The sequence below is a fragment of the Pseudomonas sp. NPDC089395 genome, assembly GCF_044749525.1.
Lineage (GTDB): Bacteria > Pseudomonadota > Gammaproteobacteria > Pseudomonadales > Pseudomonadaceae > Aquipseudomonas.
Map to the genome: position 1 here is coordinate 1 of NZ_JBIVID010000009.1, position 115,343 is coordinate 115,343.

Genomic DNA, 115,343 nt, shown 5'->3' on the forward strand with positions numbered 1-115,343 from the left:
CCAGTACTACCTGGCTCGATTAACTCTTTGAATCTCAAGGAGTTTCTCGTTCCGACTACGCTGGAAGTGGGGCGCATTATAAGGGGATTCGAGAAGCGGTCAAGGGCTAATTTCATATATTTGAAATATTCCCCATCAAAACCGCATAAAGGCCACCAGGTACTTGCCACAACACCTTCTGCGCCCTTGAGATCGAGCGCCGCGCGGGCGGCGCTCGATCTCGAGAACACTACAGAAGCAATGGCGAGCCCTACGAAACCACCCTCCCCCTTCGCCCGATCACCCGAGGCACCCGCCGCGCCACAGCAGGAATGCGCAACACCATCAACAAACCACCCACCGCTGCATAAATCGCCCACTCACGTAGATCCGAACGAACGATCCACAGAAAGTGCAGCAAGCCCAACCCGAGAATCACGTACACCAGCTTGTGCAGCTTCTTCCAACGCGCGCCCAATCGGCGCTGACTGTAGCGATTGGAGGTCACCGCCAATGCCAGCAACCCGAGGAACCCAAGCGAGCCCACTATAATGTAGGGCCGCTTGCGCAACTCCACCGTGAACTGCCCCCAGTCCAACCCTAGGATAAAGAACAGGTAACAAAGGATGTGCAGCACAATATAGGCAAAGCACCACAACCCAAGCTGCCGGCGCACCACGATCCAGCCCGACCACCCCGTCAGCTTCTGCAGAGGCGTCATGCTCAGCGTCACCAGCAAAAAGGTCAGTGCGCCCAACCCCAGGCGATCCATCATGATCTTTCCAGGGTCCGGCCCCAGCAGACTCATCGCTGCCTCGTACAGCCACCACACGGGGAACAGGCACCCCACTATAAAGATGGCCAGGCGCAGCCAGGGATAGCGCATCAATAGTTCTTCCGCAGGTCGAGCCCGGTATACAGCGACGCCACTTCATCGGCATAGCCATTGAACATCTGCGTCTGGCGCACGTTGGGGCTGAACAATCCGCTCGGCAAGCGCCGCTCACGCGCCTGGCTCCAACGCGGGTGATCGACTTCAGGGTTCACGTTGGCGTAGAAGCCATACTCATCCGGCGCCAGCCCTTCCCAGGTAGTCTGAGGCTGTTCGGCCACCAGGCTGATGCGCACGATCGACTTGATGCTCTTGAAGCCATACTTCCAAGGCACTACCAAGCGCAGCGGCGCACCATTCTGGTTGGCAAGCTCTCGGCCATACATGCCAACCGCCAGGATGGCCAAAGGATGCATGGCCTCATCCAGGCGCAACCCTTCTCTATAAGGCCAGTCGATCAGTGCAAAGCCCGAGCGCTGCCCGGGCATGTGCTGAGGATCTTTCAACGTCTCGAAGCGCACGTAACGCGCTTTCGAAGTCGGCTCGACCTGCTTGAGCACCTGCGCCAGCGGAAAGCCCAACCAGGGAATGACCATCGACCAGGCCTCCACGCAGCGTAACCGGTAGATGCGTTCTTCAAGTTGGTAGGGTTTGACGAAGTCCTCCAGGGCATAACGCCCCGGCTTGCCGACCTCACCATCGACCACCACCGACCACGGCTCGGTCTTCAGACTGCCACCGTTGGCCGCCGGGTCTCCCTTGTCGGGGCCGAACTCATAGAAGTTGTTGTAGTGGGTGGCATCCTTGAACGGCGTGATCGCCTCGCCCTTGACCGTCACCGCCTGCCAGCGCGTGCCCGCGAGCTTGTCGCTGAACCAGCCAGGCGCGGCCCCCGCCTCGACGTCCGCGTAGCGCGATGCCTCGACCGCCCGCGCCGCCAACGGCATCGCGCCCAGAGCAAGGCCCGCCAGGGAACCTCCCAGCAGCGTGCGACGGGAAAGATAGAGACTTTCGGAGGTGATCTCCGATGCCTTGCAGTCGGACGACCGGGGAAGCTTGATGAGCATGACGGCTCCACAGCACTGGATGAGGGATATACCAGTAAGACTATGGAGCCGGAGGGTTATTCCAGCATTAAAACTTTTTTCAAACCTTGCGACGACGGCCGCGCAGCAAGTACTGGATTGGCCCCGAAGCCGCATAGGCGAGGAAGATCAGCAAGAGGATGCGCGGTGGGTCGCTGAACACCACGGCAAACACCAACACCACCGCCAGGATCGCCACGAACGGCACACGCCCCTTGAGGTCCAGCTCCTTGAAGCTGTTGTACTTGATGTTGCTGACCATCAGCATGCCGGCCGCGGCGACCAGCAGCGCCACCAGGAACGACAGTTTGGAACCCTGGATGCCATAGTCGCTGAACGCCCACACGGTGCCTGCCACCACACCCGCAGCCGCCGGGCTGGCAAGGCCGATGAAGTAGCGCTTGTCGGCGGTACCGACCTGAGTATTGAAGCGTGCCAGTCGCAACGCGGCGCCGGCCACATAGATGAAGGCGACCATCCAGCCGACCTTGCCCATATCCCCCAGCGCCCAACCGAACGCCAGCAAGGCCGGCGCGACACCAAAGGCGACCATGTCCGACAGCGAGTCGTACTCGGCACCGAAGGCACTCTGGGTATTGGTCATACGTGCAACACGGCCGTCGAGGCCATCGAGCACCATGGCGACAAAAATGGCGATGGCAGCAAAGGCGAAGTATTTGCTCGCCTCGCGTGGATCACCGGCACTCAAGGCGCTCTGCGCGCTCATCGAACTGATGATGGAGTAGAAACCGGCAAACAGGTTGGCGGTGGTAAACAGGTTGGGCAGCAGGTAGATGCCACGATGGCGCACCTTGCGCCCTTCGGCGTCATGCCCTTCTTCAACGTGCTCATCGACAGGTAGCAGGCTTTCGGCGTCGGAGGGCTTGTTCGGCTCTTCGGGACGTTCGCTCATGGAGGGTACCTTGCAACAGGATGGAAAATATTCGACACGGGCCTGCAAAACAGGTTCTGACAGCAAGCCACTGGTCTGCTTTATACCAGAAGCTGACTGGCAGAACGAAAAAACGCGGCCGAAGCCGCGTTTTTTAATCTACCGATAAGACTTAGTTCTTGGTCTTGTCGACGATTTTGTTAGCCGAGATCCACGGCATCATCGAGCGCAGTTGCTCGCCGATGATTTCGATGCCGTGAGCGGCGTTGTTGCGGCGCTTGGCGGTCATCGATGGGTAGTTGGTGGCGCCTTCGGAGATGAACATCTTCGCGTATTCGCCGTCCTGGATGCGCTTCAGAGCGTTGCGCATGGCCTTGCGGGATTCTTCGTTGATGACTTCCGGGCCGGTGACGTACTCACCGTATTCGGCGTTGTTGGAGATCGAGTAGTTCATGTTGGCGATGCCGCCTTCGTACATGAGGTCAACGATCAGCTTCAGTTCGTGCAAGCACTCGAAGTAGGCCATTTCTGGCGCGTAGCCTGCTTCGACCAGGGTTTCGAAACCGGCTTTGACCAGCTCGACGGTACCGCCGCACAGAACGGCCTGCTCACCGAACAGGTCGGTTTCGGTCTCGTCCTTGAAGGTGGTTTCGATGATGCCGGTACGGCCGCCACCAACGCCCGAAGCGTAGGACAGGGCGACGTTCTTGGCATTGCCCGAGGCATCCTGGTAGATAGCGATCAGGTCAGGGATACCACCGCCCTTGACGAACTCGGAGCGCACGGTATGGCCTGGGGCTTTCGGCGCGATCATGATCACGTCGAGGTCGGCGCGCGGAACCACTTGGTTGTAGTGGATCGAGAAGCCGTGGGAGAAGGCCAGGGTAGCGCCCTTCTTGATGTTCGGCTCGATTTCGTTTTTGTACAGCGCGCCTTGGAATTCGTCCGGGGTCAGGATCATGACCAGGTCGGCAGCAGCGACGGCAGAGGCAACGTCAGCCACTTTCAGGCCGTGGGCTTCTGCCTTGGCAACGGTAGCCGAACCTTTACGCAGACCGACGGTAACGTCTACACCGGAGTCCTTCAGGTTGCACGCCTGAGCGTGGCCCTGGGAACCGTAACCGATGATGGCGACTTTCTTACCCTGGATGATGGAAAGGTCGCAGTCTTTATCGTAGAAAACTTTCATGAAAATACCCCTGGTTATATCTCGGCCCCTGCGGAGCCATCGCTAATTTTTGGATTTAGATGCTGAGCACTTTGTCGCCACGGGCAATGCCGGTGACGCCACTGCGCACTGTTTCGAGAATCGATGCGGTGCCGATGGCCTGGATGAAGCTGTCCAGTTTGTCGCTGGTACCGCTCAACTGTACGGTGTACACGCTGGCGGACACATCGACGATCTGGCCACGGAAAATATCCGTGGTGCGCTTGATCTCGGCACGCTGGGCACCGGTGGCCTTGACCTTGACCAGCATCAGTTCACGCTCGATGTGAGCGCTTTCCGACAGGTCGACAAGCTTGACCACTTCGACCAGCTTGTTCAGGTTCTTGGTGATCTGTTCGATCACTTCGTCATGGCCAACGGTGGTCAACGTCAGACGCGACAGGGTCGGGTCTTCGGTCGGCGCCACGGTCAGGCTTTCAATGTTGTAGTTGCGCTGGGAGAACAGGCCGACCACGCGGGACAGAGCACCGGGTTCGTTTTCCAGCAGCAGGGAAATGATATGCCGCATATCAGGTACGCTCCGTCTTGCTCAGCCACATGTCACGCATCGAGCCATCCTTGATCTGCATCGGATAGACGTGCTCGGTACGGTCGACCGCGATGTCGATGAACACCAGGCGGTCCTTCATCGCGAACGCTTCTTCCAGCTTCGGCTTGAGGTCCTTCAGGCTGGTGATGCGGATACCCACATGACCATAGGCCTCGGCCAGCTTGATGAAGTCGGGCAGCGACTCGACATAGGAGTGCGAGTGACGGCCGTTGTAGGCCATGTCCTGCCACTGGCGGACCATGCCCAGCACACCGTTGTTCAGGTTGACGATCTTCACCGGCAGGCCGTACTGCATGCAGGTGGACAGTTCCTGGATGTTCATCTGGATGCTGCCTTCGCCGGTCACGCACGCTACGTCCTGATCCGGGAAGTTCAACTTGATACCCATGGCCGCCGGGAAACCGAAGCCCATGGTGCCCAGGCCACCGGAGTTGATCCAGCGATTGGGCTTGTTGAAGCGGTAGTACTGCGCCGCGAACATCTGGTGCTGGCCCACGTCGGAGGTGACGAAGGCATCGCCCTTGGTCACTTCGCAGAGGGTTTCGATCACTGCCTGTGGCTTGATGACGTTACCGTCGCCCTTGTCGTAAGGGAACATCTCGCCATCGCCGCGCCACTCGTCGATCTGCTTCCACCAGGCATCCAGCGCCGCCTTGTCAGGTTGCTCGCCGATTTCCTTGAGGATACCGATCATTTCGCTGAGCACGCTGTCGACCGGACCGACGATTGGCACATCGGCCTTGATCATCTTCGAGATCGACGCCGGGTCGATATCGATGTGGATGATCTTGGCATTCGGGCAGAACTTGGCCGGGCCGTTGACCACGCGGTCATCGAAGCGCGCACCGACCGCGAAGATCACGTCGGCATGGTGCATGGCCATGTTGGCGGTGTAGCTGCCGTGCATGCCGAGCATGCCGAGGAACTGGCGATCGGTACCCGGGAAGCCGCCAAGACCCATCAGGGTGTTGGTCACAGGCAGGTTCAGCGTCTTGGCGATCTCGGTCAGGGCTTCGGAGCCGCCACCCAGGATCACGCCACCGCCGGAATAGACGATCGGGCGCTTGGCAGCCAGGAGCATTTCGGCAGCCTTGCGGATCTGCCCGGAGTGGCCACGGACCGCTGGGCTGTAGGAGCGCAGCTTGACCTTCTTCGGATAGACGTATTCGAACTTTTCAGCCGGGTTGGTCATATCTTTTGGAATGTCGACCACGACCGGACCTGGACGACCGGATTGCGCCAGGTAGAAGGCTTTTTTCAGAACTTCGGGGATCTCGGAGGCATGTTTGATCATGAAGCTGTGCTTCACGATCGGCCGCGAGATGCCAATCATGTCGGTTTCCTGGAAGGCATCGGTGCCCACCATGGTGCTAGGCACCTGGCCGGACAGGATGACCATCGGAATCGAATCCATGTAGGCCGTGGCAATGCCGGTGATGGCATTGGTCGCGCCTGGGCCGGAGGTTACCAGCACCACGCCGGCCTTGCCGGTGGCACGGGCGTAGCCGTCCGCCATATGGGTAGCCGCCTGCTCGTGACGAACCAGGATGTGCTCGACTTCCGGTTCCTTGAACAGTGCATCGTAAACATGCAGGAGAGCACCACCAGGGTACCCGTAGATGTGCTTAACGCCTTCGTCACGCAAGAAGCGGACGACCATCTCAGCGCCAGATAAAAGCTCCACGTTGTTCACCTCTAAAACGCCAGAATACCGCCCTTCATGGACGGGTCTTAATAGGTTTACTGCCAAGCAGAGCATGAGCGGAACGTCAGCACTGACTGAGCAAGTATTGGGAGCGCCCCAGAGTGTTGCGGGGTTTTCCCACCCAGCGCGAGGTAACGCGTTGCGGGGTGAAACAGGTCGGCGCGGGTGTGCGCCTCATGATCTGCTTAGCGGGTCTGCTTCTGGCAGTCCCTCTACAGCGGAATCTGGATTCTTCTGATTCGGCGCCGCTAAGTCAAGAAAAATTATTGCCAATTTTTCCCCAAGATGAATTCCTGCCACCACTAAAAACCATCACAGCAGCAGAATAAATAAGATTTCCACAAAAAAGGGCCACAATCTGCGGCCCTTGACGGAAAAAGAGAAGAAATCAGGCGGAAGGAGCGATCAATTGATCAAACTCTGCTAGCAGGCGACGTAGCTCACGGCTCTGCTCAGGACGGTCGACAAACACCGTTTCGGCCATGATCAGGATTCCAGAAGCGCTGGGCAGCGGGTGGCCAAGTTCGATGATGATCTTCATGCGTGGCAGGAATATCCACTGCAGCCACTGTTCGAAGCGCAAGGTATCGACCGCGAACGGCACCGTGCTGGCCAGTGCCTCAGCGCTTGGCGCCTCGTCGCCCCACCAGCCTTGAACCTGCAGCTCACGTTCGATCAGCAGCAGGTGGTCGGCGATATCCAGGATACGTTGCTCGATCATCAGGAATTGACCCGTGCCTTTTGCCGGGCCAGTGCGGCGCCAGCGCTGTCACCCTGCTTTTCGCGGGCCTGGGCAATGGTGTTCCACAGTTCGGCCTGCAGGTCGGGACGACCGTTGGCGTAGGTCAGCGCACGGCGCGCCAACTGCTCAGCCTGGGCCGCGTCACCCTGCGACAGGCGCACCTGGGCAAGGCGGTACAGCACTTGCGGCTCGCGCGGGGCAATGCGTTGGGCACGCTCCAGACTCGATGCGGCACCGTTGAAGTCACCACTGCCCTGTTGCGACTGGGCCGTGGTCAGCAGCGCCAGCACCGGGCCATCCAGCTGCTCGTCGGCCGACAGGCCGCCCGAGGTCGCGTTACTGCGCGGAATGCCGGTTGGCGCGCTGGTCGCCGCCGGCGTGCTGTTCATCGAAGCGATGTCGAAGGGCTCATCGGCGATCGGATTGGGGTTGGTGGTCATCGGCGCAGCGCCGACCGGACCTGTGGTCATCGGGGTGGTGCTGATCGGTGCCGCGCCGTTACCCGCCGGGAACGTCTGGATGCTCGTGGCACCGGCCCCTTGCGGAATCATCACGGTTACCCCGGAATCCTCGGGCAGCGACTGCGCCTGCGCGGTGCCGTTGTTCATGCCGGCCGCCGAGCGGTTGGCCGTGGCCCGCTCACTGTTGGACACACGGGTGCTCGAATCGACCACCGGGATATTGCCACGCTGCACACTGGAGCAACCCTGGAGCACAGCCAGCGCCGTCAAGGCAGGAAACAGCCACTTATTCACGTCACACCTCATCAATGCAGCCAGTGCTTAATTCATCCAGCCTTTTACCCAGTCCATGACCGATTCTGCCGGATTCTGCTCACCGCCACAGGCTGCCCCAGCGGGCGGTTCACTGCCGCGAATATACGGCATCTGCACCGCTCCCGGACAACTTCCGTCGGAACCTTGGCCACTGTACGGGTCGATCCACGCCTGCACCACGTTGTCTGGCTGTGGCATGTCCAGCGGCAGTGGGTCGGCCTTTTTCATGAAGCTGGTCCAGACCTGCAATGCACCCGTGGCACCGGTGAACGGTGTCTTGCCATTATCGTCGCGGCCCATCCACACCACCGCCAGCAAGTCCTGGCTGAAGCCGGAGAACCAACTGTCGCGCGAGTCGTTGCTGGTACCGGTCTTGCCCGCCAGGGTCAGCGAACGTGGCAATACGTTGTATACCGAGCGGCCAGTACCTTCACGCATGACCCGTTGCATGGCGTTCTGCACCAGGTAGATCGACGCCGGGTCGAAGGTTTGCTGGATCTGGAACGGGTAACGCTTGAGCGGCTCGCCTTCGGCGGTCAGCACACTGCGAATGCCGCGCATCGGCGTGTTGAATCCACCGTTGGCGATGGTCTGATACATGGTCGCCACCTGCATCGGCGACATGCCACCCGCGCCCAGCAGCATCGACGGGAATGCAGGCCAGTCCACTTTCACACCCAGCCGACCGATGGTCTTGATGACGTTGGGCACGCCCACTTCAAGGCCGAGCTTGGCGGTCGACAGGTTGTAGGAATTAGCCAGCCCCTGGTACAGGTAAATCGTGCCATGCGGGCGACGATCGTAGTTCTGCGGTCGCCATACCTGGCCATCGGCGCCCTTGACCGAGAACGGCTCGTCTTGCACCCAGCTGGTCAGGGTGTACTTGCTCGGCTGCTCCAGCGCGGTCAGGTACACCGCAGGCTTGACCAGCGAGCCGATCGGCCGTACCGCATCGATGGCGCGGTTGAAGCCGGCGAAGCCCGACTGACGGCTGCCGATCAGCGCCTGCACCTCACCGGTTTCCGGATTGGTCACGACCATCGCCGACTCGACCTCGTCGGACCCCTTGCGCCCGGCCAGGCGCTTGAAGGTGTCGTTCATCGAGCTTTCGGCCTTCATCTGCAGGATCGGATCGAAACTGGTGAAGATGCGCAGGCCTTCTTCGGTCAAGTCTTCATCGCGATAATCCTGGCGCAGCTGACGCTTGACCAGGTCGAGGAAGGCCGGGAATGAGCTGTCGGCCAAGCTGCCGCGCTTGGTCACGCCCAGTGGCATCTTCTTCGCCGCGTCGACCACTTCCTGGCTCGCCACGCCCTGCTCGGCCACCAGGTCGAGGACCAGGTTGCGGCGGGCCAGGGCACGCTCGGGGTAGCGGCGCGGGTTGTAGTACGACGGCCCCTTGACCATGCCCACCAGCAAGGCGATCTGGTGCAGCTTGAGCTCCGACAGCGGCTGGCTGAAGAAGAACTGGCTGGCCAGACCGAAGCCATGCACGGCGCGCTGGCCATCCTGGCCGACGAACACTTCGTTGAGGTACGCCTCAAGGATTTCGCGCTTGTCGTAGTGCATTTCCAACAGCACGGCCATCATCGCTTCGGTCAGCTTGCGGCTGAGGCTGCGTTCGCTGGTCAGGTAGAAGTTCTTCACTAACTGCTGGGTCAGGGTACTACCGCCCTGGCGCATGGAGCCTGCCGAGGTGTTGACCCACACTGCTCGAGCAATGGACTTGGGCGACACGCCGAAGTGGCTATAGAAGTCCCGGTCTTCCGTGGCCACCAGGGTTTCGAGCAGGTATGGCGGCACCTGGTCGATCTTGATGAGGATGCGGTCTTCGAGGTTTTTCGGGTAGATACCGCCGATCATCAGCGGTTCCAGGCGAACAACGTCGAGCTTGCCGCCATTGGCGCCCGAGAGCCCCGCCACGTAGTCGCCAGAGAAGCGCACGCGGACGAACTGTGCAGGCTCCATGCCTTCATAGAACTGGAAGCCACGGGTGTTCAGGTCAACGGTATTACCGTTGATCGCCGCGGCGCCCGGGCCATTGGCTGCGCTCTCGCGACGGTAGCCGAGGGCGTCGAGTTCGGTGAGGAAGTCGTTCTTGCTCAGCTTCTGGCCGACGAACAGCTCCAGCGGCCGGGCATATACCTTGGCCGGGATGGTCCAGCGCTTGCCGGAGAACTTCTCCTGCACGACGGCATCGAGGTAAACCGCGAAGCCAGCGACGATCACCAGGCCGACCAGGCTGAGCTTCAAGGCCCAGCCCAGCCAGGCGCGCGAGCGGCCGGTCGGGCGTTTCTGAGGGGTACGAGGATTTCGGGTTCGAGTCATGGCGGCGGATTATACGCACTTTGTAAAGGCTGGGCAGGCGCCCTCTGGCGGTATGCAGGGGCGGCACCATTGACCATAATGGCGCCTTCGAATTCCATGCCCCCGGAAGGATTTCCCGTGAGCCAAGCCTTGATTACCGCGTTGCAGAACCCTGCCCTCTACCCTCACCCCGTGGACGGGTTCCAACTCATCGAGACGCATATCTCCTGGGTCCTGCTGACGGGCGAGTATGCCTACAAGATCAAGAAGCCAATGAACTTCGGCTTCCTCGACTTCACCGCGCTGGATCAGCGCCAGCACTTCTGCAACGAAGAATTGCGCCTGAACCAGCGCCTGACCGAAGGCCTGTACCTCGACGTGCTGCCGATCACCGGCAGCGCCGAAGCGCCGCAGCTCGGCGGTGACGGCGAGGCGATCGAGTACGTCCTGAAGATGCGCCAGTTCCCCCAGGGGCAGATGCTCAACACCCTGCAGGCCAACGGTGAACTGAATGCCGGCCACATCGACCAGATGGCCCGGCAGATCGCCGAATTCCACCTGCAAACACCCAAGGTGGCCGCCGAGCAACCCTACGGTTCGCCTGAAAGCGTGATGGCGCCGGTCGAGCAGAACTTCGAACAGATCCGCCCATTCCTCAGCGACAAGGCCGACTTGCAGCAACTGGACAACCTTCAAGCCTGGGCGCGAAGCAGTTTCGAGCGTCTGCAGGGCCTTTTCGCCGCGCGCAAGGCCAATGGTTTCACCCGTGAATGCCATGGCGACATCCATTTGGGTAACGCCACCCTGATCGATGGCAAAGTGGTGATCTTCGACTGCATCGAGTTCAACGAGCCGTTCCGCATGACCGATGTCTGGGCTGACACCGGTTTCCTCGCCATGGACCTGGAAGACCGCGGCCTCAAGTGCCTCGCTCACCGCTTCATCAGCCAGTACCTGGAGCTGACCGGCGATTACCAAGGCCTGGAAGTGCTCAACTTCTACAAGGCCTACCGCGCCCTGGTACGGGCCAAGGTAGCCCTGTTCAGCATGCCCGCCGATGCCGATGGCGTGCAGCGCGCGACCACCCTGCGCACCTACCGCAACTACGCCAACCTGGCCGAAAGCTACAGCGCCATTCCGTCGCGCCTGCTGGCCATTACCCATGGTGTCTCGGCCGTGGGCAAGAGCCACGTGGCCATGCGCCTGGTCGAAGCCCTGGGTGCCGTGCGCGTGCGTTCGGACGTGGAACGCAAGCGCCTGTTCGGTGAGCAGCAACCTGCCGCCGCTGGGCAGCTGCAAGCCGGCATCTACGACCAGAGCGCCAGTGCCGCCACCTACGAGCACCTGCACCAACTGGCCGGCACCATCCTGCGCGCTGGCTACCCGGTGGTGCTCGATGCCACTTACCTGAAACACGATCAGCGCCAGGCGGCGGCAGAGGTCGCCAACGAAACCGGCGTGCCGTTCCTGATTCTCGACTGCCACGCGCCGGAGGCAGTGATCGCCAGCTGGCTGGAGCAGCGCCAGGCTGAAAATAGCGACCCGTCGGACGCCACCCTGGAAGTGGTCAAGGCCCAGCAGGCCAGCCGTGAGCCGCTCAATGCCGTGGAACTGCAGCACGCCACCCGTGTGGATACCCAGGAAAGCGCCAGCATGGATCAAGTGATCGACCAGATCCGCCAGCGTTTGCCTGGTCTGTAAACGTTACGGCCCTATCGCCGGCAAGCCGGCGATAGGGCCACAACAGGCTGTTCATCTCCCAATCCATCGCCCCAGATGGCAAAAGGCCGCGCATTTCCCAACCCCCGCTACACTCCTCTCTGACCTGCTCGCGATTTATCCCCTAGACCCGTTCAGCCATCGCAAGGAGGCTCGATGAACGATGAATTGCAGCATCTGAAGAATCTTGGCAAGACCTCCGCGCAGTGGTTGCATGCGGCCGGTATCCACAGTGCATCGGACTTGCGTCGCCTAGGCGCGGTCGGTGCGTACCAGGCCGTGAAAACGCGGGGATTCCGGGCATCGAAGGTGCTGTTGTACGCCATTGAAGGCGCACTGCTGGACATGCACTGGAACGATTTGCCGGCCGAGCGCAAGCAAGCGCTCAATCAACAACTGGATGCGAAAAGCACGACGCAAAAAAAATCTGAAATAAACAGCGAGAGGGGATTGACGCCTGAATGAGAATCGTTATGATTATCACAACTGGTCGCGAGACTGGTTGGATAAACTGAAAGCCCCTGGTTCGGACTCTCAGATTATCTCCTCATCAGGCTAATCACGGTTATTGACCCGGCAATTTGCCGGGTCTTTTTTTGCCTGCGGTTTCATGCTGGGCCGGGCAACATCCTATTTGCGCAGCTGCGCGCAGTAATCCTGCTCAGGCGTGGCCGGCGTATACCAAACATAGTCAGCCATCCCCGCCCCTACCTGTTCACCGACCTCGGCCAGCAACAGCACCTTGCTCTCCCCGATCGCGCCCAAATCTGCCAGGTGCAATGGCACGCCGAGATCCTTGCGCGCGTGATAGGCCCCCGTGAACAACAACGCGGGCTGCGGCGCTGCCTGCAAATGCTCGGCGATGCGCCGGTCGCGCCGCTGCTGCACCGCCAGCATGGCCGGCAGCTGGCTTTCCGGCAGCAACCCACAATGCCCCTCGCGCACCTGTTCGAGCAGCGCCGCCCGCACCGCTGGCGCATTGGACTTTACCCCGGCCAAGGGTGTCGGCTGGCGATAGGCAGCGCGCATTTCGCCCGCCGAGAGGTTCGCTGGCAGCAATACGATACGGTCCTGCAAGGCCTCACGGACGATCGGCCCATAGAATTGCCAATCCCAGCCGTCCTGCCAGTCCAGGGCCTTGGGCAAGTCTTCCGGCAACTGGGCTTGCCCCTGCACCGCCTCCAGGCGCGCTTGCTGCTCTGGCTGCAACATCTCCAGCAGCAGGCTGCCCTGGGCTCGCTGGCCCTGCAGCGCTCGCAGCAACCACAGTTGCAAGGCGTGGTGGTCAGGGTTGTCGTGTTTCTCCCCCACCAGCACCCGTGGCGCTCCGGCGAGACGCTCGACCAACTGCTCAGGGCTGATGACCTGGCCGCTGGCCAGGTCGCGAATCTGCCCCAGCGTTGCGCTGTCACGCCCCTCGCTGCTCTGCCAGGCCGGTAATGGCGGCAGGCTGGCCTGACATCCCATCAGCGACAGCATCAACAACAGCAACGAGCCAGACAGCCATGGATGGCGCATGAGCAATGCCTCCTAGCGGGTGATGATCAGCGGATGACCCCGCTCCGGATGGGGCTGTACCAGCACTTCGATGCCGAATACCGCCTTGAGTGCGGTGGGCGTCAGCACGTGCTGCGGCGAAGCCAACGCATGGCAGCGCCCCCCTTCGAGCAGCAGGATGCGATCACAGTAGCGTGCCGCGAGGTTCAGGTCATGCAGGATCACCAGCACGGCAGCACCGCGGTCAGCGAAGCTGCGCACGGCTTGCAAGGTGGTGTGCTGGTGCAAGGGGTCGAGCATCGAGGTGGGCTCGTCGAGCAGCAATGTGCTGCCTTCGGCGCCTGGCCATAACTGGGCCAATACCCTGGCCAGGTGCACGCGCTGGCGTTCGCCGCCGGACAATGCCAGATAGCTGCGGTCGATCAGGTGCCAGGCATCCGCCGCGCGCAGCGCAGCTTCGACGATTTCCCGGTCGCGCTGCTGGCCGCTGCCGTGGGGCAGACGCCCCATGCCCACCACTTCCTCGACGCGAAAGGCAAAGCCCAGGCTGGACACTTGCGGTAGCACCGCCAGGCGTTGCGCACGCGCCTGCCCCGGCCACTCATCCAACGCCCTGCCTTGCAGCATCACCCGCCCCTGACTGGGGGGCAGTTCGCCGCACAAAGCGCCGAGCAGGCTGCTCTTGCCGGCGCCATTGGGCCCTAGTACACCGAGCACCTGGTTGGGTAACAGCTGCAGATCGATGTCGTGCAGCACGTCACTGCCGCCACGGCGGAGGTGCAGGCCTTCGACTTCGAGCATCAGCTGCGCCCTCGAATCAGCAGGAAAAGGAAAAACGGCGCACCGATGAAGGCCGTCACGATGCCAATCGGCAGCTCGGCCGGCGCCAGGGCCAGGCGTGCCACCAGGTCGGCGAATAGCAGCAAGGTACCACCGGCCAGCAGCGACGCCGGCAGCAGCACACGGTGATCAGGCCCGGCCAACAGGCGCACCAGGTGGGGCACCACCAGGCCGACGAAGCCGATCAGGCCTGCCGCTGCTACGGCGGCGCCAACACCCAGTGCAGTGCAGAACACCAGCTCGCGCTTCAAGCGTTCCACTTCGATGCCCAAGTGGCGCGCCTCGGACTCCCCCAGCAACAAGGCGTTGAGCGCCTGGGCCCGGCGCGGCAGCCACAGGGCAACGACTACCACCACGATCAGCAACGGCCACAAGCGCTCGTAGCTGGCGCCATTGAGGCTGCCCAGGTTCCAGAAGGTCAAGGTACGCAGGGTGGCATCATCGGCCAGGTAAGTGAACAACCCCACCGCCGAACCGCCTAGTGCCGTCAGGGCGATACCAGCCAGCAGCATGGTCGCGACATTGGTCTGCCCATCACGGCGGCCCAGCCGGTACACCAGCGCCGTCACCCCCAGGCCGCCGACAAAGGCGCAGACTGACAGCAGGTAAGGGGCGAACCACTCCGGTATGCCCCCCATCCAGCTACCGCCGACGATCGCTACCGCCGCGCCCAGCGCCGCGCCACTGGCGACACCGACCAGGCCAGGATCGGCCAGCGGGTTGCGAAACAGCCCTTGCATGGCCACGCCAGACAGCGCCAGCACCGCGCCTACCGCCAAACCGAGCAGCGTGCGCGGCAAGCGGATCTGGCCGAGGATCATGTCTGCCTGCTCCAGGCCGTCAGCAGCGATGGGCAAGCCCAGCAAACGCAATCCCGCGCGCAAGGTATCGAACAACGGCAGGCTGACCGGCCCCAGGGCCAGCGACAGCCAGACCGCCAGCAGACACAGCAGGCCCAGGGCAATGAACAGCGTACGGGGTTGGATCCGTTGCTTCATCGAGCAATGCTGGCCGGGTAGAACGTGGCCGCCAAGTCCTGCAGGGCTGCCGGCAAACGCGGGCCGAGGCCGCCGACCAGCAATGTCGGGTCAAGGGCAACCAGGCGCTTGTCGCGCACGGCACGCGACGCAGCCAATGCAGGGTTCTCCTTGAGCAGCGCCTGCAAGGCCTGGTCACCGGCCAAGGCGCGATCGGAGAACACCAGCACATCCGGGTCCAACGCCGCCAGCGCTTCATTGGAGAAGTTCTTGTAGCCCTGATGCTCTGCCAGGTTGCGCGCGCCGGCCTGGCGCAATAGCCAGTCCCCTGCGGTGCCCTGCCCGGCGATCAGCGGCTTGGCCCCCGCATGGCCGACCAGCAGCAGGACGCCTGGCGCCTTGTGGCTGGCCTGGGCCTGCTTGACCTGTACCTGCAGGGCTTCGACTTGCTGTTGATAACCCGAGGCGAGCTGCGCGGCCTTCTGCTCGGCGCCGAGCAACTTCCCAAGGTGCTTGAGGTTGGCATCGACGGCCGCGAGGTCGGCCTGGCTGGAGAACAGTTCGACGCGAACGCCGGCGCTGCGGATCTGCGCCAGCACCGGTGGCGGGCCCATCTCCTCAGTACCCACCAACACGTCCGGGCGCAAGCTGAGGATGCCCTCGGCCGACAACTGCCGCTGATACCCGATGCTCGGCAGCGCCTTCAACGACTCCGGGTGCTGGCTGGTGGTATCGACGCCCACCAGGCGTGGTTCACCGCCCAACTGACTGATCCACTCGCTCAACGCGCCGCCCGCACTGACCCAGCGCTGTGGCAAGTCGGCTGCCAGAGCCTGGGTGGAAGCAACGAGGGCTGCGCACAAGGCGAGCATGGCGGCGGGACGGCGCATCATCGGATTCCTTCTGAAGGCGGGCCGCCAGCCTTGTGGCGGGCGACAGAACTGCGCACCATAGACCACCGGGCGCAGCGAATGCGGGCAATTTGATAATTATTCGCATTGAAGCGTCAAGCTATCCCTTGGTTTCACGAGTCGTCCTTGCAATGCACTTTCTTTGTACTTCCGCAGCGCTGGCCGAAGGCCATAGCCGCGCCTTCAGCGTAGACGGCCTCGATCTGTTCGGCGTGCGCCGCCAAGGCCAGGTGCACCTCTACCGCAATCGCTGCCCGCACCGGGGCATCCCGCTGAACTGGGCAGCGGACGCCTTTCTGGATGACAGCGCCAGCTTGATTCACTGCGCCCATCACGGTGCCCTGTTCCTGATCGAGAGTGGCGAATGCGTGGCCGGCCCGTGCGAAGGCGAGGCATTGCAGACCCTGGGCTGCCGGGAAGACAGCCAGGGTATCTGGTTTACGGGTTGAGCAGCACCGGTAGCGGACGGTCGATGATGATGTGCGAGGCATCCAGTCGCGTGCCGTAAGCCAGCACTTCAACGCCATCGGCCACCGCAGCACGCAACGCCGCGGCATAGGCGGCGTCGATTTCTTCGGCGGGGCGCACCGCTTCGATGCCGGTGAGGTTCACGCAGTACAGTTGCACGGCGCGGATCCCCTGGCGGGCCAGCGACGCCAGTTCACGCAGGTGCTTGGCGCCGCGCTGGGTCACCGCGTCCGGGAAGGCCGCCACGGTAGTGTCCGGGTAGCCCAGGGTCACGCTCTTGACCTCGACGTAGGCCGGCCCTTCGGCAAACTCCAGACGAAAATCCACACGGCTGCCCTCCTCGCCATAGGCCACCTCGCGCTTGAGCGCGGTGAAACCCGCCAATTCGGCGATCACACCCGCCCGCAGGGCCTCTTCGACCAACGCGTTGGCACGCCCGGTATTGATGCAGGCCAGGCGGCCCTGAGGGGTTTCGCTGATCTCCCAGGTGCCTGGCAGCTTGCGCTTGGGGTCGTTGGAGCGACTGAACCAGACGTCTCCGCCCTCACGCATGCAATTGAGCATGGAACCGGTGTTGGGGCAGTGAATGGTGAGCTGCTCGCCGTTGGCCAGTTCGATATCGGCCAGAAAACGTTTGTAGCGGCGCAGCAGGCGCCCTTGTTCGAGTGAAGGAAAGAACACCATCAGCCCTGCCAGCTCCGCAGCCCTCGGGCGATGCGCTGTACTGCCTCTTCCAGGCGCGGCAGGCTCTGGGTGTAGGCAAAGCGTACATGGTGGCCGGCCAGGTGGCGCCCGAAGTCCAGGCCCGGGGTGAACGCCAGGTGCTCGGTTTCCAGGAAATGCCGGCAGAAGGCGAAGGCATCACCGCCAAAGGCACTGATATCGGCATAGAGGTAGAAGGCGCCCTGCGGCTCAACCGCAATACGGAAGCCCAGTTCGCGCAGGGCCGGCAGCAGATAGTCGCGGCGGCGGGCGAACTCGGCACGGCGCTCCTCGAAAATCGCCAGGGTTTCAGGCTGGAAACAGGCCAGCGCAGCGTGCTGGGCCATGCTTGGGGCGCTGATGTAGAGGTTCTGCGCGAGCTTTTCCAGGTCAGCCACGGCATTGGGCGGTGCCACCAGCCAGCCCAGCCGCCAACCGGTCATGCCGAAATACTTGGAAAAACTATTAAGGACGAAGGCTGAGTCATCCACCTCCAGCACGCTTGGCGCTTCCATGCCGTAGGTCAGCCCGTGGTAGATCTCATCCACCACCAGGTGCCCGTGGCGCTCACGGGTGGCCTGGGACAGGCTGGCCAGCTCATCGCGGCTCAGTACCGTGCCGGTCGGGTTGGCCGGCGAGGCCACCAGGGCGCCGACGGAGTCCTTGTCCCAATAGCGTTCGACGAGGTCGGCGGTCAGTTGGTAATTGACCTCCGGCCCCACCGGCACCAGCTGCGCACCACCTTCCACCAGGCGCAGGAAGTGTCGGTTGCACGGATAGCCCGGGTCGGCCAGCAGCCAGTGTTTGCCGGGGTCGACCAGCAGGCTGGCGGCGAGCAGCAAGGCACCGGAGCCGCCTGGGGTGATCAGGATGCGCTCGGGGTCGACCGAAACGCCGTAGCGCGTCCCGTAGAAACCGGCGATCGCCTCGCGCAGTGCCGGCAAGCCACGTGCCGCCGTGTATCGGGTATGCCCTGCCGCCAGGGCGGCCTGGCCGGCCTCGACGATGGGGGCGGCGGTGGTGAAGTCTGGCTCGCCGATTTCCAGGTGGATTACATCGTGGCCGGCCGCCTGCAGCTCGTTGGCCCGCGCCAGCAACGCCATGACATGGAAGGGTTCGATGGCGCGGCTGCGCGCACTGTATGGGTGGGCCATGACCTTCTCTCAATTGGGTCTAAACTGGTGATTCTACCTCTGCGCGGCACCGAACGTGCGCCTCACGGCGCTGTCAAAACCTTGGATCGGGCGGGGTAGCGCACCCCCGATCTATCTGGTAAGTTCGGCGGCTCGCAGTCGCAGGGCCGGCGGGTGCCGGAGATGGAGCAGCCTGCGCATTGGATCAGATGAGTGAGAGGCGGTCTATTCATGTCCACCGTAGAAAAGCAAAAAGCCGGTCAGACCATGTACGGTGTCGAACCTTATAAGGAAACCAAAGGCGAAGAGTACATGGGCGAGCCCATGCGCAAGCACTTCACCAAGCTTCTCGGCGCCTGGAAAAAAGAGCTGATGACCAGTGTGGACCGTACCGTGGACCACATGAAGGACGAGGCAGCCAACTTCCCGGACCCGGCCGACCGCGCCAGTCAGGAAGAAGAGTTCGCGCTGGAGCTGCGCAACCGCGATCGCGAGCGCAAGCTGATCAAGAAGATCGACAAGACCCTGCAGAAGATTCAAGACGAAGAGTACGGCTGGTGCGACTCGTGTGGCATCGAGATCGGCCTGCGCCGTCTGGAAGCCCGTCCGACCGCCGACCTGTGCTTCGACTGCAAGGAAATCGCGGAGAAAAAGGAAAAAACCGTCGGCAAAGGCTGACCTTTCTCCCATCCAAACGGGGCGCATCATGCGCCCCGTTTCATTTCTTACCCAGCACGGCCCATGAACGACTCTCCCTACATCGGGCGCTTCGCCCCAACCCCCAGCGGTTTCCTGCACTTCGGTTCGCTGGTCGCCGCCCTCGCCTCCTGGCTGGATGCCCGCGCCGTCAATGGCCGCTGGCTGCTGCGCATGGAAGACACCGACCCGCCACGGGAAATGCCCGGCGCCCGTGACGCAATCCTGCAAACGCTCGACCGCTATGGGCTGGAGTGGGATGGCGAGGTGGTGTACCAGAGCCAGCGTCACGAAGCCTACGCGGCGGTGGTCGACCGCCTGTTCAACATGGGCCTGGCCTATGCCTGCACCTGCTCGCGCAAGCAGTTGGAAGGTCATGACGGCATCTACCCGGGTTTTTGCCGTAACGCCGGGCATGCTCGCGAAGGTGCTGCGATCCGCCTTCGGGTGCCCGAGCTGATCTACCGCTTCAAGGACCGGGTGCAGGGTGACTTCCAGCAGCACCTGGGCCGCGAGGTGGGGGATTTCATCATTCAGCGCCGGGACGGGCTGTATGCCTACCAACTGGCGGTGGTGCTGGACGATGCCTGGCAGGGTGTGACCGATATCGTGCGCGGTGCCGACCTGCTCGACAACACGCCACGCCAGTTGTACCTGCAAGAGCTGCTGGGCTTCACGCAACCGCGTTACCTGCACATTCCGCTGATCGTGCAACCGGATGGCCACAAGCTGGGCAAGTCCTACCGCTCGCCGCCGCTCGAGGCTGGCCAGGCGACGCCGTTGTTGTTGCGGGCGCTGCGCGCTTTGGGGCAGGAAACCGAACCTGAACTGTTGATCGCGACACCGGCCGAAGTGCTTGAGGTGGCGCGGCAACGGTGGCGGCCGGAGGCGATCGTGCAGCGAACTACGGTGCCAGAGGCCGATTTGCGCTGAGGTCTCACTGGCCCTGTCGCCGGCAAGCCGGCTCCCACAGGTAGTGCGCTGGCGGAGTACCTGTGGGAGCCGGCTTGCCGGCGATAGGGCCAGAACACGCAACCTATCCTCAAAAATCAAAAGCTCAATAATTTCAAACCCTTGGCGAACACTACCGATTCCCGCTAGCATCGCCCCAGCCATTTGCGCCAATAATAAGTCCAAGCCCGCAGCGCCCAACCATCGAGGCCAGCATGTACATCTATCGTTTGGTCCTGCTTCTGGTCGTGGGGATCTACCTGTTCTCCCCGGCCATCATGGACTGGTGGATCGAACCGACCGGTGCCTGGTACCGCCCTTACCTGCTCTGGCTGATCCTGATCGTCGTCACCTTCATCCTGCAGAGCCAACGAGATGCCGATGAGCTTTAGCCTGACCCAGATGATCCTGATCAGCGCCGCGTACCTGATGGTACTGTTCGGCGTGGCCTGGATCAGCGAGCGCGGGCTGATTCCCCGTTCGATCATTCGCCACCCGCTGACCTACACCCTGTCGCTCGGCGTATATGCCAGTGCCTGGGCCTTCTATGGCTCGGTGGGCCTGGCCTATCAATATGGCTACGGCTTCCTCGCCTGCTACCTGGGGGTGTCCGGCGCCTTCCTGCTGGCGCCGGTGCTGCTGTATCCGATCCTCAAGATCACCCGCACCTACCAGCTCTCATCCCTGGCCGACCTGCTGGCCTTCCGCTTCCGCAGCACCTGGGCTGGTGCGCTGACCACGGTCATCATGCTGATCGGCGTGCTGCCCTTGCTGGCCCTGCAGATCCAGGCGGTCGCCGACTCGATCAGCATCCTCACCGGCGAGCCGGTCAAGGCGCGGGTGGCGTTCGCCTTCTGTGCCCTGATCATCCTGTTCACCATCTTCTTCGGCTCACGGCACATCGCCACGCGCGAAAAACACGAAGGCCTGGTATTTGCCATCGCCTTCGAATCGGTGATCAAGCTGCTGGCCCTGGGCGGCATCGGCCTGTACGCGCTGTATGGCGTGTTCGGTGGCCCACACGGCCTCGAAGTGTGGCTGCTGCAGAACCAGACCGCCCTGGCGGCACTGCACACCCCGCTGCAGGAAGGCCCGTGGCGCACCCTGCTGCTGGTGTTCTTCGCCTCGGCCATCGTCATGCCGCACATGTACCACATGGCCTTTACCGAGAACCTCAACCCGCGCTCGCTGGTCAGCGCCAGCTGGGGCCTGCCCCTGTTCCTGCTGCTGATGAGCCTGGCCGTGCCGCTGGTGCTGTGGGCCGGCCTGCGCCTGGGCGCCACCACCAACCCCGAGTACTTCACCCTGGGCCTGGGCATTGCCGCGAACAATGAGGCGCTGGCGCTGCTGGCCTACGTCGGCGGGCTTTCCGCCGCCAGCGGGCTGATCATCGTCACCACCCTGGCGTTGTCCGGCATGGCCCTCAACCACCTGGTGCTGCCGCTGTACCAGCCACCGGCGGAAGGCAACATCTACCGTTGGCTGAAATGGACCCGCCGCGCCCTGATCGTCGCGATCATCACTGCCGGCTTCATGTTCTACCTGACCCAGAACAACCATCAGAGCCTGGCCAACCTGGGCATCGTCGCCTTCGTTGCCACCTTGCAGTTCCTGCCTGGGGTCCTGTCGGTGCTGTACTGGCCGACCGCCAACCGCCGCGGCTTCATTGCCGGCCTGCTGGCGGGCACCCTGGTGTGGATGGTGACCATGCTGCTGCCGCTGCTGGGCAACCTGCAGGGCTTCTACATCCCGCTGCTGGACATGATCTATGTGCTCGACGACACCAGCTGGCACATGGCGGCCATCGCCTCGCTGGCGGCCAACGTGCTGCTGTTCACGCTGATCTCGTTGTTCACCAATGCCAGCACCGAAGAAGTGAGCGCCGCCGAAGCCTGTGCCGTGGACAACGTGCGCCGCCCACAGCGTCGCGAGCTGCATGCGGCCTCGCCGCAAGAGTTCGCCACCCAGTTGGCCAAGCCGCTGGGCGCCAAGGCCGCGCAAAAGGAAGTCGAACAAGCCCTGCGTGACCTCTACCTGCCGTTCGACGAACGCCGCCCCTATGCCCTGCGCCGCCTGCGCGACCGCATCGAGGCCAACCTCTCGGGGTTGATGGGGCCGAGCGTGGCCCAGGACATGGTCGAGACGTTCCTGCCGTACAAATCCGGTAACGAGAACTACGTCACCGAAGATATCCACTTCATCGAAAGCCGCCTGGAAGACTATCACTCGCGCCTCACCGGCCTTGCGGCCGAGCTCGACGCCTTGCGCCGCTACCACCGCCAGACCTTGCAGGAACTGCCCATGGGCGTTTGCTCGTTGGCCAAGGACCAGGAAATCCTCATGTGGAACAAGGCCATGGAGGAGCTGACCGGCATCGCCGCCAAGCACGTGGTCGGCTCGCGCCTGGTGACCATCAGTGAACCGTGGCGGGGCCTGCTGCAGGGCTTCATCAATGTGCCCGATGAACACCTGCACAAGCAGCGTCTGGCGCTGGATGGCCAACCGCGTTGGCTGAACCTGCACAAGGCGGCCATCGACGAGCCGCTGGCACCGGGTAACAGCGGGCTGGTACTGCTGGTCGAAGACCTCACCGAAACCCAGGCCCTGGAAGACAAGCTGGTGCACTCCGAGCGCCTGGCCAGTATCGGCCGCCTGGCGGCTGGCGTGGCCCACGAAATCGGCAACCCGATCACCGGCATCGCGTGCCTTGCGCAGAACCTGCGCGAAGAACGGGAAGGCGACGGCGAGCTCATCGAACTGTCCGGGCAGATTCTCGAACAGACCAAACGGGTATCGCGCATCGTCCAGTCGTTGATGAGCTTCGCCCATGCCGGCGGCAGCCATCAGAACAGCGAAGAGCCCGTTTGCCTGGCCGAGGTGGCGCAGGACGCCATCGGTCTGCTGGCGTTGAACCGGCGCAATTTCGAAGTACAGTTCTTCAACCTCTGCGACCCGGAACACTGGGCCGAGGGGGACCCACAGCGCCTGGCCCAGGTACTGATCAACCTGCTCTCCAACGCCCGCGACGCTTCACCGCCCGGCAGCGCCGTGCGCGTGCGCAGCGAAGCGAACGAGCACACCGTCGACTTGATCGTCGAAGACGAAGGCAGCGGGATTCCGAAGAACATCATGGACCGCCTGTTCGAACCGTTCTTCACCACCAAGGACCCGGGCGAAGGCACTGGACTGGGGCTTGCTCTGGTCTATTCCATCGTGGAAGAGCATTATGGGCAAATCACCATCGACAGCCCGGCCGATATCGAACGGCAACGTGGCACCCGGATCCGCGTGACCCTGCCCCGGCATGTCGTAGCGACGTCCCCAGAAATTCGAGACCGTCGAGAGAATTGAATCAATGCCGCACATTCTGATCGTCGAAGACGAAACCATCATCCGCTCGGCCTTGCGTCGTCTGCTTGAACGGAACCAGTACCAGGTCAGCGAAGCCGGCTCGGTTCAGGAAGCCCAGGAACGCTTCAGCATTGCCACCTTCGACCTGATCGTCAGCGACCTGCGCCTGCCTGGCGCCCCGGGCACCGAGCTGATCAAGCTCGGCCAGGGCACGCCGGTACTGATCATGACCAGCTACGCCAGCCTGCGCTCGGCGGTGGACTCGATGAAGATGGGCGCGGTGGACTACATCGCCAAACCCTTCGACCACGACGAAATGCTCCAGGCCGTGGCACGCATCCTGCGCGACCGACAGAACGCTCCCGCGCCCACCCCGGCCGCCGAACCACGCGCCAATGGCAAGGGTGCGCCGGCCGACAAGGCCAGCCCGGCAGCGGCCAATGGCGAGATCGGCATCATCGGTTCGTGCCCGCCGATGCAGGACATGTACAGCAAGATCCGCAAGGTGGCGCCCACCGATTCCAACGTGCTGATCCAGGGTGAGTCCGGCACCGGCAAGGAGCTGGTCGCCCGCGCCCTGCACAACCTGTCGCGGCGGGCCAAGGCACCGATGATCTCGGTGAACTGTGCGGCCATTCCCGAAACCCTGATCGAGTCAGAACTGTTCGGTCACGAGAAAGGTGCGTTCACCGGCGCCAGCGCCGGACGTGCTGGCCTGGTGGAAGCCGCTGATGGCGGTACGCTGTTCCTCGACGAGATCGGCGAATTGCCGCTGGAGGCCCAGGCGCGCTTGCTGCGCGTGCTGCAGGAAGGCGAAATCCGCCGCGTCGGTTCGGTTCAGTCGCAAAAGGTCGATGTGCGCCTGATCGCCGCGACCCACCGCGACTTGAAGAACCTGGCCAAGGCCGGGCAGTTCCGCGAAGACCTTTACTACCGCCTGCATGTGATTGCCCTGAAGCTGCCTGCCTTGCGCGAGCGCGGCAGCGACGTCAACGAAATCGCCAATGCCTTCCTCGCTCGCCAGAGCGCACGCATCGGCCGCGACGACCTGCACTTCTCGGCAGAAGCGGAACAAGCCATACGTCACTACAGCTGGCCCGGCAACGTGCGTGAACTGGAAAACGCTGTCGAGCGCGCGGTGATCCTGAGCGAGAGCGCGGAAATTTCCGCCGAACTGTTGGGTATCGACATCGAGTTGAGCGATCTCGAGGACGACGATCTGCTCGACAATGCCATGGTCGCAACCGGCGCCAGCGCCAACAACGCCAGCCATGAGCCGACCGAGGACCTGTCACTGGAAGATTACTTCCAGCATTTCGTACTCGAACATCAGGACCACATGACCGAGACCGAGCTGGCCCGAAAGCTCGGGGTCAGCCGCAAGTGCCTGTGGGAGCGTCGCCAGCGCCTGGGCATTCCGCGCCGCAAGAGCAACGCCACCAGCGAGTGATCTCGCTGTGGCCTCTCAGGCCTCATCGCCGGCAAGCCGGCTCCCACAGTTAGACCACCCTCTTCCTGTGGGAGCCGGCTTGCCGGCGATGAGGCCGGTGGCCACACCCCACCCCCTCAGTAACACATCAGTTCCCGCAAAAATCTGTTACCCACCCTTCTCGGCGTAACAGTCCCCGAGGCATACGGTAACGAAATTTCGACATTTCTGGCCCGCCCCGCCTCCCTCATTCCGCGCAAACCCCTGATTTCATTGAGTTTCAAAAAGTTGGCACGGCACCTGCTATATGTCTGGTACAAGAACAATAACAAGCACAGCAACTCAGAATAAGAACAAGACGAAACGGCTCACGCACAATAAAAACAAGACGGCGGAGGCGCAGCTAACTGATTCTTTTGGAGAGGATGCGTGTTTGGGGCTTGCCCCACGACCAGGCAGAGAACAACAAAAACTGCACTAAAAAGCAGCGCCTGAACTGGTTGGATCGAAAGGTCAACGTGACATCAGCGGCCAAAGCAATCCGTTTGCTCTTTACCCCCGTATTGGGGGTCGTCCACAAGCTTTGCGTTTTGTGGACAGGGCACTCAACAAAAACAAGAAGCCCAGTAAAAAAACAATAAGAGCACGCAACGACTTCTTGGGGAGCTTAGGCTCCCCTTGTCGTTTCTCCCTTCCGGCAGGCCAACCTGCGACCGCCTACACCATTCCCCGAGTAAATGCTAGAATCCCCGCCCATCATGCGGCCATTCTCCTATTCTTGGCCGAACATTCCTTCACACAGTGCATCCCATGCTGAAGAAGCTGTTCCAGTCTTTCCGCCCTCCCGTACCGGGCCAGCACCACAAGCGCACCACGCCTGAGGTGATCAACAAGAGCCAACATTCGCTGCAGCGCCACCAGTTCAGCCGCCACGCGGTGAACATCGTCGAGCGCCTGCAGAGTGCGGGCTACCAGGCTTACCTGGTCGGTGGCTGTGTCCGCGACCTGATGCTGGGCATCACGCCCAAGGACTTCGACGTCGCCACCAGCGCCACCCCCGAACAGGTTCGCGCCGAATTCCGTAATGCGCGCATCATTGGCCGGCGTTTCAAGTTGGTCCACGTGCATTTCGGCCGTGAGATCATCGAAGTCGCCACCTTCCGCGCCCATCACTCGGAAGACGACCAGGGCGACAGCCACCGTTCGTCGCACAATGCCAGCGGCCGCATCCTGCGGGACAACGTCTACGGCAGCCTGGAAGAAGACGCGCAGCGCCGCGACTTCACCATCAACGCCCTGTACTACGACCCGGTCAGCGAGCGCGTGCTCGATTACGCCAACGGCGTACACGATATCCGCAACCGTTTGTTGCGCCTGATCGGCGACCCGACCCACCGTTACCAGGAAGACCCGGTGCGCATGCTGCGCGCGGTGCGTTTCGCGGCCAAGCTCGACTTCGGTATCGAGAAGCACACCTTCAAGCCGATCCGCGAACTGGCCCCGATGCTGCGCGAGATCCCGCCTGCGCGGTTGTTCGAGGAATGCCTCAAGCTGTTCCTCTCCGGCCAAGGCGCGATCGCCTTCGAAATGCTGGTCGACCTGGAGTTGTTCGAGCCGTTGTTCCCGGCCAGTGCCCATGCCCTGGAAGAACGCCCGACCTACACCCACACCCTGATCAGCCAGGCGCTGAACAACACCGACCTGCGCGTCAAGCAAGGCAAGCCGGTAACACCGGCCTTCCTCTTCGCCGCCTTGCTCTGGCCAGCCCTGCCAAGCCGCGTGCTGCACCTGCAGAACCAAGGCGTGCCTCCGATTCCGGCCATGAACGGTGCTGCCCACGACCTGATCGCCGAACAGTGCGCGCGCATCGCCATTCCCAAGCGTTTCACGTTGCCGATTCGCGAAATCTGGGACATGCAGGAGCGCCTTCCACGCCGCAGCGGCAAGCGTGCCGACGCGCTGCTGGACAACCCACGTTTCCGCGCCGGTTATGACTTCCTGCTGCTGCGTGAAAGCGCTGGCGAGGAAACCGATGAGCTCGGCCAGTGGTGGACCGACTACCAGGACGCCAACGACAGCCAGCGCCGCGACATGATCCGCGAGCTGGGCAGCCGTGATGAAGGCTCCGCAGCCGGCCCGCGCAAACGCAAGCGCAGCGGTAGCAAGCGCAAACGCGGCGGTGACGAGGCGTTCGAGTGAACACGCGGGCCTATGTCGGCTTGGGCAGTAACCTGGATGCCCCGGCCGAACAACTGCGCAATGCCCTGCAGGCGCTGGACCAGCTGGACGACACCCGCCTGGCGGCGGCTTCGGCCTTGTACACCAGCGAATCGCTACTGCCCGGCCAGCCGCGCTATACCAACGCTGTCGCCGCGCTGGATACTTCGCTCGATCCGCTGGCCCTGCTCGACGCCCTGCAGGCCATCGAGCATGGCCAGGGCCGCGTGCGCAAAGAGCGCTGGGGACCGCGCACACTGGACCTGGATATCCTGCTGTACGGCGACCAGGTCATCGACGTGCCGCGCCTGCAAGTGCCGCACTACCACATGCACGCCCGCCCCTTCGTGCTGTACCCGCTGGCCGAACTGGTACCGGAAGACTTCCAGCTGGCCGATGGCCGCGCCCTCGCCCAATTGCTCTCAGCCTGCCCGTACGTCGGCCTGGAGCGCCTGTAATACGGGCGCTTGGGCTTGAAGTAACGCCAGTAACACCCTGATAGTAACAATGCGGTAACAGGGTCATTGACTTCCCCCACCTCGCTCACGACTATAGGCGTCCCGTGTGACGCCAAAGTGCCGCACACCCGTATTTAGGCCCGGACGGACCTGTACCCGAACATCACGCGCGATGATGTGCCGCTCCGGAAGATGACTACACGCGTTGTTTGCAGTCGTTATTCACAGCGCCTGAACGAGGATTTTCCTACATGCCTGAAGTAACCCTGACCACCCTGCACGGCCTCAAGGCCAAGGGTGAAAAGATCACCATGCTGACCTGCTACGACGCGACCTTCGCCAAGGCCGCCAGCCAGGCTGGCGTCGAAGTGTTGCTGGTGGGCGACTCCCTGGGAATGGTCCTGCAAGGCCATGACAGCACACTGCCCGTCACCACCGCCGAGATGGCCTACCACACTGCCTGCGTGAAACGTGGCAACGACGGTGCGCTGATCCTCGCCGACCTGCCCTTCATGGCCCATGCCACGCCTGAGCAGGCCTTCGCCAATTGCGCCACCTTGATGCAGGCCGGCGCCCACATGATCAAGCTCGAAGGCGCCGCCTGGCTGGCCGAAACCATTCGCCTGCTGGCCGAACGCGGTGTGCCGGTGTGCGCGCACATGGGCCTGACCCCACAGACGGTCAACGTCCTTGGCGGCTACAAGGTGCAGGGACGCCATGAAGCGCAAGCGCGGCAGATGCGTGCCGATGCCATCGCCCTGGAGCAGGCGGGCGCGGCCATGCTGCTGCTCGAATGCGTGCCCAGCGAACTGGCCGCGGAAATCACCCAGGCGGTGAGCATCCCGGTCATCGGCATCGGCGCCGGCAGCGCCACCGATGGCCAGGTGCTGGTCCTGCACGACATGCTCGGTTTGTCGCTAAGCGGACGGGTGCCGAAATTCGTCAAGAACTTCATGGTCGGCCAGCCCGATATCCAGAGCGCCCTCACCGCCTACGTCACGGCGGTAAAAGAGGTCAGCTTCCCAGGCAGTGAACACGGGTTCAGCGCATGAATACAGTCAAGACCGTCCGCGAACTGCGCGCCGCCGTCGCCCGCGCCCGCGGCGAAGGCAAGCGGATCGGCTTCGTGCCGACGATGGGTAACCTGCACAGCGGTCATGCCGCCCTGGTGACCAAGGCCGCCCAGCGTGCCGACTTCGTCGTGGCGAGCATCTTCGTCAACCCGCTGCAATTTGGCGCCAACGAAGACCTGGACAAGTACCCACGCACGCTCGCCGCGGACCAGCAGCGCCTGCTCGATGCCGGCTGCCACTTGCTGTTCGCACCCACTGTCGAGGAGATGTATCCCGATGGCATGAGCGTGCAGACGCGTGTCAGCGTGCCGAACCTGTCCGAAGGCCTGTGTGGCGCCAGCCGCCCAGGGCATTTCGAGGGTGTGGCCACGGTGGTCAGCAAGCTGTTCAACATGGTGCAGCCCGACCTAGCCGTGTTCGGCGAGAAAGATTTCCAGCAGCTGGCCGTGATCCGCGCCATGGTGCGTGACCTGAACATGCCCATCCAGATCATCGGCGAGCCCACCGTGCGCGCCGAGGACGGTTTGGCACTGTCGTCGCGCAATGGTTACCTCACGCCTGAGCAGCGGGCCACGGCCCCGGTGGTGTACCGCACCTTGAAACAGCTCGGCGAGGCCATCGCCCGTGGCCAGGTCGATTTCCCGGCGCTGGTCGAGGAGAGCAAGGCACAGCTGATCGCTGCAGGCCTGCGTCCGGATTATCTGGAAGTACGCCATGCCGTGACCTTGCGCCCGGCCACGTTTGGCGACCGCGACCTGGTGATCCTGGCCGCTGCCTACCTGGGTAACACTCGGTTGATCGACAACCTGTACCTGCATCTGGAAGAGAAGACCGCTTAACGGCTTGGGGCTGCTTTGCAGCCCAATCGCCGGCAAGCCGGCTCCCACACAGGTTTGCGCCGTTCTCGAGAACAGTGGTGTACCTGTGGGAGCCGGCTTGCCGGCGATGGGGGCGCCGTGGCGCCCCCCCTCTCAAATCCCCCGCGCCCCCATTCCCTGTGCGTGACCTTTGCCTATAATGATGGCCAGCCTGAACCCGGCATCGACTGCCCTGTCCAAGCCCCACCACGCATCAAGGAATTCTGCTCAATGGCGTATTACCGTACACCCCACGATGTTACGGCCCTGCCTGCCTGGCAGGCACTCCAGCAACACCGCGACGCCATGCAAGACTTCAGCATGCGTGAAGCGTTCGCCGCCGACGAAAAACGCTTCGAACAGTTCTCCCTGAGCTGTTGCGGCCTGTTCCTCGACTATTCAAAAAACCTGATCACCGATGAAAGCCGTGAGCTGCTGGTCAAGCTGGCCGAACAAGTCGGCCTGCAGGATGCGATCAAGTCGATGTTCAGCGGCGAGATCATCAACGCCTCAGAAGGCCGCCCGGTCCTGCACACGGCCCTGCGCCGCCCGGTGGGCGACAAGCTCAGTGTCAACGGCGTGAACGTGATGCCGGACGTGCACAAGGTGCTCAACCAGATCACCGAGCTAGTGGGTCGTATTCATGACGGCCTGTGGCGCGGCTACAGCGAAAAGCCGATCACCGACGTGGTCAACATCGGCATCGGCGGCTCGTTCCTCGGCCCCGAGCTGGTTTCCGAAGCCCTGCTGCCCTATGCCCAGCGTGGCGTACGCTGCCATTACCTGGCGAACATCGACGGCAGCGAATTCCATGAGCTGTCGGCCAACCTGCGCGCCGAAACCACCCTGTTCATCGTCTCGTCGAAATCATTCAACACCCTCGAGACCCTGAAGAACGCCATGGCCGCACGCCACTGGTACCTGGCCCAGGGCGGCTCGGAAGCCGAGCTGTATCGCCACTTCATCGCGGTATCGAGCAACAAGGCCGCCGCTATGGCCTTCGGCATCCGCGAAGAAAACATCTTCCCGATGTGGGACTGGGTGGGTGGGCGCTACTCGCTGTGGTCGGCGATCGGCCTGCCGATCGCACTGGCCATCGGCACCGCCAACTTCAAGGAACTGCTGTCGGGTGCCTACACCATGGACCAGCACTTCCAGACCGCGCCATTCGACAAGAACATGCCGGTGCTGCTGGCCCTGCTGGGCGTCTGGTACGGCAACTTCTGGGGCGCCCGGAGCCACGCGATCCTGCCCTACGACCATTACCTGCGCAACATTACCAAGCACTTGCAACAGCTGGACATGGAGTCCAACGGCAAGAGCGTGCTGCAGGATGGCTCACCCGTGAAGACCGACACCGGCCCTGTGATCTGGGGTGGCGTCGGCTGCAACGGCCAACATGCCTACCACCAGTTGCTGCACCAAGGCACCCAACTGATTCCGGCGGACTTCATCGTTCCGGTGGTCAGCTTCAACCCGGTCTCCGACCACCATCAGTGGCTGTACGCCAACTGCCTGTCGCAAAGCCAGGCGCTGATGCTCGGCAAGACCCGCGAGGAAGCTGAGACCGAGCTGCGCCAGAAGGGCCTGAACGAAGCCGATATCGAAAAGCTTGCGCCGCACAAGGTGATTCCGGGTAACCGCCCGAGCAACACCCTGGTGGTCGAACGCATCAGTCCGCGGCGTCTGGGCGCACTGGTGGCGATGTATGAGCACAAGGTGTTCGTGCAGAGCGTGATCTGGGGTATCAACGCCTTCGACCAGTGGGGCGTGGAGCTGGGCAAGGAGCTGGGCAAGGGTGTCTACCAACGCTTGGTGGGTAGCCTTGAAGACAGCGCCGAAGATGGCTCGACCCAAGGCCTGATCAACTACTTCCGCGGCCGTCACCGCGGTTGACCGGTTCCGGCCTCATCGCGGCTAAAGCCGCTCCTACAGGGTTTCGCTGAACCTGTAGGAGCGGCTTTAGCCGCGATGAGGCCGGCACTGGCTTGCACACATCCTCGGAACACCCCCAAGCGCTACACTGTCCAATCGAATAGCCGTTGCAGTCCATCGCCCCCGACAAGCGCAAGGACCACCCGCCATGTTCGATATCCGCAACTACCCCGAGGCCCTGGCCGTCAGCCAGTCCTCCACCCTCTCCTCCGACGATTACCGCCGCCTCTACCGCGAGTCGATCGAAGATCCCGACAAATTCTGGGCCGCGCAAGCCAAGCGCCTGGACTGGATCAAGCCCTGGTCCCGCGTGCAGCAATGCGACCTGAAGACCGGCAAAGCCCGCTGGTTCGACGGCGGCCAACTGAATGTCAGCTATAACTGCATCGACCGCCACCTGGCCCAGCGCAGCGAACAGACCGCCCTGCTGTGGGAAGGCGACGACCCCAAGGACGCCAAGGCCATCACCTACCGCGAACTGCACCGCCAGGTGTGCCGCCTGGCCAATGCCCTCAAGGCACGCGGGGTAAAAAAAGGTGACCGGGTGTGCATCTACATGCCGATGGTCCCCGAGGCCGCCTATGCCATGCTCGCCTGCACACGCATCGGCGCGATCCACTCGGTGGTGTTCGGCGGTTTCTCCCCGGACGCCCTGCGCGACCGCATTCTCGATGCCGACTGCCGCACCGTGATCACCGCCGATGAGGGCGTGCGTGGCGGCAAGCGCATCCCGCTCAAGCAGAACGTCGACAAGGCCCTGGCCAATTGCCCTGCGGTCAGCAGCGTGCTGGTGGTGCGCCGTACCGGTGGCGAGGTCGCCTGGCGCGAGGGCCGCGACCTCTGGTATCACCTGGCTACCGAGAACGCCGGTGACGAGTGCCCAGTGGAACCGATGGACGCCGAAGACCCGCTGTTCATCCTCTATACCTCTGGCAGCACCGGCAAGCCCAAGGGCGTACTGCACACCACCGGTGGCTACCTGCTGCAAGCGACGATGACCTTCAAGGTGGTATTCGACTACCGCGACGGCGAGGTGTTCTGGTGCACCGCCGACGTCGGCTGGGTCACGGGCCACAGCTACATCGTCTACGGCCCGCTGGCCAACGGTGCGATCTCGCTGATGTTCGAAGGCGTGCCCAACTACCCCGACACGTCGCGCTTCTGGCAGGTGGTGGACAAGCACCAGGTGAACATCTTCTACACCGCGCCCACCGCCCTGCGCGCGTTGATGCGCGAAGGCTCCAAGCCGCTGCAGAGCACCTCGCGCAAGAGCCTGCGCCTGCTCGGCAGCGTCGGCGAACCGATCAACCCTGAGGCCTGGGAGTGGTACTTCGAAGAGGTCGGGCAAAAACGCTGCCCCATCGTCGACACCTGGTGGCAGACCGAGACCGGCGGCATCATGCTCACGCCACTGCCCGGCACACAGAACCTCAAGCCCGGCTGTGCCACCCAGCCCATGTTCGGCGTGCAACCGGTGCTGCTGGACGACCAAGGCAAGTTGATCGAAGGCCCAGGGGTCGGCCTGCTCGCGATCAAGGCCAGCTGGCCAGGGCAGATCCGCAGTGTCTATGGTGACCACCAGCGCATGGTCGACACCTATTTCAAACCTCTGCCCGGCTACTACTTCACCGGCGACGGCGCCCGCCGCGACGCCGATGGCGACTACTGGATAACCGGCCGTATCGATGACGTGATCAATGTCTCCGGCCACCGCATCGGCACCGCCGAAGTGGAAAGCGCACTGGTGCTGCATGACAGTGTCGCCGAGGCGGCCGTGGTCGGTTATCCCCATGATCTCAAAGGCCAGGGCGTGTATGCCTTCGTTACCCCGATGAACGGTGTTACCCCGGACGATGCGCTCAAGGCCGAGCTGCTGGCACTGGTCAGCAAGGAAATCGGCAGCTTCGCCAAGCCTGAGCTGATCCAGTGGGCCCCGGCCTTGCCCAAGACACGCTCGGGCAAGATCATGCGGCGTATACTGCGCAAAATCGCCTGCAACGAACTGGACAACCTGGGCGATACCTCGACCCTGGCCGATCCGAGCGTGGTCCAGGGGTTGATCGACACACGCCTCAATCAATAGCTGGCGGCCACCGTCCATGGCCGCCCTGAACCACAGGTCGCCATGGAAGCCTTACGTCGCCGCATCGAAACCCAGGTCATGAGCCTTACCGGGCTGGCCCTCGGCCAGCTCGACCTGGAGTCGCCCAAAGGCGATCCGGGCCTGTTCGGCCCGCACAGCCTCAGCTGGCGAGTGCATGGCGATTTTCCGAGCATGCTGGTCGGGGGCATCAGCGCTTTGCTGCTGCAGTTGCTGCACCCACTCGCCCTGGCCGGTGTATGGGACCACTCCAATTTCCGCGAAGACTTGTTGGGCCGCCTGCGCCGCACCAGCCAGTTCATCTCCGGCACCACCTTCGGCTCGACCCGCGATGCCAACTGGCTGATCGACAAGGTGCGCACCATTCACCTGCAGGTCACCGGTACCGCGCCCGATGGGCGGCCCTATGCCGCCAGCGACCCGGACTTGCTGACCTGGGTGCATGTGGCCGAAGTCAGCAGCTTCCTCGCCGCCCACGTGCGTTATCGCGACCCTCTGCTGTCACGCGCCGATCAGGACGCTTACTACGCTGAGATCGCGCTGATCGCCGAGCGCCTTGGCGCGCGTGACGTACCGCGCTCATGCCAGCAGGTCGATGACTACCTGCGACACATGCGTGCACACCTGCACTGCGATCACCGGAGCCTGGAAGTGCTCGACATCCTGCTCCAGGCCCCGGCCCCTAGCCGCCTCGCCCAACCTGTGGGCAAGCTCATGCTGCACGCCGGCATCGATCTGTTGCCGGATTGGGCCCAAGCCATGCTCGGCCTGCAGCACGGGCCGTTGCAGCGGCGCATGATTCGCCTGGGCTTGAAGCGCACGGCGCCCGTGCTGCGCTGGGCGATGCGCGATGGCTCGGCGCATCGGGCCAGGCGGCGCATGGGCATCGAGTGAGGGAATTGGTCGCATCAGCGGAACCGATTTAACGTGCCATACTCCAAGCATTCCTGCTTTGACAGACGATGCACACATGTACAAAGGATTGACTCGCGCCCTCGGCGCCGTGCTGGCTCTCGTGGCCCTCTACAGCTTGCTTGGTTTCCTGATTCTCCCCGGTGTCGGCCTGCGCATCGCCAACGAGCAGTTGGCGCAATATGCCACCGTGCCTTCCAAGCTGGAACGTATCGAATTCAACCCGTTCAGCCTTGAGCTGACCGTGTGGGGCCTGCAGATCGGCGAGCCCGGCAAGGAGCAGGTCGGCTTCGAACGGCTGTATGCCAACCTTGCGCTCGACAGCCTGTGGAAAGGCGCCCTGCACCTGCAGGCCGTGGAGCTCGACAAGCCGCGCAATGAGGTGCTGTTCGCCAAGGACGGCACGCTCAACCTGACCCAGTTGTTCAAGCTGCCGGCCAGCGAACCGCAAGCCGAGCAGCCACCCAGTGATCCGTTCCCGCTGCGTATCGGCAGCATCAAGCTGAGCGGCGGCTACCTGCACTTCGCCGACCAGCGCCCGAGCGAGCCAATCGAGTTCGTCTACGACGACATGAACCTGGAGCTGAAGAACCTCAGCACCCTGCCCGACGACAACGCCGACATGACCCTGGTGGCGCGCGGGCCGAACGGCGGGCGCGTGGACTGGAGCGGCACCTTGAGCCTGGCGCCGATCGCCTCGGAAGGCACCCTGAAGGTCACCGATGGCAAGATGAAACTGTTCTGGCCCTATGTGCGCGACGCCGTGCCGCTGGTGCTGGAAGACGGTGTGTTCAACCTCGACACGCATTACAAGCTCAATCTGTCCAAGACCACCGAGCTGCTGCTCGACAAGACCTCGATGCGAATCGCACCCTTCTCCATCAAGGCACCGGATGGCCGCCCACTGGCGCGCCTGGCCAGTCTGGAGGTGAGCGAAACCTCCATCGACCTGGCCAAGCAGTTGGTCACCGTGGGCAAGGTCCGCAGCGAAAAACTTGAAACCTGGGCTGCCCTGGAGCAGGACGGTCAGCTCGACTGGCAGAAGCTGTTCGCCAGCCAGCCAGCCAAGGCCACAGCAAAGGAAAAGACCGAACCGGCCGCCGCCGAGCCTGCCCCTGAAGAGCAGGCCGCCAAGGAACCGAGCAAACCGTGGCAGGTGCTGCTGCAGGATGTGCAGTTGCGCAATTATCAGGTGCACCTGGCCGACCGCAGCCAGAAGGAGCCCGTAGCGCTGGACGTCGGGCCGTTGAACGTCGACCTGCAGGGCTTCGACAGCCTCAACCAGTCGCCTTTCACCCTCAAGCTCGACACCGGTATTGGCAAGCAGGGCAAACTGCAAGCCGCAGGCCAGGTGAACCTGGCACCGGTGACGGCCAAGCTCGATGTCAGCACCCGCGATATCGACTTGCGCATCGCCCAGGCTTACCTCAGCCCGTTCATTCGCCTGGAGCTGCGCAGCGGCATGCTCGCCAGTGATCTCAAGGTCGACCTCAAGAGCACCGAACCCCTGGCCTTCACGGTGACCGGCAAGGCACAGGTCAACCAATTGCACACCCTGGACACCATCAAGGACCGCGACTTCGTCAAATGGCAGCAGCTGAATGTGGACGGCCTGTCCTACGTGCACGGCGATGCCGTTTCGATCGACAAGGTGACCCTGCTACAGCCTTATGCCCGCTTCATCATCAACGAAGACCGCACCACCAATGTCGATGACTTGCTGATTCCGCAGCCCGCCGGCGCTACCTCCGGCCAGGCCAAAGCCACCAGCGCGCCGGCGAGCAAGCCGTTGGGCGTGCGTATTGGCCAGATCAACATCAACGATGGCTCTGCCAATTTTGCCGACCTCACCCTGACGCCCAACTTCGCCACCGCCGTCCAGCAGCTCAATGGCCAGATCGGCACCATCGACAACCGCAAGCCGGCGCCGGCCAAGGTGGACGTCAAGGGCAAGGTCGACCGTTACGCACCGGTCACCATCAAGGGCGCTTTGAACCCGTTCAACCCGCTGGCCAGCCTGGACATCGCCACCAGCTTCAAGCGCGTCGAACTGACCACGTTGACGCCCTACTCCGGCAAGTTCGCGGGCTTCCGTATCCGCAAGGGCCGTCTGAACCTCGATCTCCACTACAAGATCACCAACGGCCAGCTCCAGGCCGAGAACAAGGTGGTGGTGGAGCAATTGCAGCTGGGCGAGAAGGTCGACAGCCCGGATGCAGTGGACCTGCCCATCCGCCTGGCAGTCGCCCTGCTCAAGGACACCGAAGGCAAGATCTCGATCGAGCTGCCGGTATCCGGTGACCTCAACAACCCGCAGTTCAGCGTCATGCCGATTGTCTGGCAGACCCTGCGCAACCTGGTGCTTCGCGCGGCCCAGGCGCCGTTCAAGTTCATCGGTGGGCTGATTGCCGGCGGCGGTTCGCAAGACCTTGGCAATGTCTCCTTCGCGCCGGGTTCCAGTGAACTCAGCGGCGATGCACAGTCGGCCCTGGACAAGCTGGCCTCGGCCCTCAAGGAACGCCCTGAACTGCGCCTGGAGATCGAAGGCACCAGCGCCCAGAGCAGCGATGGCCCGCTGATCGCGCAGCAGCGCCTGGAGCGCGAGTACCAGGCGACCTGGTACAAGATCCTGCAACGCCGTGGCGACAAAGTGCCAGCCAACGCCTCGATGCTGGTGGTCGACGACAGTGACAAGCCGGCGATGCTCGAAGGTATCTATCGTAATCGCCTGAAGCAGCAGCCGCCTGCTGAATGGCAACAGCTCAGCCGTGACGAGCGCACCACCAAGCTGCGCGAGGCGGTGATCAAGTCATGGGCGGAAAGTGCGGCCCTGCTGCGTACCTTGGGTCAGGAGCGGGCCAGCAGCATCAAGGATTACCTGGTCGACAAGGGCAAGCTGGAGGATGACCGGGTGTACTTCATTGACACCAGCCTGGGGCAGGCTGAAACGGATGGTCGGGTGATTACCCCGATGCATCTGGATGCCGAGTGAATCATTACCGGCCCCTTCGCGGGACAAGCCCGCGAAGAGGCCGGCACAGGCAATACACCGCGTTAGTCAGACCAAGCGCTGCCCCGACACCGCCGGATGATACAAGGGCTGTACCTTGTTCCCCGCAGGGTCCAGCAAGTGGAAGCTGCGCGCCCCATCACCATGGTTGAAGGGCCGATCGAGCAGCGTCACCCCATGCGCCTTGAAGTACTGATACCAAGCCTCCAGCTCCTCGACGCTGTCGACGATGAACCCATAGTGGTCGAGGGTCTGCAGCCCATTGGCCGCCCCTGCACCCCGCCCCAGCGACAGGTTGTCGTTGCCGCAGGTCAGGTACACCAGATCCTCGTTGGCCCGGTTCAGCACCTCCATGCCCAGCACATCGACATAGAAGCGCTCGCACTCCTCCAGGTTGGGCACCAGCAAGGCGATATGACGCAGGCCGTTAAGGCGACCCGGGCGTGCAGGTAATTCAGACATTGGCGCGGCTCCATTTTTGTATACAATTCAAAACTGAATTTAAAACAAAAGGAGCCTCTTGTGTACAGCCTGTTCATCAAGACTCGCGTGAAACCCGGCTGCGCCGAAGCCTTTCTTGCTGCAATCAACATCAATGCCGCAGCCTCGGTGGCCACCGAGCCGGGTTGCCTGGTGTTCGATGTTTGCCAGGACCGGGTCGACCCCGATGTGATCTACCTGTATGAGATCTACCGGGACGATGAGGCCTATGAAGCGCATACCCGCACCGCGCACTTTCGCGACAGCCGCCCGCTGGTCGAACCCCTGGTGCTCGAGCAGGAATGCTTTGAAAGCGATGTGATCGCACGCAATCCGGTGAACTGAGCAGCAATGAAAAGCCCCGGCCGAGACCGGGGCTTTTTGCAGAGATGGCCAAATCCTTTTAGCCGACGGGACATTCCTTATTCGGCCTTCAGGCCGTCAGCCGACACAGCCTTAACACCTTTGATGTTCTTGGTGATCGTTACTGCTCTCTCTTTCTGAGACTCGGTAACGGCAGTGTCCGAAGAGAGCGAAACCACACCTTTGTTGGTCTCGACCTTGATGTCAGTACCTGGAATACCCTTTTCAGTCATCAGGTCCGATTTCACTTTGGTGGTGATCCAGGTGTCGGAGGTCGCTTCCTGGGCTTTGTCCATCTCACCAGCCGCCAGCGTCATCGGGGCCTGGGTCGACTGCTGGGCAAAAGCCGCGTTAGCCATGGTCAGGGTCAGAGCGGTAGCAGTAGCGGCAGCAATGGCGAACTTCTTCATGTGGGTCACTCCTGTTATTCGAAAGGTCTGCGCCGTGTCTCGTGGCGGCAGGTAAGAGTGTAGTTGCACGCCGTGTGCCAGCTTTGCCGCTTCGCTTGTTTCTTTATAAATCAATAACTTAGGCCATTCAGCCAAAGTGCTTGGTCGTGCATTTTGCAATCCGCGTGGTAAACCTGCATGCAAGATGCAAGTGCGCAAAAGGTTCCGCAGGGCCAATAAAAAAGGGCCCCGGAGGGCCCTTTTTTCACTGCGTGTCAGTCGCTTAGACGCCCGAAGCCTTGGCCGCGGCAACGTCCTTGATCGACAGCTTGATACGGCCGCGGTTGTCCACGTCCAGTACCAGTACTTCGACTTCCTGACCTTCTTTCAGCACGTCGGTGACTTTCTCTACGCGAGCGTCGCTCAGCATCGAGATGTGCACCAGGCCGTCCTTGCCAGGCAGGATGTTGACGAAGGCGCCGAAGTCGACGATACGCTCGACCTTGCCCACGTAGATCTTGCCGATTTCGGCCTCGGCGGTGATGCCCAGGACGCGCTGGCGAGCCGCCTCGGCCGCTTCCTTGGTTTCGCCGAAGATCTTGATCGAGCCATCGTCTTCGATGTCGATCGAGGCCTTGGTTTCTTCGCAGATGCCGCGGATGGTGGCGCCGCCTTTACCGATGACGTCACGGATCTTGTCGGTGTCGATCTTCATCGCGATCATGGTCGGGGCGTTGGCCGACAGCTCGGTACGCGACTGACCAATGATCTGGTTCATCTGGCCGAGGATGTTCAGGCGCGCTTCCAGGGCCTGGCCCAGGGCGATTTCCATGATCTCTTCGGTAATGCCGTTGATCTTGATGTCCATCTGCAGCGCGGTGACGCCCTTGGCGGTACCGGCTACCTTGAAGTCCATGTCGCCCAGGTGGTCTTCGTCACCCAGGATGTCGGTCAGGACTGCGAACTTCTCGCCTTCCTTGACCAGACCCATGGCGATACCGGCAACCGGTGCCTTCATCGGTACACCGGCGTCCATCAGGGCCAGGGATGCACCGCAAACCGAAGCCATGGAGCTGGAACCGTTGGACTCGGTGATTTCCGACACTACACGGATGGTGTACGGGAACACGTCGGCAGCCGGCAGCATGGCCTGAACCGAACGGCGGGCCAGACGGCCGTGACCGATTTCACGACGGCCAGCACCGCCCATGCGACCACACTCGCCTACCGAGAACGGCGGGAAGTTGTAGTGCAGCATGAAGGGGTCTTTCTTCTCGCCTTCGAGGGTGTCCAGCAGTTGGGCGTCACGTGCAGTACCCAGGGTCGCGACGACCAGGGCCTGGGTTTCGCCACGGGTGAACAGTGCCGAACCGTGAGTCTTCGGCAGAACACCAACTTCGATGTTCAGCGGACGAACGGTCTTGGTGTCACGACCATCGATACGCGGCTTGCCGTTGACGATGTTTTCGCGAACGGTGCGGTATTCGATTTCGCCGAAGATTTCTTTGACTTCGGCAGCCGAAGGCTGACCTTCTTCACCGGAGAACTTGGCGATCGCCTGATCGCGCAGTTCGCCCAGGCGCGCGTAGCGGTCGGCCTTGACGGTGATGGTGTAGCCCTGGGAAACGCCCTCGCCGAATTCGGCGCGGATGGCGTTGAACAGTTCGGTGTTGGCAACGGCCGGTTTCCAGTCCCAGGTCGGCTTGCCCGCTTCGGCAGCCAGCTCTTTGACAGCCTGGATGACCGACTGGAATTCGTCGTGGGCGAACAGTACGGCGCCCAGCATCTGGTCTTCGGTCAGCTCTTGGGCTTCCGATTCAACCATCAGTACAGCGGATTCGGTACCGGCTACGACCATGTCCAGGCTCGAAGCCTGCAGCTGCTCGTAAGTCGGGTTCAGCAGGTAGCCGGTGCTTTCGTGGAAAGCAACACGGGCAGCGCCGATCGGGCCTTCGAACGGAATGCCGGAAATAGCCAGGGCAGCCGAGGTACCGATCATCGCAGCGATGTCAGGATCGGTCTTCTTGCTGGTGGAAACCACGGTGCAGACGACCTGGACTTCATTCATGAAGCCTTCAGGGAACAGCGGGCGGATCGGACGGTCGATCAGGCGCGAGGTCAGGGTCTCTTTCTCGGAAGGACGGCCTTCACGCTTGAAGAAGCCACCAGGGATCTTGCCAGCGGCGTAGGTCTTTTCCTGGTAGTGGACCGACAGCGGGAAGAAGCCCTTGCCCGGGTCTGCCTGCTTGGCGCCGACCACGGTCACCAGCACGGTGACGTCGTTGTCGACGGTCACCAGCACGGCGCCGGTCGCCTGACGGGCGATGCGGCCCGTTTCGAGAGTAACGGTCGATTGACCGAACTGGAATTTCTTGATTACCGGGTTCACGGTTTCCTACCTTTTTCAGTGGCTCTGGGGGAACTGGTTTCTTGCGAATTCTTGGGCAGAACGGGGAATCGGCCCCATTGACCGTCCAGATACAACACGAGGCTGGGAGCCTGGCGCCGAGCGGAAAATCCGCTCAGCACTGCCAGGCTGCCAACCTCGGAGATACGCGTGACGTGTCCAACGAAAACCCTGCCAGGCAGCATTCCCGAAGCATGCGACACGCCATGCACACCACTGACCAGGCCGCTATTAGCGACGCAGGCCCAGGCGACCGATCAGGGCGCTGTAACGAGTGGTGTCTTTGCCCTTCAGGTAGTCCAGCAGCTTACGACGCTGGTTAACCATACGGATCAGGCCACGACGGGAGTGGTGGTCTTTGCCGTTGGCCTTGAAGTGGCCTTGCAGCTTGTTGATGTTCGCGGTCAGCAGAGCAACCTGAACTTCCGGGCTACCAGTGTCGCCAGCAGCTTGCTGGAAGTCGGTAACGATTTGAGCTTTTTCTTCAACGCTGAGGGCCATGAGGCTACTCCTGATTAAACGGATCCCGTTACCGGGGTCCAATAGGCCAGGGACAAAACCCTGTATTAATAAAAAAGGTGTGACCGTGCCTACTGACAGCCACCCTTGTACCCGCCGGTTTCAGCCGAAGCCTCGACCTACGGTTCCGGTCATTCCGACCGAATCAGTCGACGCGGCGCAATACGCCCGTCTTCGCTCACTTCACCGATACCGATGAAGCGACCATTGTGATCCTGTACCCGGACCATACCGAATTGCGGCGCGTCCGGTGCACGTACCGCCTGGCCATGCAGCCAATAGAACGAACTGTGCTCGGACAGGCAGACCAGCGGCCAGTCCAGCAACCCACTGTCGGACGGCATCAGGAAGCGATCGAGCGCTTCGTTGCCGCCTTCGGCGTGGGCCTGCTCGAGTTCCTCGAGGGTGACCGTCTGTGCCAGCACGAAGGGCCCAGCCTGGGTCCTGCGCAGCTCGGCGACATAGGCGCCACAGCCCAAGGCTTCACCGATATCCTCCACCAGGGTGCGGATATAGGTGCCTTTGCTGCAACCGACCGACAGTCGAGCACGGGTGCCTTCGCACTCGAGCAACTCCAAGCGACCAATAGTAACAGAACGCGCCTCGCGCTCCACTACCTCTCCTGCACGCGCCAGTTTGTACAGCGGCTGACCATCGCGCTTGAGCGCCGAGTACATCGGCGGTACTTGAAGGATTTCACCCCGAAAACGCGGGATAACCGCTTCCAGGTCGGCGCGACCAACGGTCACTTCGCGGGTCTGCAGGACTTCGCCTTCAGCGTCCGCGGTGCTGGTAGTCTGCCCCAGCTGCATGACCGTTTCGTAACCCTTGTCGGAATCGAGCAGGTACTGCGAGAACTTGGTCGCTTCACCGAAGCACAGTGGCAGCACGCCAGTGGCCAGCGGGTCGAGGCTGCCGGTATGCCCGGCTTTCTCGGCATTGAGCAACCAGCGAACTTTCTGCAGCGCAGCGTTGGAGGTGAACCCCAGCGGCTTGTCGAGCAGGATGATGCCGCTGACGTTGCGGCGGATACGTTTGACCTGGGCCACCGCTTACTCCTTGGTGTCCAGCTCGTCGGTATCCTTGTGCAGGCGGTCTTCGGCCACTGCACGCTCGATCAGTGCCGACAGGTGTACACCACGGCTGACACTTTCATCGAAGTGGAAATGCAATTGCGGCACGCTGCGCAGCTGCATCGAGCGGCCCAAGTGCAGGCGCAGGAAGCTGGCGGCGCTGTTCAGTGCCTTGAGCGACTGCTGCACGGCGTCAGGGGTTTCTTCGCCCATGACGGTGATGAAGACCTTGGCATGGCCGAGGTCGCGGCTGACGTCCACGGCGGTGATGGTCACCAGACCGACGCGTGGGTCCTTGACTTCACGGCGGATCAGCTCTGCCAGCTCGCGCTGCATCTGATCACCGATACGTTGGGTACGGCTGTATTCTTTGGCCATTCTTGCTACCTGTAACTTAAAGCGGCAAACGCCCGGTCAAGCTGAAGCCTGACCGGGCGCTACCTTCTGAGGCGCCGCCCACCGCCCTGCGGCGGGGGTTGGCGCCATGCCCGCCCTTAAAGGGTACGAGCAACCTGGACTTTCTCGAAGACTTCGATCTTGTCGCCGACCTTGACGTCGTTGTAGCTCTTGACGCCAATACCGCACTCCATGCCCGAACGCACTTCGGAGGCGTCGTCCTTGAAGCGACGCAGCGATTCCAGCTCGCCTTCGAAGATCACCACGTCGTCGCGCAGTACGCGGATCGGACGGTTGCGGTACACGGTACCCTCGATGACCATACAGCCAGCGATGGCGCCGAACTTCGGCGAACGGAACACGTCACGCACTTCGGCGACACCCAGGATGTTCTCGCGAACATCGCTGCCGAGCATGCCGGTCAGGGCTTTCTTGACGTCTTCGATGATGTCGTAGATCACGTTGTAGTAACGCATATCCAGACCTTCCTGCTCGACGATCTTGCGCGCGCCGGCATCGGCACGCACGTTGAAGCCGAACAGTACTGCATTCGAAGCCAGCGCCAGGTTGGCGTCGCTTTCGGTGATACCACCGACGCCGCCACCGATCACGCGAACCTGAACTTCGTCGTTGCCCAGGCCGCCGAGCGAACCCTGCAGTGCTTCCAGGGAACCGCGCACGTCGGTCTTGAGGACGATGTTGAGGGTCTTCTTCTCTTCCTGACCCATGGTCTCGAAGATGTTTTCCAGCTTGCCGGCGTGAGCACGGGCCAGCTTGACCTCGCGGTACTTGCCTTGACGGAACAGGGCAACTTCGCGGGCTTTCTTCTCGTCGGCAACCACGGACAGCTCGTCACCGGCTTCAGGCGTACCGTCCAGGCCGAGGATCTCGACCGGGATCGACGGGCCGGCTTCCTTCACAGGCTTGCCGTTCTCATCGAGCATGGCACGCACGCGGCCATAGTTGGAGCCGCACAGGACCATGTCGCCCTGACGCAGGGTACCGTCCTGAACCAGGATGGTAGCCACTGGGCCGCGGCCCTTGTCCAGGCGCGATTCGACGACGACACCACGACCTGGAGCGGTCGGAGTAGCGGTCAGTTCGAGGATCTCGGCCTGCAGCAGAACGGCTTCGAGCAGCTCGTCGACACCGGTACCCATCTTCGCCGAAACCTTGACGAACGGAGTGTCGCCACCCCAGTCCTCGGAGGTCACGCCTTCGACGGCCAGTTCGTTACGAATGCGATCGAGGTCGGCACCCGGCTTGTCGATCTTGTTCACCGCGACCACCAGCGGAACGCCAGCTGCCTTGGCATGCTGAACGGCTTCGCGGGTCTGCGGCATCACGCCGTCGTCCGCCGCCACCACCAGGATGACGATGTCGGTCGCCTTGGCACCACGTGCACGCATCTGAGTGAAAGCTGCGTGGCCCGGGGTGTCGAGGAAGGTGACCATGCCGCGGTCGGTTTCCACGTGGTAGGCACCGATGTGCTGGGTGATACCACCGGCTTCGCCAGCGGCAACCTTGGCACGACGGATGTAGTCGAGCAGCGAGGTCTTACCATGGTCAACGTGACCCATGACGGTAACCACCGGCGCACGCGACTCGGTCTGGCCTTCGAATTTCAGCGATTCGGCCAGGGAGTCTTCCAGGGCGGTATCGCTGACCAGGGTGACCTTGTGGCCCAGCTCTTCTGCGATCAGCTGAGCGGTTTCCTGGTCGAGCACCTGGTTGATGGTAACCGGGGTGCCCATCTTGAACATGAACTTGACCACTTCAGCGCCCTTGACGGACATCTGGTTGGCCAGTTCGGAGACCGTGATGGTCTCGCCGATGGTCACGTCACGGATGACGGGGCCGGTCGGGTTCTGGAAGCCATGCTGATTGCGTTTCTTCAGCTTGCCCTTGCCACCACGACCACGACGAGCGCCATCGCTCTCTTCATCGGTAGTGCGCGGAGCGGCACGTGGAGTCGGAGCCTTTTCCTTCTCCTTGACCTTGACCTTGATCGACACACGCGGCGCCTCGCCACGACGACGGTCGTCATCGCGAGTGCGGTTTTCGTTGCGACGGGTCTCGTCCTTCTTGCGCTCGGCAGCACGGGCAGCGGCGTCTTCCGACGCTGGTGCCTCGGCGACTACCGGTGCCGGAGCAGCGGCAGGAGCCGGCTCAGCCTTGGCAGCCGGCGCAGGAGCAGCCGCAGGGGCATCGGTCGCCTGACGGCGAGCCTGCTCTTCGTTGCGCTGGCGAACATCAGCTTCGACCTTCTCACGCGCGGCGTTTTCGGCCGCACGGCGCTCTTCCTGCTCACGCTTCTGCTCAGCCTGGATTTCTTCAGGGCTGCGCTGCACGAATACTTTCTTCTTGCGTACTTCTACGCTGATGCTTTTGCTACCGGCGACACGCAGGGTGCTGGTGGTCTTGCGCTGCAAGGTAATCTTGCGCGGCTCTTCCGCCTTGCTCTTGTGGCTGCTCTTCAAATGAGTCAGCAGAGTCTGCTTCTCATTGTCGGTCACTACCTGACCGGCGTCGGTGTGCGGCAGACCTGCCTCACGCATCTGCTGCAGCAGGCGCTCTACCGGTGCCTCGACCTCTTGGGCCAGTTCTTTCACCGTGACTTGCGTCATGCACTTCTCTCCTCAGGCCGCGCCTAATTACTCGAACCAGTGGGCTCGGGCGGCCATGATCAACTTGCCGGCACGCTCTTCGTCGATGCCGTCGATGTCGAGCAGGTCGTCAATCGACTGCTCGGCCAGGTCTTCGCGGTTAACCACGCCGCGCACCGCCAGTTCCGCCGCCAGGTCCTTGTCCATGCCCTCAAGGGAGAGCAGGTCTTCGGCCGGATGGGCGTCTGCCAGTTTTTCTTCGGTAGCGATGGCCTTGGTCAACAAACGGTCCTTGGCTCGAGCGCGGAGCTCATTGACGATTTCCTCGTCAAAGCCATCGATGTTGAGCATTTCTTCCAACGGTACGTAGGCAATTTCTTCGAGGCTGGTAAAGCCTTCGTCGACCAGCACTTGGGCCAGCTCCTCGTCGACTTCCAGTTCTTCGATGAAATTGCGCAGGATGTCACCGGTTTCGGCCTGCTGCTTGGCCTGGATATCCTTCTCGGTCATCACGTTCAGGGTCCAGCCGGTCAACTGACTGGCCAGGCGAACGTTCTGACCGCCACGGCCAATGGCCTGGGCCAGGTTATCCTCGGCAACGGCGATGTCCATGGCATGGGCATCTTCATCAACGATGATCGCCGCGACTTCGGCCGGCGACATGGCGTTGATGACAAATTGCGCCGGGTTCTCGTCCCACAGGACGATATCCACACGCTCACCACCCAGCTCGCCGGATACGGCTTGGACGCGCGAACCGCGCATGCCGATACAGGCACCTTGCGGATCGATGCGCTTGTCCTTGGAGCGGACGGCGATCTTGGCACGCGATCCCGGATCACGGGATGCGGCCATGACTTCGATGAGGCCTTCAGCAATTTCCGGCACTTCGATGCGGAACAGTTCGATCAGCATCTGCGGCGCGGTGCGCGACAGGATCAGCTGCGGACCGCGGTTCTCGGTGCGGATTTCCTTGAGCAGCGCACGCAAGCGCACGCCAACCCGGAAGGTCTCACGTGGAATGATGTCTTCGCGGGCCAGCAGCGCCTCGGCGTTGTTGCCCAGGTCGACGATGACGTTGTCGCGGGTGACCTTCTTGACGGTGCCCGAGATGATCTCGTTCACACGCTCGCGGTAGGCGTCGACCACCTGGGCGCGCTCGGCCTCACGGACCTTCTGCACGATCACCTGTTTGGCGGTCTGGGCGGCGATACGACCGAATTCGATGGACTCGATCTTCTCTTCGATCACGTCACCAACCTTGGCTTCAGGGTGGGTCTCGTGAATCTTCGCCAACCAGGTCTCGATGGCCGGATCGTCCAGATCGGCTTCGTCGACCACAGTCCAGCGACGGAAGGTTTCGTAGCTACCGGTGTGGCGGTTGATTTCCACACGCAGGTCGACTTCGTCCTCAAAACGTTTTTTGGTTGCAGTGGCCAGAGCCACTTCCAGCGCTTCGAAAATGACGCCGGGCGGTACACCCTTTTCGTTGGATACCGATTCAACAACCAGCAGTACTTCTTTGCTCATCGTACGCCTCGCCTTGCGCAAGCCATTGGGCCCGGAAAGTCCGCCGGGCCCGGCACGTCTCAGTCAAAACTGGGAATAATATTGGCCTTGTCGATCGAGTCGATCGGCAACAGGAATTCGTGATTGTCCACCTGGACCACAACGTCCTGTTCCTCCACACCGCGGAGAAGGCCCTGGAAATTACGACGACCTTCGAAGGGCGTACGCAGCTTGATCTTCACTTGTTCGCCGGCATGCGAGGCAAACTGTTCCAGAGTGAACAGCGGGCGATCCATGCCTGGTGAGGACACCTCAAGGGTATATTCACTGCTGATCGGATCTTCGACATCGAGGATGGCACTGGCCTGACGACTGACCGCTTCGCAGTCGTCCACCAGGATGCCGCCTTCCTTGTCAATATAGATGCGCAATACCGAATGCTTACCCTGGGATACGAACTCGATCCCCCAGCACTGATAGCCCAGACCCTCGACCACCGGGGCCAACAAGGCCTGCAACTGTTCTAGCTTGCTCGACACCTGAACCCCCTCGTGCATGCTGTGCAAATAAAAAATGGGCGAAGCGCCCATCCCTGAAAGCGCCGTAGGACAACGGCGCCGAAAACTGTTCGGCTAGCAAAAAGCCCCTGAAAAGGGGCTCCGCTAAAGCTGGTTGCGGGGGCTGGATTTGAACCAACGACCTTCGGGTTATGAGCCCGACGAGCTACCAAGCTGCTCCACCCCGCGACAAAGCTGGGGCGAAAGTATAAGACCGAACCCATTGCTGGGTCAATCTAACCTCCACCTACAAGAAAGCCCGCTAAAGCGGGCTCTCAAGCTTTAATTGGTACCGAGAAGGGGACTCGAACCCCTACACCCTATGGGCACAACCACCTCAAGGTTGCGTGTCTACCAATTCCACCACCTCGGCAATACTACTTCTTGAAACCCGTTACTTCTGCTCTTCGGTCGAAGGAGGTACATCACCAGCGTGGGTGGTTTCGCTCTTCTGCTCCTGGAGCACCGGTACATCATCATTTACTGCCGGCTTTGGCTGCTTCACTTCCAAGACCGCCGGATCTGGGAGACCCGCTTGGCTCAGCTGGTGAGCTTGTTGCTTCGCGAAGTATCCTAACCCAAGTGCTGTCAAAAAGAAAGTGGCAGCAAGTATAGCAGTGAATTTACTTAGGAAGGTGGCAGAACCCTGGCTTCCGAACACAGTATTAGAAGCACCTGCGCCGAAAGATGCACCTGCTTCCGCACCCTTACCCTGTTGCAGCAGAACCAGCACTACAAGCGACAGCGCTGCCAACAGATGAAAAACAACGATGACTGTTTCCAGCATTTGTTCAGTTTCCTGCGGCGCGACAAATTGCACCGAATTCGTCTGCGTTCAGGGACGCTCCACCAATGAGCCCCCCATCGATATCCGGCATGCCGAACAGTTCGGCCGCATTGGCCGCCTTCACGCTGCCGCCGTATAGAAGCTGCACATTCGCGGCAACTTCGGCGTCCTCGGCCGCCAACTGCGCCCGGATGGCTGCATGCACATCCTGGGCTTGCTGAGGCGAGGCTGTCAAACCTGTACCAATGGCCCAAACAGGCTCATAGGCAATTACAGCATTGGCAAAAGCCTTAACACCGAATGCATCGATGATACTGCTTAGTTGGCGCCCGACAACTTCGAGCGTCTTGCCTGCTTCGCGCTCCTCGAGGGTTTCCCCTACGCAGAGCACCGGCATTAAACCACTAAGTTGAGCCGCTGCAAACTTGCGATTGAGCACTTCGTCACTTTCGCCAACGATCTGGCGGCGTTCGGAATGGCCAATCAGCACCAACTTGCAACCTGCTTCAACCAACTGACTGGGTGCAACTTCACCGGTCAGCGCGCCCTGCTCGGGCTGTATTGCAGAATTCTGTGCTCCGACGATGATTCCCTTGCCTTGCAGGCCATCAACTACTTGATTGATGAACAAGACAGGCGGAAACACCGCGACTTCTACACCGTTCGGCACGGGCATATTGCCCAAGCCCTGGATCAGCTCAGCGACGCTGGCGCGGGTACCGTGCATCTTCCAGTTACCAGCTACCATAGGGCGACGCATGCTTTACCTCGTCGGTCAAAGTGGGCGCAGATCTTACCCAACCCGATCTGCGCTGGCAAGCCTCTTTCAGATACAAACTTCTGCGACCAGTTTGGCCAGGGCCTCGGCGTGCGTGCGCACCTGACTTTCGTCGTCGCCTTCGACCATCACCCGCACCAGCGGCTCGGTACCGGACTTGCGCAGAAGCACCCGCCCACGACCCGCCATGTCTTCGGTGACCTTGGCACTGGCCTCCTTCACCGCAGGGTGCTCCAGGGGGTCGACCTTGCTCGCGCCGAAACGCACATTGATCAGCACCTGCGGGCACTTGCGCAGGGCCTGACGGGCCTGAGCAAGGGTCTCGCCACGGCGCTTGAGGGCCATCAGCACCTGCAGCGCGGCGATGATCGCGTCGCCGGTGGTTGTGTGGTTGCAGCACACCACATGGCCGGAGTTCTCCCCACCCAACAGCCAGTCACGCTCGAGCAACTCGGCCATCACGTAGCGGTCGCCAACCTTGGCGCGCACGAACGGGATACCCAGATCCTTGAGTGCCAGCTCCAGGCCCAGGTTGCTCATCAGCGTACCTACCACGCCACCCTGCAGCTTGTTGCGGTCATGCAGGTCGCGGGCGATGATGAACAGCAGCTCGTCGCCATCGACGATGGCCCCGGTGTGGTCGACCATCAGTACCCGGTCGCCATCGCCGTCGAAGGCGATGCCCAGGTCGGCATGCCCCACAAGCACCGCAGCCTGCAACGACTCGATGTGGGTCGAGCCGCAGCCTTCGTTGATGTTGAGGCCATCGGGCTGCGCGTGCAGTACCGTGACGTCGGCGCCCAGCTCACGGAATACGCTTGGCGCAACCTTGTAGGTGGCGCCATGGGCACAGTCGACCACCAGCTTGAGCCCCTCGAAACTGGTGCTGCTCGGCACACTGCTCTTGCAGAATTCGATGTAGCGGCCAGCGGCGTCGTTGATGCGGGAAACCTTGCCCAGCTTGCTGGACTCGACCACGGTCATCGGCTGGTCGAGCAACTCTTCGATCATCAGCTCGACCTCGTCCGGCAGCTTGGTGCCCTGGCCCGAGAAGAACTTGATCCCGTTGTCATCGTGCGGGTTGTGCGAAGCACTGATGACGATGCCTGCTTCGGCATGGAAAGTGCGAGTGAGGTAGGCGATTGCCGGGGTCGGCATCGGGCCGAGCAGCAGTACGTCAGCGCCTGCCGCGGACAGGCCGGCCTCGAGTGCCGATTCGAACATGTATCCGGAAATACGGGTGTCCTTGCCCACCAGCACACGGCAATTGCCCTGCTTGCGGAAGGCCATGCCCGCAGCCCAACCCAGCTTCAGCATGAAGTCGGGAGTGATCGGGTATTCGCCGACGCGGCCACGGATGCCGTCGGTACCAAAGTATTTTCTGCTCATAGGTACTCCAATGTTCTTATTCGGCGTTCTGTACTGCAGCGATCATACGTACGACATCGACGGTTTCGGCCACATCATGGACGCGCAGGATACTGGCCCCCTTGGTCATGGCCAATGCCGCCAGCGCCAGGCTGCCATACAACCGCTCTGCGACCGGACGATCCAGCGTCAGGCCGATCATGCTCTTGCGTGAAACGCCCACCAGCAGCGGGCGCCCGAGGCGAAAAAGCGCCTCCATATGTTTGAACAGGCTCAGGTTATGCGCCAGCGTCTTGGCAAAGCCGAAGCCCGGATCGAGAATGATGCGCTCCGCACCAATGCCCGCCGCCGCGCATGCCGCCATGCGCTGTTCAAGATAACGTGTTACATCCGCGGTGACATCCTCGTAATGAGGGTCATCCTGCATGTTGCCCGGCTCGCCTCGCATGTGCATCAAGCACACCGGCAAGCCTGTATCCGCAGCGGCATCCAGGGCACCATCGCGCTCCAGCGCACGCACGTCATTGATAAGCCCGGCACCCAGCCGGGCCGACTCGCGAATGACGGCAGGCGTGGAGGTATCGACCGAGATGACTACATCGAGGCGACTGTTGATTGCCTCGACCATCGGCGCTACCCGTTCGAGCTCCTCGGTCACGGACACCGCGCGCGCACCAGGGCGAGTCGACTCGCCACCGATGTCGATCAGCGTCGCACCGGCTGCGACCATGGCTTCGGCATGGCGCAACGCTTCGTCTCGCTGACTGAAGCGCCCGCCATCGGAGAAGGAGTCGGGGGTGATATTGAGAATACCCATGACATGGGTACGGGACAAATCAAGAACCCGATTGCCGCAAGGCAACCGGGTCGGGTACAGCTTCGAACTCATAGATGCCCTTAGTGTTGAGCCGCTGGGCCGCCAATCGGCGACTCCGGACGATCATTCTGGGCAGCAGGCGTGCCCGAAGTCTTGTCGTCGTCCCAGTCACGCGGTTCGCGTGGAGTGCGACCGGACATGATGTCGTCGATCTGCTCGGCGTCGATGGTCTCGTACTTCATCAGCGCTTCGGCCATGGCATCGAGCTTGTCGCGGTTCTCGGTCAGCAGCTGCTTGGCAGTGGCATAGCACTGGTCGATGATGCTGCGCACTTCGGAGTCGATCAGCTTGGCGGTTTCACCGGAAACGCTGGCGTGCTGGCTGCCGGCACTGCGGCCGAGGAACACCTCGCCCTCTTCCTCCGCGTACATCAGCGGGCCGAGCTTCTCGGAAAGACCCCACTTGGTGACCATGTTACGGGCGATCTGGCTGGCCCGCATGATGTCGTTGGAGGCACCGGTGGTGACGCCGTCGAAGCCCAGGGTCATCTCTTCGGCAATACGGCCGCCGTACAGCGAGCAGATCTGGCTGATCAGGGCACGCTTGGACAGGCTGTAACGGTCTTCCTCGGGCAGGAACATGGTCACACCCAGCGCACGACCGCGCGGGATGATCGAGACCTTGTAGACCGGGTCGTGCTCAGGCACCAGGCGACCGACGATGGCGTGGCCAGCCTCGTGGTAAGCGGTGTTCTGTTTTTCCTTCTCGGACATGACCATGGTCTTGCGCTCGGCGCCCATCATGATCTTGTCTTTGGCCAGCTCGAACTCTTTCATTTCGACCAGGCGCTTGTTGGAGCGAGCGGCGAACAGCGATGCCTCGTTGACCAGGTTGGCCAGATCGGCACCGGAGAAGCCTGGGGTACCACGGGCAATGACCGCCGGATTGACGTTCTCGCCGATCGGCACCTTGCGCATGTGCACCTTGAGGATCTGCTCACGACCACGGATGTCCGGCAGGCCAACCACCACCTGACGGTCGAAACGACCAGGACGCAGCAGCGCCGGGTCGAGGACGTCCGGACGGTTGGTGGCGGCAATGACGATGATGCCATCGTTCATTTCGAAGCCATCCATCTCTACCAGCAGCTGGTTGAGGGTCTGCTCACGCTCGTCGTGACCGCCGCCCATGCCGGCGCCACGGTGGCGACCAACGGCGTCGATTTCGTCGATGAAGATGATGCACGGCGCATGCTTCTTGGCCTGCTCGAACATGTCACGCACACGGCTGGCACCCACACCGACGAACATCTCGACGAAGTCCGAACCGGAAATGGTGAAGAACGGCACCTTGGCTTCACCCGCAATGGCCTTGGCCAGCAAGGTCTTACCGGTACCGGGCGGGCCTACCATCAGCACGCCGCGCGGGATGCGGCCACCCAGGCGCTGGAACTTGCCCGGATCGCGCAGGAACTCGACCAGCTCGCCAACCTCTTCCTTGGCCTCGTCGCAACCCGCAACGTCAGCCAGCGTGGTCTTGACCTGGTCTTCGGACAACAGGCGCGCCTTGCTCTTGCCGAAACTCATCGGGCCGCCCTTGCCACCCGCGCCACCTTGCATCTGGCGCATGAAGAACATGAATACGGCAATGATCACCAGAATCGGGAAGCTCGCCACCAGCAGCTGAGTCCAGATGCTCTGCTGCTCAGGCTGTTTGCCCTCGACGACCACGTGGTTGTCGACCAGGTCGCCAATCAGGCCATTGTCGGTAATGGCCGGGCGAACGGTCTTGAAGTTGTCGCCATCGGCGCGCTTGCCGGTAATGATGTAGCCGTCGACGGTCACACGCTCGACCTTGCCATCCTTGACCTGCTGGATGAAGTCGGAGTAGTTGAGGGTCTGCGGCTCGTTAGGGCTGGAGAAGTTGTTCATCACTGTCACCAGGACAGCTGCGATGATCAACCACAGGATCAGATTCTTTGCCATGTCGTTCAATTCGCTACCCTCTGAGGCCGGCGCACGACGCAGCCGTGCCTCGCATGATATTCATCGCCCTAACTTACTACATTACCTACGCAGCCGCAGGCACCGTCTGTAACCCTTTGTGAAGCTAGACTACACGAAGTTCGGACGATCCAGACGGGAGGGCCGATTGGAAATAACTATCGACCACCCGCAGCACGCTTTTCAAACGCCTTTGAAACCTTTGCCCAACAGGTACTGCTCACGGGAACGGTCCCGCGAAGAGGACGGCTTGCGCATTTGCACCTTGTCGAACTTGGTGCGCACATCCTTCAGGTACATATCGAAGCCTTCGCCCTGGAAAATCTTGATCAGAAAATCACCGCCGGGCTTCAACACGCGGGTTGCCAGATCCAGTGCCAGCTCGCAGAGGAACATGGCGCGCGGCATGTCCACTTCGGGCGTACCACTCATATTGGGGGCCATGTCGGAAATCACAAGGTCTACATGCGAATCACCGACCGCCTCCAGAATCTGCTGGAGCACTGCATCATCGGTGAAGTCACCCTGGATGAAGGTCACGTCAGGGATCGAGTCCATTTCCAGGATGTCGGACGCGATCAACCGGCCCTGGCCACCAATCAGACGACTGGTCACCTGCGACCAGCCACCGGGCGCCGCGCCGAGGTCGATTACACTCATGCCTGGGCGAATAAGGCGGTCTTTCTCCTGGATCTCCAGCAGTTTGTAGCTCGCACGCGAGCGGTAGCCATCCTTCTGCGCCTGCTTCACAAAAGGGTCGTTAAAATGCTCTCGCAGCCAGTTTGCGCTGCTTTTGGAACGTTGTACCACGGGGCACCTCGATGATATGCGTCGTGATTGACTGGGCGGAGCCGGTGGCCCTCGGGTAAAATGCCGGTCAATTTTACAGAATCAGACGGAAAGGGTCAGATTATGCCGCTCAATAACGAGCAGAAGAAGCAATACAAGTCCATTGGTCATGACCTGAAGCCGGTCCTGATCGTTGCTGGCAACGGTTTGAATGAAGGCGTCGTCGCCGAACTGGATCGCGCCCTGGCCGACCATGAGCTGATCAAGGTCGAAATTCGTTCGGAAGATCGCGAAGAACGTGCCGCCACCATTGCCGAACTGTGCAAGGCCGGCCGCGCCGAGCTGGTGCAGACCATCGGCAAGAAAGCGCTGATCTACCGCAAGAACCCACAGCCGAACAAGCAGCTGTCCAACATCCACCGTTACAAGTAACGGCACAGGGGCTGCTGCCCAACCCAGTGTGGGAGCCAGCTCCCACAAGGGCCGCAGCATAGCCTTGTCAGTGGCGCGCCTTGCGCGCCCTGACCGGGACTGGCTGAGCTACCAGCACGATGCCGGAGAAGCCCAGCACCAGGAAACAGAACATCTGCCAGCGCTCGCCGACCGAGATGCCATAGCGCAGGAAGTAGTACCCCACGCAGGCCGCAAAGCCGAGCAACAGCATCTGCCCGCGGAACTGCCGCCACCAGGCTGACAGCCCGTCGACCCTTGCCAGTACCGCCAGCTGCGTCAGCAGACCGAGCAACGCCACGCCAATCAACCAGCGGTCAATCTGCCCGGCGATGTCCTGTACCAGCAAGGGTGCCAGGCCACTGACCTTGAGCGCCGGCACCAACCCTACATGGAAAACCCACAGGCCACCGACCCAGAATACCTGGGCCAGTTGCCAGAGGATCCCCTCAAGGGATGGCGCCCGCAGGCGCCGGTCAGATGTGCTTGACTTCGACAATCTCGTACTCGACCGTGCCACTCGGCGTCTTGACGACGACAGTATCACCTTCTTCCTTGCCGATGATGGCACGAGCAATGGGCGCACCGCTCGAGAGCTTGCCCTGCTTCACGTCGGCTTCATCCTCGCCGACGATCTGGTAGGTCACCTCGTCATCGGTTTCGGTATTGGCCAGCACCACGGTGGTGCCGAAAATGACCTTGCCGGTGTGAGGGATAGTGGTCACATCGATCACTACCGAGTTCTGCAGACGGCCTTCGATATCGCGGATACGCGCCTCGACCATGCCCTGCTCCTCACGGGCGGCATGATACTCGGCGTTTTCCTTGAGGTCGCCCAGCTCACGCGCTTCACCGATCGCCTGGCTCAGGCGCGGGCGCTCGGTCTTGCTCAGGAACAGGTGCTCCTCTTCCAGGGCGCGAGCGCCCTGGACGGTCATCGGGTATTTGGTAATGCTCATGCTTCAAGTCCTGCATGCAGATCCTGCAAGCGACGAACGGTCTTTTCAGGGCCGAATTTCAGCGCTTCGCAGATGGCTTCACCTGCCGCAATGGTCGTGGTGCAGTAGATCTTGTGCTGCAACGCATTGCGACGAATCGAGTAGGAATCGGCGATCGACTGGCGGCCTTCGGTGGTGTTGATGATCAGCGACACTTCGTCGTTCTTGATCATGTCGACCACGTGCGGTCGGCCCTCGGTCACTTTGTTCACACGGCGCACTTTCAGGCCGGCCGCTTCGATGACCTTGGCGGTACCGACAGTGGCGACCACTTCGAAGCCCAGGGCGATCAGGTCGCGGGCAACGCCAGCCACTTGTGGCTTGTCGTCGTCACGCACGCTGATGAACGCGGTACCGCCGGTTGGCAGCACTTCGCTGGCACCCATCTGGGCTTTGGCGAAGGCTTCACCGAAGCTGTCGCCGACGCCCATGACTTCACCGGTGGATTTCATCTCAGGGCCGAGGATCGGGTCAACCCCTGGGAACTTGGCGAACGGGAAGACGGCTTCCTTGACGCTGTAGAAGTTCGGGATGATTTCCTGGGTGAAGCCCAGTTCTTTCAGGGTTTTGCCTGCCATGACGCGCGCCGCGATCATCGCCAGGGAGGTGCCGATGCACTTGGAGACGAACGGCACGGTACGCGAGGCGCGCGGGTTGACTTCGATCACGTAGATCTTGTCGCCCTGCAGGGCCAGCTGCACGTTCATCAGGCCGACAACGCCCAGCTCCAGGGCCATTTTCTTGACCTGTACGCGGACTTCGTCCTGCACTTCCTTGCTCAGCGAGTAAGGTGGCAGCGAGCACGCCGAGTCACCGGAGTGAACGCCGGCCTGTTCGATGTGCTGCATGATCGCGCCGATCACCACGTCGGTGCCGTCGCAGACCGCATCCACGTCCATCTCGATGGCGCAGTTGAGGAAGTGGTCGAGCAGCACCGGGCTGTCGTTGGAAACCTGTACCGCTTCACGCAGGTAGCGCTTGAGCTCGTCCAGCTCGTAGACGATCTCCATGGCACGGCCACCCAGTACGTAGGACGGACGCACGACCAACGGGTAACCGATACCACCCGCGGCGCGGATGGCTTCGTCTTCGCTGCGCACGGTGGCGTTTGGCGGCTGCAGCAGGTTCAGGCGCTGAACCATCTGCTGGAAGCGCTCGCGGTCTTCGGCGCGGTCGATGGCATCCGGGCTGGTACCGATGATCGGTACGCCGGCCTCTTCCAGGGCGCGAGCGAGTTTCAGCGGCGTCTGGCCACCGTAGTGGACGATGACGCCCTTCGGCTTCTCGACGCGGCAGACTTCCAGCACGTCTTCCAGGGTCAGCGGCTCGAAGTACAGGCGGTCGGAGGTGTCGTAGTCGGTGGAGACGGTTTCCGGGTTGCAGTTGACCATGATGGTCTCGTAACCGTCTTCACGCAGCGCCAGGGCCGCGTGCACGCAGCAGTAGTCGAACTCGATGCCTTGGCCGATACGGTTCGGGCCGCCACCCAGGATCATGATCTTGTCGCGGGTCGACGGGTTGGCCTCGCACTCTTCCTCATAGGTCGAGTACAGGTAGGCGGTGTCGGTGGCGAACTCGGCAGCGCAGGTGTCGACGCGCTTGTACACCGGGAACACTTCCAGCTTGTGGCGGTGACGACGCAGGTTCTTGTCGGTGATGCCGAGCAGCTTGGCCAGACGCTGGTCCGAGAAGCCCTTGCGCTTGAGGCGCAGCATGTAGTCTTTGTCGATGGCCGACAGGGCCAGGGTCTTGACCTTCTCTTCTTCCTTGATCAGATCTTCCATCTGAACCAGGAACCACATGTCGATGCCGGTCAGGGCGAAGATTTCTTCGCAGGTCATGCCCGAGCGCATGGCGTCAGCCACGTACCAGATGCGTTCGGCACCCGGCACGGTCAGCTCGCGCTTGAGGATGGCGGCAGCTTCAGGGCTGGCCAGGTCGACTTTCGGATCGAGACCGCAAGCACCGACTTCCAGGCCGCGCAGGGCTTTCTGCAGGGATTCCTGGAAGGTACGGCCGATGGCCATGACTTCACCCACGGATTTCATCTGGGTGGTCAGGCGGGCGTCGGCTTTCGGGAATTTCTCGAAGGCAAAGCGCGGCAGCTTGGTGACGACGTAGTCGATCGATGGCTCGAAGGAAGCCGGGGTGCGGCCGCCAGTGATGTCGTTCTGCAGCTCATCGAGGGTGTAACCAATGGCCAGCTTGGCGGCGATCTTGGCGATCGGGAAGCCGGTGGCCTTGGAAGCCAGAGCGGACGAACGCGATACGCGCGGGTTCATCTCGATCACGACCATGCGGCCAGTGTTCGGGCAGATACCGAACTGCACGTTGGAACCACCGGTTTCGACACCGATTTCACGCAGCACCGCCAGCGAGGCGTTGCGCATGATCTGGTATTCCTTGTCGGTCAGGGTCTGCGCTGGAGCAACGGTGATCGAGTCACCGGTGTGCACGCCCATCGGGTCGAAGTTCTCGATCGAGCAGACGATGATGCAGTTGTCCTTTTTGTCGCGGACCACTTCCATCTCGTACTCTTTCCAGCCGATCAGCGATTCGTCGATCAGCAGCTCTTTGGTCGGCGACAGGTCCAGACCACGAGTGCAGATTTCTTCGAACTCTTCACGGTTGTAAGCAATACCACCACCGGTGCCGCCCATGGTGAACGACGGGCGAATGATGCACGGGAAGCCGAGCTTTTCGAGGACCGCATTGGCCTCTTCCATGCTATGGGCGATACCGGAGCGCGGGCACTCCAGGCCGATGTCCTTCATCGCCTTGTCGAAGCGCGAACGGTCTTCAGCCTTGTCGATGGTGTCGGCGTTGGCGCCGATCATCTCTACGCCGAACTTCTCCAGAACGCCATGGCGCTCCAGGTCCAGGGCGCAGTTCAGTGCGGTCTGGCCACCCATGGTCGGCAGTACCGCGTCTGGGCGTTCTTTTTCGATGATCTTGGCCACCGATTGCCACTTGATCGGCTCGATGTAGGTAGCGTCGGCCATCGACGGGTCGGTCATGATGGTGGCTGGGTTGGAGTTCACCAGGATGACGCGGAAACCTTCCTCGCGCAGGGCTTTACAGGCCTGGGCGCCGGAGTAGTCGAATTCGCAGGCCTGGCCGATCACGATCGGGCCAGCGCCGAGAATCAGGATGCTTTTGATGTCTGTACGTTTTGGCATGGTTGTCACTCAAATCCGCGGGTCAGTCGGCAAGCCGTCTTGAACAATCTGGGTCAGGCGCTTCCGGGCGCGGCGCGAGCCGCCCCGGGGCCTTGATGCAGGATGCTCAGCGGCGCTTGGCCATGGCATCGGTGAAACGATCGAACAGTGGCGCGACGTCGGTCGGGCCTGGGCTCGCTTCAGGGTGGCCCTGGAAGCTGAACGCGCACTTGTCGGTGCGCTCGATGCCCTGCAGGGTACCGTCGAACAGCGACTTGTGGATGGCGCGGACATTGCCCGGCAGGGTAGCTTCGTCGACGGCGAAGCCGTGGTTCTGGCTGGTGATCATGACCACGCCGGTGTCCAGGTCCTGGACCGGGTGGTTGGCACCATGGTGGCCATGGCCCATCTTGACGGTCTTGGCGCCGGAGGCCAGGGCCAGCAGCTGGTGGCCGAGGCAGATGCCGAATACCGGGATCTCGGTTTCAAGGATTTCCTTGATCGCCTGGATCGCGTAGTCGCATGGCTCGGGATCGCCCGGGCCGTTGGACAGGAACACGCCATCAGGGTTGAGGGCGAGCACTTCGCTGGCCGGCGTCTGGGCAGGCACCACGGTCACGCGGCAGCCACGGGCGACCAACATGCGCAGGATGTTCAGCTTGACGCCGTAGTCGAAGGCGACCACGTGGTACGGCAGGTCGGCGGCTTCGAGGGTCGGGTGGCTGTCGGTTTTCAGCTCCCACACGCTGGAGCGCCACTCGTAGCGTTCCTTGGTGGAAACGACCTTGGCCAGGTCCATGCCCTTCAGGCCTGGGAAGGCGCGGGCAGCGGCGATGGCGGCTTCTTCGCTGATGTTGTCACCGGCGAGGATGCAACCGTTCTGGGCGCCCTTTTCACGCAGGATACGGGTCAGGCGACGGGTGTCGATGCCAGCGATGGCGACGACATTGTTGGCCTTGAGGTATTCAGGCAGCGACTGGGTGTTACGCCAGTTGCTGGCCAGCAGCGGTAGGTCACGAATGACCAGGCCAGCGGACCAGACGCGGTTCGACTCGGCGTCTTCCGGCGTGGTGCCGGTGTTGCCGATGTGCGGGTAGGTCAGGGTAACGATTTGCTGCGCGTAGGAAGGGTCTGTAAGGATTTCCTGGTAGCCGGTCATAGCGGTGTTGAATACCACCTCACCAACGGTCTGACCGTCGGCACCAATGGCTTCACCGCGAAAAATACTGCCGTCGGCAAGGGCGAGTATGGCTGGCTTTGTCAAGAAGACCTCCCGTAAATCAAGCATGAAAGGGCGATCGCAGGTTGCAAAAAAGCGGAGTGACGTATGGACACGTCACCCCGCTTTTATGTGCTGAATTCAATTCGCTGCGCGCTTTTAGTGGACACACTAAAGCTGTAGCTTACAGAAAAGTGCGTTTTGGGTCTACCGTATATGTGTCTCTAAAACACATGATTGCGACAGACTGACCTCGCCGTCAGCGAAAAACCTGTAGGAGCGGCCTTGCGTCGCGAAAGGACTGCCTAGCAGTCCAGGGGTTTTGCAGGGTCGCTAACGTCCTGGGGCCGCTTTGCGGCCCTTTCGCGACACAAGGCCGCTCCTACACAGATCATCGCAGCTCGAGTACATCCTGCATGTCATACAGGCCCGGCTCGCGCCCTTCCAGCCACAGCGCCGCACGCACCGCACCCTTGGCAAAGGTCATGCGGCTGGACGCCTTGTGGGTGATCTCCACACGCTCGCCTTCGGCAGCGAACAGCACGGTATGGTCACCGACCACATCACCAGCACGCACCGTGGCAAAACCGATGGTCTGACGCTCGCGCGCACCGGTCTGCCCTTCGCGACCGTAAACGGCCACTTCCTGCAGGTTACGGCCCAGGGCCTGGGCAACCACTTCACCCATGCGCAGCGCGGTACCCGACGGCGCATCGACCTTGTGCCGGTGGTGCGCCTCAAGGATCTCGATGTCCACGTCATCACCCAGCACCCGTGCTGCGGTATCCAGCAACTTTAGGCACAGGTTGACGCCAACGCTGAAGTTGGCCGCGAACACGATCGGGATCTCCTTGCCCGCTTCGACCAGCAACTGCTTCTCCTCGGGCGTGAAGCCCGTGGTGCCGATCACCATGGCCTTGCCAGCCTTGCGGCAGAACGCCAGGTTCTTCAGGGTTACCGAAGGATGGGTGAAGTCGATCAGCACATCGAACTCTTCGGCCACCTTGGTCAGGTCGTCGGAGATCGGCACACCGATACGGCCCAGGGCCGCCAGCTCGCCTGCATCGGCACCGACCAGCGAGCTGTCAGGGCGATCGACCGCGGCGGTCAAACCGGCCAGCGGTGCCTGTTGCTGCACGGCCTCGACGAGGGTCTTGCCCATCCGCCCAGCCGCGCCCATCACTGCAATACGTCGCATAGCCATTTCCTTATCAGAGATCGCCGAAGAAGCGCTTCACGCCATCGAACCAGCCACTGGCCTTTGGCGAGTGAGAGCTGTCGCCCTCGAGCGAATCACGCAGCTCTTCGAGCAACTCGCGCTGACGACGGCTGAGGTTGACCGGGGTCTCGACCGCGACGCGGCACAGCAGGTCACCCGCACCACCGCCACGCACCGGCGCCACACCCTTGCCGCGCAGACGGAACTGCTTGCCGGTCTGGGTGCCTTCCGGGATTTTCAGCTTCACCCGACCATCCAGCGTCGGCACTTCCAGCTCACCACCCAGGGCGGCATCGGTATAGCTGATCGGTACTTCGCAATACAGGTGCTTGCCGTCACGCTGGAAGATCTCGTGCTCACGCACATTGATCACTACATACAGGTCGCCGGTCGGGCCACCGTGGGTGCCCGCCTCGCCTTCGCCAGACAGACGAATGCGATCGCCGGTATCGACGCCAGCCGGCACCTTGACCGACAGGGTCTTGTATTCCTCGACGCGGCCTTCGCCGTGGCACGAGCCGCACGGGTCGGTGATGATCTTGCCCTGGCCATGGCAGCGCGGGCAGGTCTGCTGCACCGAGAAGAAGCCTTGCTGCATGCGCACCTGGCCGATACCGCCACAGGTCGGACAAGTGGACGGGGTCGAGCCCTTCTTGGCGCCGGAGCCATCGCAGGGCTTGCAGTTGACCAGCGTGGGAACGCGGATATTGACCGTGGTGCCACGCACCGCTTCTTCCAGGTTCAACTCCAGGGTGTAGCGCAGGTCGCTGCCGCGCTGGGCGCCGCCACGCGAGCCGCCGCGGCCGCCACCGAAGAAATCACTGAAGACATCACCGAAGATGTCGGAGAAGTTGGCGCCGCCGAAGCCGGCACCACCGCCACCCATGCTCGGGTCGACGCCGGCATGACCGTACTGGTCGTATGCCGCGCGCTTGCTGGCGTCGGACAGCACTTCGTAGGCCTCGTTGGCCTCCTTGAACTGCTCTTCCGACTCTTTGTCACCCGGGTTGCGGTCAGGGTGGTACTTCATCGCCAGGCGGCGATAGGCCTTTTTGAGATCACCTTCGCTGGCGCCACGCTCGACGCCGAGGACCTCATAATAATCACGCTTTGCCATAGGTCATTTGCACTCTTGAGGGCGTTCGGCATACCTCTGCGCTATGCGCTGTGCCGCAGCACCTGCCGCCCCGTGGGCTTTGACAGATGCTGTAAAAATTCTCGTATTCCAGACACACCAACGCGGGAGCAAGCCCCCGCGCGGCGACATCCTACCAGCTCACCGCCAAACGGCGGTGAGCTGGCCGACAACATGCAGGGATTACTGCTTGTTGTTGTCTTTTACTTCTTCGAACTCGGCGTCAACCACGTCGTCGTGCTTGGCTTCCGGCTCGGCCTGCTGGGCGCCGCCCTGAGGCTGTTCAGCCTGTTGCTCGGCGTACATCTTCTGAGCAACCGGAGCCGAGACTTTCGACAGCTCTTCGACCTTGGCGTCGATGGCAGCCTTGTCGTCGCCTTTGACAGCGGCTTCCAGGGCAACCACAGCCGCTTCGATGGCAGTCTTCTCTTCGGCAGTGACCTTGTCACCGGCGTCAACGACCATCTTGCGGGTCGAGTGAACCAGCGCGTCACCCTGGTTACGGGCAGCGGCCAGCTCTTCGAACTTGCGGTCTTCCTCGGCGTTGGCCTCGGCGTCACGCACCATGCGCTCGATCTCTTCGTCCGACAGACCGGAGTTGGCCTTGATCACGATCGACTGAGTCTTGCCAGTAGCCTTGTCTTTCGCACCCACGTGCAGGATGCCGTTGGCGTCGATGTCGAAGGTCACTTCGATCTGCGGAACGCCACGTGGTGCTGGCGGAATGTCAGCCAGGTCGAACTTGCCCAGCGACTTGTTCTGCGCAGCCTGCTTACGCTCACCTTGCAGCACGTGAATGGTCACGGCGCCCTGGTTGTCGTCGGCAGTCGAGAACACCTGCGACTTCTTGGTCGGGATGGTGGTGTTCTTCTCGATCAGCGCGGTCATCACGCCGCCCATGGTTTCGATACCCAGGGTCAGCGGGCTGACGTCCAGCAGCAGTACGTCTTTCACGTCACCGGCCAGCACCGCGCCCTGGATGGCAGCACCCATGGCAACCGCTTCGTCCGGGTTGACGTCTTTACGTGCTTCCTTGCCGAAGAAGTCGGCAACGGCCTTCTGCACCATCGGCATACGGGTCTGACCGCCGACCAGGATCACGTCGTCGATCTTGCTCGCGTCGATGCCGGCATCTTTCAGGGCGATGCGGCAAGGCTCGATGGTACGGTTGACCAGGTCTTCGACCAGCGACTCCAGCTTGGCGCGGGAGATCTTCACGTTCAGGTGCTTAGGACCGGTGGCATCTGCAGTGATGTACGGCAGGTTGACGTCGGTCGACTGCGTGGACGACAGCTCGATCTTGGCCTTTTCAGCGGCTTCTTTCAGACGCTGCAGGGCCAGCGGGTCGTTCTTCAGGTCCATGCCGGACTCTTTCTTGAACTCGTCGACGAGGTAGTCGATCAGGCGCATGTCGAAGTCTTCGCCACCCAGGAAGGTGTCGCCGTTGGTGGCCAGTACTTCGAACTGGTGCTCACCGTCGACTTCGGCGATTTCGATGACCGATACGTCGAAGGTACCACCACCCAGGTCATAAACGATGACGGTGTGGTCGCCCTTGGCCTTGTCCATGCCGTAAGCCAGCGCAGCGGCGGTCGGCTCGTTGATGATACGTTTTACGTCCAGGCCCGCGATGCGGCCGGCGTCTTTGGTGGCCTGACGCTGGCTGTCGTTGAAGTAGGCCGGAACGGTGATGACCGCTTCGGTAACTGGCTCGCCGAGGTAGTCTTCGGCGGTCTTCTTCATTTTCTTCAGGACTTCGGCGCTGATCTGCGGCGGAGCCATTTCCTTGCCAGCAGCCTCGACCCAGGCGTCACCGTTGTTCGCCTTGACGATCTTGTAGGGCACCAGCTTGATGTCTTTCTGCACGACATCTTCTTCGAAGCGGCGGCCAATCAGGCGCTTCACTGCGAACAGGGTGTTGTGCGGGTTGGTCACAGCCTGGCGCTTGGCCGACTGACCGACCAGGATTTCGCCGTCGTTGGCGTAGGCCACGATCGAAGGGGTGGTACGCGCACCTTCGGCGTTTTCGATGACCTTGACGTTACCGTTTTCCAGAATGGAGACGCACGAGTTGGTGGTCCCCAGGTCGATACCGATGATTTTGCCCATGTTTACTCTCCCGAAACTTGAATTTGGTAGCAGCGACTACGTTGGCCAACTGCGGAAATACTTGAAGGCTTGACACTTAGATGGGGATGCCCCAGCGGATTTCAAGCCTTCTCATCGATCGAAGGTTGCGGCGCGGCCGGCGCCTTGCTGACCACCACCATGGCAGGGCGCAGCAGGCGGCCGTTGAGCAGGTAGCCCTTCTGGAACACGTTCAGCACGCTGTTCGGCTCCAGCTCGGCGCTTTCCTGCATGGCCATCGCCTGGTGATGCTCGGCGTTGAACGGCTGGCCGTGCGGGTCGATGGCTTCGAGGTTGTAACGCTTGAGGGTGTCCTGGAACATCTTCAGGGTCAGTTCGACGCCTTCACGGATCTTCTTGACCTGCTCGTCTTCGGCACTGGAGTGGGCCAGGGCCAGTTCCAGGCTGTCGATCACCGGCAGCAGGTCGCCAGCGAACTTCTCCAAGGCGAACTTGTGCGCCTTTTCCACGTCCTGTTCGGCGCGGCGGCGGATGTTCTGCACCTCGGCAGCGGTACGCAGGGACTGATCCTTGGCGGCGGCCAGCTGCTCCTCGAGCACCTGCACGCGGGTACCGAGATCCTCTGCACCTGCCGCTTCGGCGTTAAGGTTTTCTTGATCCAGCTGTTCGTCAGCCATGGGGTCTCTCCTCCGTAATTTCTGTTGTACGAGCAAAGCTCGCCGTGTCTGCCGGCTATATGGGGCCGGAAAAAGCAGCTTCAAGGGGCAAGTGGCTTTTCCGGGCACACACAAAATCTGCCGGAGGGCATTGGCAGGGTCAAAAAAAGTACTGTATAAATAACCAGACTTGATCCTCGGGAGCCGCCCCCATGCTGGTGCACCTGTCCATTCACAACTACGCCATCGTCGAACACCTCGACCTCGAACTTGCCCGTGGCATGTCGGTCATCACTGGCGAAACCGGCGCCGGCAAATCGATCATGCTCGACGCCCTCGGCCTGGCCCTGGGCGATCGCGCCGACAGCGGCGTGGTGCGTCCGGGCGCCGACAAGGCGGACATCCTCGCCACCTTCGACCTGGCGGACATTCCCGAAGCACGCACCTGGCTGGCCGAGCGCGACCTGGACAACGACGGGCCGTGCATCCTGCGCCGCGTCATCACGGCCGAGGGTCGTAGCCGTGGCTACATCAACGGCACGCCCTGCCCCCTTGGCGACCTGAAGGCACTCGGCGAACTGCTGATCGATATCCACAGCCAGCACGAGCACCAGTCGCTGCTCAAGACCGACACCCACCGCCGCCTGCTGGACGAATACGCAGGCGCCATCGACCTGGCTCGCCAGGTGCAGCTGGCGGCCAAGCGCTGGAACCAGACCCGCCTGGAACTGGAGCGTCTGTCCAACTCCGGTGACGAACAGCGCGCCCGCCATCAACTGCTGAGCTACCAGCTGGAAGAGCTGGACAACCTGGGCCTTGGCGAAAACGAGCTGGAGCAGCTGGAGCAGGAGCACAAGAACCTGACCAACGCCGAAGCGCTGTTCGGCATCTGCCGTCAGGTCATCGACCAATGCAGCGAGAGCGACTCGGGCAACGTGCTCAGCGCCCTCACCTCCAGCCTCAACCGCCTGGGCGCCGCGACCAATTCGCCAAAGGCACTGGGCGAGGCGTCAAACCTGATCGCCAGCGCACAGATCCAGATAGAAGAAGCGATGGGTGAACTCAATCGCTTCCTCGACAATTTCGATGCCGACCCGATGCGCCTGCAAGCGCTCGAGGAGCGCCTCGACACCATCTACACCCTGGCGCGCAAACACCGGGTGCACCCCACCGAGCTGCCGCACCTGCAGCAGCGGCTGATGGAAGAACTGGAAGGCCTGAATGCCAGCGATGAGTCGATCGAGCGGCTAGGTGAAGAATTGGCGGCCTTCGCGCAGCATTACCAACAAAGGGCCATCGAGCTGAGTGCTTTGCGCCAACAGGCCGCACAGCAATTGGCGATTGCCGTGGAACAGGAAGTCCAGCGCCTGGGCATGCCGGGCGGGCGCTTCTGCATCGAGCTCACGCCTAACGAAGGCAGCGACCTTTCTCCCCACGGCCTGGAGCAGATCGAGCTGCTGGTCAGCGCCAACCCCGGGCAACCGCTCAAGGGCCTGGCGAAGGTGGCTTCGGGCGGTGAACTGTCACGTATCAGCCTGGCGATCCAGGTCATCACCGCGCAGACCTCGCGTATTCCGACACTGGTGTTCGACGAAGTTGATGTGGGCATCGGCGGGCCGACTGCCGAGATCGTCGGGCAGCTGCTGCGCCGACTGGGCGAGCGCGGCCAGGTGCTGACCGTGACCCACCTGCCGCAGGTGGCCGCGCAAGGGCATCATCATTTATTCGTGCACAAGGTGCGCAAGAGCGACACCACCCATACCGCAGTGGCCAGCCTGGGCAAGCGCGAGCGGGTCGAGGAAGTGGCGCGCATGCTGGGTGGCATCGATTTGACCAAGGAATCGTTGGCCCATGCGCGCAAGATGGTGGTGTCTGGTAAGGCTTGATGTCGCTCACCGCGGTAATTGTAGGAGCGGCCTTGTGTCGCGAAAGGGCCGCAAAGCGGCCCCCGAAATCCAGTGGCGCAGCGTAAATTGCTGGGGCTGCTTTGCAGCCCTTTCGCGACGCAAGGCCGCTCCTACAGGAATCATCACCCGACAATGCATTCTCCAGAAAGCACAAAGGCGACCCTAGGGTCGCCTTCGCTCTTCATAACGATCTAAATCGTTACTTTTTCTTACGCACATACAGGACCAAATTATGGTCCACCAGCTCGTAGCCATGCTCGGCCACGATCTCCTTCTGACGCCGCTCGATTTCGGCATCCATGAATTCGATCACTTCGCTGGTCTCCACGTTGACCATATGGTCGTGGTGACCGCCGTCCGCCAGCTCGAACACCGCGTGACCGCCATCGAAGTTGTGACGCACTACCAAACCCGCCGCTTCGAACTGGGTCAGTACGCGATAGACGGTTGCCAGACCGACATCCTCGCCAGCCTCCATCAGCGCCTTGTAGACATCCTCGGCGCTCATGTGACGTTGCTCGGTCGAATCGAGCATCTGTAGGATCTTGACTCGAGGCAGGGTCACCTTGAGACCGGCTTTGCGCAATTCGCTATTTTCAACCATGGTCAGCTTTCTCGCCGATGCTGCTTCGCAGCTTCTCTTAATACGGGTATGATCGGGGTTTACGTTGTCCAGCCAAGATAGTGGAAGTCGCCCACCGATGCAAAACACCAAGCTCTTGCTAACCAGCCTCACCCTAGTGGGACTGCTCGCACTCGCCGGTTGCTCGTTTCCCGGGGTTTACAAAATCGACATCCAGCAGGGCAATGTCGTTACGCAAGACATGATAGACCAATTACGCCCCGGAATGACCCGCCGGCAAGTAAGGTTTATCATGGGCAACCCGCTGATTCAGGATACGTTCAACACCAACCGTTGGGACTACCTGTACAGTTTGCAGCCAGGTGGCGGACAACGCCAGCAAGAACGCATGAGTATCTTCTTCAACGACAGCGACCAACTGGTCAGCCTGTCCGGAGACTTCATGCCAGGCGTGAGCCGCGACCAGGAAATCCTGGGTGGCAGCAGCGATACCACGGTCAGCCCGGCGAGCCAGTCCGAGCAGCCCGCGCCGCCGCCTGAACAACCAGAGAAGCCCGCCAAACCAGGCTCGGTGGAAGAATCCATCCAGCGCGAAATCGACACCATCGAGACCACTCCGGTGCCGACCCCCGCCCCGCTGGAAACCTCGCCGCAGTAAATGCAGGCGACATGAAAAAGCCCGGACCAGTCCGGGCTTTTTTGTGCGCGCCTGTATTAGTGGCGATCAGGCATGGAGCTGCTTGGCCCGCTGGCAGAACGCATCTACCAGGGTATTGGCCGCCTGGTTGAACAGTGGCCCCAAGGTAGCCCGCACGATGGGCCCGGCATAATCGAAGGAGAGGTCCAGGCTGATCTTGCAGGCCTTTTCACCCAGCGGCTTGAACACCCACACGCCATGCAGCTGAGTGAACGGCCCCTCTTCCAGGTTCATCTCGATGGACTGCCCCGGGACCAGCACATTACGCGTGACGAAATGCTGGCTCATACCGCCCTTGGCCACCTCCAGCTTGGCGCGCATGTGCGTATCGCTGGCTTCGATCACCGTCGAAGCCGAACACCACGGCAAGAATTTCGGGTAGCTGGCCACATCGTTGACCAGATCGTAAAGCGCCTGGGCAGGGTACGGCAGCAGGGCGGAGCGTTGAATATGGGTAGTCATCCAGGCGTCACTTCCAAGGCTGGGTGGCGGCGCTTCGCAGCGTGCCGAAAACAGGTTCTGTGCGTATGACAGGGTCTGTATTGTCCGGTATTCAATGCAGTGGCTCAAGCACACCGAAATCCCATAGCCGACGACGCTGTGACTTGCCTATAATGCCGCCCCTATGGCTAAGCAAAAGAAACATCCGACCGGGACCATCGCGCAAAACAAGAAAGCGCGACACGATTACTTCATCGAACACAAGTTCGAGGCCGGACTGGTCCTGTCCGGTTGGGAAGTAAAAAGCCTGCGGGCCGGCAAGGCGCACCTGACCGACAGCTACGTGCTGCTCAAGGATGGCGAAGCCTGGCTGTTCGGCAGCCACATCACCCCGCTGACCACCGCCAGCACCCACGTCATCGCCGACCCGATCCGTAGTCGCAAGCTGCTGCTGAACAAGCGCGAGCTCGAGCGCGTGGAAGCGGCGGTGGCGCAAAAGGGCTACACCTGCGTGGCCCTGGCGCTGTACTGGAGCAAGCACCTGATCAAGTGCGAGATCGCGCTGGGCAAGGGCAAGAAGGAATTCGACAAGCGCGACACCGTGCGCGAACGCGATTCCAACCGCGAGCTGCAGCGTGCGGTGCGCAACAAGGGCAAGGAAGAGTAAGACTTCTTTTAGCCTGTGCGGGCCTCTTCGCGGGGCAAGCCCGCTCCCACAGGAATAGCGTTGAACACAGGTTCGGCGCTATTCCTGTGGGAGCGGGCTTGTCCCGCGAAAGGGCCAGTCCATACACAACACCACATTAGCGCCCGCTGCGCCGCTCCGCCCGCGCCACCCGTTGCGCCTCGTCCTGCGCCTCTTCCAGCACCTCCTGCACATACAGAATGTGCCGGCTGGACACCTCCCGCGCATCCTCCGCCCTGCCCTCGACAATCGCCAGGTACAACTCGCGGTGCTGACTGATCAGCATGTCGCGCGTCTCGGTACGCTGCTGGTACATGCCACCAATGTTGGTCACCACGTTGCGCTTGAGCAGGTCGAACAACCCGCGAATGGTATGCAGCAAAACGGCATTGTGGCTGGCCTCGGCAATCGCCAGGTGAAACCGCGCATCTGCCGCCCCCTCCTCCGCACGCGTCACCTCATCCGCCCGCGAATAGCAGTCCTGCAAGGTATCGAACGCTGCTTTCAGCCGAACACGATCGGGCTCGGTGGCGCGCTGGGCCGCGTAATACGCGCAGGACGCTTCGAGGGTATGACGAAACTCCAGCAGATCACGCTGCGCCTCCGGGCTGTGCTCAAGCAACTGCAACAGCGGATCACTGAACGTCGAGCCCAGCGACTCGGCCACATAGTTGCCGCCACCCTGGCGACTGACCAGCAAGCCCTTGGCCACCAGCTTCTGAATCGCCTCGCGCAGTGACGGGCGCGACACCCCGAACTGTTCGGCAAGGGCGCGCTCGGCCGGCAGCCGCTGCCCGGAGGTCAGCGTGCCTTCGAGAATCATCCCTTCCAACCGATCGACGATGTCGTCGGACAGGCGCCGTTGGCGGACCTGATCAAAAACCATCACATGCTCTCCACAAACCCCCCGGCAGATTTCAGGGGGGCGCCTATTCTCGCCGATCCGGCCCACGCCAGCACCCATCAGCCACGGATTTTCCCGGGCGATCAGCCAGCCATTCATCGGCACGCGACCAAAGTTTTGCGCGGGACAAATTGACACACCGACAACGGCGCTTTTAACCTAGCGACCAGACATTGTAAATTGGTCTTACCAATTATCCAATGCCAGTGCGAACACCAACAACAATTAGGGGCCACCCCATATGCAAACCTGGCAACAACTCTATTCCCCGCTTGGTAGTCTTGGTCTGTCCGCACTGGCGGCGGTCATCCCTATCGTGTTCTTCTTCCTCGCCCTCGCCGTGTTCCGCCTCAAAGGCCACGTCGCCGGCAGCATCACCCTGGCCCTGTCGATCCTGGTGGCGATCTTCGCCTTCCAGATGCCTGTCGACATGGCCCTCGCCGCCGCGGGCTACGGCTTCCTCTACGGCCTCTGGCCGATTGCCTGGATCATCGTTGCCGCGGTGTTCCTGTACAAACTCACGGTCAAGAGCGGCCAGTTCGAAGTGATCCGCAGCTCTGTACTGTCGATCACCGACGACCAGCGCCTGCAGGTACTGCTGATCGGCTTCTGCTTCGGTGCCTTCCTCGAAGGCGCGGCCGGCTTCGGCGCCCCGGTGGCCATCACCGCCGCACTGCTGGTGGGCCTGGGCTTCAACCCGCTGTACGCCGCCGGCCTGTGCCTGATCGCCAACACCGCACCAGTGGCCTTCGGCGCCCTGGGCATCCCGATCATCGTGGCCGGCCAAGTCACCGGCATCGACGCCTTCCACATCGGCGCCATGACCGGCCGCCAGCTGCCACTGCTGTCGCTGTTCGTGCCGTTCTGGCTGGTGTTCATGATGGACGGCCTGCGCGGCGTGAAAGAAACCTGGCCTGCGGCGCTGGTCGCCGGCCTGAGCTTCGCCGTGACTCAGTACTTCACGTCCAACTTCATCGGCCCTGAGCTGCCGGACATCACCTCGGCCCTGGCCAGCCTGATCTGCCTCACCCTGTTCCTCAAGGTCTGGCAGCCGAAGCGCTCGTTCGCCGAAGCCAAAGGCAGCGTCGGCGCCGCCGTGGTGCAACCGAGCGGCAGCCAGCCGACCCCGTACAGCTTCGGCGAGATCTTCAAGGCCTGGTCGCCGTTCCTGATCCTCACCGTGCTGGTCACCATCTGGACCCTGAAACCGTTCAAGGCGGCCTTCGCCCCAGGCGGCGCGATGTACAACTTCGTGTTCAACTTCGCCATCCCGCACCTTGACCAACTGGTGATCAAGACCGCCCCGATCGTCACCGCGCCGACCGCCATGCCAGCGGTGTTCAAGCTCGACCCGATCTCCGCCACCGGCACCGCGATCTTCCTCTCCGCGCTGATCTCCATGGCCGTGCTGAAGATCAACTTCAAAACTGGTCTGACCACTTTCAAGGAAACCTTCTGGGAGCTGCGCTGGCCGATCCTGTCGATCGGCATGGTGCTGGCGTTCGCCTTCGTCACCAACTACTCGGGCATGTCCTCGACCATGGCCCTGGTACTGGCCGGCACCGGCGCCGCGTTCCCGTTCTTCTCGCCGTTCCTCGGCTGGCTGGGCGTGTTCCTGACGGGCTCGGACACCTCGTCCAACGCCCTGTTCAGCTCGCTGCAGGCCACCACCGCGCACCAGATCGGGGTCAACGACACCCTGCTGGTGGCCGCCAACACCAGCGGCGGCGTGACCGGCAAGATGATCTCGCCGCAGTCCATCGCCGTGGCCTGCGCCGCCACCGGCCTGGTCGGCAAGGAATCGGACCTGTTCCGCTTCACCGTCAAGCACAGCCTGTTCTTCGCCACCATCGTGGGCCTGATTACCCTGATCCAGGCTTACTGGCTGACCGGCATGCTGGTTCATCACTAAAGTGAAAGGGGCCGGGCGCCCGAGCGCGCCCGGCATCTCCTTCAACCCACGCTGCGAGAATCCATGATCATTTCCGCCTCCACCGACTATCGCGCCGCGGCCCAACGCAAGCTGCCCCCGTTCCTCTTCCACTACGCCGACGGCGGCGCCTACGCCGAGCACACCCTGCGCCACAACGTCTCGGACCTGGCCAGCATCGCCCTGCGCCAGCGCGTGCTGAAGAACATGTCCGAGCTCAGCCTGGAAACCAAGCTGTTCGACGAAACCCTGAGCATGCCCGTGGCCCTGGCCCCGGTCGGACTCACCGGCATGTACGCCCGCCGTGGCGAAGTGCAGGCGGCGCGTGCAGCGGCGGCCCATGGCATTCCGTTCACCATGTCGACCGTCTCGGTCTGCCCGATCGAAGAAGTCGCGCCCGCCATCAACCGGCCGATGTGGTTCCAGCTGTACGTGCTCAAAGACCGCGGCTTCATGCGCAACGCCCTGGAGCGAGCCAAGGCCGCCGGCGTGAAAACCCTGGTGTTCACCGTCGACATGCCGGTGCCCGGCGCCCGCTACCGCGACGCCCACTCCGGCATGAGCGGTGCCAACGGGCCGATGCGCCGCGTGCTGCAGGCCATGACCCACCCCGAATGGGCCTGGGACGTTGGCGTGATGGGCCGCCCGCATGACCTGGGCAACATCTCCAAATACCGTGGCAACCCCACGGGCCTGGCCGACTACATCGGCTGGCTGGGGAACAACTTCGACCCGTCGATTTCCTGGAAGGACCTGGAGTGGATCCGCGAATTCTGGGACGGCCCGATGATCATCAAGGGCATCCTCGACGCCGACGACGCCCGTGACGCAGTCAAGTTCGGCGCCGACGGCATCGTCGTGTCCAACCACGGCGGCCGCCAGCTCGACGGCGTGCTGTCCAGCGCCCGCGCCCTGCCGGCGATTGCCGACGCAGTGAAAGGCGACCTGAAGATCCTCGCCGACTCCGGCATCCGCAGCGGCCTCGACGTGGTGCGCATGATCGCCCTGGGCGCCGACACCGTGCTGATCGGCCGCGCCTTCCTCTGGGCCCTGGCCGTGCATGGCCAGGCCGGGGTGAAGAACCTTCTCGAACTGTTCGAGAAGGAAATGCGCGTGGCCATGGTGCTGACCGGCGCCAAGTCGATCAGCGAGATCAGCCGCGACTCGCTGGTCCGCGAACTGGGCGCCTGAGCGCCCGCCACACCACCGCCTGAATGACCGGGGCACACGGCGCGCCAGACGCCGTGGCCCCGCGAGGAGATTGCATGAGCCTGCCCGCCGCGTTCCTGCGTGATGTCGAGCACTTGATTCCCGCCGAACGCCGCTTCGACGACCCGACCTCGACATTGGCCTTCGGCACCGATGCCAGCTTCTACCGGCTGATCCCCAAGCTGGTGGTGCGCGTCGAGTCCGAAGACGAAGTGGTCGGCCTGATCCAGCTGGCCCAGCGCGAGCGCGTGCCGGTCACCTTCCGCGCGGCCGGCACCAGCCTCTCCGGCCAGGCCATCAGCGACTCGGTGCTGATCGTGCTCGGCGACAACTGGGGCGGTAAGGAAATTCGTGGCCAGGGCGAGCAGATCCGCCTGCAGCCCGGCGTGATCGGCGCCCAGGCCAACGCCTGGCTGGCCCCCTACGGGCGCAAGATCGGCCCGGACCCGGCGTCGATCAACGCCTGCAAGATCGGCGGCATCGTCGCCAACAATGCCAGCGGCATGTGCTGCGGCACCGCACAGAACACCTACCACACCCTCGCCGGCCTGCGCTTGGTGCTGGCCGACGGCACCCGCCTCGACAGCGAAGACCCAGCCAGCGTCGCCGCCTTCGAGAAGAGCCACGCCGCCCTGCTGGAATCGCTGGCCCGTCTGGGTCGTGAAACCCGCGCCAACACCGAACTGGCCGACCGCATCCGGCACAAATACCGGCTGAAGAACACCACAGGTCTGTCACTCAACGCGCTGGTGGACTACGACCAGCCGCTGGATATCCTGCAGCACCTGCTGGTCGGTTCCGAAGGCACCCTAGGCTTCATCAGTGCCGTCACCTACGACACCGTGCCCGATCACCCGCACAAGGCCAGCGCACTGCTGGTATTCCCCAGCGTGGAAAGCTGCTGCCGCGCCGTCACCGTGCTCAAGCGCCAGCCCGTGTCGGCGGTAGAGCTGCTGGACCGCCGCAGCCTGCGCTCGGTGCAGAACATGCCGGGCATGCCGCTATGGGTGAAGGGCCTGTCGGACAACGCCTGCGCCCTGCTGATCGAGTCCCGCGCCGCCAGCCAGAGCTTGCTGCACGAGCAGCTGCAACAAGTCATGGCGTCCATCGCCGAATACCCGCTGGAACAGAAAGTCGACTTCAGCGAAGACCCGGTGGTGTACAACCAGCTGTGGAAAATCCGCAAGGACACCTTCCCCGCCGTCGGCGCCGTGCGCCAGACCGGCACCACGGTGATCATCGAAGACGTGACCTTCCCCATCGAGCAACTGGCCGAGGGCGTCAACCGCCTGATCCAGCTGTTCGACAAGCACCACTATGACGAAGCGATCATCTTCGGCCATGCCCTGGAGGGCAACCTGCACTTCGTCTTCACCCAGGGCTTCAACAGCGCCGAGGAAGTCGCGCGCTACCAGGCCTTCATGGACGACGTGGCGCAGCTGGTGGCCGTGGAGTTCGGCGGCTCGCTCAAGGCCGAGCACGGCACCGGGCGCAACATGGCGCCGTTCGTGGAGCTGGAGTGGGGGCACGATGCCTACCAACTGATGTGGGCGCTCAAGCGCCTGCTCGACCCCAACGGCATCCTCAACCCCGACGCAGTGCTGAGCGAAGACCCGGACATCCACCTGAAAAACCTCAAGCCGCTGCCCGCTGCCGACGAGATCGTCGACAAATGCATCGAATGCGGCTTCTGCGAACCAGTCTGCCCATCCAAGGGCCTGACCCTCAGCCCGCGCCAGCGCATCGTCATGTGGCGCGACATCCAGGCCAAGAAACGCGCCGGCATCGATACCCGCGAGCTGCTGCAGACCTACCAGTACCAGGGCATCGACACCTGCGCCGCCACCGGCCTGTGCGCCCAGCGCTGCCCGGTGGGCATCAACACCGGCGAGCTGGTGAAGAAGCTGCGCAGCCAGGCGGCCGAGCACGGCAAGGCCGCCGACTGGCTGGCCGAGCACTTCCACACCGCACTGAGCGGCGCACGCCTGACCCTCACCGCTGCCAACACCGCCCGCAAATTGCTGGGCGCGCCGCGCCTGGGCCGCCTGAGCGCGACTTTGAGCAAGGTCAGCAAAGGTCGCCTGCCGCAATGGACCCCCGCCATGCCGCAGCCGCTGCGCAGCATCGACTTCGGCCCGGCCAGCAACGACGCCCGGCCACGGGTGGTGTACCTGGCCGCCTGCGTATCGCGGGTGATGGGCCCCGCCTACGCCGACCGCGAGCAAAGCTCACTGCTCGACAAGACCCGCGCCCTGCTGGACAAGGCCGGGTATCAGGTGGTGTTCCCCGACAACGCCGACAGTCTGTGCTGCGGGCAGCCGTTCGCGTCCAAGGGCTACCCCGAGCAGGCCGAGCACAAGCGCCAGGAGCTGATCAACGCGCTGCTGCACGCCAGCCGCGGCGGGCTTGATCCGATCTATTGCGACACCAGTCCTTGTACCCTGCGATTGGTGCAGGATCTGGGCGACACTCGCTTGGACCTCTACGACCCGGTGCGCTTCATCCGTACTCATCTGGTGGACAAGCTGGAGTTCACCCCGCAGGACGAACCGGTCGCCGTGCATGTGACCTGCAGTACCCAGCACCTTGGCGAGAGCCAAGCGCTGATTGACCTGGCGCGGCGGTGCAGCAAGCAGGTGGTGATTCCGGAAGGGATTCACTGCTGTGGCTTTGCGGGGGATAAGGGGTTCACCACGCCGGAGCTGAATGCGCATTCGCTGCGGAGTCTGAAGGATGCGGTGCAGTATTGCAGTGAAGGGATTTCTACCAGCCGGACGTGTGAGATTGGGTTGTCCAGCCATAGTGGGATCGACTATCACGGGTTGGTTTACCTGGTTGATCGCGTGACCCGGGCGCGCAGTATTTGAATTTGGGAAGTGGCTTGGAGGCGCCTGGCGATAGTTTTTCGGCGCTCTCGAGATCGAGCGCCGCCCGCGCGGCGCATCGCGGATGAATCCGCTCCTACATTTGTTGCAACGTACCTATACCTGATAGGCCATGGTTGTCAGCCTTGTTGGCACGGCGCGATTTTTCGGCTGGCGCTGCTGGCGCCCCTGCAGTCTCAAGACATGCGCCAAGGCTAACAACCATGGCCTGACAGGAGTGGCACGTTGCAACAAATGTAGGAGCGGATTTATCCGCGATGCGCCGCGCGGGCGGCGCTCGATTTACGCACCACCAAAAAACTCAAGACATGCACCTGCCAGCCCCAACCTCCCCCTCCAGCCGTAAGACTTTTCCCAACCTGCAACCAAATGCTTCTGTATGGGACACTTTGGGAATTATCCTACGATCGCTTCAGACGTTTCGCTGTTGTTGCTCACAACCATCAGGGCTAATTTCCCAGAGTCGTTTTCGAACGATGTGGGTGTGAGAACCCTGTAAACATGACAGCAGCCTCGTTATGGCAGCCTTGCGCGGGCAGACCTCGGTCTGGCCGGCTTTCCCATGTTTACCGGTTTCTCACCCCGCGCATGGCTGCCACCCCAATCCCGTGAGAAGGATCGAAATGGCAGCTCCCGTTGAGTAAACAAACTGGGAACTCCACCATGAAGAAGATCGTCCCCGACCCACCCCGCCTCACCCCCTACTTCTCCATCCACAGCGACATGCCCCCACCAGACGCCCTGGCCCACGCCAGCGAACTCCTGCGCGGCGTCGCCGAAACCATCGACGAACACTGCCGCATCCATTTCGGCGAATCAGGCTTGAGCATGCTCGGCAACGCCGCCCATGCCTCCGAGACCTCAAGAGCCCTGATCGAGCACGCCTTGACCGGCCTGCACAAATCGAAGGCCCAGGAGTAAAGCCATGAATGACCCACTCAAGCACGCGACCACCGCCGGCCACGAGACATTCGACCTCTTCCGCCTGCAACCCGGCGTCCCCTTCGACCACGCCTTCAGCCAGCTCTCGGTCCTCCTCGGCTGCATCCGCCACCTGACCACCGAAGCCGAAATGGAAAACGACCGCAAAGCCGGCAGCGCAGCCAGAATCCTCAGCGAAATGGCCAAGGCCCTGATCGACGACCTGGAACTCGGCATGCACAAACACCCCTGACTCCACCGCAATCGGCCCCCACCCCGCGACCGGTGTGGGAGCCGGCTTGCCGGCGATGAGGCCAGCACAGACACCCCTCATGTCGCCAAGCCACCACCCCAATGGAACCGTCTTCAAACCCCAGCAGTCCACCCTTACAGGCCCACCCTCCAGAGGCCTTGCAAAGGAGACACCCATGAAAGGTACTGCGCTTTCCGCCCTATTCGCGGCCGCCACCCTCCTGGCGTCCCCGGTGTTCGCCGCCGACGACCTCTGCGCCGCCAACCTGCAGAAGATCAACGACAGCATGACCACCGCCGGCGCCACCTCCGAAGGCCTGGACAAGGCCCTGACCGAGCACGTCGACAAAGCCAAGGCCGCCCAAGCCGCGGGCGACGACAAGCAATGCATCGCCATCACCAGCAAAGTGCTGGAGCGCCTGGAGAAAACCGAAAAAGGCGGCGGCTCGTCCGGCGGTGCTTGAGCCTGAGCGGGCGGCGACGGAACCTGCTGTCGACGCCGCCCGCACAAAGGCGTATACTTCGCTCAGCGTGCCGAAAGGTACGTGAGCTTAGACAGCTGTAAGCGTGGGGCCGATTAGGATTCGACGCCGGTAGCGAAACTCTAGGTGCATGCCGAGTTGGTAACAGAACTCGTAAATCCACTGTTGCAACTTTCTATAGTTGCCAATGACGAAAACTACGAGGGTTACGCTCTCGCTGCGTAAGCAGCTGAGCCCGCTCTCCTGGTAGCTTCGGCTCCAGCAATCATCAGGGGATGCCTGTAAACCCGAAATGATTGTCATACAGAACAGGATCGTCGTGTAGCACGTTGGGGGCAAAGCGACTAAAACTTACCCAACTCGTCCAAAGCACCCTGCCCGTCGGGCGGCTGCGGATTAACTCAGTAGACACGGCTAAGCATGTAGTACCGACAGCGGAGTACTGGCGGACGGGGGTTCAAATCCCCCCGGCTCCACCAAATGATCAAAAAAAGACGTCCATGGACGTCTTTTTTTGTGCCTGAAGCCCAGTAAATACAAGGCCTCCAGCGCTTTTACGGTCTTTTGAGAGTTTTTGAGTTCCAGCCATTCGGGTATTCCAGACGGTATTCCAGTCCGTCCGGTGCTAATCTTTGGAATACCGAATCAGTGCCTGAGGACAATCTCATGCCTGCTTAAAACCTCCGCCTCTCCGATCGACAGCTCAAGGGAGTCAAACCCGCGTCCAAGGATTTCGTCCTCACCGACGGTGACGGTTTGCAACTCCGCGTACGCAGCAACGGCTCGTTGCTGTGGAATTTCAATTACCGTGAACCTGTAACCAAGAACCGCATCAACATGGGCTTGGGTACCTATCCAGAGCTCTCACTGGCGAACGCCCGAAAGAAGGCAGTGCAAGCCCGCGAACTGCTCGCCCAAGGCATCGATCCAAAGGTGCAGCGCGATACACTGAATGAGGCCAAGCGCGCCGAAACGGAGCACACCTTCGAGGCCGTCGCCACCGCCTGGTTCGAGCTCAAGAAAGACTCGGTCACGCCGGCCTACGCCGAGGACATCTGGCGGTCACTCACGCTGCATGTGTTTCCCGACTTGAAGACGTCGCCACTCGCGAAAATCACCGCACCGATGGTGATCGAGCTGCTTCGTCCAATCGAAGCGAAAGGCAGCCTGGAGACGGTCAAGCGCCTTAGTCAGCGGCTTAACGAAATCATGACCTACGGCGTAAATTCCGGCCTGATCTTCGCCAACCCGCTCAGCGGCATCAGGGCTGTATTCAAGAAGCCCAAGAAAGAGAACATGGCTGCGCTGCCACCCGAAGAACTCCCCGAGCTCATGCTGGAGATCGCGAACGCCAGTATCAAACGCACGACCCGCTGTCTGATCGAATGGCAGTTGCACACGATGACTCGCCCCGCCGAGGCGGCAACTACTCGCTGGGCAGACATCGACTTTGAAAGGCGTGTCTGGACTATCCCCGCGGAGCGGATGAAGAAGCGCCGCCCACATAGCATCCCGTTGAGTGATCACGCTGTCGCACTGTTGGAGTCACTCAAGTCTCACAGCGGCCATCGCGAATACGTCTTTCCGGCAGACAGAAATCCGCGCACACACGCCAATAGCCAGACCGCCAACATGGCGTTGAAACGTATGGGCTTCCAGGACCGGTTGGTCAGCCACGGCATGCGTTCAATGGCCAGCACTATCTTGAATGAGCATGGGTGGGACCCGGAGCTCATTGAGGTCGCACTGGCGCATGTCGACAAGGATGAAGTGCGCAGCGCCTACAACCGAGCTGACTACATTGAGCGCCGGCGCCCGATGATGGCCTGGTGGAGTGAGTACATCCAGAAAGCCGCCACCGGCAGCCTGCTCGCCTCTGCATACGGCCAAGTCAGAGACAAGAACGTGGTGCCGATCCGCTAGGGCTGTACAGGCGCAATAACGGCGGCGACAGCAACTGAGCGCTCAAGATTCAGGGAAAGCAGCCTCGTTCATCCGCTTGTTAGCACGGGTCCATCCAAACAGGGCTGCAAAGCCGCCCTGTTTGGATGGACCTCACTTTGAAGAGCTAAAAGCCACGACGTTGTCCAGGATTTACCACGGAACTCCACCGATGGATAACCGCTTTTCACGTCCCCAAGAGCTCTGAGCTTCGGCCCTTGACCGGGTTTATCCACAGGCGTAGAACTGGCCCTGCAAGCGCTGTCGATGACAGCACCCCAGGTGACCCGAACCTTAAAGGTCACGCCGCTCCCGCGGTGGTTCTCCCCCCTAATGGCGATTCGCGTCCGGCAGCTCGCCCGGTCACCTCCCCCGGTGATGGATGCCTACTTCAAATCATGGCCCTCATGCGCCAGACAACACTTCTTACGTCGCTGCCCTGCAGCAACCTATCCGCTTGGCCGAATCTTGCGCCAACCTGTGCCCGTCTCTTTCTTCTGGAAAGAGACGGGCACTTCTACCACTGCTGCAGCCCTGATCGCACATGGCTTTGCGGCATTCCCCCTCGTGACAATCGGCGTGACAAACGCCGATGTCACCAGCAACAGCCATGGAGATGATGGTGCCGCAGACCAAGGAATGGACTGCACCTGACTGACAATCAGGCATGTCCCGGTCATCGCATTGCTGCTTGCACCTGGCTCAGGATCTCGCGGCACTGGTCTCGTCAGCCAATGCAGCCTCCACCCGCCCACCGGTAACGGTGCTCAGGAGGCCAGATCATGAGATGCCCTTGCTCCCGGTCGTAAGGAGCCGCCAGTCCCGCGTAAGAGGACATCCCCACAGGTCGCAGGGGCCTTGATCCCTGATAACACTCAGCATTCTTGGCGGGATGACGTGGGGCACGGATCGGAAAAATGGCGATGAGGTGATCGACATGGGATTGGTAGGTAGGCGCGATGGCCGCAATTTCGGCTACGGCAGGCAATTGAGTTACGCAGGGCCGCAGGCGCTGAAAGACATGTTTGGCGGTGGCCACTACAGCACAGTCAAAGCGCACTGTGATCGGTGGCAGGCATTCGTGATGTGGTGCCGCTCCGAACAGGGGCCCGGTATCAACGATGCGCGGCAGATTGATCGGAAGGTATTGGCGGACTATGCGTCGTATCTGCGCGACATTGTTAGGCGCGGTGACCTCGCCGTCAGTACCGCACAAAACCGGCTATCCAGCGTTAACAGGACCATGGCAGCGCTTCGCGGTGATCAGTACGTGAAGTTACCAAGCCCGAGCAAGGCGTTGGGTATGCAGCGCACCAGGGTTCGCCAGTCGGTGCCGCAAGGGCAGGATCGCGCGCAGGTGCAGCAGATTGTCGATGTGCTTTGTAATCGTGAACAGCTACGCGCGGGGGCGATGATTCAGATGGCACGTGCCACTGGGATGCGGTTGCGCGAAACAATATTGGCTGATTTGCCCAGATTGATCCGTGAGGCTGACAGGCTCGGCAAGATCAATATCCAGGAGGGCACGAAAGGCGGCCGAGGTGGTGCATCTGCGCCACGATGGATTGCAGTGGATCAACATATTCGGGATGCACTGAGGTTTGCGGCAAAGGTGTCGCCGAAAGGTAGCCGTAACATGATCGCGCCAAGCGAGAGCTATGCGAACGTGTTGCAACGAGTAGCCGGGGCATCGCGGGACGTCCTGCATAAAAACGCCCTGAAAGGATTTCATGAGTTGCGCGCGGCGTATGCCTGTGAGCGCTACGAGCAGATTACCCAGCATCCTGCACCGATTAATGGTGGTCATTGCTATGCCATCGATCCGCGCCTCGACCGTGAGGCTCGCATACAGATCAGCTATGAGCTAGGGCATGGCCGGATTGAGGTAGTCGCTGCCTACATCGGGGGACGGGTATGACCAAGGCGTTTGATATGGAGGTGTTCTTGGCTGCCGCGCTGACTGGGTCTCACGCGACGCGGCAGCGACACTTGCGCCAAGCGAAGATTATCCAGGCTGCAATCGTACAGCGATGGCAGCGCGAGTCGCCTTGGGGATGGAAACGGAAGCATCTAGCTTGGTTTCTCAAACATAGCCTGAAACATCGCGGTGAGGGCACACGATATTACTATCTGCTCACTGTTCGACTGATCACCCGACGTCTAGAAACGTCATGGGTTTTCAATCTTTGAAAAGAAATAGGGCCTCCGCTGCGAGCGGCGGCCAGAATCGGCCAGGAGCCGTCACCGAGATGCGTGGATGAAGCGATTTAAGTTCTGCTCCGAAGGTCAAACTAGCTTTAACTTCGCTAGGAAGGCCAAGCCAATACTGACTGAATGGATACTCGACAAGGAATTGAACAGTCGCGACGTAGATTGGACAGCTTGATGGCCTATTGCTACGCTAAATTGGTTCTCTGACATTGGCTGACACACAAGGAATAGTGCTTTGCCTAACGTGGAAAAAGTCAGGACGTTATCAATTCGGCTCCTACGCGAGGAGTTTGATATTGCGGAGGCGTTCAAGGACGAGTATTCGCCCGGTACTGGAAGAGTCCAGCTCAGGCGTAGCGACTGGCCGTTAGTGGAAGGTGGCGAGCTGTTTGTGGGCCAACTATTCACGAGCCGTCCAAGCTGGCTCGGGTTCTTGGAAGAGCAAGCAGGGCCTCAGCCTGAGAACCTGATTGCTAGCGGTGCCGGAGGCGTCCTGTTTTTGCCTACAGATGACCGCATTTTCGCCATCTGCTTCGGGCATATTCATTTTGCTCTTAATGACGAAGCATTCGAACGCCAGTTTGGCCTTAAGGTCACGCTTAACTCAGTGCCGCGTGATGGACTGCGGACGCTGGACCTGGCGACACCAGATGCCGTCACATTCCAGAAGCGAGTGCAGGCTAGCAAAGACAGTGATTTGCAGGACTTTGGAGTAGATGTTCTAAGAGACCTCGCGCGTGTAGCGGGTGGTACTCCCAGTGATGTGTCCTTCGCAAGATTTGCAGCCGGCCGTGACACTCTTTCGATTACGTGCAAACTAACGTCAGAGACTCTGGCGGATAAGTGCGAGCAGGTACTGGCTGTCTATCGAAGCGATACGTACAAACAGCGATTCCCGTGGATCGACAACATGCAGGTTGTGCGGATAAAGGAGACTCTCGCTACCCTCGACGGCCACTTGTTCGAGGCAATTAACTCATTGCGAGCAGGGGATGAGAGTGAGCTCCATATGGCCCCCCCAGAGATTGTTGACTATGAGGAAGGCTGTCTCCTTCATTACAACGGCTTTGGCAGCAGTGGTACAGATTTTCACAGCCTGTCGATCGAAGACTATGTGGCGGAACTAAATCGCTGTGAGTTCGATGGTACGATTGATGACATCCGCGAGCGCCACTACATCAAAGCCAAGGCCCCAGATGCTGAGGTGTTCAAGGAGCAGTGGCGGGTATACCACTGCTTTACCTTCGAAACCAACCTCAGAGCGGATGATGAGGATCGCAGCTATGTGCTTTTCGCTGGGCACTGGTACAGCGTAGACCGCAATTTCAAACGACAGGTCGAAGCTCGTTTCCAGGCTATCCCTCGGGTAGATATCATAGGGCCGACCGAGTGTCGGAATGAGCGAGAGCTCATTGCAAATCTCGTTGAGCATCGTGAAGACCTACTATGCCTGGATCAGGTAAAAATCAATCCGCTGGGGGTACGCTATGCCAACATCGAACCGTGCGATTTTCTGTCCAGCGATAAACAGTTTATCCATCTGAAGGACGGCCACTCTTCGGGGCCAATAAGCCACCTTTGGTCACAAGGTGTGGTGAGCGCGGAGGCGCTTGTGAGCGATGCAGATTTTCGCAAGAAGCTTCGCAGCGTAGTGCGAGGGCTTCGTAACGAGGCTGTACGCCTCTTGCCTGCAATCAATGGTCGTGTCGTCCGAGCCGACTACACCGTCGTCTATGGCGTAATGCGCAAACCCTACAAGAATGGTGAACTCGATCTGCCTTTTTTCAGCAAGGTGAGTCTTCAGGCGGCCGTGGACCGCATTGATCAGCTCGATATTCCCGTCGCGCTGGAGATCATAGCCAAACCTGCCAACGAGCAAGACGAAGGAGAAGAGTAGAGATAGGGTAGAGCAGCAGGTCTGCAGGGCAAGCACACCGCGACAGATCCGCAATTACTCTCTCCAGATTATTACCTGAAATCAAAGTTTCAAGTTGCTTGCTATAAATTGCCACTTCAAACCCACGGCAAACGTCGGGTCAGTAAAATTCTCCTCGGCTCAACCACCGCGCTGCAAGCCAGAAACCCACGATTTAAACTAATCAATATTGTCCCGACTCAACAGCAATCTCATCTCTTGCTGCAATACGCTTAGTTCGAACTGCAATTTTTCTTGTCGCTCCAATAGTGTAGCCATAGACTCCACTCCCTCTACAGCAGGAGGGGCAACATATCTAGAAACCGTCAGATTCCAGTCATTCTCTTCCAAATCCTTAATAGGAACGCAACAAGCAAGACCATTAATATTTTTTCGCTCTGCATACAATCTTGAAACTTTTTCTATCGCATCTTTCCCCAGACGATTCAGGCGTTGACTTCTCGAAAAAAAACTTGATCCATCAATAAATAGCACATCACTGAAGACTGAAGACTTCCTCATTATCAAAATATTCGCCGGTATGGCAGTACCATAAAATGACATTGCAGGAATTGAAATAACGGCATCCACATTATTCTCTAACAGCATCCTCCTTCTGATTTCCCTCTCTACTCCCCCTCTGAATAGAACCCCCATAGGCACAACCATTGCTGCTCGACCATTCTTATTCAAACTGAAAAGGACATTCTGGATAAATGCAAAATCCGCATTAGCTTGAGGAGGCAACCCATAGCGCAGAAAGTCAACGGATCTTTCGCCATCCCAATGACGAAGTGAAAAAGGCGGATTTGCAAGAGCTAAGTCAAACCTTCCGTAAATTTTCTCTTCATAATCCATACGGGCTAGCGCATCACAAACTTCTATACTATCCACACTAACTCCGTGGACATAAGCATTTGCCATTGCTATAAAAGCTGTCTCAGCAGACCTTTCCCTCCCTAAAACATACAGCCAATTCCTTTCCGATGACTCCTTAACTTTATTGATAGCCCCTATCAAAAACTCTCCGGAGCCACATACCGGGTCATATAGCTTTTCTCCACTTTTAGGATCGAGAAGCTGGACCATCAAACTTACTATTCCGTCAGGAGTAAAGAAATACCCTCCCTTATTAGAATTTCGCTCAGCCAACTCTACCAAGAACCACTCAAAAAATGCGGCCAACCCATCTTCGTGATTACACTCATCAAAAGAAAAACACCTAAACTCATCCCAGAGCCTAACCAACTCACTCCTCTCCGACATATCAGAGCTGAGGACAGGATGTATTTCACCCCAAATACTTAGAATGGAATCTGAGAAAAACGAATTTGATTTACTCTCAACTATCCGCGCAATAACCGATGCCAACGACTCCACATCGCTCAACTCATCAATATCTGAGTCTTTAACCAAGCCCTCTCTCGCTTGAATACTCCGCTCCTCATCAAGTGCTTTTTTGCAGACCATAAAGAGCAACAAAACCTTTACTGCATCCAGATCCGTTCCGCTCAAGCGCATACGCTCAATACTTTCCAGCACAAACGCTTTCAAACCAGCAAACGAAATGCCCATACCTATCAGTCTCCACCCAATATTTCGTGCGCAGCACTTGCCACCATATTCTCTCCATTAAAAATCAACTTACGCAACGTATCCCTCTGCGCACACCAATTATGATAAATATCAACGATTTGCTTTTGCCTTTTCGGGCTTGGAACTGGCACCGATATTTCAAGTAAATTCTTAACACTTATATTAGGTATGCTTGCGGAGGTTCGTATGGACTCAAGTAAAACACTACCCTTAGCTGAATTAAAAAACCAATGGAGGTACTCCAAACTCACCCCTCCATCCTGCCTCGGGCGAATTATGGCGACTTGGTTTGTTGTGGTGACATTACCGCTCTCCCCTCTAAACACCATGGCTTCAGTTCGCATACCTCTCAGCGGCAATAGCAAATCTCCGACCAGGAGCTTAACCTTCAATTTAGAGGGCTCGATATCAGCATAAGGGAGGGAATTTATATCATTCAGCTCCCCCTCCCGGACGTCCTTTATCTGAATCAACCTAACGCCGCTTTCGGGGCTGTCTGTCTCCGCCCGCTCCCGAAAAGTCTGACCTAATGAGACATCAGCGATGTGAGAGAGTATTTTTTTCGCCACCATTGATTAACTTCCCATGTTCAAATTTTTTTATATCTACTTGCAGGTTTCTAGTTTCACTGCCATCAGCATGTACCTGCCACGAACGATTGAAGCCGACCTCGATATTGGGGCTGAGAGCAAGGTAGACCACAAGGGAAAGATACGTCGGGGGTGCTAATTTCAATCGTTTTCGTTTCATTCTATCTCCTTGCGTGTCTGCCAATAGTCAATTCGATCCGTTGCAATCGCAGAATGCAATCATACTGCAGTCGACTTGGAAGCCATGCTAAGGGAATGCCAGTGAGCCGTCAATGCAGTATTGATGCATTCTGCATTTTTGTACGCGAAAAGGTCAGCTTGAAGAGACAAGCCTTACGAGATGAAATGCACCCTACCTAATCCAGAGGGGCGCCCAGCGATTCGACAGCAAATCGCTTTCAAAGCCGCTTGCCCCTCAAGGTTGAGGACTAGCCGATCTCTACTTACTCGGCCTCGCTAGGTCAAAGAGCTCTGCCCCAGGATCTTTCTTTAACAGCTCGTACACCACCGTCAGGAACACCTCGCGTGTCGATTCATCGCTGAGCAGCTTGGTCGCCATACTAGTGTGGCTGCTCATGGCGGCAGCGATGGCAGAGATGGCTTTTGAAGGCAGGTCCGCCTTCATGGTCTGTTCCATCGTGTTGTTCTGCACTTGGGCCATCACCACGCGGTCAGCGCGCAGCTTCTCGGAAACGTGCACCGCGAAGGCCACCTGGTCAGTGTCGGTAATGTCCTTGCCGAAGGAGTTGTTGAGCTTCTCAATCAGCTCGGCAAGGTATTTTTTCTCGCGGTCGCGGGCGTCGCGCAGGCCGTTATCGGTCATACCATAGAGGCCAGGTGTTTCACCCAGCACGGCGACGCCACTGAGGTTGCTGCCCTTCTTGATCTTGTAGTGGCTGAGCTTGAGGTCACCCAGATCCACCTGTTCGGCAGTGATGCCTTTGAGCCGTTTACGCAGCAGGCGTGCATAGCTGGCAAAGGCCTCCAGGCTGGGGTCGCCGAAGTCGATCAACTGGGCGATGTACTCATAGCTGCGCACGAACTTGGTCAGGCTCTCACTGAAGATCATCAGCTCGTCGCGTGCCTTGCAATATTCCGAACGCTGCACATCGGCGTATTCCATGTCCTTGTCGCTACCCTCGTCATGGGCCTTCTCCCAGGCTTTTTCCCACTGGTCGATGGCATCGTTGAGCGTTTTCAACTTTCCGTTGAAGCGGTCGGTGGCTGACTGAGTAAGCGAGAACAGCTTCTGGTGCGTCACCTTCGCATCGACGATGGCATCACCGAAAGCCTCCACCTCAGCCTGCTCATAGATGAACATGCCATCCAAGCGCTGCTTGATGTCATAGACGATGTTCGGATCCTGGATGTCCGCCACCTGGGCATCACGATAGAAGGTCTTGAATGACGCCAGTATCTCGTCGGCCTTGTTAGCGAAGTCGATGACGAACGTCTTGTCCTTCCCGGGGAAGGTACGGTTCAGACGCGAGAGGGTCTGCACGGCCTCCACACCGGATATTTTTTTGTCCAGGTACATGGCAACCAGCTTGGGCTGGTCGAAGCCGGTCTGGTACTTGTTGGCGACGATCATCACCCGGTAGTCCGGAGTGTCGAACACCTTGCGCATATCGCGGCCATGCAGGCCGGGGTTCAGGTTGGTTTCACTGAATTGGTGATCCTTGGGCAGGCTGGCCGCTTCCACATCCGTATTAGGCACCTCACCTGAGAAGGCCACCATCGCCAGCACGTTGTCATAGCCCTTGCGCTTGCAGTAGTCCGCCAGCGCCAGGTGGTACTTCACCGCTGCAGCACGCGAGCTGGTCACCACCATGGCCTTGGCCTGGCCACCGAGCAGGTGCGCGACGTTCTTGCGGAAGTGCTCGACGATCAGCTCGACCTTCTGTCCCACATTCACCGGGTTGAGCGACAGCCATTTGGCCAGTTTGCGCCCGGCGCTCTTCTCGTCCACGCGCTTGTCATCGACCATCTCGCTGCCAATTTTGAACGCCACCTCGTAGCTGGTGTAGTTCTTCAGCACATCGAGGATGAAGCCTTCGTCGATCGCCTGCTGCATGGTGTAGAGGTGGAACGGTGCCGGCGGGTTGTCGGTGCTGACGGGCTGCGCCGGATTGCGCGGGCGACCGAACAGGCTCAGCGTCGAATGCTTGGGCGTGGCGGTGAAGGCGAAGTAGCTGGCATTGCCTGGGCGCGAGCGCGAGCTCTGCCACACGGACAACCGGTCCGCCTTGGAGAGTTTTTCCCACTCCGCCTCGCTCTGCCCGGTCAGTACATAGCGTAGGTCATCCGCCGTGCTGCCCCCGGTGGAGCTGTGCGCCTCGTCGATGATGATAGCGAAACGCCGATCGCGCAGGCTCTGCTCGCCGAGGATGGCCTTCTGCGCATAGGGGAACGTCTGTAGGGTACAGACGATAATCGGCACACCATCGAGCATGGCCTTGGCCAACTGCTGGCTCTTGGGCAGATTCGACTGTTGGCGGTCTATGGCGCATACCACGCCGGCCTGGTGCTCGATCTGCTGGATGGCATCCTGCAACTGCTGGTCAAGCACTTGGCGGTCGGTCACCACTATCACACTGTGGAAATACGGCTCACCGTCCGGACGGCGCACACGAATCAGCGAATGCGCGGTCCAGGCGATGGTATTGGTCTTGCCCGAGCCGGCGCTGTGCTGGATCAGATACGGTTGCCCTGCCCCTTCTACCTGCACCGCGTCGATCATCCTGGTCACGCCTTCCCATTGATGGAAGCGCGGGAAGATCAGGCCTTCTTTAAAGTAGGTTTTGCCGTTGACGTCCTGAGCTTCCTTACGCTCCTGCAATACGAATCGGTGGAAGATGTGCAGCCAGTTGTCCTTCTGCAGCACCCGCTCCCAAAAGTAGCTCGCCGGGTAACTACCGTTTTCACCCGGCGGGTTGCCGGCGGCACCATCGTTGCCCCGGTTGAACGGCAGAAAGAAGGTCGAATCCCCGGCCAGTTTGGTGGTCATGCGTATGTCGCTGTCGCTCATTGCGAAATGCACTACCGCGCCACGTTTGAAGGTGAGCAGCGGCTCCAGGCCACCGCTCTTGCGCTCAGGACGGCGATCCATACAGTACTGCTGCATAGCAGCCTGGACTGACTGGGTGAAGTCGGTCTTCAACTCCACCGTGGCCACCGGAATGCCGTTGATAAAGAAGGCCAAATCGATCTCGTCGGCCTTGTCCAAAGAGTAACGCAGCTGTGGCAAGACGCGCAGCCGATTGGCTGCATAGCGGGCGATCACCGTGTCGTTGCGCGCGTCCTCAGGCAGCGCCTGGCTCATAGCTAGGGTGCCGCCACCGGCCACAGCAAAGCCGTAGCGCAGCACATTTACCGTGCCGCCTTCGACTTTATTTTCGAGCTGCTTGACCAACCGATCCAGCAGCACATCGCGCGTGCCAGCACCATTCATGACGCGGAGCTTATCCATGGCTGCAGGCTGGCTGGCCTCCAGCCACCCCAGCACATCCTCAGGGACCAACGCCCTCCCTTGGTCATAGTCAGCAGACTTACCCACCAGCCAGCCGGCAGCTTCAAGCTGCTCGACAATATGGCGTTCCAGTTCGCACTCGTGGTGGATATGACTCATCGTTTCGTCCTTTAACTTCTCGGCCATACCTAGGAACGGCCCATCAAATAATGTCTATCGGGCGTGTCCACTGATACAACTGGGGCACATCTACTCGCCGCAGTTTTTGGTATCGCTAATCATGTCGGCACCGTAGTAGCACGCCGTTCTTGTTCAGGTAGAGCAACAGAGGGTCGAAGCACCCTGGCCTTGGGCACGACAGAAGGCATCGCACAGCGACGGGCCAATCTTGCTGATGTACTCGTAGCTCAGGTTCAACCGCTGCGGCTGCTTGATCTTATTCACTGAGCAACTCATTTTCTGGCTTCACACCGATACCACTCAGTTGACTGTCCTGCCAGGCGGCATAAGTTTCGCCACTACCCTCGACCAGCCAAGAGACTCGACCACTGGCTGCACGACCATACACAACCGCTGCTGCGGCACTCGGACTACTGAAGGCATAGTCGTCCTTGAACATTAGGTACTCACTTCCGTCACTGATCATGACACCGTCACTCACCAACTGCTGGTACAGGTTCCGGTAGTTGTGATCCGCAGTTCCTACCCACTGAGCTCGAGCTCGGGACCCTTTCAGTACAAAGAACTCCCCATCAACCTCTTGCGCTTGCGCGCGCTCCTTGCTCTTTGGAAGCTGTAATGCAAAACGCGGCGATTGGCTAACCGGTTGCTCGACTGGTGCCATAACGAGCTTAGAGGGTTTGATCAGCTCGCGCAGGAAGTCGAAACCCAGCACTGGTAGCACAATGCGGATCTGCTCGAGAAAAAACGCCATGTCCGCACGATCCGACTCAGGCAAGTTGGTGTAGCTATGCGCTGTGCCATTGCCTACTACACAGCGACTGGCTTGACTGGCGATCTGGATAAGTTGGCTCTCTAGGTACTTGGCATGGGCCTTGGTCAGGTTTTGGTCCTTGCTGGTAATCAGACAGACACGCTCCCAGAAGTCCTTGCCACCCAGCTCTTGCGGACGGTTATGTTGCTTCAGACGCTGGGCCACATCATCAGATTCGCCGATATACACCCGGGTACGCAGGCTGTCGTCCGGGTCGGGGCCGACAAGAAAGTACACGCCGGTGCGCGCGCATTCGGGACGCTGTACCAGCTCGGCCAATTTGGAGCGTAGGCCGGTCAGCACATGGCCGGTCCAGTTCATTATCTCAGCAGTGATCAGGCCATTGGGCGTGCCATCCACCAGAAATAGACGCAGGCTGCGACCCTGGTTCATACCACCTCCCGAAGGTCGATCTGGCCGGTGACGGCGGCGGTGATCAGGGCGCAGCGGCGCTCTCTTAACGTTACAACGCTGCACTCTGATAGCCGAACAAGCCGATCTAGACGCCCAACATGCAGAGCAATAAAGCGATCAATCCCAACCTGCTCATCTCTAGGTGGCAGCAACACTGGCGTTCGCCGGAGTGCATCCAGCGTAATTTCTTTGAACGTCGCCCCCTTGGCCATCAATTCAAAGTACACCTGCGCTGCACCTGAGTTCAAAAATTCCAGCAGAAAATCTCGCGTAACGTTCTGCCCCGGCGAGACCTTTGCTGTCCCCTGTGTGAGATTGGCGAGACTCAGCTCGTCCGGAACAGGTAAGCACTTGCCGACTGACGCGCGTATCGACATGACGATATCGCCTGGCCGCACTCTTGACCGTGCATAAGACTCATCTACCTCAGGTGAGGTAAGGGGGTAACCACTGACTGGAAGCTCGTCGCCACTCATGTCACTAGTACGGATATACGGCACCCCACCTTCATACTCGGGGCCAGCTTGAACGATCCCGTAAGTGATCGAAGAGTTCGGGTCAACAACATGCTTGAGCTGTTTGACGCTCCAATGCTCCGGCACCTCCCCCAGCCACTCCACTCCGGAGTCTTTCATCTTCGCGCTCGGGTCGAGCCCCTTGGTGACGGCATGGGTGATCAGCGCCTGGCGTTTTTCGCGCAGCAGTTCGATAAAGCGGGTTTTCTTTTCAATCAGCGCGTCGATGCGAGCAGTTTCGCGACCCATATACACTGCGATGATCTGGCGCTCGCTTTCCGGCGGCACAGGCAGAAACAAATCGATAATACGCTCTACTGCCAACCCAGGCTGAGCAGACGATATTGAGTACTGACCTAGATTCATTGCTCGCAACAGTTCGCCTAGCCAGCGAATGGCAGTGGGTACATAAGGTGAAACGACTACCGCGTGCTCCGAAGCCCAGAACTTGCCGTCGGCATAGTTGATGTTCCCGCATAACGCGCCCTGTCGTCCCACGAGGGCGTAGGCTCCTTCATGAGTAAAAGCAGCGCAGTATCCGCGAAGGCCGTTCCCACCATAAACAGGGTATTCACCCTCTTCTTCGATTGTCTCGCTCGTAATGAAGTCGCCGCTCTGTAACGATGCCAGCCATTTGAGCTTTCTGACATCCCAATGCTCCGGCACCATCCCCAACCACTCCACCCCGGAGTCCTTGTAGGCCGGATAAGGCTTGTAATGGCTCATGCCGTCACCTCGCCCAACAACGCGGCGATCTCGGCCTCCACGGCCTTGAGGTCGGCATCGATCTCGGCCAGCGGGCGCGGTGGCTGGTAGACGTAGAAGTAACGGTTGAAGTTGATCTCGTAGCCGACGATGCCGACCTGGCCGTCCTTCGCATCCGTCTTGCCGGTATCGATCCAGGCATCCGGCACATGGGGCAGCACTTCGCGGGCGAAGTAGCCGGCGATGCTCTGGCTGAGCGGTACGTTTTCAAACTCGCGCAGGTCGGAGTCGGCCTGCAGATTGCCCTTGTCGTCCAGCACCGGCTGAGCATTGGCGTCGCGCTCACCGAAGCAGGCCAATGCGGCTTTCAACGCGCCCTTGCCGAGCTTCTTGATACCGGCGGCCTGGAGAAAGGCCGCCAGGCTGTCGAATTCGCCCTGCACGCCGGCAAAGGCTTCATTCTGATCAGCGCCCTTGGTGTTCTGATAGGCGGCGAGCTTGTCCGGGGTGGCCGAGAAGCGCAGGCGCAGTGGGCGCTCGACGGTGATGCGGCGGTAGCCAAAGTCCGTGTTGGCGAAGGTCTTGGAGTTCGGGCCTTCCTCTAAGGCCTCGTGCAGCTTGGCGATCTCGGCAATCTGCTTGTCCGAGAGGTATTTGCGCTTGCTGCCCAGGCTCTTGCGCATCGGCGCATGCATGGCGCTGGCGTCGATCAACTGCACCCTGCCCTTGCGCAGCGCGTCTTTGTGGTTAGACAGCACCCAGATATAGGTACCGATGCCGGTGTTATAGAACAGGTCGTTTGGCAGGGCGATGATTGCCTCCAGCCAGTCGTTCTCCAGAATCCAGCGGCGAATCTCCGACTCGCCCGAACCAGCGCCACCGTTGAACAGCGGCGAGCCGGACAGCACGATGCCGATGCGGCTGCCCCCCAACTCAAGCGGTTTGCGCTTGGACAGCAGGTGCATGAGGAACAGCAGCGAACCATCACCCACGCGCGGCAGGCCGGCGCCGAAGCGGCCGGCGAAACCTTGCTGGCTGTGCTCGGCCTGCACCTGCTTCTGGACGTTCTCCCACTTCACGCCGAACGGCGGGTTGGCCAGGCAGTAGTCGAACTGCTCATGGCGCAGGTGATCGTCGGATAGGGTGTTGCCGAGCTTGATGTTACGGGTGTCGTAGCCCTGGATCAGCTTGTCCGCCACAGAGATGGCGTAGGTTTCCGGGTTTAGCTCCTGGGCGTAGGGCACCAGGCGGGCATTGGGGTTCCACTCGTAGACCTGCTCGATGGCCGAAGACAGAAAGCCGCCCGTGCCGGCGGCGCAGTCGTAAACGGTGCGCACCACACCATCGCCGTTGAGTGCCTGATGATCCGGCGCAAATACCAGGGTGGTGGCCAGGCGCACCACATCGCGCGGGGTAAAGTACTGCCCGGCATCATCGTTGGATGACTCGGCAAACTTGCGGATCAGGTGCTCGAAGATAAGCCCCATTTCGTGGTTGCTGATCTTGTCCGGGTGCAAATCGACTGCTGCAAACTTCTGCGTGACCAGGTAGAGCAGGTTGGCTTTCTCCAGCTTCTCCAGCCACCGGTCAAAGGCGAAGTGCTCGAACACCTGGCGGGCGTTGGCGGAGAACTTGGCGATGTAGTCTTCCAGGTTGGCGCGGGTGCTGGTGGAACCCACGCTGTCCAGGGAAAACTGCGAGACGTTGTAGAAGGTTGCGCCGGCCGTCGTCGGCAAGATCAGGTCCATGTCCACGCCACTGGCCTTCATCGCCTCATACTGGCTGCGTACCTTGCCGCGGGTGGGTTCCAACACACATTCCAGACGACGCAGCACGGTGAACGGAAGGATGATGCGGCCGTACTCGGAGGGCTTGAAGGCTCCCAGAAGCAGATCTGCGATATTCCAGATGAAGGGGGCCAGGGTCTGCTGGTTCACGCGCACGTTCCTTACACAGAAGCAGGGAGGGCGTGCTCGCCGCATCCCTGTGAGGTATATGTGATCAATGCCACACCTTAACCGGTTGGATATCTTCGAGCCAGTATCGACATACGGCTAAGGTGCTGATTTCATTCATCTCGGCCAGGAAACGCTCACGGCACGTTTGCTTACGCTTACAGACGTACTCCAAATCTGAAAAGCTCACCCGACTCACCGGGTGGCTACTATTGAGAGTTAATGGAGGGCAACTCGGCACCTACCGTCCTCTCCGCGTCATCAACGCGATCCTTGCTTTATTCCAAACGGTATTCCAAGTACATCTTCAAACAAAAAATACCCTTCTAAATCAGTTTACTGGGTAATCAATTCAGCTCACCCCGGCTCCACCAAATGATCAATCAAAGACGTCCACGGACGTCTTTTTTTGTGCATGGAATCCAGTAAATGCCCGCCAGCAGCTCTGCGACCGGCTGATTTTTTGAGCTCGAGCCATGCGGATATTGCCTTGAGCCGGCCGACCGCACGATCGACGTACCAAACTGCACCGACGCGAGAGGTCTTCCAAAAGCAGTTACCAGCCGACCTCACCACAATCGGTGGTATGAGGGCGCATATTCAGTACGAGCGGTAGGAAATTTCCTATTTTTTGATAGGCTTTTGCCATCAATCTAGAGGAAATGACATGCCCGTCGTCATCGTTGAAAACGACACATCGCAGTGGGAAGACGAAACAGGCGCTGTCTACCACTTCCCCAAGCGCTATCAAACCTGGCTCACCCAGGGAACCGAAGTGATCTACTACAAAGGGCGCATCAAGGACAAAGCCTTCGCTTCCGTCCGCCTCAGCACCGATCCGCATTATTTTGGTACGGCACGCATCGGCAAAGTCTACTCAGATCGGAACAGCGATAAGGGTGACCTTTTTGCACTGATCGAAAACTTCACTCCGTTCGAAACCGCTGTCCCCTCGAAAATCGACGGAGAGTACCTAGAGACCATCCCCGCCACCCGCGTGAGCAACTACTGGCGCGACGGTGTAAGGCCCATTTCCCAATCCGATTACGACGTCATCCAAAGCCATGCGAAGCTCCTGCCTTCGCAGGCTGACGCGGTGGTGCCGAACACCGAAGACGATCTATTGACCTTTGAATCGGCCAATGAGGGCAGCAAGTCAACCTATTTTGGTACCCGTTACGAGCGCCGGAAAGACCTAAGGGTAAAGGCCATCGCTATCCACGGGCTTGACTGCAAGGCATGTGGGTTTGACTTCGAAAAGGTTTACGGCGAGCACGCGAAGGGATTCATTCACGTTCACCATGTAGTACCGATTTCGGACTTTGGTGGGGAAAAAGCCGTGAATCCTGAGACGGACCTCGTGACGTTGTGCGCTAACTGCCATGCGGTGGTCCACCGCAAGCGGGATATGACCCTGAGCGTTGATGAGCTGAAAGGAATGTTGCGAGGGCGATGGGTGTTCGAGCCTTAGTTGTCTGCGGTTGGTAAACGCCGCCAACTATTACGGCGACCCGCGCAACTACACCGTTACCCTCAGAGCCGATTTCTAAGGCCGGAAGGCACCTGTCAGCCAGGTGCCTTTTCCTTCATACGCGCGCGAGCGCGCCATGGCTCGGAAGGGGCCGCCCCAGCAGTACACCTACCACCACGGCGAAGGCCAACGCCACACAGCCCGCCGTCAGCAACACGGCTTCGAACCCGCCAGCAAACGCTTGCCGCGCCAGCGGTGCCACCGTGTCCCGCAGGCTCGGGTCGAGCATCGCCAGGGCCGCAGGCAGATCGCCCGCAGCTATGCGAGTGGCCATGGCGCTAACCTTGCCCAGTTGCTCCGGCGCCAACCTGGCCATTGCCTCACGCAACAACTGAGCGCTGCGCGCCGCGAGCACCCCGCCCAACACCCCAATCGCAATCACAATCGCGCCAAACCGCGTGGTGGTACTCAACCCCGACGCCATCCCAGTACGCTCACGCGGCACGCAAGCCATGATGTTCTTCTGCGTATCGCCATTGAGCAGCCCTGCCCCGGCCCCCAGCACCAGGCTGGCGAGGGCAAAGGTCAGGTAGCCCCCGTGGCCGACCGCCCAGGCGCACAGCAGGTTGCCCATACCCACCAGCACCAGCCCCAGAGCGAACACCTGCGCAGGGCTCCACTGACTAGCCAGCCGCATCCCCAGACGCGGCGTCAGCAACATCGCCACAGCAAACGGCAACATCCCCGCCCCTGCCGCCAGCGCCGACAGCTGCAAGCCGCTCTGCAGGTACAGCGGCAGCAAGGTCATCATCACCTGAGCGCACGCAGCGTAGGCGAACATCCCCAGCAAGGCGCCGATGAAACGGGGGCTGCGCATCAGCTTCAGGTCGATCATCGGCCGCGCCTGGCTGCTCTCGATCATGATGAACAGGCCGAACAGAAAGGCGCTGACCAGCAGCCGACCGATCGTGTCCACGCTGGTCCAGCCAACCTGGTTGGCGTCGATCATCGCCCAGATCAAACAGCCCAGGCTGCCGGCGAAGGTCAGGCTGCCCATGGGGTCAAGCCGGGCGGCAGCGCTGTCGCGGGATTCCTCGATGCTGCGCAGCACCATCAGGGCGAGCAACGCGACCAAGGGCAGGTTGATGTAGAAGATCCAGCGCCAGCCGAGGGTGCTGGCGATCAGGCCGCCGAGCAATGGGGCGAAGGTGATGGTCGCGCCCATGCACGCGCCCCAGAAGGCCCAGGCGCGCATGCGCTCCTGGGGTTCGTGGAAGCGGTGGCCGATGGCGGCCAGTGCGGCGGTCAGTAGCAGGGCGGCGCCGATGCCTTTGGCGGCCCGGGCGAGGTCGAGGAACAGCAGGCTGGGGGCTGCGCCGCAGGCGAGTGAGGCGGCGCCGAATACGGCCAGGCCGATCAGCAGCATGCGCTGGCGGCCGAAGCGGTCGGCGAGGCTGCCGGCGGGGAGCAGGCAGGCGGCGAAGGCCAGGAGGTAGGCGCTGACTACCCATTCGATATCGGCGAAGGAACCGGACAGATCGCGGGCGATGCTGGGGAGGCTGACGGCGACGATGTTGGTGTCGAGGATGATCAGGGCGCAGACCAGGGAGGCGGTTAGGAGGGTGAAGCGCGCAGAGGGCATGACGGGGGCTCCGGAAGCAGAGCGGGTTGGCTTGGGGGTGTGATCAATCTGGGGGGGCGCCGGGGCTGCTTTGCAGCCCATCGCCGGCAAGCCGGCTCCCACACAGAGCGCTGTTGTTCGTGTGGGAGCTGGCTTGCCGGCGATGGGCCGCGCAGCGGTCCCCAGCAATCTCACAGGCAATCTTTGCCGCCAAGACACCAGCCTTGTAATGTTTGCTTCACCATAACGCCACCAGCCCCAAAGCGTGTTAGCCCCAACGGCCGGCGTCATTAGCTTGCAGGTAACACCGCATGGAAATCCGCCATTTCCGCTACTTCCTCTGCGTCGCGCGGCACGGTCACTTCACCCGTGCGGCCGAGCAGTTGGGCATTGCCCCGCCGACCCTCAGCCGGCAGATCCAGGACATGGAGCGCGAGCTGGGCGTGCGCCTGTTCGAGCGCAATCAGCGTGAGGTCAACCTCACGGCTGCCGGCCAGGCGCTGCTGATCGAAGCGGAGCAGGCCGTGCGCCAGTTCGATGCCGCGCAGCTCGGCGCGCAACGGGCCGGCCGTGGTGAAAGTGGCAGTATCGAAATGGGCTACGTGGCTTCGGCGGCGTATTCGGGGATGCTGCAGCGGCAGGTGATCAGCTTCAGCGACGCGCACCCCGGCGTGCGCCTGAACATCCGCGAACTGCCCATGGCCGAACTGCCCGGCATGGTCCGCGATGGCCTGCTCGACCTCGCCTATGTGCGCTCGCCCATGGAGCTGCCTGAAGAACTGGAGGCCATTGCCCTGCATCGGGAAGACTTCGTCCTCGCCCTGCCCGCCAGCTCACGGATCAACGAGCTGCAGCAGATCCCGGCATCACGTCTGGCCGGCGAAAACTTCATCCTTCCCGAGCAGATTTCCGGGACGCTGGAGGTGGCGGCACAGGGTGGGTTCGTGCCACGCCTAGGCCCGCAACCTGGCAGCCTTGTTGCGGTGATCACTTTGGTTTCCTTGAGTCAGGGCATCGCCGTGGTGCCGGAGTCGGTGGTCCAGCGCATCAGCCTGCCGCAGGTGAACTACCGGCGTATTGCCGATTGCCAGGCCAGCTCATGGTTGAGCCTGATCTACCGGCGCTTTGAGAAAGCGCCGGCGGTGACCAGGTATATCGAAATGATGAGCCAAGGAATCTGAACGACACCGTTACCGATCACCATCCTCTGCTGTGCCCAGCGTATAGAACTCATGCAGTTTGGCTTGCAGCAATGCCTTGTCCGGCAAACGTGTCTGGTACTCGGCAATCAATGCTGGAGACAAGCTGCGGTTGAGTGCGTATTCGACCACTTCATCATCCTTGCTGGCGCACAGGAGCACCCCGATGGCCGGGTTTTCGTGCGGCTTTCGCTCGTTGCGATCCAGGGCTTCCAGATAAAAGTCGAGCTTGCCCAGGTACTCGGGCTCGAAACGACCGACCTTGAGCTCGATGGCGACAAGGCAGTTGAGGCCTCGGTGGAAAAACAGCAGGTCCAGAGCGAAGTCGCGGCTGCCGACCTGTAGCGGATATTCAGAACCGACAAAACAGAAATCGCGGCCCAGTTCGATCAGGAATTCCTTGAGACGCTCCATCAAGCCGCGATGCAGATCGGCCTCTCCATGACCTCCAGGTAGCCCAAGGAACTCAACCATGTAGGCGTCTCGAAAAATCTCCATCGCCGTTGGATAGTTTTGTCTCAGCGGTGCCGAGACTTTTGCAGGGCTGGAAATGCTGCGCTCGAATAGAGCAGACTTCAGTTGTCGATCCAACTCACGCCTGGACCATCTCTGCTGGACGGCCATACGCAGGTAGAACTCGCGCTCTTCTGGGCGTTTGCATTGTCCTAGGATGATGAGGTTGAGGCTCCACGGCAATTGTCGCACCAGTGGTGCGACTTTCTCGTCGCCGCCGTATGTTTCATAGAATTGGCGCATGCGAAACAGGTTGGCTCGCGTAAAACCCCGCAAGCCCGGCTGGGTTTGCGCGAGGTGAAGAGCCAACTGATTCACCACCGCATCGCCCCACTCAAAGCACGCTCAAGCTTCCGACTGATGTAAGCCCCCACCTGCCAATACATTTCAACCAGCTGGGTATTCACAGCCTGCACGGCACGCTGCCGGGCGCTCTGAATCAACGTCAACACTTCTTCGAATCGGTCATCCATTACCGGAAGAGAAACCTTTGGCGCTTGTGCAGTTTTATTTTTCGCGCTCATGCATCGACTCCCTGTACAAAAAATCAGGGGGAAGTCTAATGCCACCCAAGCGCTCAGCAGACCGGTTGAACTGTTTCAAAAAGCAAAGGGCACCCTCCACTGGTGCCCTTCACCGTTACCACCCGGTGAACCCAATCACCCCATCGTCCGCGCCCCCACCGGCTGCGCATGCCCCCGCGACGTGACAATCCCCAGGAAGGAAATCACGATCGCCAGACCCAAAGTAGAACTCACTTCCGCCCGATGCTCAGGCGTATACATCATCACCGCCAACGCCCCGGCAATGAACAGGATCACCGCCCAGGTCAGCCACGGGAACAGCCACATGCGAAACTTCAGCTCGGCGTTCTCGCGCTCCAGGCGGCGGCGCATGCGCAGCTGGGAGATGGCGATGACCATGTACACCAGCAGTGCGATGGCGCCGGAGCTGGCCAGCAGGAACTCGAACACGCCCTTGGGCGCGAAGTAGTTGAGGATGGCGATGGCCGCGCCGATCAGGGTGCTGCCGAACACGGCGGCGCGCGGTACGCCTACCTTGGAGGTCTTGTTGAGGAAGGCCGGGGCGTCGCCGCGCTTGGCCAGCGAGTACATCATCCGCGAGGCAATGTAGATCGACGAGTTCATGCAGCTGGTCACCGCCACCAGCACCACCAGGTCGACCATGAAGCCGGCGTTGGGGATGTTCATGATTTCCAGCGCGCGCTGGTAAGAACCCACCACGGCCAGTTGCGGATCGTTCCACGGCACCACCGAGATGATCACGAAGATCGACAGGATGTAGAAGGTGCTGATGCGCCAGATCACCGAGCGGGTGGCCTTGGCGATGTTGCGCGACGGGTCGCTGGATTCGGAGGCGGCGATGGTCACGGCCTCGGTGCCGATGAAGCTGAACATCACGGTGATGAACGCGCCGATCACAGCCGACCAGCCTTTGGGCGCAAAGCCGCCGTACTCGGCCATCAGCCCGCTCAAGCCACTGACTTCACGGTTGGGCAGCCAGCCCATCAGCGCGGCGAAACCCAGGCCGATGAAACCGAGGATCGCGGTGACCTTGAGGATGGCGAACCAGAATTCGAACTCGCCGTATTTGGCCACGCTGAACAGATTGGTGCCGGCCAGCAGCAGCACCGACGCCAGGGCGAAGATCCAGCTGTCCACCTGGGGGAACCAGGCGTTGAGCACATGCCCGGCGGCCAAGGCTTCGATCGGGATCACCAGCACCCAGAACCACCAGTACAACCAGCCGATGGTGTAGCCGGCCCAGCGGCCGATGGCCTGGTCGGCGTAGGTGGAGAACGAACCGGTGTCGGGGTGTGCCACGGCCATTTCGCCGAGCATGCGCATGACCAGCACCACCAGGGTGCCGGCTACGAAGTAAGAAACAATGGTGGCTGGCCCGGCTGCCGCAATGGCGTGCCCGGAGCCGACGAAAAGTCCGGCACCGATGATGCCCGCGATGGACAGCATCGTTACATGACGTGGCTTGAAACCTTGTGCAAGGTTGCCATCAGATCCCACGGTGTTCATTGATGTTGTTCTCTTTTTGCTGACACAAGGAAAGGACGGGCAGGCGTAGGCGAAAAATATCTCCTTTTGAAATCAAGAAAACGGCACGTTACCGGTGCTCTGTTGTTGATCTTCGGCAGGCGTCACAGAGCAACCTGCCGGTGCAATTCGGGGTTCATTTAAGCCCTGCGAGGCTGTGGGAAATTACACGAGAACGCCTCGGAACTGTTTGATCACGACAGGGGATTTCCAATTGCGCCAGATGTCGTGAATGGCATGTCCAAATGCGCCTGATGGCCATTTGAAGGTTTTGTTTTTCATCCGGATGTGTTGTGCCTGTACCGGCCCTATCGCCGGCAAGCCGGCGATAGGGCCGGTACAGGCAAAAAAAAGCCCCGGTCTCCCGGGGCCTCTGTTGCTCAGGCGTCTGCCTACGCCTGCCCGGTACGCTCGAAGCGCCGGGCCAGCAACAGGTAATCACCGCACCAGGCAAGGCCGCTTGTTATCGAAGCGCCACCCCGGAATCAGAAACTGCATCGCCACACTGTCATCCCTCGCCCCCAGCCCCATGTTGCGATAACACTCATGGGCCTTGGCCAGTTGGTCTTCATCCAGCTCCACCCCCAACCCCGGCCGCTCGGGCACACGCACATGCCCGTCGACAATGCGCAGCGGGTCGCGGGTCAGGCGTTGGCCGTCCTGCCAGATCCAGTGGGTATCGATAGCCGTGATCTCCCCCGGCGCCGCAGCGGCCACCTGGGTGAACATCGCCAGCGAAATGTCGAAGTGGTTGTTCGAGTGCGAGCCCCAGGTCAGGCCCCAGTCGTTGCACATCTGCGCCACCCGTACCGAGCCTTGCAAGGTCCAGAAATGCGGGTCGGCCAAGGGGATGTCCACCGCCTGCGACTGAATCGCATGGCCCATCTGCCGCCAGTCGGTGGCGATCATGTTGGTGGCGGTCGGCAGCCCGGTGGCGCGGCGGAACTCGGCCATCACTTCACGGCCCGAGTAGCCGTTCTCGGCGCCGCAGGGGTCTTCGGCGTAGGCCAGTACCTGGTGCTTGTCGCGGCACAGGGCGATGGCCTCTTTCAATGACCAGGCACCGTTAGGGTCAAGGGTGATGCGCGCTTCCGGGAAGCGCTCGGCCAACGCCGTCACCGCTTCCATTTCCTCTTCACCGCGCAATACGCCGCCCTTGAGTTTGAAGTCGCTGAAGCCATAGCGCTGCTTGGCCGCCTCGGCCAGGCGCACCACCGCCTCAGGCGTCAGCGCCTTTTCGTGACGCAAGCGGAACCAGTCGTCTTCGGCGTCGGCCTCGTTGCGATAGGCCAGGTCGGTCTGCTGCCGGTCGCCGATGTAGAACAGGTAGCCGAGCGTCTTCACGCGTTCACGTTGCTGGCCTTCACCGAGCAGCGCCGCCATCGGTACGTTGAGGTGCTGGCCAAGCAAATCGAGCAGTGCCGATTCGATGGCCGTTACCGCATGCACGGTGATGCGCAGGTCGAAAGTCTGCAGGCCACGGCCGGCCGAGTCGCGGTTGGCGAAAGTCTGGCGCATGGCGTTGAGCACGCGCTGGTAATGGCCGATCGGCTGGCCGACCACCAGGCTGCGGGTGTCTTCCAGGGTCTGGCGAATGCTCTCGCCACCCGGCACTTCACCCAGGCCTGTATTGCCGGCGCTGTCACGCAGCACCACGACGTTACGGGTGAAGAACGGGCCATGGGCGCCACTGAGGTTGAGCAGCATGCTGTCGTGGCCGGCCACCGGGATCACGCGCAGGTCGGTGACCACGGGGGTGTGAGAAGCGGGAGTCGTCTGCTGGGTCATGGTTGTTGTCTCGCAGTCAATCAGTGGGTCTGGCCCAGCGCCGAAGGCGCCTTGGCTTCAGGAGAGGGGGCGCCCTTTGGGCGAGTGCGGATGAAGAACACGGCAATGGCGGCCAGCACCGAGGTCACGGCCAGGCCGTACAGGCCACCCTGGATGGAACCGGTGTGCTGCTCAAGCAGGCCGAAGGTGGTCGGCGCGACGAACCCGCCCAGATTGCCGACCGAGTTGATCAGCGCGATCACGGCAGCGGCGATGCGTGCATCCAGGTAGCCCTGGGGGATCGGCCAGAACAGCGACGAGGCCGACTTGAAGCCGATGGCGGCGAAGCACACGGCAACGAAGGCGAACACCGGCCCACCGGTGGTCGACATGAACATGCCGATGGCGGCGATCACCAGCGCGCCCGCTACCCAGGCCTGCTGGAACCTCCAGCGGGTGGAGCCGGCGGCGAAGGCGTACATGGCCAGGATCGAGATCAGCCACGGGATCGAGTTGAAGAAGCCGACCTGCAGGTCGCTCAGGTCGCCCATGCGCTTGATGATGCTCGGCAGCCAGAAGGTCGCGGCGTAAATGGTCAGTTGGATGCAGAAGTAGATCAGGCAGAACAGCACGATCTGGCGGTCCTTGAGCAGGCTCCAGGACGACGGCCTGACCGCACCGATCGCCTCGCGCTCACGCTGCTCGCGGTCGATGGTGTCGACCAGCGCGTCCTGCTCGGCCTTGCTCAACCACTTGGCATCGTGCGGTTTCGAGTCGAGCCAGAAGAACACGAAGAAGCACAGGGTGACCGAGGCCATGCCTTCGATGAACAGCATCCACTGCCAGCCGTGCAGGCCCAGGCCCTGGATCTGCATCAGCGCCCCGGCCAGCGGGCCGGAAATCAGCGAGGCCAGTGCCGAGCCACTGAGGAAGATGGCGATTGCCTTGCCGCGTTCGGCGGCGGGCAGCCAGCGGGTGAAGTAGTAGATCACGCCGGGGAAGAAGCCGGCCTCGGCCACCCCCAGCAGGAAGCGCAGCACGTAGAACTGGGTTTCGGTCTGGACGAAGGCCATGGCCGTGGCCACCAGCCCCCAGGTGAACATGATGCGGGTCAGCCACAAGCGCGCGCCGACGCGCTGCAGCAGCATGTTCGACGGTACTTCGAACAAGGCATAACCGATGAAGAACAAGCCGGCACCAAAGCCATAGGCCGCGGCGCTGATGCCCAGGTCGCTTTCCAGGTGCGGGCGGACGAAGCCGATGTTGACGCGGTCGAGGTAGTTGACGATGAACATGATGACGAACAACGGCAGCACGTGGCGCTTGACCTTGGATACAGCACTGGCCAGCACGTCGCCTTCATTCCGGGCAGACGGATCGAGGGTGTCGTTCACTTGCGGGTCTCCCACTAATTGTTTTTGTGCGGGTCGAGGTTGTCTGGCAAAGACAATGGAGCGGAGCATATGCCCGGCGAAGTTGTACGACAAGATCACCAGCGTCGGCTAAATTGCAAAATACAAGCTGATAAATGGCACAAAATCATCGATATTGCAGCTATCGCAACAATCATGTTTGCACCGAGTAGCGAAAAAACGGGCGAAAAATAATTTTGTCGGCTAACTTGTCGTACAAGCTAGATTGTCGCCCGGAGCCTGTCCCATGTCTCAACCCCCTCGCCCACGCAGCCACAGCCGTGCCCACGATCTGGTGTCCAGCCTGACCCAACAGATTCTGCTGGGCACCTTCAAGCCGGGCGACAAACTGCCTTCGGAAAACACCCTGGTACGCGAGCATGGCGTGAGCCGCACGGTGGTGCGCGAAGCCTTGTCGAAACTGCAGGCTTCAGGCTTGGTGGAGCCACGCCACGGTATTGGGTCGTTCGTGATGCCGCGCCCGGCGCAGGCTGGCTTGCGGGTGGGGGCGGAGAACGCCGCGAGCGTGCGCGATCTGCTGGAATTGCGGATCGGCCTGGAGGGGCAGGCTGCTGCCCTCGCCGCCGTGCGCCGCAACGACCAGCAACTGGCCCGCATGCGCCAGGCGCTGGACGACTACCAGGACCTGGCGGCCGCTGGCGACAGCTGTATCGAGGCGGACCGGCGTTTTCACCTGCTGATCGCGGAGGCCACGGGCAACCTGTACTTCAGCGAGATGATGGCGCAGCTGGGCAATGGCTTGATACCGCGCAACCGCATGGCGCTGGCCGAACGCGCCGGGGCTAACTTGGCGCGGCATGCGTACCTGGCCAACCTGGAGCATGAGGCGATCCTCAATGCCATTCGACGGCAGGATCCGGATGCGGCGCGGGCGGCGATTTGCCTGCATTTGTCCAATAGTCGGGATCGGTTGTTGCCGGACTAGGGGCTGCTTTGCAGCCCCAATCGCCGGCGGCGGGGTTATTACCAGGTGAGGCAGATCTTGCCGAAATGGCGGTTGCTCTCCTGGTAGCGGAACGCTTCGACGATCTGCTCCAGCTCGAAATGCTTGTCCACCACCGGGCGCATACCGTTGGCGTCGATGGCCCGGACCATCGCCTGCTGCTGCGCGCGACTGCCCACCAGCACGCCCTGCAGGCGGATCTGCCGCACCAGTGCCTGGACCAGCGGCAGCTGACCGGCGACGCCGGTGAGGATGCCGATCAGTGACACATGCCCGCCGATCCGTGCCGCGATCATCGACTGCTCCAGGGTCGCCGGCCCGCCGACTTCGATCACATGGTCGACGCCGCGGTTGTCGGTGAGCTCGCGCACTTTCTCGCCCCAGGCCGGCGTGCCCTTGTAGTTGATCAGGTGGTCGGCGCCCAGGGCTTTGAGGCGTTCGAGCTTGGCGTCACTGGACGAGGTGGCGATCACCGTGGCACCGGCCAGCTTGGCGAACTGCAGGGCGAAGATCGACACACCGCCGGTGCCCTGCACCAGCACGGTGTCGCCGGGCTTGAGGTGATCGTCGCTCATCAGCGCGCGCCAGGCGGTGAGGCCGGCGGTGGTCAGGGTGGCCGCCTCGGCGTGGCTATAGCCCTTGGGTGCGAGGGTGAAAGAGGTGGCGCGTGCGGTGACCTGCTCGCGGGCATAGCCGTCGATGCCATCGCCTGGCACGCTGGCGAAGCCTTCGAGCAGGGCCTGGCCGTCGATCCAATCGGGGAAGAAGGTGCTGACGACGTTGTCGCCGACCTTGAACTCAGTGACGCCCTCGCCTACCGCGATGACTTCGCCTGCGCCATCGGCCATGGGAATGCGCCGCTCGCTCGGGCCCCACATGCCGCTGACCACGGCGAAGTCGTGATAGTTGAGGGAGCTGGCGTGCAGTTGTACGGTGATTTCGCCGGGCGTGGGTGCCGCAGCCTTGCTGGTGCCGACTTCGACCTTGTCGTAGCCGCCGCCGGGTTTCACATAGATGGCCTTGCTGGTCATGGCTGGGTCTCCAGTTCTGGGGAAAGACTGGAGTTCAGCATAGACAGTGGCGGCCCTATCGCGGGTAAACCCGCTCCTACAGGGACCGCGCTGTTCTGTAGGAGCGGGTTTACCCGCGAAGGGCCGGTACTGACACCAGAAAACTCAGCCCAGCATCACCCGCAATGCCCGGCAATCCACCGCATGCCAATCCACCAGCTCCGGCCACGGGTTATCCGGCAGGTTCACCAGCACCGTGCGCGCCCCGGCAGCCCGCCCGCAATCCAGATCGAAGCGATAGTCACCCACCATCACCAGCTCGCTAGGCGCCACGCCCCAGGCGCTGGCGATCTTCAGCAGGCCATCCGGGCTCGGCTTGGGCGCTGCCTCGTCACGCCCCAGCACATGCTCGACCGCAAAGCAGTCCGCCAGGCCAATGGCCTCCAGGGTGACATGCGCCAGCTCACGCGCATTACGAGTGAGGATCCCCAGCCGGCAACCCCGCTCGGCCAGCGCCCGCACCAGCTCCACCGCCCCACTGGCCGCCGTGGAGGCGATCGCCAGGTCACGCTCGTGCTCCAGCAACCAGGCATGCTTGGCGGCCGCTTCCGCCGCCGGCAGCGCCGCCAGGTGGGTGAGGATGTCGTGCTCGGCGGGAATTTCCAGCGCCTCGCGGATGGCCGCAAAATCGTGCACCGCCACGGTCAGGGTGCCGTCCATGTCGAACACCCAGTTGCGCACTTCGCTCAGCTTCATGCCCAGTCCTTGCGATGGCGGATCAGGCCTTCCTGGCTGGACGAAGCCACCAGTTGCCCGGCGCGGTTGTAGATGCTGCCACGGCAGAAGCCACGAGCGTTGCCGGCCCAAGGGCTGTCCATGGCATACAGCAGCCATTCATCGGCGCGCAGGTTGCCATGGAACCACAGCGAATGGTCGAGGCTGGCGATCTGCATGTCACGCTGCCACACCGACTTGCCATGGGGCAGCAGCGAGGTGGTCAACAGGCCGAAGTCGGAAGCGTAGGCCAGCAGGTACTTGTGCAGCGCCGGCACGTCCGGCAGGTTGCCGTCGGCGCGGAACCAGGCGTACTTCACCGGGTCGCCGGGCTTGGGGTTGAACGGGTCGCGCTCGGTGACCGGGCGGATCTCGATCGGCTTGGCGCACAGCACCTTGTCGCGGATACGCTCGGGCAGCTGGTCGGCCATGGCAGTGGCCAGCTCCACTTCGGTCGGCAGGTTTTCCGGTCCCACCACCTGCGGCATCTGCGCCTGATGGGAGAAACCTTCCTCGTCGTACTGGAACGAGGCGCTGCAGGTGAAGATGGTATGGCCTTTCTGAATGGCCGTTACCCGCCGGGTACTGAAACTGCCGCCATCGCGCACGCGGTCGACCGAGTACACCACCGGCAGGCTGGCATCGCCGGGACGCAGGAAATAGCCGTGCAGGGAGTGCACATGGCGCGCGTCTTCGACCGTCTGGCTGGCCGCCGACAGTGACTGGCCCAATACCTGGCCACCGTACAGCTGGCGGAAGCCCAGGTCCTGGCTGCGCCCACGAAACAGGTTCTCCTCGATCGACTCGAGGCTCAACAGATCGACCAGGTCGTCCAACACATGACTCATCGGGGTTTCTCCTAGCAAGGCATCACAGCTCTACGGCGCTCTCATGAAGGCAAATGATACAGGGTTTGTCATCGCCGCCGCGCATGCCTGCCTATTCAGCGCGCTGTGTCTGTTCCCAGCGGGCGCGGTCGATGCGGTACAGCACGTGGGGGCGCAGCGGGTGGCCGCTGGGCAGGCGGGGGTGTTCGAAATTGCCCTGCGGGTCGTGGACCATGCCGATAGCCTGCATGACTTTCTGTGACGGCAAGTTGCTCTCGGTAGTGAACGACACCACCTCCCCCAGGCGCAATTGGGCGAAAGCACAACGCAGGCAAGTCCACGCCGCCTCACTGGCAAAACCCAGGCCCCAGTGACGCCGGGCCAGGCGCCAGCCGATCTCCACCGCCGGTGCGAAGGGGGCTTCGAAATTGACGTTGAGCAGGCCCGTCATACCGATAAAAGCGCCGCTGTCCTTGCGCTCCAGCGCCCACAGACCGAAGCCGTATTCATTGAAATGGCCACGCACCCGACCAATCAGCGCCGCCGCTTCCAGCCGCGTCAGCGGTGCCGGGAAGTAGCGCATTACCTGCGGGTCGGCACACAGCGCGGCGAATTCGCGCAGGTCGTCGTCGTGCCATTGGCGCAGTACCAGCCGCGCGCTTTCAAGTTCCAGGATGCGGGTCATGGGGTGTGCTCCGGTGCTTGGCCTGCAGTCTACAGCGTAGGCGAAATGCAATTTTCACATGCCCTTCACCGGCCCCCGACAGGCCGCTTCGCAGAATGCCGCCATCCACCGCCGCGCAGGAAGCGGCCATGCGACAGCGGCCTGCTGCAGGATTGGGCCGAGGGCGCGGTGATGGTGATGATCCGCCATGCCGAGCGCTGCGACAGCGCACCCGGCCCGTGCCTCGACGACCCCACCGGCATCACCGTGGCCGGCAGTGCAGCCGCCATTCGGGTTGGCCAGGGCCTGAATGAGCTGGGGCTGGCCAATACCGACCTGTTCAGCAGCCCGAAATTGCGCACCCAACAGACCGCGCATTTCATCCTGGGCCGGGCGGTGCCCAGCGAAGACTGGCTGGAGAACTGTGACAAGCAGTTCGCCCAGCAAGCCCTGGCGCACAAACGGCCTGGGCACAATTTGGTGCTGGTGACCCACAACGGTTGTATCGATCACTTCCAGCGCGAGCAGCGCGTCGTGGGGGGCGACCGTGAGAGTGGCTATGCCAGTGCGCTGTTCGTTTCGGTGGATGGCAATGGCAAGGCGCGGATACTGGGCCGCCTGAACGAGCCGGACTGGCAGCGGGTGCTGGCTAGCGCGGGCAAATGATTTCGCCCCCATCGCCGGCAAGCCGGCGATCGGGCCGCAAAGCGGCCCCAACCATGGCAAGATCAGCACTGGCCCTGATTGCGACCCCACCATGCCGTTGCCACTGATCTACCACGACGACTACAGCCCGGAATTCCCCGCCGAGCACCGCTTCCCCATGGACAAGTTCCGCCTGCTGCACGACCACCTGATCGACAGCGGATTGACCTGCGACCAGGCGTTGCTGCGCCCGGACATCTGCCCCAACGACATCCTCGCCCTGGCCCATGATCGCGGGTACATCGAGCGCTACATGAACGGCGACCTGAGCCGCGAAGACCAGCGCCGCCTCGGCCTGCCCTGGAGCGAGGCCCTGGCCCGGCGCACCGTGCGTGCAGTGGGTGGCTCGCTGCTGACCGCCGAAATGGCACTCAAGCATGGCCTCGCGTGCCACCTCGCGGGCGGCACCCACCATGCCCACTACGACCACCCTGCCGGCTTCTGCATCTTCAACGACCTGGCCGTGATCAGCCGCTACCTGCTCGAAGCCGGGCGCGTGCATCGGGTGTTGATCTTCGATTGCGACGTGCACCAGGGTGACGGCACCGCGCGCATCCTCCAGGACACCCCGGATGCCATCACCGTGTCGCTGCACTGCGAGCAGAACTTCCCGGCGCGCAAGGCTCATAGCGACTGGGACATCCCCCTGCCTCGCGGCATGGGCGACACGGCCTACCTGAAGGTGGTGGACGACGCGCTGAATTACCTGCTGCCGCTGTATCAACCTGATCTGGTGCTGTACGACGCCGGGGTGGATGTGCACAAGGACGATGCCCTCGGCTACCTGCAACTGACCGATGCCGGCCTGGCCGCACGCGATGAGCGGGTCATGCGCCATTGCCTGGGCCGCGATATTCCAGTGGTCGGCGTGATCGGCGGCGGCTACAGCAAAGACCGAGAAGCCTTGGCCAGGCGCCACGGCATACTCCATCACACGGCTGCAAAGGTCATCGGTTGTTCACAATGACTGTGGAACCGCTTGTGGATAACCTGCGGGAAAGCCGCTGCATCCCCTGTTCTGCCTAGCCTGCAGAGAACTGATCATTTTTTGTGCAGTGCTTATCCGGGTCGCGCTGCGGTAGAATGCGGGCTCTTTTTCCACAGCCCGCCGCCGATCATGTCCGATTTATCCCCTGCCTCCCCTTCCCGCGCCGTTGTCATCGGCGCCGGCCCCGCCGGCTTGATGGCTGCAGAGGCACTGGCCCAGCGCGGCCTGGCCGTGGAGGTATTCGACGCCATGCCGTCGGTAGGCCGCAAGTTCCTGCTGGCCGGCGTGGGCGGCATGAACATCACCCATTCCGAACCTTATCCACAGTTCGTGGCGCGTTATGCCGAGCGACAAGGCGAGATTGACGGCCTGCTGCGCGACTTCGATGCCGGGGCCCTGCGCCAGTGGATTCACGGCCTGGGCATCGAAACCTTCGTGGGTACATCGGGCCGCGTGTTCCCCACCGACATGAAAGCCGCCCCGCTGCTGCGCGCCTGGCTCAAGCGCCTGCGCGACAGCGGCGTAGTTATCCACACCCGCCACCGCTGGCTGGGCTGGAACGCCGATGGCAGCCTGCGGATCGCTTATCCACAGGGTGAATTGCAGGTGAATGCCAGCGCTGTGGTGCTGGCCCTGGGTGGCGGCAGCTGGGCGAGGCTGGGTTCAGACGGTGCCTGGCAGCCATTGCTGAAAGATCGGGCTGTGGATATCTCGGCGCTGCAACCGAGCAACTGCGGGTTTGAAGTCGAGGGCTGGAGTGCCCTGCTCAAGGACAAGTTCGCCGGCGCGCCGCTGAAGAACATTGCCCTCAGTGTGCCGGGCCAGTCGCCGCGCAAGGGGGAGTTCATCCTCACGGCGCAAGGTGTCGAAGGCAGTCTGGTGTACGCCTGGTCGGCGATGGTGCGCGAGGCGATCAACCGTGACGGCCAAGCCACCTTGCTGCTCGACCTGCTGCCAGACAAGGCTGTGGATAAAATTGAAAGCGCGCTGGCCAAGCCACGGGGGTCGCGCTCAATGGCCAAGCACTTGCACAGCCAGCTGGGGATCGATGGCGTGAAGGCGGCGTTGCTGCGTGAGCTGACCGATCAGGCGACCTTTGCGGATCCTGCTGCGCTGGCGCGGGCTATCAAGGCATTGCCGATCACCCTGGTGCGTACACGGCCGCTGGACGAGGCGATCAGCAGTGCGGGCGGCGTGCGATTCGAGGGGCTGGATGAGGGGTTGATGGTCAAGGGCATGCCGGGGGTGTTCTGTGCCGGCGAGATGCTGGACTGGGAGGCGCCGACTGGGGGGTATCTGCTGACGGCGTGTTTTGCCAGTGGGTTGCGCGCCGGGCGGGCGGCGGCGGATTGGTTGCTGCAATCATCCTGAGAGAAACCTGGGGCCGCTTTGCGGCCCTTTCGCGACACAAGGCCGCTCCTACAGCAGTACGCGCGCTCCTGTAGGAGCGGCCTTGTGTCGCGAAAGGGCTACGAAGCAGCCCCAACAATCTCAAGGCTTGCGCTTTTTCGGCCCCGTATTGAAGCTCGGCACCTTGCGAACCGACTTGACCGGCGCTTCATCGCCACTGTCCATCCAGCGCCCCAGACCACGCTTGGCACTGTTCTCCTTCGGCTTCTTGGGCTTCTTCGGCTTCTTGATCACCTGCCCGCTGGCGTCGGTCATCGGTACCCGGTGGTCCGGGATGAAGTCCGGCTCTTCGTGGCGCGGCAGGGTCTGGCGGATCAGGGTCTCGATCGACGCCAGCAATTGCACTTCATCCGCGCACACCAGCGAGATCGCCTCACCTTTGTTGCCGGCACGGCCAGTGCGGCCAATGCGGTGCACGTAATCCTCGGCCACGATCGGCAGGTCGAGGTTGACCACCAGCGGCAGGTCATCGATGTCCAGGCCACGGGCGGCCACGTCGGTGGCCACCAGCACCTGGATCTCGCGAGCCTTGAAGCTGTCCAGCGCGCGCTGGCGGGTGGCTTGCGGCCGGTCACCGTGAATGCCATCAGCGTTCACGCCTTCCGCCAGCAGGCGCTCCACCAACTGGTCGACGCCATTGCGGGTCTTGGCAAACACCAGCACCTGCTGCCAGCGCTGCTTGCGCAGCAGGTAGCAGAACAGGTCGGCCTTGCGCTTCTTGTCCACCGGCACCAGCCATTGCTTGACCGTGGTGGCAGCGGCGTTGCGCGGGCTCACTTCGATGCTCAACGGGTCATTCAGCGCCAGCCCTGCCAGCATGCGAATCTGCTCGGAGAAGGTGGCGGAGAACAGCAAGGTCTGGCGCTTGCGCGGCAGCGCGGCGTACACCGACTGCAGCTCTTCGGCGAAACCCAGGTCAAGCATGCGGTCGGCTTCATCGAGCACCAGGGTCTGCACCTGGTTGAACTTGACCGCGTTCTGGCGGAACAGGTCGAGCAACCGACCCGGCGTGGCCACCAGCAGGTCGACGCCACGGCGCAGACGCATCATCTGCGGGTTGATGCTGACCCCGCCGTAGACCGCATAGGTGCTCAGCGGCAGGTTCTCGGCGTACTCGCGCACGTTGTTGTGCACCTGCTCGGCTAGCTCGCGGGTGGGCACCAGCACCAGCGCGCGAATCGAGTTGCTGGCGACCTTTTCCCCTTCCAGGGCCAGGCGCTGCAGCACCGGCAGGGCGAAGCCGGCGGTCTTGCCGGTGCCGGTCTGGGCCGCGGCCATCAGGTCGCGGCCGGCCAGCACGGCGGGAATGGCCTGGGCCTGGACCGGGGTCGGGGTGGTGTAGTCCAGTTGCTGCAAGGTGCGCAGCAAGGGTTCGATCAGGCCGAGTTTGGCGAAATTCATGGCAATACCGTCAGGGGGTTCAGCGAAGGCGGCAAGTTTACCGCAACACCCCCGCCTACTTGCAGATTTCGCCCTTCAGCGGTGGCGTCGCTTGTGCCGGCCTGCGCCACTGCGGCAGGCCGATCAGCACCACGGCGCCGATGATGACTGCCATGGCCAGGCATTCCTCGGCACCGATCTGCTCGCCCGCGAAGACGATACCCAGCATCACCGCCACCGCCGGGTTGACGTAGGCATAGCTGGTCGCCGCAGCCGGGCGCACGTTCTTGAGCAGGTACATGTAGGCGCTGAAGGCCAGGATCGAGCCGAACAACACCAGGTAGGCCAACGCGCCCCAGCCCGCTGCGGTCGGCATCTGGGTCATGCGTTCACCCGACAGGGCACTGCCCAGCAGCAGCACCGCCCCGCCGACCAGCATCTCGGCGGCGCTGGCCATCGGGCCCTGGGGCAGCGGCAGGGTCTTGCTCCATACCGAACCGAAGGCCCAGGAAGCTGCAGCGAACACGATCAGCGCAGCACCGATGGGGCTGGCCTGCAGGTTGGAGCCGAGGTTGAGCAAGCCGATGCCGACCAGCCCCATGACGATGCCCGCCCACTCCAGGCGCGAGTTGCGCTGGCCGAACAACAGCCCGAACAACAGTGTGAACAACGGCACCGTGGCCACCGCTAGTGCAGCCACGCCCGATGCCACGCCGGCATGCTCGGCCACGGTCACGCCACCGTTGCCGCAGCTGAGCAGCAGAAAGCCAATGGCCCCTGCGGCCCGCCATTGCGGCCAGGTAGGCGCAGGCACGCCGCGCCAGCGCAAGAACCCGTACAGCAGGCCTCCCGCGATCACGAAGCGCACCCCCGCCATCAGCATCGGCGGCCAGGATTCGACGCCAATGCGGATAAAGAGGTAGGTAGAGCCCCAGACCAGATACAAGGCCAGGAAAGCGCCAATGAGCAACAACGGGAAACGACGGGAGGCTGACATGGGAAAAGACTCGAAATCCGTTTACGGGTGACTTAGTTTAGAAAGGGCTTCATGCAAACTTAAGTTACAAAACGGCTTTAAATCGCCAGAACACTTTGCAATGCATGGTTGTTCAGGTGCTTTTCCATCGAATCCAAGGCTGACAGGAAACACCCCATGGACAAGTACGACCGCATGCTCCTTGGCGCCCTGCTGGACAACGGCCGCGCCACGTTCGCGCAGCTGGCGCGCCAGGTGAATCTGTCGGCGCCGGCCGTGGCCGAGCGGGTGGCGAAACTGGAGGCCAGCGGCGTCATTACCGGTTACGCGGCGAAGGTCGACCTGGAGAAGATTGGCTTGCCGATCAAGTGCGTGATCGAACTGCGCCTGGCCAGTCATGGCAACCAGCAGGCTTACGATGCGCTGGCGCGCATACCCGAGCTGACCGAATGCCACCGGGTGACAGGCGACCCGTGCGTGATCATGCAGGCGGCGGTGGGGTCGATGGGGGAGCTGGAAGCACTGATCAACAGGGTCTCGCAGCTGGGGTTCAGCAAGACGTCGATCATTCTGTCCAGTGCGGTGGAACGGCGGGTGCCGTTGGATCATTTGCAGGGGAATGGCAAGAAGGGTTGAGAGGCATACTAGCCCGCTCCCACAAGTCACGCTCAATGCCGCAGTAGCAACCGCCCCTCGATCGGCACATAGCGGCTGGCTGCCCGGATCAATGACATCGCAGTCAAACCAGGCACCCCATACACCACCGCTTCGGTCCCGTGACGCTGGATCACCCGTTCGAGCAACAGGTCGAAATCACCGTCCCCGGATGCCAGCACCACCTGGTCGACACGGCTGGCGGCATCGATCACGTCCAGCGTGATACCCACATCCCAATCACCCTTGGCCGAACCATCGCTGCGCTGAATGAAGGGCTTGAGCCGCACCTCGAACCCCAGGTTGCGCAGAATCTGCTGAAACTGCTGCTGCTTGCTGTCGCCGCGATCGATGGCATAGGCAACGGCCTCGACGATCTCGCCCTCGCGGCTGACCTCGGCCCACAGCGCGCTGTAGTTGAAATGGCAGCCATGGACCTGGCGCACGGTGTAGTAGAGGTTCTGCACATCGGCGAACAGCGCGATTTTCTTCACTACATACCCTCGACCGAAAGGGGCGCAAGGCGCCCCCAAATGCCGGCAGTATGCCAGAGCGATCAGACGAAGGTGTCGTCATCCGAGAAGAACCCGCCATCATCGCTGCCATAGTCGGTCTCGGTGAACCCACCCTGGTCGTTGCCC

General features: G+C 61.4%; 97 protein-coding genes, 2 tRNA genes, 1 other RNA gene and 3 pseudogenes (1 of these 103 running past the window's edge). 39 read left to right on the forward strand and 64 right to left on the reverse strand.

Annotated elements, in window-relative coordinates; genetic code table 11:
• Window positions 1–250: 250 nt before the first annotated feature.
• From msrQ to mrcB, 9 genes are all read right to left on the reverse strand, one after another.
• Entirely contained in the window at window positions 251–865 is a 615-nt protein-coding gene (msrQ, locus tag ACIPZG_RS19100) for a protein-methionine-sulfoxide reductase heme-binding subunit MsrQ (protein ID WP_400716126.1), read from the reverse strand.
• Complete coding sequence (gene msrP / locus ACIPZG_RS19105; protein ID WP_400716128.1) at window positions 865–1,878, reverse strand: protein-methionine-sulfoxide reductase catalytic subunit MsrP; 1,014 nt, start codon at window positions 1,876–1,878, stop codon at window positions 865–867. The genes msrQ and msrP overlap by 1 nt, the downstream gene beginning before the upstream one ends.
• Before the next feature lie 79 nt (window positions 1,879–1,957).
• Entirely contained in the window at window positions 1,958–2,809 is an 852-nt protein-coding gene (gene pssA, locus ACIPZG_RS19110) for a CDP-diacylglycerol--serine O-phosphatidyltransferase (protein ID WP_400642766.1), read from the reverse strand.
• A gap of 151 nt (window positions 2,810–2,960) precedes the next feature.
• Window positions 2,961–3,977 carry a ketol-acid reductoisomerase gene (ilvC, locus tag ACIPZG_RS19115; protein ID WP_008096908.1) on the reverse strand — a complete coding sequence of 339 codons (1,017 nt, stop codon included), beginning with the start codon at window positions 3,975–3,977 and terminating at the stop codon, window positions 2,961–2,963.
• A 55-nt stretch (window positions 3,978–4,032) separates the two neighbouring features.
• On the reverse strand, window positions 4,033–4,524 hold the full coding sequence (ilvN, locus tag ACIPZG_RS19120) for an acetolactate synthase small subunit (protein ID WP_008096911.1): 492 nt from the start codon (window positions 4,522–4,524) through the stop codon (window positions 4,033–4,035).
• A gap of 1 nt (window position 4,525) precedes the next feature.
• Entirely contained in the window at window positions 4,526–6,250 is a 1,725-nt protein-coding gene (locus ACIPZG_RS19125) for an acetolactate synthase 3 large subunit (RefSeq protein WP_400716130.1), read from the reverse strand.
• A gap of 409 nt (window positions 6,251–6,659) precedes the next feature.
• Window positions 6,660–6,992 carry a YqcC family protein gene (locus tag ACIPZG_RS19130; RefSeq protein ID WP_400716132.1) on the reverse strand — a complete coding sequence of 111 codons (333 nt, stop codon included), beginning with the start codon at window positions 6,990–6,992 and terminating at the stop codon, window positions 6,660–6,662.
• A complete protein-coding gene (locus tag ACIPZG_RS19135; RefSeq protein ID WP_400642763.1) occupies window positions 6,992–7,780 on the reverse strand; it encodes a tetratricopeptide repeat protein in 789 nt (262 codons plus the stop codon). The genes ACIPZG_RS19130 and ACIPZG_RS19135 overlap by 1 nt, the downstream gene beginning before the upstream one ends.
• A gap of 15 nt (window positions 7,781–7,795) precedes the next feature.
• A complete protein-coding gene (gene mrcB, locus ACIPZG_RS19140; protein WP_400716134.1) occupies window positions 7,796–10,117 on the reverse strand; it encodes a penicillin-binding protein 1B in 2,322 nt (773 codons plus the stop codon).
• Window positions 10,118–10,234: 117 nt separating this feature from the next.
• Here mrcB and ACIPZG_RS19145 point away from each other — a divergent pair, with 117 nt between their 5' ends.
• On the forward strand, window positions 10,235–11,797 hold the full coding sequence (locus ACIPZG_RS19145) for an AAA family ATPase (protein ID WP_400716136.1): 1,563 nt from the start codon (window positions 10,235–10,237) through the stop codon (window positions 11,795–11,797).
• Window positions 11,798–11,971: 174 nt separating this feature from the next.
• Complete coding sequence (locus ACIPZG_RS19150; protein ID WP_008096917.1) at window positions 11,972–12,280, forward strand: TfoX/Sxy family protein; 309 nt, start codon at window positions 11,972–11,974, stop codon at window positions 12,278–12,280.
• Between the two features lie 165 nt (window positions 12,281–12,445).
• Here ACIPZG_RS19150 and ACIPZG_RS19155 read toward each other — a convergent pair whose 3' ends face one another.
• From ACIPZG_RS19155 to ACIPZG_RS19170, 4 genes are read right to left on the reverse strand one after another with little or no spacing between them, the layout of a single operon-like run.
• The gene (locus tag ACIPZG_RS19155; protein ID WP_400716137.1) at window positions 12,446–13,333 is read right to left on the reverse strand and encodes a ChaN family lipoprotein; all 888 of its coding nucleotides are present in this window, start codon (window positions 13,331–13,333) and stop codon (window positions 12,446–12,448) included.
• A 12-nt stretch (window positions 13,334–13,345) separates the two neighbouring features.
• The gene (locus tag ACIPZG_RS19160) at window positions 13,346–14,113 is read right to left on the reverse strand and encodes a heme ABC transporter ATP-binding protein (protein ID WP_400716139.1); all 768 of its coding nucleotides are present in this window, start codon (window positions 14,111–14,113) and stop codon (window positions 13,346–13,348) included.
• The gene (locus ACIPZG_RS19165; protein ID WP_400642773.1) at window positions 14,113–15,096 is read right to left on the reverse strand and encodes a FecCD family ABC transporter permease; all 984 of its coding nucleotides are present in this window, start codon (window positions 15,094–15,096) and stop codon (window positions 14,113–14,115) included. The genes ACIPZG_RS19160 and ACIPZG_RS19165 overlap by 1 nt, the downstream gene beginning before the upstream one ends.
• Before the next feature lie 50 nt (window positions 15,097–15,146).
• Complete coding sequence (locus ACIPZG_RS19170) at window positions 15,147–16,022, reverse strand: hemin ABC transporter substrate-binding protein (RefSeq protein ID WP_400716141.1); 876 nt, start codon at window positions 16,020–16,022, stop codon at window positions 15,147–15,149.
• A 149-nt stretch (window positions 16,023–16,171) separates the two neighbouring features.
• On the opposite strand from ACIPZG_RS19170, the gene ACIPZG_RS19175 reads away from it, so the two are divergent.
• Entirely contained in the window at window positions 16,172–16,489 is a 318-nt protein-coding gene (locus ACIPZG_RS19175) for a Rieske (2Fe-2S) protein (RefSeq protein WP_400716143.1), read from the forward strand.
• Here ACIPZG_RS19175 and sfsA read toward each other — a convergent pair.
• Window positions 16,479–17,192 (reverse strand): DNA/RNA nuclease SfsA, encoded by a 714-nt coding sequence (gene sfsA / locus ACIPZG_RS19180; RefSeq protein WP_400716145.1) that lies wholly within the window; start codon window positions 17,190–17,192, stop codon window positions 16,479–16,481. The two genes, ACIPZG_RS19175 and sfsA, sit on opposite strands and share 11 nt — an antisense overlap.
• Entirely contained in the window at window positions 17,192–18,364 is a 1,173-nt protein-coding gene (locus ACIPZG_RS19185) for a pyridoxal phosphate-dependent aminotransferase (protein WP_400716147.1), read from the reverse strand. Before ACIPZG_RS19185 ends, sfsA begins: the two co-directional genes overlap by 1 nt.
• 210 nt (window positions 18,365–18,574) lie before the next feature.
• Here ACIPZG_RS19185 and dksA point away from each other — a divergent pair, with 210 nt between their 5' ends.
• The 13 genes from dksA to ACIPZG_RS19250 all read left to right on the forward strand — a co-directional run bounded on the left by dksA (window position 18,575) and on the right by ACIPZG_RS19250 (window position 37,315).
• Window positions 18,575–19,021: an RNA polymerase-binding protein DksA gene (dksA, locus tag ACIPZG_RS19190; protein ID WP_400716149.1), complete on the forward strand. Its 447-nt coding sequence runs from the start codon at window positions 18,575–18,577 to the stop codon at window positions 19,019–19,021.
• A 63-nt stretch (window positions 19,022–19,084) separates the two neighbouring features.
• Entirely contained in the window at window positions 19,085–19,972 is an 888-nt protein-coding gene (gene gluQRS, locus ACIPZG_RS19195; protein ID WP_400716151.1) for a tRNA glutamyl-Q(34) synthetase GluQRS, read from the forward strand.
• 233 nt (window positions 19,973–20,205) lie between these two features.
• A complete protein-coding gene (locus tag ACIPZG_RS19200; RefSeq protein WP_003250005.1) occupies window positions 20,206–20,382 on the forward strand; it encodes a hypothetical protein in 177 nt (58 codons plus the stop codon).
• On the forward strand, window positions 20,366–23,341 hold the full coding sequence (locus ACIPZG_RS19205; RefSeq protein ID WP_008092311.1) for a sensor histidine kinase: 2,976 nt from the start codon (window positions 20,366–20,368) through the stop codon (window positions 23,339–23,341). Before ACIPZG_RS19200 ends, ACIPZG_RS19205 begins: the two co-directional genes overlap by 17 nt.
• A 4-nt stretch (window positions 23,342–23,345) precedes the next feature.
• Window positions 23,346–24,791, forward strand: coding sequence for a sigma-54 dependent transcriptional regulator (locus ACIPZG_RS19210; RefSeq protein WP_008092313.1), 1,446 nt, complete (start codon window positions 23,346–23,348; stop codon window positions 24,789–24,791).
• A gap of 789 nt (window positions 24,792–25,580) precedes the next feature.
• Complete coding sequence (locus ACIPZG_RS19215; protein ID WP_400716153.1) at window positions 25,581–26,969, forward strand: polynucleotide adenylyltransferase PcnB; 1,389 nt, start codon at window positions 25,581–25,583, stop codon at window positions 26,967–26,969.
• Window positions 26,966–27,445, forward strand: coding sequence for a 2-amino-4-hydroxy-6-hydroxymethyldihydropteridine diphosphokinase (gene folK, locus ACIPZG_RS19220; RefSeq protein ID WP_008092316.1), 480 nt, complete (start codon window positions 26,966–26,968; stop codon window positions 27,443–27,445). The genes ACIPZG_RS19215 and folK overlap by 4 nt, the downstream gene beginning before the upstream one ends.
• Window positions 27,446–27,696: 251 nt before the next feature.
• Window positions 27,697–28,497, forward strand: a complete 801-nt coding sequence (gene panB, locus ACIPZG_RS19225) for a 3-methyl-2-oxobutanoate hydroxymethyltransferase (RefSeq protein WP_400716155.1) — start codon at window positions 27,697–27,699, stop codon at window positions 28,495–28,497.
• The gene (gene panC, locus ACIPZG_RS19230; RefSeq protein ID WP_400716157.1) at window positions 28,494–29,357 is read left to right on the forward strand and encodes a pantoate--beta-alanine ligase; all 864 of its coding nucleotides are present in this window, start codon (window positions 28,494–28,496) and stop codon (window positions 29,355–29,357) included. Before panB ends, panC begins: the two co-directional genes overlap by 4 nt.
• Before the next feature lie 249 nt (window positions 29,358–29,606).
• Complete coding sequence (gene pgi, locus ACIPZG_RS19235) at window positions 29,607–31,271, forward strand: glucose-6-phosphate isomerase (RefSeq protein ID WP_400716159.1); 1,665 nt, start codon at window positions 29,607–29,609, stop codon at window positions 31,269–31,271.
• A 187-nt stretch (window positions 31,272–31,458) separates the two neighbouring features.
• Window positions 31,459–33,393 carry an acetate--CoA ligase gene (gene acs / locus ACIPZG_RS19240; protein WP_400716161.1) on the forward strand — a complete coding sequence of 645 codons (1,935 nt, stop codon included), beginning with the start codon at window positions 31,459–31,461 and terminating at the stop codon, window positions 33,391–33,393.
• A gap of 42 nt (window positions 33,394–33,435) precedes the next feature.
• On the forward strand, window positions 33,436–34,305 hold the full coding sequence (locus ACIPZG_RS19245) for an oxygenase MpaB family protein (RefSeq protein ID WP_400716163.1): 870 nt from the start codon (window positions 33,436–33,438) through the stop codon (window positions 34,303–34,305).
• 76 nt (window positions 34,306–34,381) lie between these two features.
• Window positions 34,382–37,315, forward strand: coding sequence for a DUF748 domain-containing protein (locus ACIPZG_RS19250; RefSeq protein WP_400716165.1), 2,934 nt, complete (start codon window positions 34,382–34,384; stop codon window positions 37,313–37,315).
• 66 nt (window positions 37,316–37,381) lie between these two features.
• Here ACIPZG_RS19250 and ACIPZG_RS19255 read toward each other — a convergent pair whose 3' ends face one another.
• Window positions 37,382–37,795, reverse strand: coding sequence for a VOC family protein (locus ACIPZG_RS19255; protein ID WP_010955354.1), 414 nt, complete (start codon window positions 37,793–37,795; stop codon window positions 37,382–37,384).
• A gap of 60 nt (window positions 37,796–37,855) precedes the next feature.
• Between ACIPZG_RS19255 and ACIPZG_RS19260 the strand changes: the two genes are divergently transcribed.
• Window positions 37,856–38,158, forward strand: a complete 303-nt coding sequence (locus ACIPZG_RS19260) for a putative quinol monooxygenase (RefSeq protein WP_400716167.1) — start codon at window positions 37,856–37,858, stop codon at window positions 38,156–38,158.
• A 77-nt stretch (window positions 38,159–38,235) separates the two neighbouring features.
• On the opposite strand, the gene ACIPZG_RS19265 is transcribed toward ACIPZG_RS19260, so the two are convergent.
• The 16 genes from ACIPZG_RS19265 to rlmE all read right to left on the reverse strand — a co-directional run bounded on the left by ACIPZG_RS19265 (window position 38,236) and on the right by rlmE (window position 54,195).
• Window positions 38,236–38,586, reverse strand: coding sequence for a BON domain-containing protein (locus ACIPZG_RS19265; protein ID WP_400716169.1), 351 nt, complete (start codon window positions 38,584–38,586; stop codon window positions 38,236–38,238).
• A 262-nt stretch (window positions 38,587–38,848) separates the two neighbouring features.
• Window positions 38,849–40,954: a polyribonucleotide nucleotidyltransferase gene (gene pnp, locus ACIPZG_RS19270; RefSeq protein ID WP_400716171.1), complete on the reverse strand. Its 2,106-nt coding sequence runs from the start codon at window positions 40,952–40,954 to the stop codon at window positions 38,849–38,851.
• 249 nt (window positions 40,955–41,203) lie between these two features.
• Window positions 41,204–41,473: a 30S ribosomal protein S15 gene (rpsO, locus tag ACIPZG_RS19275; RefSeq protein ID WP_012274241.1), complete on the reverse strand. Its 270-nt coding sequence runs from the start codon at window positions 41,471–41,473 to the stop codon at window positions 41,204–41,206.
• 149 nt (window positions 41,474–41,622) lie between these two features.
• Entirely contained in the window at window positions 41,623–42,540 is a 918-nt protein-coding gene (truB, locus tag ACIPZG_RS19280; RefSeq protein WP_400642730.1) for a tRNA pseudouridine(55) synthase TruB, read from the reverse strand.
• A gap of 3 nt (window positions 42,541–42,543) precedes the next feature.
• A complete protein-coding gene (gene rbfA / locus ACIPZG_RS19285) occupies window positions 42,544–42,942 on the reverse strand; it encodes a 30S ribosome-binding factor RbfA (protein WP_008098923.1) in 399 nt (132 codons plus the stop codon).
• Window positions 42,943–43,058: 116 nt separating this feature from the next.
• Complete coding sequence (gene infB, locus ACIPZG_RS19290; protein ID WP_400642728.1) at window positions 43,059–45,587, reverse strand: translation initiation factor IF-2; 2,529 nt, start codon at window positions 45,585–45,587, stop codon at window positions 43,059–43,061.
• Window positions 45,588–45,614: 27 nt separating this feature from the next.
• The gene (gene nusA, locus ACIPZG_RS19295; RefSeq protein WP_317659903.1) at window positions 45,615–47,096 is read right to left on the reverse strand and encodes a transcription termination factor NusA; all 1,482 of its coding nucleotides are present in this window, start codon (window positions 47,094–47,096) and stop codon (window positions 45,615–45,617) included.
• Window positions 47,097–47,155: 59 nt separating this feature from the next.
• The gene (gene rimP / locus ACIPZG_RS19300) at window positions 47,156–47,614 is read right to left on the reverse strand and encodes a ribosome maturation factor RimP (protein ID WP_043274067.1); all 459 of its coding nucleotides are present in this window, start codon (window positions 47,612–47,614) and stop codon (window positions 47,156–47,158) included.
• Window positions 47,615–47,744: 130 nt separating this feature from the next.
• A tRNA-Met gene (locus ACIPZG_RS19305) sits at window positions 47,745–47,821 on the reverse strand.
• A gap of 98 nt (window positions 47,822–47,919) precedes the next feature.
• Window positions 47,920–48,005: transfer RNA gene (locus ACIPZG_RS19310), tRNA-Leu, on the reverse strand.
• A gap of 21 nt (window positions 48,006–48,026) precedes the next feature.
• A complete protein-coding gene (gene secG, locus ACIPZG_RS19315; RefSeq protein ID WP_400716173.1) occupies window positions 48,027–48,419 on the reverse strand; it encodes a preprotein translocase subunit SecG in 393 nt (130 codons plus the stop codon).
• Between the two features lie 4 nt (window positions 48,420–48,423).
• On the reverse strand, window positions 48,424–49,179 hold the full coding sequence (gene tpiA / locus ACIPZG_RS19320; RefSeq protein ID WP_400716175.1) for a triose-phosphate isomerase: 756 nt from the start codon (window positions 49,177–49,179) through the stop codon (window positions 48,424–48,426).
• A gap of 66 nt (window positions 49,180–49,245) precedes the next feature.
• Window positions 49,246–50,586, reverse strand: a complete 1,341-nt coding sequence (gene glmM, locus ACIPZG_RS19325) for a phosphoglucosamine mutase (RefSeq protein ID WP_400716177.1) — start codon at window positions 50,584–50,586, stop codon at window positions 49,246–49,248.
• Window positions 50,587–50,602: 16 nt separating this feature from the next.
• Window positions 50,603–51,454: a dihydropteroate synthase gene (gene folP / locus ACIPZG_RS19330; RefSeq protein WP_400716179.1), complete on the reverse strand. Its 852-nt coding sequence runs from the start codon at window positions 51,452–51,454 to the stop codon at window positions 50,603–50,605.
• Window positions 51,455–51,462: 8 nt separating this feature from the next.
• Complete coding sequence (gene ftsH, locus ACIPZG_RS19335) at window positions 51,463–53,367, reverse strand: ATP-dependent zinc metalloprotease FtsH (protein WP_400716181.1); 1,905 nt, start codon at window positions 53,365–53,367, stop codon at window positions 51,463–51,465.
• Between the two features lie 201 nt (window positions 53,368–53,568).
• On the reverse strand, window positions 53,569–54,195 hold the full coding sequence (gene rlmE / locus ACIPZG_RS19340) for a 23S rRNA (uridine(2552)-2'-O)-methyltransferase RlmE (protein ID WP_008098904.1): 627 nt from the start codon (window positions 54,193–54,195) through the stop codon (window positions 53,569–53,571).
• Between the two features lie 102 nt (window positions 54,196–54,297).
• Here rlmE and yhbY point away from each other — a divergent pair, with 102 nt between their 5' ends.
• A complete protein-coding gene (gene yhbY, locus ACIPZG_RS19345) occupies window positions 54,298–54,606 on the forward strand; it encodes a ribosome assembly RNA-binding protein YhbY (RefSeq protein WP_008098902.1) in 309 nt (102 codons plus the stop codon).
• Window positions 54,607–54,673: 67 nt separating this feature from the next.
• On the opposite strand, the gene ACIPZG_RS19350 is transcribed toward yhbY, so the two are convergent.
• The 8 genes from ACIPZG_RS19350 to grpE all read right to left on the reverse strand — a co-directional run bounded on the left by ACIPZG_RS19350 (window position 54,674) and on the right by grpE (window position 65,118).
• Window positions 54,674–55,123: a hypothetical protein gene (locus ACIPZG_RS19350; RefSeq protein ID WP_008098900.1), complete on the reverse strand. Its 450-nt coding sequence runs from the start codon at window positions 55,121–55,123 to the stop codon at window positions 54,674–54,676.
• Window positions 55,101–55,583, reverse strand: coding sequence for a transcription elongation factor GreA (gene greA, locus ACIPZG_RS19355; protein WP_008098898.1), 483 nt, complete (start codon window positions 55,581–55,583; stop codon window positions 55,101–55,103). Before greA ends, ACIPZG_RS19350 begins: the two co-directional genes overlap by 23 nt.
• Complete coding sequence (gene carB / locus ACIPZG_RS19360) at window positions 55,580–58,801, reverse strand: carbamoyl-phosphate synthase large subunit (protein ID WP_400716183.1); 3,222 nt, start codon at window positions 58,799–58,801, stop codon at window positions 55,580–55,582. Before carB ends, greA begins: the two co-directional genes overlap by 4 nt.
• A gap of 106 nt (window positions 58,802–58,907) precedes the next feature.
• Complete coding sequence (gene carA / locus ACIPZG_RS19365) at window positions 58,908–60,044, reverse strand: glutamine-hydrolyzing carbamoyl-phosphate synthase small subunit (RefSeq protein ID WP_400716185.1); 1,137 nt, start codon at window positions 60,042–60,044, stop codon at window positions 58,908–58,910.
• A 346-nt stretch (window positions 60,045–60,390) separates the two neighbouring features.
• Window positions 60,391–61,197 carry a 4-hydroxy-tetrahydrodipicolinate reductase gene (gene dapB / locus ACIPZG_RS19370; protein WP_008096228.1) on the reverse strand — a complete coding sequence of 269 codons (807 nt, stop codon included), beginning with the start codon at window positions 61,195–61,197 and terminating at the stop codon, window positions 60,391–60,393.
• Between the two features lie 13 nt (window positions 61,198–61,210).
• Window positions 61,211–62,335, reverse strand: coding sequence for a molecular chaperone DnaJ (dnaJ, locus tag ACIPZG_RS19375; RefSeq protein ID WP_008096229.1), 1,125 nt, complete (start codon window positions 62,333–62,335; stop codon window positions 61,211–61,213).
• 201 nt (window positions 62,336–62,536) lie between these two features.
• Entirely contained in the window at window positions 62,537–64,462 is a 1,926-nt protein-coding gene (gene dnaK, locus ACIPZG_RS19380; RefSeq protein WP_008096230.1) for a molecular chaperone DnaK, read from the reverse strand.
• Window positions 64,463–64,563: 101 nt separating this feature from the next.
• Window positions 64,564–65,118: a nucleotide exchange factor GrpE gene (gene grpE, locus ACIPZG_RS19385; protein WP_400716187.1), complete on the reverse strand. Its 555-nt coding sequence runs from the start codon at window positions 65,116–65,118 to the stop codon at window positions 64,564–64,566.
• Between the two features lie 191 nt (window positions 65,119–65,309).
• Between grpE and recN the strand changes: the two genes are divergently transcribed.
• Window positions 65,310–66,983 carry a DNA repair protein RecN gene (recN, locus tag ACIPZG_RS19390; RefSeq protein WP_400716189.1) on the forward strand — a complete coding sequence of 558 codons (1,674 nt, stop codon included), beginning with the start codon at window positions 65,310–65,312 and terminating at the stop codon, window positions 66,981–66,983.
• A gap of 220 nt (window positions 66,984–67,203) precedes the next feature.
• Here the strand turns inward: recN and fur are convergent, their stop codons facing one another.
• Window positions 67,204–67,608 carry a ferric iron uptake transcriptional regulator gene (gene fur / locus ACIPZG_RS19395; protein WP_008096237.1) on the reverse strand — a complete coding sequence of 135 codons (405 nt, stop codon included), beginning with the start codon at window positions 67,606–67,608 and terminating at the stop codon, window positions 67,204–67,206.
• Between the two features lie 97 nt (window positions 67,609–67,705).
• On the opposite strand from fur, the gene ACIPZG_RS19400 reads away from it, so the two are divergent.
• A complete protein-coding gene (locus ACIPZG_RS19400; protein WP_400716191.1) occupies window positions 67,706–68,245 on the forward strand; it encodes an outer membrane protein assembly factor BamE in 540 nt (179 codons plus the stop codon).
• 66 nt (window positions 68,246–68,311) lie between these two features.
• Here ACIPZG_RS19400 and ACIPZG_RS19405 read toward each other — a convergent pair whose 3' ends face one another.
• Entirely contained in the window at window positions 68,312–68,746 is a 435-nt protein-coding gene (locus ACIPZG_RS19405) for a type II toxin-antitoxin system RatA family toxin (RefSeq protein WP_400642712.1), read from the reverse strand.
• Between the two features lie 163 nt (window positions 68,747–68,909).
• Here ACIPZG_RS19405 and smpB point away from each other — a divergent pair, with 163 nt between their 5' ends.
• Window positions 68,910–69,392, forward strand: a complete 483-nt coding sequence (gene smpB, locus ACIPZG_RS19410) for an SsrA-binding protein SmpB (RefSeq protein ID WP_008096242.1) — start codon at window positions 68,910–68,912, stop codon at window positions 69,390–69,392.
• A gap of 136 nt (window positions 69,393–69,528) precedes the next feature.
• Here the strand turns inward: smpB and ACIPZG_RS19415 are convergent, their stop codons facing one another.
• Window positions 69,529–70,296: a GntR family transcriptional regulator gene (locus ACIPZG_RS19415; RefSeq protein WP_008096244.1), complete on the reverse strand. Its 768-nt coding sequence runs from the start codon at window positions 70,294–70,296 to the stop codon at window positions 69,529–69,531.
• Between the two features lie 259 nt (window positions 70,297–70,555).
• Here ACIPZG_RS19415 and ACIPZG_RS19420 point away from each other — a divergent pair, with 259 nt between their 5' ends.
• The 11 genes and pseudogenes from ACIPZG_RS19420 to ACIPZG_RS19470 all read left to right on the forward strand — a co-directional run bounded on the left by ACIPZG_RS19420 (window position 70,556) and on the right by ACIPZG_RS19470 (window position 84,042).
• Window positions 70,556–72,226 carry a lactate permease LctP family transporter gene (locus ACIPZG_RS19420; RefSeq protein WP_400716193.1) on the forward strand — a complete coding sequence of 557 codons (1,671 nt, stop codon included), beginning with the start codon at window positions 70,556–70,558 and terminating at the stop codon, window positions 72,224–72,226.
• Between the two features lie 63 nt (window positions 72,227–72,289).
• Window positions 72,290–73,435 (forward strand): FMN-dependent L-lactate dehydrogenase LldD, encoded by a 1,146-nt coding sequence (lldD, locus tag ACIPZG_RS19425; protein ID WP_008096246.1) that lies wholly within the window; start codon window positions 72,290–72,292, stop codon window positions 73,433–73,435.
• A 74-nt stretch (window positions 73,436–73,509) separates the two neighbouring features.
• Window positions 73,510–76,320, forward strand: a complete 2,811-nt coding sequence (locus ACIPZG_RS19430; RefSeq protein ID WP_400716195.1) for an FAD-binding and (Fe-S)-binding domain-containing protein — start codon at window positions 73,510–73,512, stop codon at window positions 76,318–76,320.
• Between the two features lie 681 nt (window positions 76,321–77,001).
• The gene (locus ACIPZG_RS19435) at window positions 77,002–77,259 is read left to right on the forward strand and encodes a hypothetical protein (protein ID WP_400716197.1); all 258 of its coding nucleotides are present in this window, start codon (window positions 77,002–77,004) and stop codon (window positions 77,257–77,259) included.
• A 4-nt stretch (window positions 77,260–77,263) separates the two neighbouring features.
• Entirely contained in the window at window positions 77,264–77,512 is a 249-nt protein-coding gene (locus ACIPZG_RS19440) for a DUF3077 domain-containing protein (protein WP_400716199.1), read from the forward strand.
• A 175-nt stretch (window positions 77,513–77,687) separates the two neighbouring features.
• Window positions 77,688–77,975 carry a hypothetical protein gene (locus ACIPZG_RS19445; RefSeq protein ID WP_400642703.1) on the forward strand — a complete coding sequence of 96 codons (288 nt, stop codon included), beginning with the start codon at window positions 77,688–77,690 and terminating at the stop codon, window positions 77,973–77,975.
• Between the two features lie 105 nt (window positions 77,976–78,080).
• Window positions 78,081–78,472: a transfer-messenger RNA gene (ssrA, locus tag ACIPZG_RS19450) on the forward strand.
• Between the two features lie 205 nt (window positions 78,473–78,677).
• Window positions 78,678–79,916, forward strand: a pseudogene (locus ACIPZG_RS19455) (integrase domain-containing protein); the annotation flags it as partial.
• Between the two features lie 955 nt (window positions 79,917–80,871).
• Window positions 80,872–81,852 (forward strand): integrase domain-containing protein, encoded by a 981-nt coding sequence (locus ACIPZG_RS19460; protein ID WP_400716403.1) that lies wholly within the window; start codon window positions 80,872–80,874, stop codon window positions 81,850–81,852.
• Complete coding sequence (locus ACIPZG_RS19465) at window positions 81,849–82,124, forward strand: hypothetical protein (RefSeq protein WP_400716201.1); 276 nt, start codon at window positions 81,849–81,851, stop codon at window positions 82,122–82,124. The genes ACIPZG_RS19460 and ACIPZG_RS19465 overlap by 4 nt, the downstream gene beginning before the upstream one ends.
• A gap of 265 nt (window positions 82,125–82,389) precedes the next feature.
• Window positions 82,390–84,042, forward strand: coding sequence for a DUF6119 family protein (locus tag ACIPZG_RS19470; RefSeq protein ID WP_242788319.1), 1,653 nt, complete (start codon window positions 82,390–82,392; stop codon window positions 84,040–84,042).
• Between the two features lie 198 nt (window positions 84,043–84,240).
• Here ACIPZG_RS19470 and ACIPZG_RS19475 read toward each other — a convergent pair whose 3' ends face one another.
• The 8 genes from ACIPZG_RS19475 to ACIPZG_RS19510 form a co-directional block, all read right to left on the reverse strand.
• Window positions 84,241–85,635: an N-6 DNA methylase gene (locus tag ACIPZG_RS19475; RefSeq protein ID WP_400716203.1), complete on the reverse strand. Its 1,395-nt coding sequence runs from the start codon at window positions 85,633–85,635 to the stop codon at window positions 84,241–84,243.
• Between the two features lie 5 nt (window positions 85,636–85,640).
• Entirely contained in the window at window positions 85,641–86,228 is a 588-nt protein-coding gene (locus tag ACIPZG_RS19480) for a restriction endonuclease subunit S (RefSeq protein WP_122554819.1), read from the reverse strand.
• Window positions 86,194–86,406 carry a hypothetical protein gene (locus tag ACIPZG_RS19485; protein WP_134743149.1) on the reverse strand — a complete coding sequence of 71 codons (213 nt, stop codon included), beginning with the start codon at window positions 86,404–86,406 and terminating at the stop codon, window positions 86,194–86,196. The genes ACIPZG_RS19480 and ACIPZG_RS19485 overlap by 35 nt, the downstream gene beginning before the upstream one ends.
• A gap of 279 nt (window positions 86,407–86,685) precedes the next feature.
• Window positions 86,686–89,874, reverse strand: coding sequence for a type I restriction endonuclease subunit R (locus ACIPZG_RS19490; RefSeq protein ID WP_400716205.1), 3,189 nt, complete (start codon window positions 89,872–89,874; stop codon window positions 86,686–86,688).
• Window positions 89,875–90,027: 153 nt separating this feature from the next.
• On the reverse strand, window positions 90,028–90,159 hold the full coding sequence (locus ACIPZG_RS19495) for a hypothetical protein (protein ID WP_400716207.1): 132 nt from the start codon (window positions 90,157–90,159) through the stop codon (window positions 90,028–90,030).
• Window positions 90,152–91,102, reverse strand: a complete 951-nt coding sequence (locus ACIPZG_RS19500) for a GIY-YIG nuclease family protein (protein ID WP_400716209.1) — start codon at window positions 91,100–91,102, stop codon at window positions 90,152–90,154. The genes ACIPZG_RS19495 and ACIPZG_RS19500 overlap by 8 nt, the downstream gene beginning before the upstream one ends.
• Window positions 91,099–92,364 (reverse strand): restriction endonuclease subunit S, encoded by a 1,266-nt coding sequence (locus ACIPZG_RS19505; protein WP_400716211.1) that lies wholly within the window; start codon window positions 92,362–92,364, stop codon window positions 91,099–91,101. The genes ACIPZG_RS19500 and ACIPZG_RS19505 overlap by 4 nt, the downstream gene beginning before the upstream one ends.
• Window positions 92,361–94,280: an N-6 DNA methylase gene (locus tag ACIPZG_RS19510; protein WP_400716213.1), complete on the reverse strand. Its 1,920-nt coding sequence runs from the start codon at window positions 94,278–94,280 to the stop codon at window positions 92,361–92,363. The genes ACIPZG_RS19505 and ACIPZG_RS19510 overlap by 4 nt, the downstream gene beginning before the upstream one ends.
• Window positions 94,281–94,965: 685 nt before the next feature.
• Here ACIPZG_RS19510 and ACIPZG_RS19515 point away from each other — a divergent pair.
• Entirely contained in the window at window positions 94,966–95,769 is an 804-nt protein-coding gene (locus ACIPZG_RS19515; protein ID WP_400716215.1) for an HNH endonuclease, read from the forward strand.
• Window positions 95,770–95,884: 115 nt separating this feature from the next.
• Here the strand turns inward: ACIPZG_RS19515 and ACIPZG_RS19520 are convergent, their stop codons facing one another.
• Window positions 95,885–97,411, reverse strand: a complete 1,527-nt coding sequence (locus ACIPZG_RS19520; protein ID WP_400716217.1) for an MFS transporter — start codon at window positions 97,409–97,411, stop codon at window positions 95,885–95,887.
• 290 nt (window positions 97,412–97,701) lie between these two features.
• Between ACIPZG_RS19520 and ACIPZG_RS19525 the strand changes: the two genes are divergently transcribed.
• Complete coding sequence (locus tag ACIPZG_RS19525) at window positions 97,702–98,571, forward strand: LysR family transcriptional regulator (protein ID WP_400716219.1); 870 nt, start codon at window positions 97,702–97,704, stop codon at window positions 98,569–98,571.
• A gap of 9 nt (window positions 98,572–98,580) precedes the next feature.
• Here ACIPZG_RS19525 and ACIPZG_RS19530 read toward each other — a convergent pair.
• The 4 genes and pseudogenes from ACIPZG_RS19530 to ACIPZG_RS19545 all read right to left on the reverse strand — a co-directional run bounded on the left by ACIPZG_RS19530 (window position 98,581) and on the right by ACIPZG_RS19545 (window position 104,332).
• Window positions 98,581–99,626 (reverse strand): annotated as a pseudogene (locus ACIPZG_RS19530) (YhcG family protein).
• A gap of 135 nt (window positions 99,627–99,761) precedes the next feature.
• Entirely contained in the window at window positions 99,762–101,153 is a 1,392-nt protein-coding gene (locus ACIPZG_RS19535; protein ID WP_400716221.1) for an amino acid permease, read from the reverse strand.
• Between the two features lie 456 nt (window positions 101,154–101,609).
• The gene (gene gudD, locus ACIPZG_RS19540; RefSeq protein WP_400716223.1) at window positions 101,610–102,959 is read right to left on the reverse strand and encodes a glucarate dehydratase; all 1,350 of its coding nucleotides are present in this window, start codon (window positions 102,957–102,959) and stop codon (window positions 101,610–101,612) included.
• A 20-nt stretch (window positions 102,960–102,979) separates the two neighbouring features.
• Entirely contained in the window at window positions 102,980–104,332 is a 1,353-nt protein-coding gene (locus ACIPZG_RS19545; protein WP_400716225.1) for an MFS transporter, read from the reverse strand.
• 265 nt (window positions 104,333–104,597) lie between these two features.
• On the opposite strand from ACIPZG_RS19545, the gene ACIPZG_RS19550 reads away from it, so the two are divergent.
• Window positions 104,598–105,296: a FadR/GntR family transcriptional regulator gene (locus ACIPZG_RS19550; protein ID WP_400642677.1), complete on the forward strand. Its 699-nt coding sequence runs from the start codon at window positions 104,598–104,600 to the stop codon at window positions 105,294–105,296.
• A 38-nt stretch (window positions 105,297–105,334) separates the two neighbouring features.
• Here the strand turns inward: ACIPZG_RS19550 and ACIPZG_RS19555 are convergent, their stop codons facing one another.
• From ACIPZG_RS19555 to ACIPZG_RS19570, 4 genes are all read right to left on the reverse strand, one after another.
• Complete coding sequence (locus tag ACIPZG_RS19555; RefSeq protein ID WP_400716227.1) at window positions 105,335–106,345, reverse strand: NAD(P)-dependent alcohol dehydrogenase; 1,011 nt, start codon at window positions 106,343–106,345, stop codon at window positions 105,335–105,337.
• 144 nt (window positions 106,346–106,489) lie between these two features.
• Entirely contained in the window at window positions 106,490–107,080 is a 591-nt protein-coding gene (locus tag ACIPZG_RS19560; RefSeq protein WP_400716229.1) for an HAD family hydrolase, read from the reverse strand.
• Window positions 107,077–107,946, reverse strand: coding sequence for an acyl-CoA thioesterase II (tesB, locus tag ACIPZG_RS19565; RefSeq protein ID WP_008092822.1), 870 nt, complete (start codon window positions 107,944–107,946; stop codon window positions 107,077–107,079). The genes ACIPZG_RS19560 and tesB overlap by 4 nt, the downstream gene beginning before the upstream one ends.
• Window positions 107,947–108,037: 91 nt before the next feature.
• The gene (locus ACIPZG_RS19570; protein ID WP_400716231.1) at window positions 108,038–108,610 is read right to left on the reverse strand and encodes a GNAT family N-acetyltransferase; all 573 of its coding nucleotides are present in this window, start codon (window positions 108,608–108,610) and stop codon (window positions 108,038–108,040) included.
• 132 nt (window positions 108,611–108,742) lie between these two features.
• On the opposite strand from ACIPZG_RS19570, the pseudogene ACIPZG_RS19575 reads away from it, so the two are divergent.
• The 3 genes and pseudogenes from ACIPZG_RS19575 to ACIPZG_RS19585 form a co-directional block, all read left to right on the forward strand.
• Window positions 108,743–109,255, forward strand: a pseudogene (locus ACIPZG_RS19575) (histidine phosphatase family protein); the annotation flags it as partial.
• Between the two features lie 91 nt (window positions 109,256–109,346).
• The gene (locus ACIPZG_RS19580) at window positions 109,347–110,261 is read left to right on the forward strand and encodes a histone deacetylase (RefSeq protein ID WP_400716233.1); all 915 of its coding nucleotides are present in this window, start codon (window positions 109,347–109,349) and stop codon (window positions 110,259–110,261) included.
• A gap of 150 nt (window positions 110,262–110,411) precedes the next feature.
• On the forward strand, window positions 110,412–111,653 hold the full coding sequence (locus ACIPZG_RS19585) for a TIGR03862 family flavoprotein (protein ID WP_400716235.1): 1,242 nt from the start codon (window positions 110,412–110,414) through the stop codon (window positions 111,651–111,653).
• Window positions 111,654–111,773: 120 nt separating this feature from the next.
• Here the strand turns inward: ACIPZG_RS19585 and ACIPZG_RS19590 are convergent, their stop codons facing one another.
• Together ACIPZG_RS19590 and yedA are read right to left on the reverse strand one after the other, a co-directional pair.
• Window positions 111,774–113,093: a DEAD/DEAH box helicase gene (locus ACIPZG_RS19590; RefSeq protein WP_400716237.1), complete on the reverse strand. Its 1,320-nt coding sequence runs from the start codon at window positions 113,091–113,093 to the stop codon at window positions 111,774–111,776.
• 55 nt (window positions 113,094–113,148) lie between these two features.
• Entirely contained in the window at window positions 113,149–114,069 is a 921-nt protein-coding gene (gene yedA, locus ACIPZG_RS19595) for a drug/metabolite exporter YedA (RefSeq protein WP_400716239.1), read from the reverse strand.
• A 156-nt stretch (window positions 114,070–114,225) separates the two neighbouring features.
• Between yedA and ACIPZG_RS19600 the strand changes: the two genes are divergently transcribed.
• Window positions 114,226–114,684, forward strand: coding sequence for an Lrp/AsnC family transcriptional regulator (locus ACIPZG_RS19600; protein WP_400716241.1), 459 nt, complete (start codon window positions 114,226–114,228; stop codon window positions 114,682–114,684).
• Window positions 114,685–114,716: 32 nt separating this feature from the next.
• On the opposite strand, the gene ACIPZG_RS19605 is transcribed toward ACIPZG_RS19600, so the two are convergent.
• Window positions 114,717–115,196 (reverse strand): NYN domain-containing protein, encoded by a 480-nt coding sequence (locus ACIPZG_RS19605; RefSeq protein ID WP_008092833.1) that lies wholly within the window; start codon window positions 115,194–115,196, stop codon window positions 114,717–114,719.
• A 62-nt stretch (window positions 115,197–115,258) separates the two neighbouring features.
• Window positions 115,259–115,343: the end of a DUF2076 domain-containing protein gene (locus ACIPZG_RS19610; protein ID WP_400716243.1), read on the reverse strand. Its footprint extends 671 nt past the window's final position; the window shows 85 of its 756 coding nt (coding positions 672–756); the start codon falls outside the window, past its right edge; it ends in the stop codon at window positions 115,259–115,261.

Bases quoted from the DNA above. Each gene is read 5' to 3' on its own strand.
- ACIPZG_RS19485 (WP_134743149.1), bottom strand. From the start codon at position 86,406: ATGAAACGAAAACGATTGAAATTAGCACCCCCGACGTATCTTTCCCTT.
- grpE (WP_400716187.1), bottom strand. From the start codon at position 65,118: ATGGCTGACGAACAGCTGGATCAAGAAAACCTTAACGCCGAAGCGGCA.
- acs (WP_400716161.1), top strand. From the start codon at position 31,459: ATGTTCGATATCCGCAACTACCCCGAGGCCCTGGCCGTCAGCCAGTCC.
- ACIPZG_RS19550 (WP_400642677.1), top strand. From the start codon at position 104,598: ATGTCTCAACCCCCTCGCCCACGCAGCCACAGCCGTGCCCACGATCTG.
- ACIPZG_RS19205 (WP_008092311.1), top strand. From the start codon at position 20,366: ATGCCGATGAGCTTTAGCCTGACCCAGATGATCCTGATCAGCGCCGCG.
- greA (WP_008098898.1), bottom strand. From the start codon at position 55,583: ATGAGCATTACCAAATACCCGATGACCGTCCAGGGCGCTCGCGCCCTG.
- ACIPZG_RS19570 (WP_400716231.1), bottom strand. From the start codon at position 108,610: ATGACCCGCATCCTGGAACTTGAAAGCGCGCGGCTGGTACTGCGCCAA.
- ACIPZG_RS19460 (WP_400716403.1), top strand. From the start codon at position 80,872: ATGGGATTGGTAGGTAGGCGCGATGGCCGCAATTTCGGCTACGGCAGG.
- tesB (WP_008092822.1), bottom strand. From the start codon at position 107,946: ATGAGTCATGTGTTGGACGACCTGGTCGATCTGTTGAGCCTCGAGTCG.
- ACIPZG_RS19215 (WP_400716153.1), top strand. From the start codon at position 25,581: ATGCTGAAGAAGCTGTTCCAGTCTTTCCGCCCTCCCGTACCGGGCCAG.
- gluQRS (WP_400716151.1), top strand. From the start codon at position 19,085: ATGAACGACTCTCCCTACATCGGGCGCTTCGCCCCAACCCCCAGCGGT.
- ACIPZG_RS19185 (WP_400716147.1), bottom strand. From the start codon at position 18,364: ATGGCCCACCCATACAGTGCGCGCAGCCGCGCCATCGAACCCTTCCAT.
- ACIPZG_RS19250 (WP_400716165.1), top strand. From the start codon at position 34,382: ATGTACAAAGGATTGACTCGCGCCCTCGGCGCCGTGCTGGCTCTCGTG.
- ACIPZG_RS19200 (WP_003250005.1), top strand. From the start codon at position 20,206: ATGTACATCTATCGTTTGGTCCTGCTTCTGGTCGTGGGGATCTACCTG.
- lldD (WP_008096246.1), top strand. From the start codon at position 72,290: ATGATCATTTCCGCCTCCACCGACTATCGCGCCGCGGCCCAACGCAAG.
- ACIPZG_RS19515 (WP_400716215.1), top strand. From the start codon at position 94,966: ATGCCCGTCGTCATCGTTGAAAACGACACATCGCAGTGGGAAGACGAA.
- ACIPZG_RS19560 (WP_400716229.1), bottom strand. From the start codon at position 107,080: ATGAAGCTGAGCGAAGTGCGCAACTGGGTGTTCGACATGGACGGCACC.
- msrQ (WP_400716126.1), bottom strand. From the start codon at position 865: ATGCGCTATCCCTGGCTGCGCCTGGCCATCTTTATAGTGGGGTGCCTG.
- recN (WP_400716189.1), top strand. From the start codon at position 65,310: ATGCTGGTGCACCTGTCCATTCACAACTACGCCATCGTCGAACACCTC.
- gudD (WP_400716223.1), bottom strand. From the start codon at position 102,959: ATGACCCAGCAGACGACTCCCGCTTCTCACACCCCCGTGGTCACCGAC.
- infB (WP_400642728.1), bottom strand. From the start codon at position 45,587: ATGACGCAAGTCACGGTGAAAGAACTGGCCCAAGAGGTCGAGGCACCG.
- msrP (WP_400716128.1), bottom strand. From the start codon at position 1,878: ATGCTCATCAAGCTTCCCCGGTCGTCCGACTGCAAGGCATCGGAGATC.
- ACIPZG_RS19435 (WP_400716197.1), top strand. From the start codon at position 77,002: ATGAAGAAGATCGTCCCCGACCCACCCCGCCTCACCCCCTACTTCTCC.
- ACIPZG_RS19415 (WP_008096244.1), bottom strand. From the start codon at position 70,296: ATGGTTTTTGATCAGGTCCGCCAACGGCGCCTGTCCGACGACATCGTC.
- ACIPZG_RS19430 (WP_400716195.1), top strand. From the start codon at position 73,510: ATGAGCCTGCCCGCCGCGTTCCTGCGTGATGTCGAGCACTTGATTCCC.
- ACIPZG_RS19130 (WP_400716132.1), bottom strand. From the start codon at position 6,992: ATGATCGAGCAACGTATCCTGGATATCGCCGACCACCTGCTGCTGATC.
- carB (WP_400716183.1), bottom strand. From the start codon at position 58,801: ATGCCAAAACGTACAGACATCAAAAGCATCCTGATTCTCGGCGCTGGC.
- ACIPZG_RS19580 (WP_400716233.1), top strand. From the start codon at position 109,347: ATGCCGTTGCCACTGATCTACCACGACGACTACAGCCCGGAATTCCCC.
- ACIPZG_RS19400 (WP_400716191.1), top strand. From the start codon at position 67,706: ATGCAAAACACCAAGCTCTTGCTAACCAGCCTCACCCTAGTGGGACTG.
- ACIPZG_RS19500 (WP_400716209.1), bottom strand. From the start codon at position 91,102: ATGAACCAGGGTCGCAGCCTGCGTCTATTTCTGGTGGATGGCACGCCC.
- yedA (WP_400716239.1), bottom strand. From the start codon at position 114,069: ATGTCAGCCTCCCGTCGTTTCCCGTTGTTGCTCATTGGCGCTTTCCTG.
- dnaJ (WP_008096229.1), bottom strand. From the start codon at position 62,335: ATGGCAAAGCGTGATTATTATGAGGTCCTCGGCGTCGAGCGTGGCGCC.
- ACIPZG_RS19210 (WP_008092313.1), top strand. From the start codon at position 23,346: ATGCCGCACATTCTGATCGTCGAAGACGAAACCATCATCCGCTCGGCC.
- panC (WP_400716157.1), top strand. From the start codon at position 28,494: ATGAATACAGTCAAGACCGTCCGCGAACTGCGCGCCGCCGTCGCCCGC.
- ACIPZG_RS19555 (WP_400716227.1), bottom strand. From the start codon at position 106,345: ATGACCAGCAAGGCCATCTATGTGAAACCCGGCGGCGGCTACGACAAG.
- ilvC (WP_008096908.1), bottom strand. From the start codon at position 3,977: ATGAAAGTTTTCTACGATAAAGACTGCGACCTTTCCATCATCCAGGGT.
- secG (WP_400716173.1), bottom strand. From the start codon at position 48,419: ATGCTGGAAACAGTCATCGTTGTTTTTCATCTGTTGGCAGCGCTGTCG.
- pssA (WP_400642766.1), bottom strand. From the start codon at position 2,809: ATGAGCGAACGTCCCGAAGAGCCGAACAAGCCCTCCGACGCCGAAAGC.
- ACIPZG_RS19170 (WP_400716141.1), bottom strand. From the start codon at position 16,022: ATGATGCGCCGTCCCGCCGCCATGCTCGCCTTGTGCGCAGCCCTCGTT.
- ACIPZG_RS19520 (WP_400716217.1), bottom strand. From the start codon at position 97,411: ATGCCCTCTGCGCGCTTCACCCTCCTAACCGCCTCCCTGGTCTGCGCC.
- rpsO (WP_012274241.1), bottom strand. From the start codon at position 41,473: ATGGCCCTCAGCGTTGAAGAAAAAGCTCAAATCGTTACCGACTTCCAG.
- tpiA (WP_400716175.1), bottom strand. From the start codon at position 49,179: ATGCGTCGCCCTATGGTAGCTGGTAACTGGAAGATGCACGGTACCCGC.
- pgi (WP_400716159.1), top strand. From the start codon at position 29,607: ATGGCGTATTACCGTACACCCCACGATGTTACGGCCCTGCCTGCCTGG.
- ACIPZG_RS19445 (WP_400642703.1), top strand. From the start codon at position 77,688: ATGAAAGGTACTGCGCTTTCCGCCCTATTCGCGGCCGCCACCCTCCTG.
- ACIPZG_RS19255 (WP_010955354.1), bottom strand. From the start codon at position 37,795: ATGTCTGAATTACCTGCACGCCCGGGTCGCCTTAACGGCCTGCGTCAT.
- ACIPZG_RS19505 (WP_400716211.1), bottom strand. From the start codon at position 92,364: ATGAGCCATTACAAGCCTTATCCGGCCTACAAGGACTCCGGGGTGGAG.
- dapB (WP_008096228.1), bottom strand. From the start codon at position 61,197: ATGCGACGTATTGCAGTGATGGGCGCGGCTGGGCGGATGGGCAAGACC.
- ACIPZG_RS19600 (WP_400716241.1), top strand. From the start codon at position 114,226: ATGGACAAGTACGACCGCATGCTCCTTGGCGCCCTGCTGGACAACGGC.
- ACIPZG_RS19525 (WP_400716219.1), top strand. From the start codon at position 97,702: ATGGAAATCCGCCATTTCCGCTACTTCCTCTGCGTCGCGCGGCACGGT.
- sfsA (WP_400716145.1), bottom strand. From the start codon at position 17,192: ATGGTGTTCTTTCCTTCACTCGAACAAGGGCGCCTGCTGCGCCGCTAC.
- rbfA (WP_008098923.1), bottom strand. From the start codon at position 42,942: ATGGCCAAAGAATACAGCCGTACCCAACGTATCGGTGATCAGATGCAG.
- ftsH (WP_400716181.1), bottom strand. From the start codon at position 53,367: ATGGCAAAGAATCTGATCCTGTGGTTGATCATCGCAGCTGTCCTGGTG.
- ACIPZG_RS19440 (WP_400716199.1), top strand. From the start codon at position 77,264: ATGAATGACCCACTCAAGCACGCGACCACCGCCGGCCACGAGACATTC.
- ACIPZG_RS19420 (WP_400716193.1), top strand. From the start codon at position 70,556: ATGCAAACCTGGCAACAACTCTATTCCCCGCTTGGTAGTCTTGGTCTG.
- ACIPZG_RS19175 (WP_400716143.1), top strand. From the start codon at position 16,172: ATGCACTTTCTTTGTACTTCCGCAGCGCTGGCCGAAGGCCATAGCCGC.
- smpB (WP_008096242.1), top strand. From the start codon at position 68,910: ATGGCTAAGCAAAAGAAACATCCGACCGGGACCATCGCGCAAAACAAG.
- panB (WP_400716155.1), top strand. From the start codon at position 27,697: ATGCCTGAAGTAACCCTGACCACCCTGCACGGCCTCAAGGCCAAGGGT.
- ACIPZG_RS19465 (WP_400716201.1), top strand. From the start codon at position 81,849: ATGACCAAGGCGTTTGATATGGAGGTGTTCTTGGCTGCCGCGCTGACT.
- ACIPZG_RS19585 (WP_400716235.1), top strand. From the start codon at position 110,412: ATGTCCGATTTATCCCCTGCCTCCCCTTCCCGCGCCGTTGTCATCGGC.
- ACIPZG_RS19590 (WP_400716237.1), bottom strand. From the start codon at position 113,093: ATGAATTTCGCCAAACTCGGCCTGATCGAACCCTTGCTGCGCACCTTG.
- ACIPZG_RS19155 (WP_400716137.1), bottom strand. From the start codon at position 13,333: ATGCGCCATCCATGGCTGTCTGGCTCGTTGCTGTTGTTGATGCTGTCG.
- ACIPZG_RS19265 (WP_400716169.1), bottom strand. From the start codon at position 38,586: ATGAAGAAGTTCGCCATTGCTGCCGCTACTGCTACCGCTCTGACCCTG.
- dksA (WP_400716149.1), top strand. From the start codon at position 18,575: ATGTCCACCGTAGAAAAGCAAAAAGCCGGTCAGACCATGTACGGTGTC.
- fur (WP_008096237.1), bottom strand. From the start codon at position 67,608: ATGGTTGAAAATAGCGAATTGCGCAAAGCCGGTCTCAAGGTGACCCTG.
- ilvN (WP_008096911.1), bottom strand. From the start codon at position 4,524: ATGCGGCATATCATTTCCCTGCTGCTGGAAAACGAACCCGGTGCTCTG.
- ACIPZG_RS19405 (WP_400642712.1), bottom strand. From the start codon at position 68,746: ATGACTACCCATATTCAACGCTCCGCCCTGCTGCCGTACCCTGCCCAG.
- folP (WP_400716179.1), bottom strand. From the start codon at position 51,454: ATGAGTTCGAAGCTGTACCCGACCCGGTTGCCTTGCGGCAATCGGGTT.
- ACIPZG_RS19135 (WP_400642763.1), bottom strand. From the start codon at position 7,780: ATGAGGTGTGACGTGAATAAGTGGCTGTTTCCTGCCTTGACGGCGCTG.
- ACIPZG_RS19245 (WP_400716163.1), top strand. From the start codon at position 33,436: ATGGAAGCCTTACGTCGCCGCATCGAAACCCAGGTCATGAGCCTTACC.
- glmM (WP_400716177.1), bottom strand. From the start codon at position 50,586: ATGAGCAGAAAATACTTTGGTACCGACGGCATCCGTGGCCGCGTCGGC.
- yhbY (WP_008098902.1), top strand. From the start codon at position 54,298: ATGCCGCTCAATAACGAGCAGAAGAAGCAATACAAGTCCATTGGTCAT.
- ACIPZG_RS19160 (WP_400716139.1), bottom strand. From the start codon at position 14,113: ATGCTCGAAGTCGAAGGCCTGCACCTCCGCCGTGGCGGCAGTGACGTG.
- dnaK (WP_008096230.1), bottom strand. From the start codon at position 64,462: ATGGGCAAAATCATCGGTATCGACCTGGGGACCACCAACTCGTGCGTC.
- ACIPZG_RS19475 (WP_400716203.1), bottom strand. From the start codon at position 85,635: ATGGGCATTTCGTTTGCTGGTTTGAAAGCGTTTGTGCTGGAAAGTATT.
- ACIPZG_RS19150 (WP_008096917.1), top strand. From the start codon at position 11,972: ATGAACGATGAATTGCAGCATCTGAAGAATCTTGGCAAGACCTCCGCG.
- ACIPZG_RS19480 (WP_122554819.1), bottom strand. From the start codon at position 86,228: ATGGTGGCGAAAAAAATACTCTCTCACATCGCTGATGTCTCATTAGGT.
- ACIPZG_RS19535 (WP_400716221.1), bottom strand. From the start codon at position 101,153: ATGAACACCGTGGGATCTGATGGCAACCTTGCACAAGGTTTCAAGCCA.
- nusA (WP_317659903.1), bottom strand. From the start codon at position 47,096: ATGAGCAAAGAAGTACTGCTGGTTGTTGAATCGGTATCCAACGAAAAG.
- mrcB (WP_400716134.1), bottom strand. From the start codon at position 10,117: ATGACTCGAACCCGAAATCCTCGTACCCCTCAGAAACGCCCGACCGGC.
- ACIPZG_RS19490 (WP_400716205.1), bottom strand. From the start codon at position 89,874: ATGAGTCATATCCACCACGAGTGCGAACTGGAACGCCATATTGTCGAG.